Genomic DNA, 115,343 nt, shown 5'->3' with positions numbered 1-115,343 from the left:
AATTGTACTATAGGAAGTCGCCATTGTCAGCTGTTTGTGGTATCCGTTTCGGGTAGAGTGGTAGATATCCTATGATGAAAATACGGACGGAAATACAGGGGGAGAGGAGAGCGTTGGAATGCAATAAAATGACAACGCTTTCATTGTTAGGCGATTTTTGGCCGATTACGTCACAGATCAAAAAAAGGAGAATTTCTATGAAGCTCATCCGACGGATCAACAGAGACAACTGGTTCATACGTCTGCTGCTTCCGTACGCTTTTTTCCTGGTCATGGCTCTGACCGCAAGCGGGTTGATTTATCGAAGCACGCTCGATCTGGTAGCGGAGGAGGAACGAAATAACCATATGCATCTGCTGAGCCAGGTCAAATCGACGCTGGACGGCCGGTTGGCGGAGATCGATACTCTCGCGATGAAGGTGGCCAACGATCCCGGACTTCTTCAGCTTCAGCAGATCAAACAACCGTTCGAGGGCACGAATCCGTTCAAACTGCTGACTGCCCAGAAGGGACTGTATCATTTCAACGTTACGAATAAATTCATCTTGAATTACATGGTTTACTACCGCAGCAGCGAGATCGTGCTCGCCCCGTCCATGCTGTATCTGTCGGATGCGTTCTATGGGCTCGCTCTGGACTACGACGGCATGACTTACGACCAGTGGCACCGGACGTTCTTCGAAGGGGATAACCGCAAGTACGTTCTGCCGGCGATGTCCGCGCGTTACAAAGGCAAACCCCATTCCATTGTCACCTACAGCTATCCGTTGGGTACGATTCCGAGCGTGTCTCGGGGCAGCGTCGTGATGCTGATCGACAACGATCAAATTCTGAAGCTTCTGAAAAGCCTTGTCGTCGAAAAGGAAGGTTGGGCCTATATTGCGGACAATCAAGGGAATGTGATTTCTTCGATCGGTGATTTCGTCAGGTTGGATCCGGGCCTGATGGCCGGGCAGTCCGGCTGGATCGAGGAATCTCTCCGGACCCGGGGAATGCTCGTGACGCATACGCGATCTTCGGAGAACGGTTGGTATTACGTACTGGCCCAGTCCCCCCGGATTGCTCTGGCCAAAGTCAACTATATTAAGCGGATTACCCTCGGCACGACTTTGGCTTTTATGGCCGTCGGTCTGGTGCTGGCCTATTTCTTTACTTTCCGGAACAGCCGCAAAGTGTCTCGCGTACTGGACAGCCATTATTCGCTTAGGGAAGAAATGCGAAACCAGGAGCCTTTTCTTAGGGCGAGCATTATCGAGAGGCTGCTGAAGGGGGAGATCGTCGGCAGCGAAATGGAAAGCATGATGAAGCGTCTGCGGATAAACCCTCGGATATCCGCGGCAGCGACGGCGATCGTCCAATTTATTCCGACGGAAAACGTCGAGGAGAAGCGGCTGAAGGAGTTGGCGCGCCTTCGGATCCTGCTGCGGGAAATTTCCCCGGAGTGGCCGTCAGGCACGTTCCATTGGCACGATGTCTCGGAGGACAAAATCGTTTTGCTGGTTCTCGAATCGGATATGCCGCAGGAAGAATGCGCGCGCACGATGAAGTCGCTGTTCGATGAAATGATGCGTATCGCGCCGGCCGAACTGCGCGCCGGCCTCCTCATCGCGGAGGGGGGAATCTATTCGGCGCCGATCGACGTTTCCCGTTCTTACGGCGAAGCCAAGCAGGCGTTGAATTACGCGCATTGGAGGCAACTGAGGGGCGTCATCCTGTTCCGGGAGCTTCCCGATCTATCGGACAGCCATTACTATCCAGGCGAGATAGAGACCCGCTTGATGAATCATGCCAAAGCCGGGGATTACGGCGAGGTGGGGCTGTTGCTGGACGACGTGTACGAACGGAACTTCCGCAAACGGAATTTGCCCTCATCCATTCAGAAACTGCTGCTGTACGAGATGGCGGGCAGCCTCATGAAGCTCAAGGATCAGCCGTCGGCAGAGGAGGACGGGAAAATCGAGGCCCTGCTGCGTCAAACCGATGAGGCGGACAATCCCGCTGAAGCATTCGAGTCCGTGCGGGCATTGTATGCCGACATCTGCGACCGGATCGTCAGGCGCAAGAAGAGCCGGAATGTCCAACTGTTGGAGCGGATCCGGCAGATCGTTCATGCGCAATACGGGAACCCGGCTCTTAATCTGGACGCCGTTGCCGATCAGGCGGGCATTTCGCGGGTCTACTTCTCGAACTTCTTCAAGGAACAGACGGGCATTAACTTTTCCGATTATTTGGAGAACTTGCGGATGGACCAAGCCCGTTCCATGCTGCGGGACGTATCGGCGACCGTGAACGAGATCGCGCAGCGGTCCGGTTACGGTTCTACGAATTCGTTCTCCCGGGCTTTCAAAAGAATTCACGGGATCAGTCCCACCGCCTACAGGGACAGCAGTTCGGCCGCAGAGGACAGCCAATCTTAACGAACGCACGGTCTCGGACAAAATGAATAAGCCCCGTTGTTAAGCGGGGAATACGGATTGTTCGATTGCAGATAGCCGCAACGGCCCTTTCGGACTACAGTGGGAATCAACTTACAGAAAGGGGGTACGCAAGTGTACAGACCGCTCGAACGGATATTCAAGGTATGGCAGCTTTATGCATTGCTCGCGCTTCCGCTTCTCTATCTGATCGTTTTCAAGTATGTGCCGATGTACGGCGCGCAGATCGCGTTCAAGGATTTCACCGTGGCGAAGGGAATATGGGACAGCGATTGGGTCGGGCTGAAGCATTTCGACCGTTTCGTCCATTCCTACGACTTCGGCAAGATCATGGCGAACACGCTGCTGCTCAACGTCTACAATCTGATTGCCGGATTCCCGTTCCCGCTAATCCTTGCTCTAGGTCTCAACTATGTACGGGTTCGCTGGTTCAAAAAGACGGTGCAGATGGTCACCTACGCGCCGCATTTCATCTCGACGGTAGTCATGGTCGGCATGCTGTTCGAGCTGCTGGATCCGCGCAACGGCATCGTGAACAATCTTCTCCAGGCGTTCGGCTTCGAAGCGGTTAATTTCATGGGCAATCCGGAATATTTCAAGTCCATCTATGTATGGTCCGGCATTTGGCAAAGCGCGGGTTTCAACTGCATCATCTTTTTGGCGGCGCTTTCAAGCATTGATCCTTCGCTGCACGAGGCGGCCGTTATCGACGGAGCCAGTCAGCGGCAGAGAATGCTGCACATCGATCTGCCCGGCATCGTGCCGGTTGCCGTCATTTTGCTTATTTTGAACATGGGCAGCATGCTGGATGTCGGATTCGAGAAGGTGCTGCTGATGCAAAATCCGCTGAATACGCGCACATCGGAAGTCATCGATACTTATGTTTACAAAGTCGGTCTGGTGTCGCAAGCGATGAACTATTCCTATTCCGCGGCCATCGGATTGTTCAAATCGGTCATCGGCTTTCTGCTCATTCTCGCCGTTAACCAACTCGCCCGGAAAACCAATCAAGCCAGCTTGTGGTAAGGAGAGCATTCATAGTGGAACATACTCGCATCAAATCGTCCGTCGGCGACCGGCTGTTCACCTCGATGATCTACGCGCTGCTGAGCGTATTCTTTCTGATGGTTCTCTATCCGTTGATCTTTATTTTAAGCGCTTCCATCAGCGATCCTTCGGCCGTCGTTTCCGGTAAAGTGTGGCTGTGGCCGGTACAGCCGACCTTGATGGGCTACGAGGCTGTGTTTAAGCACAAGCTGATCGGCTCCGGATTTGCGAATTCGGTCTACTATACCGTATTCGGAACGTTGATCAATATCGTCATGACGGTACTGGCGGCGTATCCGCTTTCCCGCAGCGACCTGTACGGGAAGAACGTAATCATGCTCCTGTTCGTCTTCACGACGATGTTTTCCGGCGGCCTGATTCCCGGATATCTGCTGGTCAAAGACTTGGGCATGCTCAACACGGTATGGGCAATGGTGCTGCCAGGGGCTCTCAGCGTCTGGAACGTCATCATTACGCGCACCTATTTTCAGACGGCTCTCCCCGCGGAGCTGCTGGAGGCCGCGCAGATTGACGGCTGCAACGACTTCAAATTCGTCGGGAAGATCGTCATTCCGTTGTCCGGTCCGATTATCGCGGTGATGACGTTATATTACGCCGTCGGGCACTGGAATCAGTATTTCAACGCCATGATCTTTTTGAACAAGCAGAACTTGTATCCGCTGCAGATCGTTCTGCGGAATATTCTCATCCAGAACGACGTGAACGCGCTCATGCTTTCCGATATCGCCAATGTCGCTCAGCGGGAAGCGCTGCGGGTACTCTTGAAATATTCGCTGATCGTAGTATCCACGCTGCCGCTGATGTTGGTCTATCCGTTCGTTCAGAAGCACTTCGTCAAAGGCGTCATGATTGGATCGTTAAAAGGATAAATTTAGAATCGATTCGGGAGGAAACGAAAATGAAGCTGAAAAGAGGCACGATCATCGTTAGTCTGTGGGTGATTCTGGCCGTGGCCCTGCTCGGCGGATGCGCCAAATCGGACGAGGCCGCTTCCCCGGCGGCAACGGTCTCCGGAGCGGGTAACGAAGTCTCCCCAGCCGGTCAGCTGCCGATTACCAAAGAGAAGACGACTATTCGCGTTATGGTTCCCGACAATGCGATCGTCGAGGACTTCTCGACGAACGAATTCACGAAGTACTTGGAGGAACAGACGAACATCCATATCGAATGGGATGTCGTTCCGGGCTCGTCCGCGGGGGAGAAGCTGAATCTCGTGCTTTCGAGCGGAGAAGGTCTCCCCGACGTCATTATGGGGTTTAATATGTCGAATTCGCAGCAAATGATTTTCGGCACCCAGGGGGTCATTCGTCCACTTAACGATTTGATCGACAAGTACGGTTTCGAGACGAAGAAGATGTTCGAGCAGATGCCGGTGGTCAAAGATTCGATGACGGCGCCGGACGGCAATATTTACTCCCTGCCGCATACGAACGAGTGCTTCCACTGCACGCTTCCGCGCAGAATGTGGATCTACGAGCCCTGGCTGGACAAGCTCGGCTTGAAGATGCCGACGACGACGGACGAATTTTATCAGGTGCTGAAGGCGTTTAAGGAGCAGGATCCGAACGGCAACGGCAAAGCCGACGAGATTCCAATGTCCGGATCTCCGACTGGATTCATGTCGAGCATCGATTCCTTTCTGATGAACGCTTTTATCTATAATCCGGGCGGCGACCGGCTATATCTGGAGAACGGCCGTGTGGTCATCCCGTTCGACAAGCCGGAATGGCGGGAAGGGCTGCGCTTCCTGCACAAGCTGTACGAGGAGAAGCTGCTCGATCCTCAGGCGCTGACCCAGGACGAAGATCAGCTCAGGAGACTGGGGGAGAACCCGGATACGGCGATTCTCGGCGTCACGGGGGGCATGCACATGGGTGTATTCAGCGAGTTTTACGGAGCGAGCAACCGCTGGCTGGAGTACAAGACGATCCCGCCGCTGCAAGGGCCGCAAGGTTTGCGGGTCGCACCGCGGGAAGCCTATCATCTCGTCGGAACTGGCTCTTACCTGATCATGAAGGAAAGCAAGCATGCGGAGGCGGCGTTCCGATTGGCCGACTTCCTGTATAACGAAGAGACGACGCTGCGCTCCGTAATCGGCCGTCCAGGACAGGAATGGGTGGAGGCTCAGGCAGGAGAAACCGGCATTAACGGCGAACCGGCCAAGTGGAAGCAAATCGCCGACTGGGGTCAAGTGCAGAACATCAACTGGGGGCAGACCGGACCTTCTCTGCGGACGAACGAGCTTCGCCTGGGAGAAGTGGCCAACCCGGAGAAGCCGCTTGAGATCGTCATGTACGACGAAGCGAAGACGAAGTACGAGCCCTACCAGCAAGCGGTGGAGAACGTGCTGCCGCCTCTGTTCTTCTCGAACGAGCAAGCGATCGAGATCGCCGATCTGTCCAAGACGATCAACGATTACGTGAACGAGATGATCGCCCGGTTCACGATCGGAGACGCCGATCTCGACAAGGACTGGGACAGCTATCTGGACAACCTGAGAAAGATGAACCTGGAGCATTATTTGTCGCTGTATCAGGAAGTTTACGACTCAAAGTATAACCGATAGGCTTCATTGCAGCCGACTGGGCTGTTCCCTAAGCAAGTTGCTTGAGCTGATCGATAGACAAAGAAGGGGTATGTACCTCCTGGAGAATGCCTCATACGCTCCTGAAATCACCCTATCACGGGTTTACCATTCCCATTTCAGGAGCGTATAGCATCGGAAGGAGGTGCATACCCCTTGCGCCTTGTTCATCGATTATCTTTTAGAAGCAACTTGAAGTGCTTAGGGAACAGCCTCGCCATGTGCATGAAGGCAGAATTATTCACGGGTCAGCCAGTTGGCGGGCAGCTCCTCAAGATCCGCCGGCCGCCGGTAGCGCTCGCCGATTTCCTTGAAGCGTTCCAGCACGTTGTCGTCGAGCAGCCCGCTCTGGTTCGGCGCGCCGTTCAGAAGGAAGGACACGTTGCGGCTATTCGAATCGTTGATTTTGTCGAGGGCCCAATCGGCCGATTTCAACTCCATGTCCGTATCCGTCGTTCTCCAGAACCAGGTTTTCGTCAGAATGTTGCAGCTCGCGCCAGGTCCGGCGAACGCATCGGAGATTTCCTGTCCTGCGGCGTTTTCGTAGAAAGCGATGTCGGTATGGGCGAGATCATCGCAGCCGATGTTCATAAGCAGGCAATCGGGCTGCAGTTCCTTCACGAGGCCGTCGATTTCCTCGAATGGAAGATCCTCGTAATTGGGCCCTCCCCAGTGCGCGTTCCAACCGTCGATGATCAGGAACGGTAGATCGCCGTATTCGGTCAACAGCTCGCGAAGCTGGTCTTTGATGAATTGCTTATCTTCCGTCGTGCATTTATTTCGGCCGATCCGATGGTGCAAATCCAGCATGGAGAAATACAGCCCGGCTTCGATTCCTTCCTTGCGGAATGCGTCCAAATACTCCTTCACGACGTCTCTTGCGATCGCTGCATTCCGGACGCAATGCTCCGTATATCGGGTGGGCCATAGGCTGAAGCCTTCGTGATGCTTGGCCGTCAACGCGGCGAAGGTCATGCCGGCGGACTTGGCCGCTCCGGCCCATTGCGCGCAATCGAGTTGGTCGGGGTGCCAGTCTTGCGGATCGAAGACGAATCTGCGAGGCGCGCCGTGATTCTCGTGCGAGTACTCCCAATCCTCGATCTCCGAGCTGGCGAACTGGAACGTCGCGCTATTGAAATGAATGAACATGCCCGACCGCTTATTCACGAACCATTGCTGCCTTTGGATTAATCGCTGCTGCTTCATAGGGAAGCCTCCTGTATCATTGGAATCGTATGACATCTACCACTATAATCGAGGAAAATCCCTAAATCATCTAACGATGACGACGTTATAGCATACGATTTCGACTTTTGCTATCGATGCGCGTTCGCGGGAATTTGCCTGATTGAATGCGTGTCGGGGCATCCGGAATCGGTATGGCCTTGGATGACAACTTGAAGAATCGCCAATTTGATGAGACGATAGAGTCCGACTGGGAGGTATCTGGCATGACGTACAATATTCTGATTGTCGATGACGAACGGATCGAGAGGGAGGGCATTGCCTTTCTGATTCGGAAATTCGGGTTTCCGATCCGTTGCCGGGAAGCGGAGAACGGCGAAAGGGCGCTGGAGGAGTTGGACAAAGAACCTTGCGAAATCATGTTCTGCGATATCAAGATGCCCTATATGGACGGGATGGAATTGTCGGCAAAAGCGAAAGCGCTTTATCCGGATTTGAAAATTGTTTTTCTTACCGCTTACGGAGAGTTTTCCTTCGCCAAGCAGGCGATTGAAATCGGCGCTTTGGGTTATTTACTGAAGCCGATCATTCCGGAAGAGTTCGAATCTATGATGAAAAAAGTATTGGAGGAGTGCCGGTGCGACGAAGCGAAGAAGCGGGAGGCGGCAGCAGTAGCGGCCATGTCGCTGCAAGCACGCCAGTACGAGAAGGAACGGCTGCTGTTCAACTTGATCAACGGTCTTCGGCCTTCTCCGTCCAGTTCCCCGCAGGAGCGGAACGAATTCCCGGTACGAATGCTGCTGTTATCCTGTCGCTCTTCCTTCTTCGACAGAGAGAAGGAGGAGTGGAGCGGTCCGCTTCGGGATGCGGTCGACACGGATTATGAGGACCTGGTGTTGAACGAATCGCAATGCCTTCTGTTTGTGGACGATCGGGACGGCTTTGATTTCGCGGCAGTCGCGCCGCGAATTGTGCAGTTGTTCGAGGACATCTTCCGTCAAACCGTATTTATGACCTGCAGCAATCCGATCCGAAGCCAAGAACACTATGCAGCCGAGTTTGACAAGCTGGAGCAAGCGCTGACCTATCAGTCTTTCTCCGACCGCAGCCTGATCCTAACCGACGGAGAGTCCGCGGCATCAGACGGAGAGATTGTGGAGTCGTGTACGCAAGCGATCAAGGCGGCGTTCGAAGCAGACGACGTGACCAAGGTCAGATATCATCTGGACCTTCTGTTCGGCCACCTGCAAACCAAACGGAGCTATTCGCAGTTCTACATCAAGGTTATGCTGTTCGAACTGGTGAAGACCGGCATGGCCCGATTGAAGGAAGAGGGCAGTTCCCGACAGGTGGCGGATTCCATCGACGCTGCCGGCAGCCTTGCGGATATTCGCGATCTCTTGTTGAACGTTGTAGGGGATTGGGAGAGGGGGCTCGTCTCCGAGCCGAAATACAGTACGCAGATCCATCATGTCAAACGTCTGATTGAAGAGCATTATGGGGAGTCGATCGGGCTGGAGTGGCTTGCCTCCCGCGTTTATCTCGTACCAAGTTACTTGAGCTTCCTATTTCGCAAGGAGACCGGCACAAGCCTCAATAAATACATTACGACGTATCGGATGCAAAAAGCGGAACGGCTCGTCCGGGAAACCAACATGAAAATCGTGGAGATCGCCAGAAGCGTCGGCTACGAAAATTTGTCTTATTTTTGCTCGCTCTATCGTACTCATTACGGTATCACGCCCCAGAAGCATCGGGAGGACGTGGCCACATGAAGCTGTTGGTGAAGCTTTTTGAGAACATGCTGCTGCAGCGCAAACTAATCGTGACCTATTCGATCGTGATTTTTATACCGCTGCTTGTGCTCGGAAGCTACGCTTACTTCCAAAGCCGCGTGTTGCTCGAGAGACAGGCGGTTCAAAGCATTGAACGCGAATTGGACACGATCGAGAGCCATTTGGCCTATAAGATGGATCGCTACAACGCGATCATGGACATCATCATTCTCAATTCGTCGACGACGCGAATTTTGTCTCACGACTATATCGATTACATTAATTTGGCTGCGGATTTGAAAGGGTATCTCGATCCCTTATTCAAAATTACTACGTTGAGCAACGCGGAAATTCGGCAATTGACCATTTATCCGAACAAGTCGCTGCCGCGTTACGGCAATTATCTGCTTAACGCCGAGTCCTTCCAATATGAATCGTTGATTGACCGCAATCGGTTGATAAACAATAAGATCGGCTGGTATGTTAATACACAGTTGAAGCGGATTGAGGCCGTCCGTAATATTCCCAGCGCTTCGAGCTCGCCCAGTCTCGGATTTCTGTACATGAGCCTCGATCAGGACCAATTTTTTGCCGGACTTGAAGGCACGGTGAGCACTCCAGGAGATTTGAAAATTATCGATGAGAACGGTTACATTCTGTTTGCCGGAACCGAACATGCACAGCGCTCGTCCGAGGAAAGCGGCCGTCACCTGCAACTTCAGCGACTTCTTCCGGTTTCGGGTTGGACTATCCAGTATGAAATGTCGCAAAAATATGTTTTGCAGGAAACGGAAAGCATCTTGTACACCATGTTCCTGATTATCGGCGTCTGCATTCTGATCATGCTCGTGCTGAGCTGGTTCTTTTCCCGAACGCTGGTTCGTCCGATTTTGTATTTGTACACGAAGATGGACCTGGTGAAACGCGGAGACTTCACAGTGCAGATTCGCAGCGCGGCCAGAGACGAGATCGGCATGCTGACCAATCAATTCTCCGACATGCTTGCCCGGATCAATGAGCTGATCGAAGAGGTCTACCAGCATCAAATCAAGAAGCGGGAAGCCCAACTAATCGCGCTGCAGGCGCAAATCAATCCTCATTTTCTATACAATACGTTATCCATTGTCAACTGGAAGGCGCTGCAGCTCGGTTCGGAGGAGATCAGCCGAATCGTCACGACCATGTCGCGTTTCTATCGGAAAGCCTTGAACAAAGGGAACAATATTATTTCGGTACGGGACGAGTTGGAACTGACCAAAGCGTACATCGACATTCAATTGATTATGCACGATCACAGCTTCGAGGTTCATTACCGGATAGAAGAAGCAATCTGTGAATACGACATGCTCAACTTGTTGCTGCAGCCGCTTGTTGAGAACGCGATCGAACACGGCATCGACCACCGTCGCGAAGGAGGGGGCCTGTTGCTGCTGGAGGGGAGTGCCAAGGACGGCACGATTGAAATTGCCATTACGGACAACGGTCCGGGCATGGAGGCGGATACGTTGGAGTCGCTGCGACTCGGCAAAGGCCGCGGTTACGGCATTTTCAATACGCGGGAGCGGATTCAACTGCTGTTCGGACCGGAGTACGGACTGCGCATCGACAGCCGGCCGACGGAGGGAACCAGGGTCACGGTCGTAATTCCGGCATTCCGGCGAAACAGCTAAAAATATTTGCGTATATCGAAAAAGTTTGTCGCATACGCCCCCAAATAGCGGGTGCTATAGTGAAATCAGGCGAAATTCCTGGTTTCATTTTTTTTGGAACAAGGCTTGCCATTCGGATGACAACAAGGGGGGAGCCGGCATGGAAAGCGATGCTGTACCAGCAAGAATCGATAAAAGAGGGGGGATATGGAAGCAGGTTGTTCATTATAGAGTGTTGTATGTCATGATGCTGCCCGGAATCGCCTACTTCATTCTGTTTCACTATGTGCCCATGTACGGCGTAACGCTTGCTTTCAAAAACTTCTTGTTCATGGAAGGCATATCGGGCAGTCCGTGGGTCGGTCTGAAACACTTTGAAAAGGCTTTCTCAGATCCCTATTTCTTTCAGATTATCCGCAATACCTTGTTGATCAGCCTCTACAAGCTGTTTTTCGGTTTTCCTGTCCCGATCCTGTTCGCCCTGCTGTTGAATGAAGTCACTTCCCTGCGATTCAAGAAGCTGGTGCAGACCGCGTCGTACTTGCCGCATTTTATTTCCTGGGTCGTGATGTCCGGAATTTTCATCATGGTGTTTTCATTCGACGGTCCGATCAACGAACTGATCAAGGCGTTGGGAGGCGATCCGGTCCTTTTCTTGGCGGATGAGCGGTATTTTCGCAGTATTTTGGTGATTACCGATATTTTCAAAGGATTCGGATGGGGCTCGATCATTTATTTTGCCGCTATTTCGGGGATTGACCCTCAATTGTACGAGGCGGCGATCATGGACGGAGCGGGGCGGCTCCAGCGAGCGCTGCGGATTACGCTGCCGATGCTTGTACCTGTAATCGCGATTATGCTGATCCTGAATATGTCTGGCATCCTGGACGCCGGTTTCGATCAAGTTTTCAATATGTATAATCCGAGCGTGTACCATGTTTCCGATATTATCGATACCTATGTATACCGGAAAGGCTTGGTTGAGATGCAATACAGCTACTCCAGCGCGGTCGGATTGTTCAAGTCGGCCGTTGCGCTAATCCTTATCCTGATCGTGAATCGCATTGTCAGAACGATCGGGGGGAAGGAGTACGCTTTATGGTGAAATTCAGAACGCGAGCCGACATCGTTTACGACGTGTTCATCTACGCGGTGCTTATGTTCGTTTTGTTCGTTACCGTCTTTCCGTTCTGGAATCAGATCGTGACTGCGTTGTCGGGCAACCAAGGGGAGACGATTACCTTTTATCCCAAAAGTCTTTCTTTCCAAAGCTTTCGCCTCAGTCTGGACTATCCGGGGTTGTGGACAGGATACCGCAACACGATTCTGCGTACCGTATGCGGCGTTGTGCTGAGTATTACTGTAACCGCCATGCTGTCCTATCCGCTGGCCAAGTCAAAGCTTCCGTTTAACGGTTTGATTACCGGTATGGTTCTGTTCACCATGCTGTTCGGCGGAGGTTTGATTCCGAACTACCTGCTGATCAAGTCGCTGAACTTGCTGGATACCTTTTGGGCGCTGCTGCTTCCGAGTCTGGCCGGGGCCTTTAATGTCTTCATTATGCGGAACTTTTTCCGTTCGCTGCCGGACAGCTTGGAGGAATCGGCCCAGATTGACGGAGCAGGTTACTTTCTGATCTTCACGCGGATTGTTGTGCCGCTGTCGGCGCCGGTTCTGGCAACCGTTGCGTTATGGATCGCCGTTAACCACTGGAACGCTTGGTTCGATGCGATGATCTACATCAGCTCGCCCGACAAGCAAGTGCTTCAAGTTATTCTGCGGAAAATCATTATCGAGAACAGTCTGACCGACATGGAGCGTCTGACGATGGGGACGTCGATCGACAGTCTGTTTTCCGCCAAGCAGCTTCAGGCGACGATGATCTGCTTGTCCGTTCTTCCGATGCTGGTCGTCTATCCGTTCGTCCAGAAATATTTCGTAAGAGGCATTATGGTGGGGGCAGTTAAAGGGTAATTTGCTTAATACAACTATACATTTGTTGAAAAGAGGGAGCGCACCATGAAAAAAAACAAGCGCGGACTTATCTCCATGTTGTGCATGATCATCGTAGCGGGCACGGTGATGGCCGGCTGCAGCAGCTCCGGCAACAAGGGAACTGCCGAATCTTCCGCAACATCGCAGCCGCAGGTTTCGGCCGCCGCTTCCGACGAAGGCGAGAGCGCGGCTCGGCTGGATATGAAATTTTGGACTCGCGGATTGCCGGTAGAGAACGCTTTTACCAAGAAGTATGCGGAGAACCGCTTTAACGTGAATATCGAACACTTGGTGATGGACGACAATTACAAAGAAAAAGTCAATTTGATGATTGTATCCGGTGATTTTCCCGATTACATCAAGGATATGTCTTTTGCCGAATACGACCAATACGTGCAGCAGGGCGTACTTGCGGAAATTCCGATCGAGCTGCTGGAGCAGCATGCGCCCAAATATATGGCTTGGTTGAAAGAGGTGATGGGCAGCGACGATCCGTTCCGTTACTTCCAACGCGACGGGAAAAACTACGCCATGCCGAATATGTGGACGCCCGCAGTGTCGGTCAACGCGCTGGGCATGCGGGAAGATTGGCTGGAGAAGGTCGGCATTGCCAAAAAACCGGAAACGCTCGCCGAATTCGAAGAGGCGTTGATCAAATTCCGCAACGACGATCCCGACAATAACGGCAAGAAGGATACCTATGGCGTATCGGCGGCACTCGGTTCGGCTAACGACATCCAAGGTTTGTTCAGCTACGTATTTGCGGCTTTCGGCGTACATCCCGGCCTATTTTACGAGAAGGACGGCTCCATCAAGCGCGGCGAGATCGAACCCGCCGCCAAGGATGCGCTTGCCGTGTTGCGCCGTTGGTATGAAGCGGGGCTGATCGATCCCGAGTTTGTCATTAACAAGGGAGATAACCTCGATCAGAAGGTATTCGAATCGAAGGTCGGCATGCTGCAATCCGCCTGGTGGAACTTTATTCCACCGGAAGCGTTCTTCGAAGGCAAATACGTCGACAAGATGCCCGATGCCAAATGGCTTGTGCTGAACGGTCCGCAAGGTCCCAATGGCGATGCCGGCTTGACGCAAGGCAATCCGATGACCAACTCCGGCGTGCTGTTCCTCAAGCACATGGAACAGGATCGGGAGAAGATGATTCGGTATATCGAGATGATCGAAGCTTTCAATTTCGAGCCCGAGTATTTGGAGTTAGCCAACTACGGCGAGGAAGGGGTTACCTTCCGGAAAAACGGCGAAGCCTACGAATGGATTCCTCCTTACGATAAAAAGGAGGAGCAGCAGAAATTCGGCATTGACCGCAGCATCTATCATTATGACGGTATCTTCAACAACTACGATCTGCAAGCGCCGTTTATGACCGCGCCTCAGTACAGAGAGATTCGGCGGGAAGCGGAACAGACAGGCAAGGGCAAATACGATATTTTGTATCCCGTGCACAAACCCGTCTATAACGATTATTTTGATCGGTTGGATCAATTTACGGTCAAATCGTTCATCAACTTCATTTCCGGACGAAGCAGTCTGGACGATTTCGATAAATATGTTGCCGAGTGGAACGCCATGGGCGGAGACAAGGTGATGGAGGAAGCTCGGCAATTGTACGCGGGCTTGCAATAAAGCGTGAGACGAAAGAAATTAAGAATGCACGTAAATTGACACAGTTGATACAAGTGAACTATAGTCTATGTATTCTTGTTCGTAGAAGGAAAGGAATCGTAGGCTATGTCGAGTTATCCCTATTCCCGTATCAAAGACGACATCAAGCGCAGAATTATGGAGGGCGAATGGCTCAAAAACGCGAAGCTGCCCTCCAGTCGGGATTTTGCCGTTCATTATCAGGCCAGTGTCAACACGGTCGAGAAAGCGATCAAAGAGCTGTGCGCGGACGGGCTGCTGAAGCGGGACAGCCGGAGGGGGACATTCGTCGACAGCGGAGTGAAAGCGAAGGCGGAACACGGCGGATCGGGCCTTGTCGCGGCTTCCGTCATCGGCATCGAAAACCCTCTTTGGGCGACGGCGCTTCGGGGCATCGAGGACGTGCTGCACGTTCACGGCTTTCACTTGCTCAGCTACAGCGACGACAGAAGCTTGGAGAAGCTGGAATCGTTGATCAAGGGGGCGGTCGCGAAGCGAGTGGACGGCGTCATCCTGAGCCCGTTCGTAGACCGGGAGAACTTGGAGCGCAACAAGCGGTTGTTCGAATGGCTGCAGAGCAACGGAACGCCGCTCGTGTTTCTCGACCGTCATCTCTATGACAGCGATATTCCGTTCGTCACTAGCGACAACGTGGCTGGAGCTTACAGTCTGACGAAGCTGCTCATCGATCATGGCCATCGCAACGTCGTCTTCATCCGGAATTCCGACTTGAGTACGCTGAACGAACGGTTTTTGGGCTTTAAGCAGGCTTATTTGGATCGCGGGCTCGAATTTTCGCCGGAACAGGACATTCTTATCCCGACCCGTTTCGAAAATTTCGAAGAAGAGTTCGAAGCATACGCGTCGCGCGTCGCGGAAGTGATTCGGCTGCGGGGATGCACGGCCGTGTTCGCGGCGAACGACCAGATCGCGGAAGCGGTCATCGCCGCCTTGAACAAGTTGGGGATGGCCATGCCGGGAGACGTCTCGCTCGTGTCGTATGACGCCGTCAACCTGAACCGCAAATTCAAGCTGGACGTAACTGGCGTCAATCAGCCCTTCTACGATATGGGAAGAACCGCGGCCGTCCAATTGATGAATCTGATCGAAGGCAAGGGGCATCAGTCTGTTCTGGGCCAAATCTGCAAGGCGGAGATTCATAAGGGCGGCACGGTCGCCCAGATTGGAGTGCCGCGGCAAGCGGACCGGGAAGAAACGAGATAAGAGTCAGGCAAGCTGAAAAGGGCTGTTCGATAAGCGAGCAGCCCTTTCCTATATCATCTGTATTAAAGTTATTCGATATCAGTAAAACGAATTGACAATATTGGGTCGCTAAACTATCATTCATGAAGAAAAGTAATACAGATAATTTTTATTTGTATCAATTTAATGATACAAAGGAGGTTTGCCCGACATGCGAAATAGAGAAGTGTTGTTTCATATTGAGAAATGGTTAAGAGAGAAGGACCGGTTCATCTACCGCAAGATCGGCGAACCGCTCGACATCGCGTATCTTCCGGCGAATAAGTGGATGCCGGTGGAGGAAGCTGCGGAGGCAGCATTCTCCCCGATTCGGCCGGGCGATAAGTGGGGGGAGTCCTGGCACTACGGGTGGTTCAAAGGGACGTTCGTCGCGCCTCCGGAGGCGGAAGGACGGCGAATCGCGCTGGAGCCCGACTTCGGCTCGGAGAGCACGATCTACATTAACGGCAAGCTGGCAGGATCGAAAGATTGGCAGCATCGCTGGACGACGCTATCGCTGCAAGCCAAGGCGGGGGAGCGGTTCGACTTGTTGGCCGAAGCTTACGCCGGACACGATCGCGAGCTGCCGGTCTGCGGCCGAACGACCGTATCGGTTGTGAACGAGGAGTGGTACCAGTTCTTCATCGACCTGGCCGCGCTGTACCAGCTTCGCGAAGGGCTTGAGGCTTCTTCCCTGCGGGTCGCGGAGATCGACAAAGGCTTCTCCCGACTGATCGCGGACATCGATTGGGAACTGGCCGCATCCGAGGATGCGGCGGTCGCGTCGGAAGCCGCGCTGCGGGCGAGGGCGATCTTGAAGCCGCTGCTCGAATGCGTGAACGGCTCAACCGTGCCCACGTTGTTCATGATGGGCCAGTCCCATCTGGATATCGCCTGGCTGTGGCCGCTCGAAGAGACGAAGCGCAAAATCGCCAGAACGCTGTCCAATCAGCTCGCGCTGCTGGACGAGTACTCGGAGTATCGGTACACGCAGAGCCAGCCTTATCTTTTCCGCATGGTTAAGGAGCTGTATCCCGAGCTGTATGGGAGAATCAAGGCATATGTGGCCGAGGGGCGCATCATTCCGGAAGGCGGCATGTGGGTGGAGCCCGATACGAACATTCCGAGCGGCGAAAGTCTCGTCCGCCAGTTCCTGTACGGCCAGCGGTTCTACCGCGAGGAATTCGGCACGGACAGCCGCATGCTGTGGCTTCCCGACGTCTTCGGCTATTCGGGCAGCCTGCCGCAAATCATGCGCAAGAGCGGCATCCGCTGCTTCGCCTCCGTCAAAATGTTCCAGACCTACGACAACGTCGTCGACCCATTCCCGTACAACACGTTCGACTGGGAGGGCATCGACGGATCGTCGGTTCCCGTGCATCTGCTCGACTACGGTCCGTTCCCGAATCCGGCGGACGTCAAGTACGCGTTGATCCAGTGGAACGAGCGCGTGCAGAAGGAAGGCATCTCGACCCGACTCGTGCAATTTGGGTACGGGGACGGCGGAGGGGGAGCGAACCGCGACGATCTTGAGTTTTTGCGCAGAATGGGCAATCTCGAAGGGGTTCCCCGGACGGTCATTGCGTCTCCGATCGATTATTTCGAGGATTTGGCGGAGAGGGGCATGCCGGACGCGCGCTATGTCGGAGAGCTGTACTATCCCGCCCACAGAGGAACTTTAACGTCCCAGGCGAAAATGAAGACGGGCAACAGGCAGGCGGAGTTCGCCTTGCGGGAAGCGGAAGTATGGTGTACAATCGCCAGCTTGCAGGCAGGGAGAGCTTACCCCGCGAAGGAACTGGAGGAGCTCTGGAAGCGGCTGCTCCTGCTGCAATTCCACGACATTCTCCCGGGCACCTCGATCACGCGAGTTCACGAGGAGGCGGAGCGGGAGTTCGAGGAACTGATCCGGGACGTCCGGTCGATTGCCGGCGAAGCGGCTGCGGCGTTGACGGACGGTTCCGATGGGAAAGCGACGTTCTTCAACTCGCTGCCCTGGGAGCGGACGGAAATCGTAGAGCTGCCTGCGGACGGAACGAAGGGCAAAGGCGGGTTCGCAAGAGTGACGGTGCCCGCGTTCGGGCAAGCATCGGTGAGCGAGTCCGATGCAGTCGGCGTTTCCGCTCATCAGGGCTTGGTCGTTGCGACCGCAGGAGGACTGGAGAACGAGCTGCTGCGAGTGACGCTGAACGAGTTCGGGGAAATAACGAGCCTGTACGATAAGGAAACGGGTTCCGAGTGGCTGAACAGCCCGGGCAACAGGTTCAAGATGTACCGCGACCAAACTTCCAATTACGACGCTTGGGAGATCGACCGCCGGTATGCCGAGTCGCTGGTCGCGTTGGAAGAGCCAGCCGCGATATCCGTCGTTTCGGAAGGTCCACTGGTCGCTTCCGTACTCGTCGAACGGCAACTGAACCGCTCTCGTCTAGTCCAGGAAATCCGCCTCGAAGCTGGAAGCCGCACGGTCAAGTTCGCGACCCGGATAGATTGGAAGGAAAGGCACAAGCTGCTGAAGGTCGGCTTCGATTTGGATCTCCACGCGAACGAAGCGCTGCACGAAATCCAGTACGGTTACGCGAAGCGGCCGAATCACTACTCGCGGCCTCACGACGCCGACCGCTACGAGGTCGGTCAACACAAGTGGTCGGCGATGATCGAAGGCAACCGCTGCTTCTCGCTGCTGAACGATTGCAAGTACGGCATCAACGCGCTGGGTTCGGAGATGAACTTGACGCTGCTGCGTTCGCCAGGGTGGCCGGACGATCGCGCGGACGAAGGCGTGCACGAGTTCACGTATGCCGTCCATGTCTGGAACGACGGATGGATGAGCAACCCGGTCGTGCGGGAAGCTTACGGGCTGAATGTTCCGCTGCTGCAAGTCCGCGGACAGGCGCCGGCGGCTGGACCGAGCCTGATTGTCTGCGATGCGGACAACGTCGTCATCGACGCGATCAAGCTCGCGGAAGACGGCTCGGGAGACTGGATCGCGCGGGCGTACGAAGCGAAAGGGGCGTCGGCGCGCTGCTCCGTCACGATCGGCGCAGCCGTCTCGGAGGCCCGGGAGACGAACATGCTCGAAGACGAGGTTTATGCGGAATTGCCCGTGGAAGCCGCGGCCGGAGCGACCAAAGTCGTCTTGTCGTTCAAGCCTTTCGAGGTCAAAACGTTGCGCTTCCGGAAATAGAGGCGTACAAGGGGCATATCTCTTCCCGCTGGACGGGAAGAGATATGCCCCTTGCCTGATTCGGTCCGCAGGAGTATAACTGAGAGTAGCGAGTTTAACGGCGAACAGAGCAGGTGACATCGGTGGAAATCAATTATTGTTCGGCATGCGGCGGCAAAATGGAGACGAGAGACGTGGACGGAACGCCGAGAAGGGCCTGCACGCAGTGCAGCTTCGTCCATTGGGGCAATTACAGCATCGGCGTGGGCGCGCTTGTCGTGAAGGAAGACAAGGTGCTGCTCGTCCGCCGGGCGCAAGATCCCGGGAAGGGCTATTGGACGAATCCGGGCGGCTATATCGAACAGCTCGAGCCGATCGAGGAGACGATCGTCCGGTAAGTCAAAGAGGAGAGCGGCATTGACGCCGCGGTGAAAGGCATCATCGCGCTGCGCGATCAGCCGAGAAGCATACATAATGTGTATATCGCTTTCGAGTTGGACTACGTCGGCGGAGAGCCGGTCCCGGATCAGGCGGAGGTCGACGCCGCAGGGTTCTACAGCTTGGAGGAGATGGAGACGATGAACGTGGCGCCCTTCACGAAGTGGCTCGTGGACGTCGCGCTTCACGGCAGCATGGACGGGCTGGCGATCGATAGGACGCCTGTCGTTCCGTTAAACGGGTACGGATTGTTTCGAGTCTGATTAAAGGGCGGATGAGCAATGGCGGCGAGGCGTTTTCAGGGGACAAAGTCGACGGCGGGCGGCGGGCGCGCGCAAGGGAACGCGGGGCGGAACGCTTCCCCGTCGCATGGCATGCAGGCAGACCGGATACTGGCGATGCAGGCGTCGGTCGGCAATCAAGCGACGATGGGCATGATGGAACAGGAGGCCTCGGGGCTTCCGGACAACTTGAGGAGCGGGATGGAGAATTTGTCCGGCTATTCGATGGACGACGTGAAAGTCCACTACAATTCCGACAAACCGGCGCAGCTTAACGCCCATGCGTACGCGCAAGGGAGCGATATTCACGTCGCCTCCGGCCAGGAACAGCATACGCCTCACGAAGCTTGGCACGTCATGCAGCAGGCGCAAGGCCGGGTGCAGCCAACCTTGCCCGACCCTATTTAAGGCTTGCGACCAGCAGGGATGCTCCCGGGAAGGGCGGCATCCCTTGCCGCTTCCGCCCGGGCGGAAGTTTTCAGCGGAAGGAGACAAGACGCGAAGGTGAACGGATCAAGAAAAAAGCCGACGATGCAGCATATCGCTGACAAATTAGGCATATCGAAATCGCTGGTGTCCAGAGCGCTGGCCGGCGACGCGCAGGTCAGCGACAGGACGAAGGAACAGGTGAGACTGACGGCGATGGAGCTGGGGTATCCGATCAACTCTTCCGCTGCGGCAGTTCCTTCTTCGCGCACGGGCAACGTGGCGGTGCTGATGCCGCGCGCGCATCTCAGGGACGCCGAGTTCTGGGGCAAGGTCGTTGGCGGGACGGAGGAGGAGCTTCATCGCTCGGCGTTCAGTCTCGTGCTGGGCTGCATCGCGACGGACGAACCGGTGAAGAGCGGCCTGCCGAGCTGCATAACGGACCGCAAGGTCGATGGCGCGATCGTCATGGGCCGCGTCCCCGTCGGCTACATTGCGGAAGTGCTGGCGACAGGCATTCCCGTCGTGCTGGCGGATGTCATGGCGGACGGACTGAAGCTGGATCACGTGCTTGCCGACAATTACCGAGGCGGCTATGAGGCTGCTTCCCTCCTGCTGCAGAAAGGACATCGCAAGCTGCTGTTCGCGGGCGATCCCGGCTTCTCGTACAGCTTCGCGGAACGCAAGCGCGGGGCGGAGCGGGCCGTGGCTCAGTTCGAGCCGCAAGACGGGACCGAAGCTCCCTCGCTCTCCTTCGTCGATTCGGCGCTGCTCGAGGACCAATGGTTGACCCTGCCGGGCGAGGAGTTCGCCGCGGCGCTGAAGGGGGACGTCACCGCGGTCGTCTGCGCCAACGATTCGATCGCTTTCGCGGCGCTGGAGCGGCTGGCCGAGCTGGGGCTGCGCTGTCCGCAGGACGTGTCCGTCGTCGGCTTCGACAACGTCGAACGCTGCGAATGGGTGACGCCGTCCTTGACGAGCGTGGACGCCGGCAAGACGACGATCGGCAAGCGCGCCGTCGAGTTGCTGCTGCGCAGAATGGAGCATCCGGAGGAGCGGCCGGAGACGCTGTATATCGCCACAGAGATGGTGGAGCGGAATTCGGTTGCAGAACATTTTAACAATTTCATTAAACAAGTTTAATTAAATATTGTAACAAACCCCTTTTCGACGTAAGATCAGGTTAGCCATACTTACGAGAGGGGTTATTTGTCATGCAAGAAATGAATATCGGCGGCTTGGCATGGGAAGTAAAGGGCTTCTGGCCCTGGGTGCCGATCAAAGGCACAAGCATGGAATTGGGGCAGGAGCTGCTCGGCGTCACCGAATGGCTGCCGGCTGCCGTGCCGGGAGGCGTTCATTACGATCTGTACCGCGCCGGTCTGATTGCTCATCCCTACCGGGATTTGAACAGTCTGCAATGCGAATGGGTGGAAAACCGATGGTGGCTCTACCGCACTGTAGTTCCTCGTCCCGAGCGGACCGGCGCAAGGATCGAGCTTGTCTTCAAAGGGCTGGATTACGAGGCGGCGGTGTATGCGGGACAGACGCTGCTCGGCGAGCATAAAGGGATGTATCATGAAGCGGTCTTCGACGTGACAGCCCTGTTCGGTGAGCGGGAATCACTCGAAGTCGCCGTGCTGCTGAAGCATGCTCCCGACGAGATGGCCCAGATCGGCAAAACGTCGGAAACGTTCACGCAGAAAAGCCGCTTCAACTACAAATGGGACTTCTCCACACGGCTCGTCAACCTTGGCATCTGGGACGACGTCGTGCTGCGGGTTCATGAAAGCCATTCGATCGGCGAGACGGCGCTTCATACGGATACGACAGAAACGGTTGATCGGAGAGAAGGAGCGGAGGCGGCAGGCGCTGATGGCGTAGAGGGACGAATCCGGCTGCGTGCGCGTATCGAGCGAATAACGGCGGACGGCGGCGCGGAACCCGGTGCGAGCCTCCGTTTGCTCGTCCGCTGCTACGATCCCGAAGGCCGTCTGTCGGCCGAAAGCGAGACGGATGCCGGCATCGACCGGGAGACCGCCGTCGAGCTGACCGTTGCGCAGCCGCGGCTATGGTATCCGAACGGGTACGGAGACCAGCCGCTGTACGAGGTGCGCCTGCTGCTGCAGGCCGACGGCGTCACGGTGGACGAGCGCGCGTACCGGACCGGCATCCGCAAGCTCGAATATGCCGCGAACGAAGGCGCCCCGGAGGACGCGCTGCCGTATACGGTGAAGGTCAACGGAAAGCGGATTTACATCCGGGGCGTCAACATGACGCCGATCGATCATCTGTACGGCAACGTGACCGACGAACAATACGCCTGGATGGCGCGGCTGATGAAGGAAGGCAACGTGAACCTGGTGCGGATATGGGGCGGAGGGCTGATCGAGAAAACGCGGCTGTACGAGCTGTGCGACGAGAATGGCATTCTCGTCTGGCAGGAGTTCGTCCAATCGAGCTCGGGCGTGGACAACATTCCGTCGAAGCGGCCGGAGTTTCTCGAGCTGCTGGAGCGTTCGGCGCGCGCCGCTCTTGCGACGAGGCGCAATCACGTATCGCTCGCCGTATGGAGCGGCGGCAACGAGCTGATGAGCGAGCCGAACAAGCCGTCGAATCTGACCGACACGAATCTGTCGATGCTTCGCGATCTCGTGCGGCAATACGACCCGGACCGGCTGTTCCTGCCGACCTCCGCTTCGGGGCCGGTCGAATACATTACGGAGGAAAAGGGGCTGGGCCACGACGTCCACGGACATTGGAAGTATCAGGGAAATCCCCGCCATTACGAACTGTACGGGGACAACGACAACCTGTTCCACAGCGAGTTCGGCGTGGACGGCCTGAGCCGGATCAAGAGCCTTCGCAAGTTTCTGAGCGAGCCTCATCGCAAGCCTGCGTCGATGAAGTCGAGCATGGTGTGGAGGCATCACGGGGAATGGTGGGATACGCTGGAGCGGGACGAAGCGGCGTTCGGGTCGATGACGGAGCTGGCGGCGTTCTCCGATTGCAGCCAGTGGATGCAGGCCGAAGGGCTGCGCTTTATTTTGGAGGCGAATCGCAGGCGCAAGTTCAACAACAGCGGGAGCATCATCTGGCAGCTTAACGAGCCGTGGCCCAATGTGTCGTGCACCAATCTCGTGGACTACTACGGCGAGCCGAAAATGGCCTATTACTGGATGAAGCAGGCGTTCGCTCCGCTTCACGCCTCGCTGGATTACCGGAAGCTGGACTACCGCACAGGCGAGCCGTTCCGACAACCGCTGTACGTGAATGCCTGCGAAGTCGGCATTCCTGTTACGGTGACGGCAGAGGTGCTGGATGCCCGAGGCACAATGCATCATGCCGCGCGATACGAAGGCACGACGGCCGACGAAAGGGCGCTGCGGATCGGAGAACTCGAATTCCGCATGCCGGAGACGGACGACGGACTCGTGCTTGTCCGAGTGAGGTGCGAGGCGGAGCGGGGCGATCTCCCGGAGCAGCCCCCGAGCGTCTATTTCTTTTCCGTCTCGGACGGGCCGCTGTATGCTTCCGCGCTGACACTCGGCCGCGATGCCAAGCTGGCTTCGCATCGGCTTGGCAAATGGAAGCGCGAGGGGGAGGACGGCGCGGCGCTGGCGGAGTTCGCCATCGCCAACGAAGGAACGGCAGCGGCGCTGCATGTTCATGCGGAGGAGTTGACGGACCTCTACTGGATGGAGAGCGACGATCAATACTTTACGCTGCTTCCGGGAGAGACGAGGGTCGTGACCGTGCGATGCGTGCCGAAGGCGGGCGGGGGATTGCTGGCGGAAGAAGCTGACGCTGCCCGGGCCTCTGCCGCTGTGCCGCAAATCCGTTTCCGGTCATTTTTGCAGGAGCATTTGACAGACGATCACGAAAGGAACGATGAACGATGACAAGTCCGCAAGCGGAATTGAAGCTGTTTTTGCAGCGCAGAAAGGAAGAGGGCTGGGCCGAGGGCTTCGCGGCTGCGATTACCGATGCGCAGGCGACCCGTCTGGCTGTCTACGAGGGGGAGACGGCGGCCACCTTGAACGGCGAGCGGGTCGGAATCGGTCCCGATACGCTGTTTAACATCGGCTCCGTCACGAAACCGGTGACCGCGATGCTGCTGGCCAAGCTGGTGGAGGCAGGCGAACTGACGCTGGCCGACAAGGTGCGGTCGATTATCCCGGAGTATCCATTCGAGGACGCCGACCTCTTCCATCTGCTGTCCCATTCCGCTGGATACGACAACGATTCGGCCAAGCCGGAGCGGCCGCTCGTACAGGACGGAGAAGCGGGACGGAGGGCTTATTTCGATGCGATCTGCCGCATCCCGGACAGGAAGAGGGAGCCTGGGCAATCGGTTCTGTATTATACCGAAGGCTACGTCATCCTTGCGGATGTGATCGAGCGCGTCGCCGGCATGGAGCTGGGCCGCTTTGCACACGAGACGCTGTTCCAGCCGCTGGGCATGACCCGCAGCACCTTCGACGTCGTTGCCGCCCGCGAAGACAGCGTCGTCTTCCCGATCGCGCCGGACGGCAGGGTGATGCTGGAGTTGGCCGATTGGGCGACGACGGGGGACAGCGGTCTGTATACGTGCGCCGAAGATTTGCTGAAGCTGGGGCGGCTGTTCCTGAACGGTGGAGCCGCCGAAGACGGCAAAGCGGTGCTGCACGAGCGCACCGTTCGCTGGCTGCTGGCCGATGCGAGCGCCGGAAGGTTTAACCAGACGCCCGCTTTCTGGGTGAAGGGTGCGGAGGACCGCTACGGCTGCTTCGGCGACCTGCATTCCCCTTCGGCCGTCGGTCATACCGGCTTCAGCGGGTGCATGCTGTGGGTCGATCCCGAATACGGGGCGGCCGGGGCGATCTTGACGAACAGCACGAGGCTGCACGAGGATTGGCGCCGCTACAAGAGAATCAACAACCGGCTGCTCAGCCTGGCGACAGGACGTTCATTATAGTCGTTATCCAAACCTTTTAGCAGGTTCAACGTCTGTCGGCCGCCTTGGTGAAGCGCTATCATGGACGTATCTCCCTAATTCGGCATTCGCAGAAAGGATAACGCCATGATCGCCCGCACCAACATGCCCGTCCGTACCGCCCAGAAGCGAACGGCCGCCAGTCGAATCGTCCGCTATCTGTCCCGCGAGTGGTCCTCGTGGCTGCTCGTCGTTCCGACGATCATCGTCTTTTTCGTATTTGCCTGGCAGCCGCTCGTATCGGGCATCGTGCTCTCCTTCTACAAGACGGAGGGCTACAAGGCCGTCGAGTTCATCGGCCTGCAAAATTACGTCGACGTCATCCAGAACTCGGTATTCCGCCAGACGCTGATCAACTCGTTCCTGTACGTCTTCTGGTCGCTCGTCATCGGATTCGCCTTCCCGATCGCCGTAGCCATCATCATTAACGAGCTGCGGCACGGGAAGTCGTTTTTCCGCTTTGCGGTGTACTTTCCCAATATGGTGCCGGCCATCGCCGCGTCCATGGTCTGGATGCTGCTGTTCCAGCCCGGCCAGAACGGCGTGCTCAACATGCTGATCTCCCACCTGGGTATTCCAGCGCAAGGCTGGCTGCAGGACCCGAGCATGACAATTCCGCTCATCGTCGTGACGATGACGCTGCGCGGCTTCGGCGGCACCGTGCTGCTGTATCTGGCCAGCCTGCAAGGCATCAACCAGGAGCTGTACGAAGCCGCCTCGATCGACGGAGCCGGCGTCTGGCGCAAGCTGTTCCGCATTACGTTGCCGCAGATCTCCAACATCGTCGGACTTATGCTGATCCTGCAGATCAGCGGCGTGTTCCAGGTATTCGGAGAGCCGCTCGTCATGACGGAGGGCGGACCGAACAACGCTTCGATGTCCCTCATGCTGCAAAGCTACTTCTACGCGTTCAGATATTTCCAGGCGGGTCACTCAATGGCGCTGGGCGTCATTACGTTCCTGATCCTGATGGTGCTGACCGTCATTTATTTCTGGCTGGACAAAAAGTTCGACAAGGAGGCGTAACCTGTGCGCAAAACGGAAATAACCGGCATTATCGGACATTTGGAATACAAAACTCCGGGCGTCAGGCTGCTCTACGGGCTGCTGTTCCTGCTGATGATCCTGCTTGCGGTCGTCTGCCTGTTCCCGTCGATCTGGGTCATGGTGTCCAGCCTGAAGGATATCAAGGAATTTTATCGGATGCCGCCTACGCTGTTTCCCGAGACGTTCGACATCGGCAAGCTCGGGGAAGCCTGGAACGAGCTGAGGTTCATGCGTTATTATGTCAACACGGTGTATATGACGGCCGGCTCCGTACTGTTCTGTCTGCTGTTCAACGGACTGGCGGGCTACTTCTTCTCCAAGCTGAAGCCGCGCGGAAGCGCGTTTCTGTTTACGCTGATCGTCTGGACGCTGCTGCTCCCGAATACGGTGGGCATGGTTCCGTTGTTTTCGAACATCGTCGATTTTCCGCTGCTGCATATCAATTTGACGAATACGTTCTGGCCGATGTGGCTGATGGCCGCGGTCAACCCGGTCGTCATTCTGATCTTCAAGAGCTTCTTCGACAACATTCCGCAGTCGCTGCTAGAAGCGGCGAAGATCGACGGCGCGACGAAGATCGGCATTTTCTCCAAAGTCGTCATCCCGCTCAGCGTGCCGGTGCTCGTCACGATTACGATCCTGACCGTCAATGCGGTATGGATGGACTTCTTCTGGCCGTTCATGGTGCTCAAGGATCAGGCGAAGTGGACGGTCATCGTCGCGATCTACAACATGCGCAGCCAGATGCCGATCGATCTGCAGTTTATTACGCTGACGTTCGCCATTGTGCCGCCGGTCGTTTTCTTTATCCTGTTCCAGAAGTCGATTATGAAGGGCTACACGTTCAGCGGAATTAAAGGCTAGCGGGGTACGTCAAGCAAAAGTGACGCAGCAGGGGCGAAAAGGCGGTGTTAGATGCCCCTGAGCGGGTTTGCAGACACGTCCTAGTTCGGGAAACGGACAGAATCGCAAACCGTTTCGCATCTTTGCAGCCTACTGAGCGGTTCCGGCGGTATGATAACCTGAGAACGCACTCCAAGAAAGCGCTTTACAACACTTCGACGCGAAGAGAGGGTTCAGAGAATGACAACTGCACAACGGAAAAAAATCGGGCTTTCGATAGCCTGGCTGCTAATCGCCGCACTGGTGCTATCCGCTTGTTCGGGAGGAAGCAAGGAGACGAAGCCGTCGGCAACCTCGTCGCCGACCGCGCAGGCGTCGCAGACGAGCGGTTCCGAGCCGTCCGCGGAAGAGCCGCAGCCGGTAACGATCAAGATCGGCAACTGGCCGAAGCCTAACGACGATGCGGCTACCCAACTGTTCACAGATCTGGAGAAAAAGATGAACGAGAAGTATCCGTACGTGACGATTGAGCGCGACGAATGGGGTTACGACGTCGTATCGTTCCTGCCCAAGGCGGTCAGCGGACAGCTTCCGACGCTCTACGATTCGTTCTACACGGAAGCGGATAAAATCATCAAGGCCAACTATTCCGCCGATATTACCGACATGATGAAGAAGTACGGCTTCGATACCGGCATCAATCCCGAGCTGCTTAAGCTGGTCGAGCGGGACGGCAAATATTACGGCTTGCCGAAGGACGGGTACGTGATCGGCGTCATGTACAACCTTAACGTCTTCAAAGAAGCCGGATTGCTGGATGAGAACGGAGTGCCGAAATTCCCGAAAACGTACGAAGAGCTGGCCCAGACAGCAGTAGCGATTAAGGAGAAAACGGGTAAACCGGGCTTCTTCTTCCCGACGAAGACGAATCAGGGCGGCTGGATGTTCATGAATATCGCCTGGGCGTTCGGAGCCGACTTCGAGGAACAGGTGGACGGCAAGTGGAAGGCGATTTTCAACTCGCCGGAAGCGGTGCAGGCTCTGCAGTACGTGAAAGATCTGAAATGGAAATACAACGTTCTGCCGGACAACAATCTGGTGGACATGAACGATCTGCTGATGTCGTTCGGAACCGACCAGGTCGGCATGGCGTTCGGTATGTACGAATTCCTCGCCCCGCTCGTTCTGAACGCCAAGATGTCCAAGGACAGCCTCGCGTTGTCGGCTCTGCCCGCCGGTCCTGCCGGCTCGGCCGCGCTGCTCGGAGGAGGGCTGTACATGTTCGCACCCGGCTCGACGCCGGAGCAACTGGATGCGGCGTTCAAGTGGCTCGATCTTCGCGGCCTGAGTCCGAAGGCGACCCCGGAAGCGCTGGAAGCGCTGGAAGCGAATCTGAAAATCCAGGTCGAGCAAGGCTATCCGGTAGGCCCGCACGGGCTGCAAATCTGGACCGATCCGGAGCGCGTGGCCGCGGAGAAAGAGATCGCCAAGAAGTATGAGAACGTGAACATGGCGCTGTTCGAGGACTATATGACGAACGGTTCCAACGGTCTCCGTCCGGAGCCTCCGGTTAACGCGCAGGAGCTGTATAAGGCGCTCGACGTCGTCATCCAGGCGGTGCTGACGAACGAGAAGGCCGATCCGCAGAAGCTTCTGGATCAGGCCGTGACGGAATTCCAGCGCGATTACCTGGACAAGGTGCAATAAGCCGAGCGTTGGGGCCCGGCCCAGACCGGTAAGCCCGCCCGGCGTGCTTGTCTCGCGCGTCCGGGCTTGGCCCAGACCAGTAAGCCCGCCAGGCGTGCTTGTCTCGCGCGTCCAAGCCCAGGCCAGACTAGTAGTGCGCTCCCGAAGTAACTTAACCAAGATGTTGAAGTCGGATATGAGCAGGCTAGAGTCACTGTAACCACGCTGAGTCGGGTTGGAGCGGCGTATGAACTGGAAGAGTCGCTGTAACCGCGCTGAGTCGGGTTAGAGTAGCGTATGAGCAGGAAGAGTCACTGTAACCGCGCTGAGTCGGGTTGGAGCGGCGTATGAACTGGAAGAGTCGCTGTAACGGTGCTGAGTCGGGTTGGAGCAGCGTATGAGCAGGCAGAGTCACTGTAACCACGCTGAGTCGGGTTGGAGCAGCGTATAAACTGGAAGAGTCGCTGTAACGGTGCTGAGTCGGGTTAGAGTAGCGTATGAGCAGGCAGAGTCACTGTAACCGCGCTGAGTCGGGTTGGAGCGGCGTATGAACTGGAAGAGTCGCTGTAACGGTGCTGAGTCGGGTTGGAGCAGCGCATGAGCTGGAGGAGTCGCTGTAACGGTGCTGAGTCGGGTTAGAGTAGCGTATGAGCAGGCAGAGTCACTGTAACCGCGCTGAGTCGGGTTGGAGCAGCGTATGAGCAGGAGGAGTCACTGTAACCACGCTGAGTCGGGTTAGAGTAGCGTATGAGCAGGAAGAGTCACTGTAACCGCGTTGAGTCGGGTTGGAGCAGCGCATCAGCTGGAAGAGTCACTGTAACCGCGTTGAGTCGGGTTGGAGCGGCGTATGAACTGGAAGAGTCACTGTAACGGTGCTGAGTCGGGTTGGAGCAGCGTATGAGCAGGCAGAGTCACTGTAACCACGCTGAGTCGGGTTGGAGCAGCGCATGAGCTGGAGGAGTCGCTGTAATGGTGCTGAGTCGGGTTGGAGTCCCCGTTCCGAGCTTATGATAGAATGAGAGAAACGGAGTCGGGGAAGAAGGGAGAGCGGGCGGGATGTTCCAGCGGCTGCATCTGAGAATACAGGCCGTGCTGCTGACGGCCGTATTGCTGTACATCGCGCTGTCCAGCTGGGTCGTCTACCGGACGATGGAGTCGCGCGGGACGGAATCCCTGCAGCGAATGTCCGTGCAGTACACCGGCCAGCAGCACCAGAACGCGGAGCTGTTCAAGCGCTGGCTGGAGGAGACGGTGCAGATCGTTGCCAGCAGAGAGGGCATCGGGGAAGCGCTGTCCGGCAAACGCTACGACGAGTCGCTGCTGCCGCTGCTTGACGGCCTGCGCGCTTCCAACGTCGACTTGTCGAGCCTGGTGCTGTACGGACGGCAAGGCGCCGTGTACTCGTCGGGGAACATTACGAGCATCCGCAATCTGGATCAGCTGGCCGACGAGCCGGAGATCGGCCGTTTTCTCCGTTCTGGAGAGGCAGCGGAATGGATGGTGCTTGACGCTTCACGGCTCTATTACCCTTACGGCGGCAAGGCGCGCAAAAGCCTGTTCCACTTTACGAGAATTACCGATCGGAACGGGAGCCTGCTCGGCGTGCTGCAATTCGAGACCAGTCTGCCCAAGCTTGCCGGCTTCTTCCGCTCGGAGCCCGGCACGCTCTACGGCGGCAACAAGGCGTATGTCGCCGCCGCAGACGGGCAATGGCTGGACGAGAATGGCCTGAATGCGGAAGTGTCGGAGGAGACTGCTGCCACAGCCGACCGCTTCTCCGGCGAGCGGCTGGAGGCGAAGATCGGCGGCGGCATTCTGCTGATGTACGCCTTGGAGCATTCCGCCGACCGGATCGCCATCGTCATCCCGAACGATCAGATGAGAGGGGAGCTCGGCAAGCTCGGAGCCATTCTCATCGCCGTCAACGTGGCGATGGCGCTGCTCTTCGTTCTGCTCGCTCGGCGGCTGTCCTTGAGCATTACCGCCCCGCTTACCTCGCTCTTCGGCAAAATGCGCGAAACGATGAAGGAGCCTTCCCCGAAGTAATTACTTCAGGGAGGGCTCCTTGCGTATGCGCACCGTGATGGTCGTGCCTTGCCCGCGCTCGCTGCGAACCTCCAGTCCGCAATCGCCGCCGTATTCCAGCTTGATTCGCTCCTGCACGTTGCGAAGTCCGTATCCGCTGCGGAACAGCGCCTGATCCCCGGCGGTCTCGAACGGCCGGTCCTCGCGGAAGCCCACCCCGTCGTCCGTCACCTCGAACACGATCATATCCCCGCTTGTCTCGGCGGTTACCGTAATCAGGCCTTTGCCGCGCTTTTCGCTGATGCCGTGCTTGATGGCGTTCTCCACGAGCGGCTGCAAAATCAGCTTCAGAATGCGCAGCTGCCGCACCTCGTCGGGAATGTCGTAGCGGATCTCGAATTTGTCCGGAAACCGCATCAGCTCGACGGTGACGAAGCTTTGCACGAGACGGATCTCTTCCTCCACCGGAATGAATTTGTCCCCCTTATGCAGGCTGATGCGGAAGAAGGTCGCCAGCGAGGCGATCATTTTCTCGATGTCGGGCTGCTTCTTGAGCCGCGCGATCCAGGCGATCGCATCCAGCGTGTTGTACAGAAAGTGCGGGTTGATCTGCGACTGGAGCGCGACCAGCTCCATCTTGCGCTGCTTCTCCTTCTCCTCGTCGTTCTCGGTCAGCAACTGGTTGATGCGCTCCACCATCTGGTAGTAGCTGTTTTCCAGCTCGTTGATCTCGTCGCCCCGGAGATGACGCGTCTCCAGCGCCTTCAGCCCGGTTTTGCCGATCGTGCCGATCTGTCGTCGCAGACGCAGCACCGGATCGGTAATTTTCGCCGCCAGAATCAGGGACAACGCCAGCAGGAAAAGGAAGGTCACGGCAGCGAACGCGATCGCGGCCCGATTGCCCTCGGACACGGCCGTCAGCAGCTCGGGGCTGGAGACGACGCTGACGAACTTCCAATCGATGCCGAGCGCCTGCAGCCTCTTGTTCAGCGGATACGTAATGACCAGATGCGATTGACCGTTCAGCGTCACCGAGCGGTAGCCGGCGCTGCCGCCGGGATGGAGCAGATCGGTTTCCGGCAGATCGTCTCCCAGCCTCGATTTGTCCGGGTGGGAGACGAGGCGGTTGCCGTTGCCGGCGATGAAGGAATAGCCGAGCCCTTCCATGCTGTTCTCGTATACTTCGTAGAACTCCGACTCTTTAATGTAGAAAATAATGTCTCCGATGTTCTGTCCGGTATTGAAGTTGCGCAGCCGTTGTCCGAAAGGGATGTAAGCCGTCCCGTCCAGACTGTGCTTAACCGTCCCTACGACCGGAATGCTGGAGTTGCGAATCCGGTGCAGGAACAGGTCGTCGGGCCGTTCCACGATCTGGCTGTCGTCGAGCAGGCGATAAGAATCGGAATTTCCTGTAATGACGAACACATCGCCGATCAATTCGTTGCGGTCGATCGTCTGCGCCGCCAGCGACCGGAAACGGTTCTGCTTGTCGGCCGGAGCCAAACTGTCGTCCTCGATCAGCCGATAGATGTCGGAGTTGACCAGAAAGCGCAGAAACAGCATCTGGATGTCGTCCACAAGCAACTCGATGCTGAGGCCGATCTGGATGTGGGTTTGCTCGACATGCCGGTACAGACTGTTCTTCAAATATTTCTGGGAGAATACGTTAAACACGACCAGCATCAGCGTCAGATGCAGCGTTAATCCGGCCAGCAGGACGAAGACGATCCTCGACCGGATATTCAGCCTCCGCAGCCCTCCCGCCGCGTTATCCTTCTGTTCTTGCATATTCGCTCGGTGTCATTCCCGTCATTTTTTTGAAAATCTGGCTGAAATACTTTGCATCCCCGAAGCCGACCCGGTCGCTCACCTCGTACACCCGGTATCGGGGGTCGCGCAGCATCAGCTTCGCCTCTTCGATGCGGCATTCCGTCAAGCATTCGTAGAACGTCTTGTTGAGTTCCTTGCGGAACAGATGCATGAGATGGGTCGGGCTGACGAACACCTCGGCGGCGACCTTCTCGACGGTAATGCTGTCGGCGTAGTGGCGGCGAATGTAGGCCAGCGCCCCGCGAATTTCCCGCCGGGTCGCCATCTCGCCGACGTCCTCGGCATACCAGACGCCTCCGACGCTGGAAGCGGCTCTTGAGACGGCCTCGACCGCGCTTCCATAGGAAACGTTCAGCTGTCCGGAAGTCTCCGCAGGTTTGCCGATGCCGACAGCCAGCTCGGGCTCTCCGGCTTGTTTCGCGCGGGCGGCGAGCCCGTAGCCGAAAGCCCGGATACGGCCCAGCGTCTCGCTCCATTCCCCGGAGGCCGCCAGCACGGCGGTCCATTGCCCCGGGCCGGACGGCACGATGGCTTCGGCCTGCAAGGAATGCGCTTTCAGCTCGGCGTCAACGACCGCCTCTCCGACAAGCGGGCTGCCGGAAGCGGAAGGAGAGGAGGCGCGTTCCTTCGGCTCAAACACGACGGCGATCGCGTATTCCGACTGCTCTTCAAGCCCCAGCAGCCGACGCTTGCTCGCGATTTCTTCCTCCTGCCGGATTCTGCCGTGCAGCAAGTCGAGCCAGAACTGTCGGGAGATGGCCGGGAGCTCGCTCTTCAACTGGCCGTAGTAGTCGCGATCGCGCAATCTTGCCTGCGCCTCGAGACCGATCGCGCGGACGGAAGCGGCCAGCTCGTCGGTATCGACCGGCTTGAGCAGATAGGAGGAGGCTCCGTGGCGGATTGCCGCCTGGGCGTATTGGAACTCGTCGTACCCGCTCAGCACGATGATCCCGGCGTTTAACCGGTATTCTTTAATTTTCTCGATAAATTCGATTCCGTTCATATAGGGCATGCGAATATCCGTTACGATCACGTCGGGCTCGTACTGCATCGCCAGCGTCAGACCGTCCGCGCCGTTATCCGCTTCTCCGACAATCTCGATGCCGTGCGAGGCCCAGTCGATCGTCTCCCGAATGCCCATGCGCACCAAATATTCGTCGTCGACGACAAGCGCTTTCAACATGCTGCTCACCCCAAGTTAGACTGATCGAATGCTGCTGTATGACCATTTCGACAATTCGAGGATAAAAACCTTCCGCGCCGCCAAGCTGAGCAGGATGGCAAACCATTTCGCAGCATCCCGGGCTACAGCGCGGGGAAAAGGCCGTGATACGATGGGCGGGAAAACGCATCGGAACAGGGGGAGACGGGGGATGGATGACGGAGGACAAGGAACGGGCAAGAAGGGGCGTTCGGCGGCGTATGTTCTGGCGCTGACGCTCGCGGCTCTGCTGCTGGCGGCGGGTTCGCTCGCTGCGGCGTACGGCTGGGCGAATTCCGGCTCCGCATCGGAGCAGCGGGAGCTCTTGGTAAACGGCGAGCCCGTAACCGAAGAGGAGCTGGCGCTGTATGTCAGCCGGAATCGCGCCCTGGTGGCCGATTACTTCCGGCAAGCTTACGGAGCCGAATATTCGGAGGAATTCTGGGCGGCTTCGTTCTCCGGAGAGGTTCCGCTGCTGAAGCTGAACGAGACAGTGAAGGAGCAGCTTGTCCGTACGAAAGTCGAGCTGCGGCTCGCCAAGCGCGCGGGTGTGGAGGAGAACATCGGCTATGCGCATTTTCTGGAGCGGCTGAAGATCGAGAACGAACGCCGCGCGGCTGCTGCAGCGCGTAATGAAGCGGTGTACGGCCCGACTCGCTTGGATGAGCGGAGCTACTACTTCCATGAATTGACGCTGATTCGCCAAGCTGTGATCGAAGCGATGCTGGCCAGCGGAGCGCTCTCCATTCCGGAGACGGAACTGAAGGAGCAGTATGAGGCGTACAGGGCGCTTGCTGCCGAAGCAGCGGGAACGACGGTCGCGCAATGGGCTTCGCTGGCGTACGGGGATGCCGCGGGGGTTCCGACCAGGGAGCAGGCTTACGAACGGATGGGAGAGCTTCAGTCGGCTTTGTCCCCTGGAGGGGCTATGAAGGAGACGGCTGCTCATCTTGGCATTCCGGTTGTGAGCGCGACACTGAGCGAGACGACCCGCCGTTCGTACGCATTGGACCATCCGTTGGCAATCTCCGCAATCGACGGCATGGAGGCCGGGGAGACGAGCGATTTGTTGGAGGAAAACGGAGCCTTTCATCTGATCCGGGTAGAAAAGAGAACGGCGGCCGAGGAGCGGGAGTATGAGGAGGTTCGCGGCAGTCTGGCCGAGCGGCTGGCGGAACGGCAGTATGAGCGGCTTGTCGAGGCGGAGGCGGCAGCGGCGCTGGTCCAGTGGGATGACGAAGCGGCGGCGGCCCGGATCGGCCGGACGCTTGGGGCGGAATAGCGGGGCAAGGCGATTTTGCGCAGCGCTCTCCTCCTTTTCACAGGATCGTCTACTGTCGAAAGCCGCTTTCTCTCTGCTAAAGTTCAAGCTGCACGACCGAAAGAAAGCGCTTTACTGTAAAGAGTTGAACCAAAGATACAGCGAAGAGTTAGCCCAATGAAATGGAGAAAGGGAATGGTTTTGCTGCGAGTTTTGGCTTTGAGTTGCATGCCTATGAAGTTCTTATCGATCCAAGCAACTCAAAACAACCTGTTTGAAGCCGGCAAAGCCATCCCTTTCGAAATGTAATGGACTTCGTTTTCATTGGTTCAACTAATTAGAAGAGGAGGAGACAAGATGATGTTCAGAAAAGGGTTAGGCTTGATCTTGGCCGCGCTGCTGGTGTTTACGCTTGCGCCGGGAGCGCCCAGAGTTTTCGCGCATGCGGAGGTGACGATTAACGATCCGCTGGTGGATGGTTCGCTTGTGTTCTCGCACAGCGCGAACTGGCTGTTCGACACGACGAACCCGTCGTATTTCGGGGGCGATGCGTCCAGGGCCGTCAGAACGAACACGGCAACGGCTTTTGTTGTGTACCAGCTTAGCCAGATGCAAGAATTCAGCATTGTCGCACATGCGTATGGAACCTCTGCCGGAACGGTCAAGGTATCGAGGTCCGCCAATCGCCTCACTTGGACGGAAGTAGCTACCGTGCAGAGCACGCCTGTTGCCACCGGCGATCCGGCATGGAAGTCCTCGACCTATACGCCGGCGGCCGCGCTGCCGTCAGGAACGCAATATCTGAGAGTCGAGCTGAGCGGCGGCAGCGCGAATTGGCATCTGCAGCTCGGGTCGGTCAGCGTCTCGAACGTGTCCTCGGCTCCGGTCACGATAACGGATGAGCTTGCGGACAATTCCAAGCTGCACGCCTTTACTTCGGGCTGGACGATCGATTCCACGAATCCGGCCTTCTTCGGCGGGGATACGAATCGCAAAGTCCGCACAGGCCTGACGACGCAATCGATTACGTACCATCTGCACAACATCCAAGCCGCTTCCGTCAAGCTGCACAGGTATGCCGGCTCGCCAGGCGTGCTGAAGATGTACGGCTCTCCCGACAATACGTCGTGGACGGAGCTGCTGACCGTTCAGGATACGCCGGTATCGACCGGAGATCCCGCCTGGGCGTCATCTAACTATAGTCTCGTCGGCAAGCTTCCGACAGGCATCCACTATTTGAAAATCGAGCTGAGCGAAGATCTGGCGAACTGGCTTATGCAGCTCGGCTCCGTCACTGTATCCAACGTCTGGGGCGGGGTAGGCAGCGCGGGCGGATTGGGAGACTATTACGTCGATTCCGCGAGCGGAGACGACGGCAATGACGGCCTGTCTCCGGGAACCGCCTGGAAGACGTTCGCCCATATCAACAACACGATCTTCGCGCCGGGCGATCGCATTCTGTTGAAGAAGGGAGGCATCTGGAACGGGCGGCTGTATCCGAAAGGAAGCGGGGCGGACGGCAATCCGATCACGATTGCCTCGTATGGAACGGGCGATCGTCCGATCGTGAACGGAGGGGGAATGGCCGGGGCGGCGGTCCACCTGCGCAACTCCTCGTACTGGGTCATCCGCGATCTCGAGGTGACCAATTATGCTCCGGAGCGGGGAGATACTTACCGCCAGGGCATCTTCGTCGAGAATGCCGGAGGCGGCACGCTGAGCGGCATCGAGATTGCGGACAACTACGTGCACGATGTTTCGGGCAGCTTCAGATACCCGATTGTGGCCGGATTTAACGGAGGTCCGCACGCCTTCGGCGGCATCTCGGTCTACACCGGGGGAAGCGTCGGCACGGACAAGTTCGACGGCGTGCTCATTCAAGGCAACTTGGTGGAAGATGTCGGGCGGACCGGCATCGTCGTATGGGATCAGGTGTGGAACGGCGCAGGATACGCGACGACCAACACGGTTATCCGCGAAAACTCCGTCAAGCGCTCGGACAGCGACGGCATACTGACATTCGGCGCGGACGGCGCGCTGATCGAACACAACGTGGCCGAAGGCATCGGCTGGTATTCGGAGCCGAACCAGTTCAACGGCTCCGCGGCCATCTGGCCGACGCGCGGCAAGAACAACGTCGTGCAATTTAACGAAGCGTTCAATACCCGCCGCACGGAAGGCGACGGACAAGGCTTTAATCTTGATATGGATTCCAAAGACAGCATCGTCCAGTACAACTACAGCCATGACAACGAAGGCGGATTCGTGCTGCTTGTCGATGCTCCGAATGTGCCGGGCGTCGAGAACGGCTCGGAGAACAGCATCGTTCGCTACAATATCAGCCAGAACGACCGCAAGCATCTGATCACCTTTGCCGGAGGCGTCACCGAAGGAACGGAAATCTATAACAACACGTTCTATATCGGCAAAAACCTGCAAACCAAAATCATCGATCACGAATGGGACGATGCCGGAGATTTGAACGGGCACTATTCGTTCAAGAACAATATCGTCTACAATCTCGGCTCGGGAGATTACAAGCTGCCGGGCGTTAACGGGGTGTTCGACAGCAATCTGTTCTACGGCAACCATCCGGCGAACGAGCCGTACGACGCCAACAAGATCACGGCGAATCCGCAGCTGGTCGCCCAGGGAACCGGAGCGACGGGCTGGAACACGGTGTCGGGCTATATGCTGCGTGACGGATCGCCTGCGCTCGGAGCGGGGACCGTCATTGCGAACAACGGCGGCTCGGACTACTGGGGCAATTCCGTCTCCGCGACGACGGCTCCCAACATTGGCGCGTATAACGGTTCGGGCATCGATCCGAACACCGTTCCGTCTCCTCCGGATGACGAGTTTACGCCGACTTATTTCCACTATTCGCTGATTCCAGCCATCGCGAACGACGGGTCCGGCGACAAGTCGCTTAAAATTGTTTTCGCCAATCCGACCGATTCGGCCATGACGATCTCGAACCTCGCCTGGAGCGTGGGGACGTTAAGCGGTGCTGAGACGTCGATTCCGACCATTGCCCCGCACTCGCAATGGACGTACACGGCAGCCTTGACCGGGCTTGCCGAAGGCGTGCTCTATCCTGTGGAGGTTACGGCGGACATTGCCGGCTACGAGCCGCTGCAGGTCAACCGGACGATCGATTTCAACCGCGTGCTTCATAAAACCGATACGACAGGCTCGGCGGTCATCGATCTGGCGGACGGGGTCAATCTGGTGACGGGCTATACGGGCCCGAGCGATCTGAGCGGACAGGTCGAACTGCGCTGGGACGCCGCCAATTTGTATCTGGAGGCGGACATCGTCGACAACGTTCATTCCTCCGCTTCGGACGGCTTTATGATTTTCCAGAACGACGGCTTGCAGTTCAGCATCGCTCCGGGCTTGCCGGGAGAGGCGCAGGGCTGGTACGAATACGGCATTTCGCAGACGCCGAGCGGGCCGCAGGTCTATCGCTGGCTGACGATGCAGGGGGCGGCAACCGGCAGCGTGACGGCCGCTTCGCTCTCCGTAACGAGAGACGAGGTCAACAAAACCACCTCCTACAGCCTGACGCTGCCGTGGAGCGAGCTGACTCCGATTGTTGCGCAAGCGGGCGGCGTGCTCAGCTTCTCGCTGGCCGTCAACGACAACGACGGAGCCGGACGCAAGGGCTATATCGAATGGGGCTCGGGCATCGGCGGGGCGAAGGATTCGACGCTCTTCCGCAGCGTCGTTCTGATGCCGGATTAACAGCTTTGCAAACCATTTCGCAGAGTTGACGTCTGAACGGGAGAACGCGAAGGTGGTACGATGGGCGGGAAGACATAATGAGGGAGGCTGCGAATATGCGCGCTCTTGTGTTCAACCCGGACAATCTCGTTCCGCTCAGCGCGTTCACCGTCTTGGACGGCGATCAGGAGACGGCGAATATCGCCGTGCATCCGGCAATCTTGAACTATGTCCTTCGCAGCGGAGGTAAGCTGTCGATCGCCCGTTCGCTTAACGGGGCGGTAAGTATAGAAGAAGCAGATGCGTTCGACGTTGAGGCGGGCACAGTTGCGGTAAAAGTCGGGGACGGCGGCACAGTTGCCGTCGTCTCCGAGCTGCTGCGCAACGAGTTTCCGATTGCGACGCATTGGGATGCTTCTCTGCACGAGGGGCGAGGCGGGCCGAGAGAAGGAGCGTCAGACGCGATCGGCGAACTGCGAGTGGAGATGGGGGAAGGGGACGGGACCGAGCCGGGGGCGGGGATCGTTACTTCCTCGTTGGAGATGAGGGATGACCTTCCTGAAAGCCCTTACGCGTTCGATACGGAGCGTCTAGGTTTATTGATCGAGAGGCCGGGGGAGTCCCTTCGCCGCGCCCCCGGCTTCGACCGCTACATCGGCGACGTCTACAGCCTGTACGGCGTGTCGGAGGAAGCGGCGCTGCTGCTGTCGGCGGAGGCGCTGAAGATGACGGGCTACCCCGTTATGTTCCGCAATGCGGGCGGTGACGGCGAGGGGCCGGTCAGCGGTCTTCCCGTGTTCCAACTGTTCAACAATCACGTGATTCGGGATGCGGAAGGAATCGGCAGCTTGGCCAGCTTTATCGTGCCGCCGGGATGGTCCGAAGACCGCTCCGGCGGCTATTCGTGCCTCTTCACCGGCTATTACGATCAGAACGAGAACGTATACCGTCATTGCGGCTTGCCGACGATCAAGGCGATCGGCAAAGCGATGGAGCTTACGGGGCAAGGAAGCGTCGGCATCGTCTGGAACGGCGGAGGTTCGATCGGCACGCGAACCCAGCATCCGTCCGCATTCGGGCAGTTGAATCTGCTATTCCGGCTCGCTGCGGATCGATATGCCGTGAATCCGCATAGCATCGTCACGGTAGGGGGCTCGCGGGGCGGGCTGACGGCGCTGCTGGCGGCCTGCAATCCGCTGGCGGAAGGGTATGCGGTCCAATATGCGCTGTGCTACGGAGTTCCTTTCTCGCTCTACGGTCCGGCGGCCGATTTGCTCAACGTCTCGTATCCCGCCCGGTGGGAGGCGATCTGCTCCGATATGGGGCTCAAGCACGCTTGGCGGCCGGGATGGCGGGACGAAGACGGACGAAATGCCGTCGAACGCTACTGGCTCAATACGTTCGGAACGGCGGACGAGGAGCGGATTGCAACGGAACTGCATCCGCAATCGGAGCGCATGCTTGATGCGCTTAAGGAAAGAGGGACGCGGGTGTGGCTGAACTCGTCCACGCACGATCCGTTTACGTCGTTCGCGCCGGCACTGGAGTGGCTGCGCCGGGCGAGGGCTCACGGCATCCCGGTTCGTCACGAGATCGGTTACCGTCACGGGCACAACAACTCCACCGACCTCTACGAAGCGGCTGTCCGCTGTCTGACGGCCATCGCGTCGGGGGAGGAAGCGGTGTCGGACGAGACCGTTCACTATCGGAGAACGGGTGAAGGAACGGACGAGTGGATGCGTACGGAGAGCTTCGTTCCGAATCGGCAGCCGGTGTTCTTCGAGGGGCCGAAGCTGGCGGTCGCCGGACTGACAGCGGCGCTGTCGGTGTACGGCCCTCCGGGGACAGGCTATAGGCTGGCAATTCGCCCTGCCGTGCGGGGCGGGGTGGAAGAAGCGGATGCAAATGCGAGTGCTAGTGCTAGTGCAAGCGAGGGTGTGGATTTGGGTGCGGGTGCGCGTATGGATTCGAATGCGGGGGCGGATGCGCCTGAAGCGGACGAGCTTGTGCTGATGGAAGGCGTCCTGCCGGAGAGGGGGGAATCTTTAACTTGCTCGTACGCTTCGGCGACCTGGGAGGTGCCGGGCTCGCTGGCAGGCTCGGCTTATCTGTACGAATTGACGTACTGCCACGATCTTTCAGCGGGGGACTGGATCGTCGTTCCCCCCGCTAACGTGCCTCATCCCGGCACGGATAGACCCCGCCGGCCGGAACTGACGATTACGGCGGAGATTCCCGATTTTACCGGACCTGTGTGGTTTGAAGCGACAATGGTTCATTTTATCGGCTGGGGCTTGAGCGAGGTTTAATTCAGTCAGACAAGGAGACAGCGTAGATGACGGAGAACGATTCGTTTATTCCATTCGGCTTTCAATATTACCGCTCGCCGACCCCTTATCGGGATCAGTGGGAGACGGACTTGCGCCGAATTGCGGACAAAGGCTTTAATTGCGTGAAATATTGGATACAATGGCGGGCCAGTCACCCGGAGGAAAACCGCTTCGAATTCGATGATGTGCGCGAACTGATGGATCTGGCCGAGCGGAATGGGCTGAAGGTCGTGCTGAACGTCATTTTCGACGTGGCGCCTGCCTGGTTCTACAGACGTTACCCCGACTCGGTCATGATTGCCGCGGACGGCTATCGGCTGGAGCCGCGGGCGCTTAACAGCCGGCAGATCGGCGGAGCGCCCGGCCCGTGTTATCACCATCCCGAAGGGCAGCGGGAGAAAGATCGCTTCCTGACCGCAGCGGTCGAGGCGTTCAAGGATCATCCCGCCCTGTGGGTGTGGGATCTGTGGAACGAGCCTGAACTGACGACCAGCATTAGGCGGGAGCTGGCTTTTGAGAATCAGGTGTGCTACTGCGGCCGGTCTGCGGCCGAGTTCGGGGAGTGGCTGCGAAGAAAGTATGTCGATTTGCCCGCGCTCAACGAGAAGTGGCAGCGGACTTACGGCTCTTGGGAAGAGATCGAGGCTCCCCGCGGCAAAGCGGTCTTCAACGACATGGTCGATTGGCGGCTGTTCATGTCGGACGCGCTGACCGACGATCTGCGCAGGCGCGCCGCCGTCGTCCGGACGCTCGATACGCGGCATCCTGTCATGGTGCATACGGTTCCGGGTCCGATTTTCAACCTGATTACGTCCGGTTCGGACGACTTTCGGCTGGCGGAGCAATGCGACCTGTTCGGCAACAGCCTGGGATCGTCGGCGTGGTCGGCGGATTTGCTTCTGTCGGCGGCCGGAGGCAAGAAGGTCATCAATTCGGAAATTCACGCGCTTCCCGGAGATACGGCGATGAAGCCCAAGCAGCTGGAATGGTCGGAGCTAAAGCGCCACATTCTGATTCCGCTGGCGCGCGGCATAACGGGATACTTGTTCTGGCAATATCGGCCTGAGGTGCTCGGGCACGAGGCACCGGCTTGGGGCAGCACGTATTTGGACGGAAGTGACACTCCCTGGTTGAAGGATATGGAGCGGCTCAACGAACGGATTCAGAGCTCGAAGGAGGAGCTGCTGCGAGGGAGCCGGCCGTCGGATCGGATCGCGATTCTGTACAGTCCCGAGAACCAGATCGCCAATTTTGCCGCTTACGGCCATCTGGATACGTACTTCGAGTCGGTTCAGGGCGCGCACAAGCTGCTGCACGACCTCAACTACAAGGTCGAGTTTCTGCACGGAGGCCAATTGACGGAGGAGTCTCTGTCCCGTTACCGCTGCTTATGGATGCCGTATCCGCTCTATCTGGACGAGCGAACGTGCACAGTCATTCGCGCGTGGATAGAGGGCGGCGGACGTCTGGTATCGGAATGCTCCTTCGGGGCGCTGCAAGCCGAGAACGGTTCGCACAGCTACAAGGTGCCCGGCTACGGCTTCGACGAAGTGTTCGGCGTGCGAGAGACATGGATTCATTCCGTCCAGCATCTGGAGCACAGCTACCGGGAGGAGACGGTAAGCGAAGCGGGGCGCATTCCGCTGCAGAGCTGTGACGGGGAGGAGCTTGGCGGCGCTTATTACAAGTCGGACGTCGTCGCTCGCCATGATGTAGAGACGCTTGCCCGCTACGTGCAGGATAATGCTCCTGCAATTACGCTGGCGGATTACGGGCAAGGGAGCGCGATGTGGATTGGCACGCTGCTCGCATCCGCTTATTGGCGGGATGGCGGAGCGGAGACGAGGGCGTTTTTCCGCAAAGTGCTTGAGAAGAAGCTGGGGCTGGAAGCTTGCGTTAAAGTAAACGGAGACGGCGTGCGCGCGGACATGTTGACGGACGGTTCGGCGGAAGCGAGAGGCGAAGCTCAGGCCGCTCACCTGTTCGTGCACGGCTGGGGAGAAGAGCGCACGGAGGCGATCGTCGAGATTCCGGGTCGATACACGGCAGCGGCTCCCTGGTTCGAGGGCGGAGAAGCGCGCATCGAATTCAGCGGCGATACGACGGGGATCAGAGTCGCTGTCGAACCGGGTGATATTCAAGCGTTCCGCCTGTCGCTTGCCGGCCATTAGAGAATGAAACTGTACGGCCAGATAGGCTTCGGCAGCCGCTTTGCCCATGCGCAGCATGAGCGAAGCGGACTTGTCGGAGCCTCTTGCCGTTCGCGATTCGGCCTGTCCAATGTGTAATGCCCAATGTGGAGATCCGGCGGCGGGGCTTATCGTTCTCTGCCTCTTTTGCCGGTATCCCGTCTAATCAGTTTTTGCGTCATATTCTGGATATGAAGTGCCTTTTCCCTGCATTTGTCGGTATCCCGTCTGATCAGTTGATCCCCCCCACGGCTGTGAATTAGATTTCAGCAGATTGCTGGGATATCCCAATGATTCAGTTTGATGCGACTCCAACTGACTCAAAGGGATAGCGGCAAAAGAGGCGATAGAGGAAGGCAGCGAGACCGTGAACTGATCGGAAGGGATAGCGGCAAAAGGGGGCGAAAAGCGATAAGAGAGATAAGAGAGGTCCGGCGCGAACTGAATGAAGGGGATAGCGGCAAAAGAAGCAGAGTAATCTCAACACGGTCAATTTGGGTTAAACTTCCCGCTTAATTTGTTAAAGATCCGCCCGCCAATGTCAACTAAAATAGATGTAAGCGCTGTATTAACAGGGGGAGTCCGATGTTCTATTCCATTCGAACACAGCTCATCGCCATGATCGTCCTGCTCATCGTTCCGTTTGTGCTGATGGGTTACTTTTTCTGGAATCAGGCGGCTGCCGCATTGAGAGAATCCATCGAGACGACGACGGTGCAGACGATGAACCAGTACGCCGATTTCGTGGAGAGCACGACGTCCCAGGTGTTGAATACGGCCAATCAGATTTTAAGGAACGACGCGACGCAGGGCTGGATTCGTTCGCGAATCGAGGCGGCAAGCCCGTCCGAGACGATTCAACTGAACATCAAGATGAGAAAATATTTCGATGCCGTGCTGAGCAACACCCCGGCGGTGTTCTCGGTCAACGTGTTTTACGGGGAATGGGACCTGTGGAATTTGGACGGGGGCGAGTACCTCGGCAGCGAGTGGTACAAGGATTACCGGAACGAGAGCGCGCGATGGTCGTCCGCCCATACCGACGATCGGCAGAACGGCACCTACCAGAACAGCGAACGGGTGAACGGGCTCGTCTATCCGCTGTCCGACCTGCTGAACCTGCGGGAGGCGGGGGTGCTCAAGCTCAACATGAAAACCGCCGCGCTCCAGGAGCCGCTGGACAGGCTGACGCTGGGGAAGACGGGCAAGGCGTTTCTGCTCGATGCCGCGGGCGCTCCCGTACTCGATCAGCATGCGGAGGAAATTCCCCCGGCGCTGCTCGCGCGGATTCGCGCTCCGGACTGGGAGGGGCGCCCGGGCACGCAAGTATATCGGGACAGCGAACGCAGCGCCATCTATTTCTATCAGCAAATGGAGACGACCGGCTGGATCGTGGCGGGGACGGTATCGGAGAAGGAGCTGTTTCTGGAAATCACCCGGGCGAGACACAACGTCATTCTCGTCGCCGCCCTGCTGTTCGTCGTGGCCGTGTCGCTGGCGTTCTGGTTTTCGTCGGGCATCGCCAACCCGATCACGCGCATGGTGCGTTCGATGCGGTTCGTCGAGGAAGGCGATTTTCTGAAGGGAAACGCGGTCATGGCGCCGGGCAGGAGCAGACAGAACGAGATCGGATTTCTGACGGCCAACTACTTGAAGATGGTGCAGCGTTTGAAAACCTACATCGAGACCGAATTCGCGCAAAACCTGAGGAGGCGCAACGCGGAGTATAAGGCGCTGCTGCTGCAGATCAACCCCCACTTCCTGAACAATACGCTGGAGGTCATCTCCTCCCTCGCGGCCCAAGGGCGCAGCGAGCATATCGAGCAGGTCGTGAGCGATCTCAGCCTGATGCTGCGTTCCTCGCTGCGGACGGATACCGAGCTGATCTCCGTGCGCGATGAGATTCGCATGATCCGCGCCTTCACCTCCATTCTCTCGGTCTGCTACGGGAGCCGCGTCCGGTTCGAGATCGCCGACGATTCCGCGAGCGAAGCGGTGCGGATGCCGAAGCTGCTGCTCCAGCCGCTTATCGAGAACGCGGTCAAATACAGCGTCGGGCTCGTCGAGGTCGCAATCGTCTCCATCCGCATCCGCGAAACCGAGGAGGGGCTCGTCATCGTTGTCCAGGATAACGGAGTGGGCATGCCGGAGGAGGCGCTGAGAGACTTGCGCGCAGCGGCCGAATTGAAGGTGCCGCGGGACGCGCTGGACATCGGCGAGAAAGGCATCGGCTTCACCAACGTGATCGCGCGAGGAAGAATGCACTACGGCTCCCGATTCGTCGTCGACATTCGCAGCGCTCCGGGCCAAGGCACCGAAATTACGATGATTATTCCAATCCAGAGGTGATCCGAGATGTATAACGTCATGGTCGTGGACGATTCGGCCGAGATCCGAACGGGTCTGAAGCTGAAGCTGAACTGGCGGGAATACGGCTTCGACGTAGCGTCGGAAGCGGCGAACGGCGCCGAGGCGCTGACCCTGCTGGCGGACCGAAGGGTGCCGATCGTCATTACGGACATCCGCATGCCGGTCATGGACGGCCTCGAATTGCTGCAGCAGTGCGCGCTTCGCTACCCCGAGACGAAGACGGTCGTTCTCTCCGGGTACGACGACTTCCCGCTCGTGCAGACCGCCATTCGCAAAGGCGCCAAGGATTATTTGCTGAAACCCGTCGTCAAGACGGAGCTCGCTTCCGCTCTATTGAAATTAAAGAGGGAGCTGGATGACGAGAGAGAGCGGATGCTGGCGAGAATCGTCCGCGAGGAGCCGCTGCCCGCCGAAGCCGCGGCGATGATGGCCGCATACGGCATGCCTGAGTGGTCGCAGGGTGACCGCCCCGTCGTCTTCGCGACCTCGGAGCTGCGCATTCCTCCCGGTCGCCTGTCCGGCGGCGCGTACGGGTCCTCCTTCAAGGAGGCTTACCGGCTGCTCGCGCGGGAAGTCGTCTCCCAATGGGAAGGTCGCATCGTTGCCTTCGAGGACGTCAATCTATCGGACCGGATTCACTATATCGCTTCTTCCGCGGCGTCTCCGGAGGAGAAAGGGGAGTCTCTGCTCTCCCGGTTTGCGGCTGATCTGAAGGAGAAGGTCGTCCGCTTCTTGCGGCTTGAGGTGGTGGTGGGCATCGGTCATCCCGTGCTCGGATTGGCCGAGTGGAGGGCGGGACTGGAGGCGGGCCTGCTCGCTCTAAGCCGCAGCCGGCCGGAGCGGGTGTCGCAGACGGTGTTCGAAGGGAGCGGGGGGAACGAGGAAGGGCCGCAGCCCGCCTTGCTCAAGCAGTTCGTTCTGGCGATCGGGCAGGCCGACGAAGGAGAAGCCTTGCGGGCGCTGGAGGCCATCTCCGAAGCGGGCAGGCAGACCTCGGTGCAGTCCTTCTCCATGTTCCTTATTCAGCTGTGCCTGGCGCTCGACGAAACCGTCCGCGAGCACGGGCTGAAGGAGCTCGATCTGCAGCGGATGCTGTGGCCGTATATCAATTCCGCCTGGGGGTGCGAGGCGCTCGACCGGATCGTCGGCAACATCCGCGACGTCTCCCTGCAGGCGATCGCGTCCTTGAAGCGTCACAGGGGCAGAGGAGGGGCGGAGGAGACAATCGAGGCGATCCGCGGCTATATGCTGACCCATTATGCGGAGGAGCTGTCGCTGTCCGCCATCGCCGAACGGTATCATTACAACGTCGCCTATTTGTCGGATCTTTTTCGCAAGCTGACCGGCTGCACCTTCAGCGATTATTTGCTCCGCATCCGCATGGAGCACGCCTCGCGTCTGCTGCTGGAGAGCGAGCTCAAAGTGGCGAGCATTGCCGAACTGACAGGCTTCTCCAGCTCCGCCTACTTCAGCAACGTGTTCAAGAGCTACTACGGCGTCGGCCCCAACGAATACCGCAAGCGATCCGCCGATCCATGCTGACCGAAGTCCAAAAATATTGCATCTCATCGTCCAAAACGGCTGTATGTAGCCCCGGCAGCCGCCGTGCTATCCTGAATTCGCAGTCATCAATCTGTCTAAAGGCGGGATAACATGCTCAGGTTGCGAAAAATGATGATCGTGCTGCTGATCGCGTGCTTCGGCATCGCGCTGCTGTCGGCCTGTTCGACGAAGGGGTCGGGCGGGGAAAACGCGGGAGCGGGCGGCGCAAGCCAGGGAACAAGCGCGGAACCAAACAAAGGGGACGGTAAGAAAGTAGAAATCCGTTATTGGAGGCACGACTTCGCTCCCGAGGTTCAGGCTCTCCAGAAAATGATCCAGTCGTTCGAGGCGGCCAACCCGAATATCACGGTCAAGATGGAAGTCATTCCTTACGGCGATTACGAAACGAAGATCCGCACGGCTCTGGCCGCGGGCAACGCGCCGGACGTGATCGGCCTGGACGGTCCGACGCTGGCCGCCTACGCCCATCAAGGCGCGGTCATCCCGCTCGACGCATACTTCGAAGCCGACGGGAACAAGGAGGACATCGCCGCTCCCGTGCTGGCGAGCTTGACGTACAAGGATCAGATTTACGCCGCTCCGCTTAACGACGCGAGCATCGGGATGTTTTACAACAAGAAGCTGTTCGAGAAGAACGACATCGAGCTGCCCTCCAAGGACCCGAATCAGGCGTGGACCTGGGAGCAGGTGCTGCAAGCGGCGCAAAAAATCAACGATCCGGCCAACAAGGTGTACGGCATCGATCCGGGCTGGGGATTGGGCGAAGGGGAAGGCTCGACGTTCGTCAAGCTGCCCTTCATCTGGCAGGCCGGCGGAGAGATTCTGAGCCCGGACGGAAACGAAGTGAAGGGCTATCTCGATTCTCCCGAATCGAAGCGGGCGTTGAGCTTCTTCTCCTCGCTGTACAACGAATACAAGGTCGCGCCGAAGGAAATTCCTCCGGAAGCTTTCGAGACCGGCAAGCTGGGCATCGTCGTCAACGGTCCTTGGGCGATCTCGGGTTTCGCGACCTCGCATCCGGACTTCAAGCTGGGCGAGGACTGGGACATCGCGCCGCTCTGGAAGGACGCCAAGCAGGTCACTCCGAACGGAAGCTGGAACATGGCGATCACGAAGGATTCCAAGCAGCCGGACGCCGCATGGAAGTTCGTCAACTGGGTAACCGGCATCGAAGGCGCGAAGTTCTGGTACCAGGAGACGAAAAACTTGCCCGCGCGCCTGTCCACGGCAAGCGCGATTCCCGAGCTGACCGAGTATCCCATGAACATTTTCGTCGAGCAGTCCAGCAAGTTCGCCCATCCGCGACCGGTCACTCCGGCGTACCCGGTCATTACGACAGCCATCTCCAAGCTGTTCGCCGATCTCGGCGTCTCCGGGCGCAATGTCGACGAAGCGGTCGCGGAAGCGGTCACCGCCATCGACAAGGCTCTGGAGAAGTATCGCTGAGCTAACGGAGGGGTGGCATCGGGGGATCTGTCTCATAAGTAAGGGCGTACAAGATTATCGATGAAAAAAAGAAGGGCATCTATCTCCTGGAGACTGCCTCATACGGTCCTGAAATTACATTGCGACGGGTCTATCCATTCAAAATTTCAGGATCGTATAGCATCGGAAGGAGATAGATGTACCGTAAATTAATCTATCGATCATCGGTTGGTACGGCTCTGTTTACTTGCGAGATAGCTCCTCCACCACACGGAGAGGGGCGATAGCATGAAAATGAATTCCGCATTCGGCAAGCAGGAGGAACGCGCGGCATGGCTGTTCGTGCTGCCCGCGGCGATCAGCCTGGCGCTGTTCACGTTCTACCCGATGCTGAACGCGCTGACGATCAGCTTCAAGGAGTACAGCCTGATCAATCCCGAAGCCGTCTTCGTCGGACTGGCGAACTACAGCGGCCTGCTGTCCGATCCCAAATTTATCAACAGTCTGCTTCATTCGTTTCATTTCGCGCTCGTCGTCATCCCCGTACAGACGGCGCTCGCGCTGGGGCTGGCTCTGCTGATCTATCGCAGCTCGTGGGTAACCGGCCTGTTCCGGACGATCTACTTCATGCCGGTCGTCATCGCCATAGGCGTAGCCTCGACGCTGTTCAAGCTGATCTACAACCAGGACTACGGACTGCTGAACAGCCTGCTCGGCTTCTTCGGAGCGGGGCCGGTGTCGTTCCTGTCCGATCCGAATCTGGCGCTGTACGGCATTATGCTGCTCGGCGTCTGGAAGTCGGCGGGCTTCTTCATGATCATTTTCGTGGCGGGGCTGAACGGCATTCCGAACGACCTGTACGAGGCGGCGGAGGTGGACGGGGCGACCCGAGCGCAGAAGTTTGTCAAAATCACGCTGCCGCTGCTAAGAAGAACGCTGACGTTCGTCATCATCATTACGACGATGGACGCTCTGAAAATTTTCGTCCCGGTCGCGCTCGTCACGGGCGGCGGTCCGGCGGATTCGACGACGACGGCCGTGTACTACATCTATAAAATCGCCTTCCAGCAAATGGAGATGGGCTACGGAACGGCGGCCGCGTTTATTCTGTTCGTCATCGTCATGTGCATCTCCATCGTGCAGCTGCGCCTGCTCAGAACGGACGTGGAATATTGAGGAGTGGATCGGCTTTGGAACGCATAGGACATCTCTTGAAATGGATCGTCATGATCGCCGTCGCCCTGATCTCGCTGCTCCCGATCTTCTGGATGGTGATGGGGGCGTTCAGGCCGCGTCAGGAGCTGTTTCAGTACGTGTCGCTCGAATGGCATCTGTTCATCCCCGTCGAATGGACGCTGCAAAACTTCATCGATCTGTTCAGCGATTCGAGCAAGCCGCTGGGCAGATTCATCAACAATACGCTGCTGGTCGCCGTGTCGGTAACGCTGCTGTCGCTGCTGTTCAACTCGATGGCCGCCTTTGCGTTCTCCAAGCTCAGGTTCCGCGGCCGCGGCGTCGTCTTCGCGGTATTCCTCTCCGCGCTCGTCATTCCCGGAGAGGTGACGATGGTTCCGACCTATTTGCTCGTGCACGCCTTCGGCTGGATCGACAGCTTCAGGGCGCTGATCGTTCCGGCTGCGGTATCGGTGTTCAGCATTTTCCTGCTCGTGCAGTTTTTCGCGGATGTTCCGAGGGAGCTGTTGGAGGCGGGAAAAATCGACGGCGCTTCATGGCCTGGCATCTATGCGAAAATCGTGCTCCCGTCGATGGTGCCGGCACTGATTACGATGGGGCTCATTACGTTTCTCGGGCAGTGGGACGCCTATCTGTGGCCGCTGATCGTCATCAACGACGAGAGCAAGCAGATGCTTCAGGTCGCCATCGCGACCTTCACCAACCTGCAGGCGACGGAGTGGGGGAAAATATTGGCCGCGGACACGGTGGCCTCCGTTCCGATCCTGATCCTGTTTCTGTTCCTGCAAAAATATTACGTGCAATCTATCGTGAACTCGGGAATTAAAGGTTGAGCCGCCTGGAGAACGGAAGGAGCATCGGATATGAAGCCTGTTCACGAACTGGTTTGGCTGGATTCGGCGTTCAAGAAATTCATCGGGTCGTTGACCTGCGATTGGCTGAGCGGAATACGGCCCGACATCGAAGTAACCTATCCCCGGGAGGGCGTCGCCAAAGTAAGCCTCGCCTTCCTGCTGGAGGAGGAGGCGCGGCAGGACGATTGGCGGATTGAGCTGCGTCCGTCTTTCTCCCCTTCGTTTCATTGGGCTTCTCATCTGACGCCGACGGACCTTCATGTCATCGATCAGCACGTGTTTCGCGCTCCGGCGCTGATCGTGCATGACGGCGCGCGCAAGCTGACGGTCATCCCCGACCTGGACGTACTGGCGGGAGCGGGCGAAGAACCGCGGTGGTACATGGACCTCGACGCTTCGAACAACCGTCTGACGCTGGGCATGTGCCGTACATCGGTGAGAGAGCACGTGCTGTTCGTGCGCGAGCCGGGCGCCGTTTTTCCGAAGGGGCGTACGGAGTTCGGTTTTTATGTGCTGGCTTCCGACGACGCGGAAGGGATCGCCAATCCGTGGCGGGACGCACTGGCGTTCGGTTGGGAGCGCTGGGGGCGTCCGTTGCTGGAGAGGCAGGATGGAGGACGGCTGGACGTCTATGTGGAGCGGGCTTACCGGTGGGCGTTCCGGGAGTGGGCGCCGGCAGTATGGCAGAGCTTCGCGGTGGACGGCAAGGAGGTCGGGGCTCCGGCTTTTATCGTCAACGTGACCCAGAGTCCGAACTATCCGGGACCGTATCGTCAGAGGGAAACGCTGTCCGTATGGAATCAGGCGTGGTTCAGCTCGCTTCGCTCGGCGCAGGGCTTGTATCGCTATGCGCGGCTGACCGGGCAGCAGGAATACGCGGAGCGTGCCAGACTGATGAAGGAGCTGGCGCTGGCTGCTCCGCAGACGGAAGGCTTCTTCCCGGCGGTTGCGGCCACGGAGACGGAGCAGGTCGAGGTCGACGGCCAGACGTGCAGCCGCTCCAAAGGCTGGTCGACGCTAATCTGGGGCAATTCCGACCGCAATCCGTTCGGGCTCGGCATTCGCGAGGCTCCGCTTCACGTGCTCGACATGAGCTGGACCGCCCTGCTGATGCTGCGCTGGCACGAGGAACTGGAGCGCGACGAGCGGCTGGCAGAGTACGCAAGAGCCTATGGGGATGCCTTGCTGAAGCTGCAGGATGAGCGGGGATTTTTCCCCGGCTGGATCGACAAGGCGGATTTCCGGCCGTGCGGCGTGCTTGATCAATCTCCGGAAACTTCGCTTTCCGTCACTTTTTTGCTTAAGCTGCATGAGGTTACCGGTGGGGCTGAGTACGCCGAGGCGGCGTACCGGGCGATGGATGCGGTGTGCGCGGAGATCGTGCCGGAGGGCCGCTGGGAGGATTTCGAGACGTACTGGTCCTGCAGCCGATGGGGACAGGAATGGCTCGGGCGCAAAATCGAGCGGAACAACCTGTACAAGCAGTGCAATTTCTCCATGTTCTGGACGGCGGAAGCGCTGCTGGCCTGTTACCGGGCGACGGGCAAGGAGGCGTACTTGCGACTCGGACGCCGCTGTCTGGACGAAATGCTGATGACCCAGGCGGTATGGCAGCCGCCGTACATTCACGTGCCGGCGCTCGGCGGCTTCGGCGTCATGAACGGGGACGGGGAATGGAACGACGCCAGGCAGAGCCTGTTCGCCGAGCTGATCGTCCAGTACGGCATGGAACTGGATGCGGACGAGTACAAGGAGCGGGGGAGGGCGGCGTTGCTCGCTTCGTTCGCGCTCATGTACTGTCCCGAGAACGAAGCAGTGAAGACGAGATGGGAGCAGGCGTGGCCTTTTCTGAACGAACGGGATTACGGCTTTATGATGGAAAACTACGGGCACGGCGGAAGAACGAGTCCGACGGACGATCCGATGGGAGAATTCACGATCTTCGACTGGGGCAACGGCGCGGCCGCCGAAGGTTATCTGCGAATGCGGGAACGGTTCGGGGAAGCGTTCGTAGCCGGACAATCCAAGACGAGAGGCGGATGAGAGCATGGCGAGAAAAAGCTGGAAGCTATTGTTGGTGCTGGCGTTGGCGCTGCTGTCGGTAATGCCGTACGCCGGCCCGGCGGGCGCGGTGACTCCCTCGAACGTGACGAAAGTCGCGCGCGTAACCGGTGCGACTCCCACAGGAGAAACCTTGCCGAATCCCAACCAGACGCATTCCAATTACAAGGTGGAAGGCACGGATTTGGGCATCATGTGGGACAAGGGCGGCGGGGAGATTTTCGTGCTGTTCGGCGACACGTTCGGTCCCGGCTGGTGCGGCGACGGCGGCTGCGGCACCGGATGGAGGAGCAACGTGCTGGCGAAATCCGCGGATACGAATCTGGCGGACGGCCTGACGTTCTCCACGATGATTCAGGATACGCCGGGCCATGCCAAGGAGATTCTGTCGTCCAAGAAAATCAACAACGACGAGATCACCGTCATTCCGACGGCGGGAGTTACGGTCGGAACCCGGCACTACATCCACTACATGTCCATTCACCATTGGGGAGACCCCGGCATGTGGTATACGAACTACTCCGGCATCGCCTATTCCGACGATAACGGGCAGACGTGGACGAAGCATCCGACCGCCAGATGGCAGAACAACGCGGCCTGGAGCAGCAAGTTCCAGATGGCCGCATTCGTCAAAAACGGCGGCTACGTCTACATGTACGCGACGCCGAACGGAAGATTCGGCAGCATCTACCTGGCCAGGGTGGCGGAAGCCGACATGCTGAACATTGGCGCTTACCGGTATTGGGACGGCAACGCCTGGAACGCCTCGGAGGCGTCGGCCGCGCCGGTCTCGATCGGGATTGCAGGGGAAATGTCGGTCGTCTACAATACGCATTTCGACCGGTACGTCATGGCGTATCTCAATCCCTACACGGAGGCGCTCGTTATGCGGGACGCGCCGTCTCCGACGGGACCGTGGAGCGGGGAGAAGATCATTTTGCGCGGCAGCGATTATCCGGGCATGTACGGCTCGTATATCCATCCGTGGTCGAACGGCGGAACGGAGCTTTATTTTCTCATGTCGGAGTGGGGGCCTTACAATACGTTTCTGATGAAGGCGGATTTGAGTCCGGACGCCTTCGGCGCGAATATGATCTCCGAGCCGGGTTTCGAGACGCAGGCGGCGACGACGCATATGGCGCCTTGGTATTTGCAGGGGCACGGGGGAATCGACCGGGGGCTCGGCTTTGCGAGAACCGGCCAGAACAACGGGTTCGTCCGCTACAACAGCGGATGGAACGCCCTGAAGCAGAGCGTTGCGGTTCAGCCGTATACGAACTACACGCTTAAGGGCTGGATTCGGACGTCGGCCAACAACGACAGCGGCTATTTCGGAGCGCGCGGACCGCTGAACGGGCCGATTCGGAACGAAACCCGATTCTATGCCCTTGCGAATTACACGCAGCTTACCGTAACGTTTAATTCCGGCCCCGAATCAATCGTGGAAATTTACGCCGGAATGTGGGCGAACGGGGATACGTGGATTCAATTGGACGATGTCAGCCTTGTGAAAAATTAGTCGCCCGGCCCCTTGGCGAAGCTTCGCGGACTTTGCCCGTACGTCCTTCGAAATAAGGCGGCGAAATGATTGTAGTTGTTGAACCCTACGTCCAGAGAGGCTTCGGTGGCCGATCTGCCCATGTGACGCATGAGCAGGGCGGCTTGCCGGAGTCTCATACTGTTTAAATAGTCGAGAATCGGAACGCCCATTTCCTGCTTGAACAGGTGCGACAATCTGGAAGCGGACAAGCCGACTTCGGAGGCAATGCGATCGAGACGGATTTCCTCCTGCATGTTCTGCGACAGGAACTGAAGGGCGCGCTCGATGCGAGGATCGAGGCGTTTCTCCAAACGTTGGGCAACGAGCAGCAGCAATTCGCGGATCGCGTTCTCGAACAGCGCCTGCCAGTAGGCCGAGCGCTCGCGGGAGTCGCGGAGCAGACTGCGGAACGCGCGGTAAGCCCGTTTGCGCGTTTCACCCTCCGGAAGCTCGGCCACGATAACCTCCTCGTCTGGGAGATAGCCGGTTTCCGATAGTTTGCCGAAGTGGGCCCAGACGAAGTTCCACTGCTGTCCCGGCACCGTTCCGTATTCGTGGGGAGTTCCTGAACGCAGAATCGCGATCTGGCCGGCAGAGCAGCGCTTCTCTCCCGCCGGCGTGCGGAAATAGCCCTCTCCGCTTAACGTCATGGCGATGAGCCAATCGGTTCTAGCCTCGGGCCGATGGATGACGTAGCGGTCGTTCTCGCGGAAGTGTCCGGCGAGCATGGCGCCGATCGACGTGTCGGCATATTCCTCAGGACGTTTATTACGCGGCATAGACAATCTCCGTTCGGGCTGGTTTGCAGCAGAATACAAGTACTTTACAGCAGTAATCTTACTTCATCCACGATACGAAAGCGGGTAAGCTGATGTCAAGAGCAACGACATTGCCGCCAAGGGAGCGATGAAGATGGGAACGAAGCTGAAGGCGTTGACCGACGAGCAGTTCGCTTTTTTCGAAAGGGAAGGTTACGTCATCGTGAAAGGGCTGTTTTCCGAGGAGGATTTGCGGGAGATCGACGTGACGTTCGAGGAGATGAGCCACAGGGCGGTGCCCGGGTATTTCGAGCCTGTGCTGGACGAGGAGAGCGCCGATCCGTTGAAAAGATATCCGCGGGTGATGCATCCTCACCGTTTCAATGAAGCGGCCAAACGGTACATGCTGCACGGACCGGTAATGGAAGTATTGGCCGATCTGTACGGGGAAGAGGCGCTGGCCGCGCAGAGTATGTTCTATTATAAGCCGCCGGGTTCCCGAGGCCAGGCGCTGCACCAGGATAACTTCTATCTGCAGGTGGAGCCGGGCAACTGCATCGCCGCTTGGACGGCGATCGACGCGGCGGACGAAGAGAACGGAGGACTGCTTGTCGTGCCGAAGACGAGCGACTTCGAGATTTCGTGCCCGGAGACGGCCGACTCCAACGAGTCGTTCACGACTCACTACGTGAAGCCGCCGAAGGATCAGAAGGCGATTCCTGCGGTGATGGATCGGGGCGACGTTCTGTTCTTCAACGGCAATCTGATCCACGGCTCCTACCGGAACAAGACGAAGGACCGCTTCCGCCGCGCGTTCATCTGCCACTACGCCAACGCGTCGGCGACGCGCATTAACACGCACTACCGGCCGCTCTTCCGCGCCGACGGCACGGCCGTCGATCTCGAGCCGAATCCGGACGGCGGACCTTGCGGCATCGAATTCGAGACAGCTTACCCGCACTAACAGCTGCGTCCAAGAAAAGGGGCTGCCATTCCGGCAGCCCCTGCGTTCACGAATCAGCAAGTATAAAATCCGCTATCCTTATCTGAATCGTCTCCGACAAAACGCATTCATCGTCCAGAGGACGCTGAAGGCGTTTTTGCTTGGTTTACAGCACTTGGGACAAAATGTCCTCCTTAAATTGCTGGACAGCCTCGTCCGTATCGATCGTGTAGCCGCATTCCAGGCCGACGAAGCCGGAGAAGCCGGTGTTCTTGATGGCGCGCAAAATGTTGACGTAATTCAGCTCGCCGGTGCCCGGCTGCTTGCGTCCCGGATTGTCGGCGATGTGATAGTGGTTGATGCGGTCGATGTAGCCGGTGGCGTTGCGGATGACGTTGCCTTCGGTAATCTGCTGATGGTAAACGTCGAAGACGAGCTTGACGTTCGGGCTGCCGACCTGGTCGATGACGTCGACCGATTCGTCGGAGCGCTGCAGGAAGTGGCCGGCATGATCGACCAGACCGTTCAGCGGCTCCACCTCCAGCACGATGCCGGCTTCCTCGAACAGAGGCGCGCAGCGCTTCAGCGTCTCGACCATCGTCTGCCGCTGCTGATCCCGCGGCACGCCTTCCAGCACGTTGCCTGTCTGGGAGATGACCGAGCGGACGCCGAGAATGCGGCACGCTTCGATCGTCTGGCGAACGCCTTCCAGATAAGCGTCGCGCAGCGACTCGTCCACCAGACTGATGAACTTCGTGCAAGTGGCGCTAAGTCCGACGCCGATGCGCTCCTGTTCCGCCGCCAGCTTCTTCAGATCGTCCAGATCCCACCACGCGTAATATTCCAGACCCTGGAATCCGTGCTCTTTTATTTTCTCAAGATGATAGACGACGTCCTTCCCTTGATAAGCCCCGATGCACAGCGAAAATTTCATGTCGTTCCAAGCTCCTCTCTGTAACTCCAAATAGGATAACGCGTTCAGCCGATCTTCACCGCTTGGCCGGACAGCGCCGACTCGTTCGCCGCAATCGTAATCTCGTGCGTCCTCAGCGAGTCTTCATAATCGGACAAAATCAGCGACGTATCCCCGGTACGCAGGGCGTGGAGGAAAGCCTCGTCCTCGACGTAATAAGGGTTGGCGACGTTCGAATGTACGGTCGTTCCTTCGGAGGTAATCTCCTTGAGCGCATCGCTTCTGAGCTCCAGCACGCCGTTGCCGGTGTAGACGTCCAGTCCGACGTGATGGCCGACGGGAAGCAGGCAAGTGTTCGAGATCGTTGCGACCATGCCATTAGCCAGCTTCAGCGTCACGGTGCCGACGTCGGGCACGTCGGTGCCTTCGACTTTGTCTCCCATCACCTGAAGCGCGAAGGCGGCGTACACTTCTTGCACTTCCCCGCATACGTAGCGGAGGAGATCGACGATGTGAGTCGTCTGTTCGACGAATTGACCGCCGGATCCGGCCTGCACTCTCCACCATGGAACCATCGGCATTCCGCCCATCCAGTAACCGAGAGCCATGCCGGGCTTGCTGTCTGCCAGCAGCTTTTTGGCAAGCGCCGCAGATTCATTATAACGCCAGTGGTAGCCGACGGAAGTGATCAGTTTGCGTTGTTTGACTTTAGCGCCGATAGCGTTCGGAATGTCCCGATCGATCCCGAGAGGCTTCTCGACCAGGAAAGGAATGCCCCGCTCGACGAGCTGCTCTTCCGCTTCCCCGTGAGCCATCGGAGGGACGCATACGTAGACGCCGTCCAATCGGGAGCCGTCCAGCATTTCGTCCAATTTTGAATACGCTTTCGCTCCGGCGTGCTCGCCTGCGGCTTTTTGCGCCCGCCCGAGATCGACGTCGTAGAACGCCGCCAGCTCGACGCCTTCCATCTGCACCAAATTGCCAATGTGATGATTGGCAATGCCTCCGGTTCCGATAAAACCAAGCTTTAACGTCATGCGATGATCCGCTCCTCTGCCAGGTAGGATGTCGTATAATTCAACTTACGCCCTTATTGTAGTTGAAGGAAGAACTGAATTAAATATAATATACTTCTTATAACGTATCGAAAAATGAAACTCAAGGGGTGCGCAGAGGGATGTACTACGGAAGGCATTTTGTCACGACGGAGTGGGACCGGAGATTGCCGCTTCATTTGACGAGCATCGGCTATACCGATCAGTCCCCTATTCATCGGGAGCATGGGTTTCAGAGCTTTCACTGGCTGCATACGGTTGAGGGGAGCGGGGAGTTTACGGTGAACGGAACGACCTGCCGGCTTCAGCCGAATCAGGGCATTTTGCTGAAGCCGCATGTGCCTCACAGCTACGTTCCCGATCCGGGCGGCCGCTGGTCGACCTGGTTCATGACGTTCGACGGAGCGCTGGCCAATCCGATCGCGGCAGCCTTGGACATCCCGACGATGACGCCGATCGGTTGGGACGAGGATTGCCCGCTTGCCGGCGTTCACGAGCATTACAGAGAGAGAATCGGCCACAGCTTCGACTTCGCGGGGATCAGCGGGTCGCTCGAAGTGTACGCGTTTCTGTCGTGGTTGAAGCAATATGGCCGATCAAGCGGTCAGCCTTCGCTGTCCAAAGGCCACGAGAGGCTGACGCCGATTTATCTGCTCATCGAGGAGAAGTACGGCGATCCGGATCTCGGGCTCGGCCGCATGGCCGACACGCTGGGCGTCAGCCCGCAGTATCTGAACACGCTGTTCCGCAAAAGCTGGGGAATCAGTCCCTATCAATATTTGGTCCAATTCCGCATCCAGAAGTCCAAGGAGCTGCTGATCGCGAACCGTTCCCGTACGGTCAAGGACATCGCCTTCGCGGTCGGCTTCCAGGACGACAGCCACTTCGTGCACACGTTCCACAAGCTGTCCGGCATGACCCCGGTCCAGTTTCGGATGCAGTATGGGGAATGAGGACGCTCGGAGTGCGGAATCCGCGGCCTTGTCGAACAGAAGTCGAGAAAATGCTGTAAATATTCGAGGCCGCATCCATCCGCGCCGTCTAGTCTGAAGGGGAATCCAACTTACAAGGAGGCTTCTTATGAAACGGATCGGAAGAACGGCGGCCGCGGCCGCCAAAATCGCGTTGGCGGCGGTGCTGATCGCTTCATTATGGACGGGGACGGGACAGGGACTTCGCAAGGCAGCCGCATCCGTCGCCATTGCGGGGGACGGCGGAAGCTGGAGCTTCGAGAGCGACGCGCCGAATCAGGTTCCGGTCGGCTGGACGACTAGCGCGAACGGCAGTGCGCTTGTCGCGAGCGATCCCTTGGACGCGGCTAACCGGGCGATGAAGTTGGACAAGCTGCCGACGGCGGGCGCGTTTACGGCGGCGGCTGCGCTCGATGTAAATTTGAAAGCGATTACAGTCAAGGCGAGGGTGCTTCCTTCCCAGATTGCCGGAACGAATGCGGCTTTGTATGCTCCTTATTTAAAGGATGCCTCGGGCGCCACGTTCATTTCCTTGAACTGGTATCCCGACGGCCGCGTCGCGATCAACCATTCGGGCAGCGTTGAAAACCTGGCGATGGTGGACGTGCAGCAGTGGCAGGAGATCGCCGTGACGGCGGACTTCGAGGCGGCTTCGTTCGCTGTGTATGTGAACGGGCAGCAGGTGAAAAGCGGCGCGCCGTTCCGAACGAACGCCGGAGAGGCGGCGCAGCTGCTGTTCGGCATGTCGGGATCGCTGTCCGGTGCCGCTTACGTGGACGACGTCGAGGTGTACGGCTTCAACCTGTACGATACGGCAATCTCGGACCGGTTCGACTCGTCGCCGCTCGACCAGACGCCTGCCGGCTGGAGCGCGAACGCCTACGGAAGCGCGCTGGTTCGGCAGGACGGGGCAGGGCTTCGCAGCCTCCGGCTGGAGGCGAGCGCTCCAACCTCTTCTTTCCTGGCGACCCGATCGTTCCCCGAGGAGCGCGGAGAGCTGATCGTGCATGCCCGGCTCAAGCCCGGCGCATGGACGGGAGCGGGAGGAGCATTCTACGGGCCGTATCTGAAGGATGGAACCGGAACGACGTTCGCCTCCGTGAATTGGACGACGGCGGGAACGATCGCGATCAATCATGGTTCATCCGTGGAGACGGTGGCGACTTATTCCGCCGCGGAATGGTACGACGTGGATGTGGTGCTCGATACGGAGGCGCGGGTGTTCGATCTGTACGTCAACGGTGCGCTGCTCCGGTCCGGAACGCCTTTCCGCGCGCCGGTGAACGCGCTGGGGTCGATCGTGTTCGGCTCGTATACGGGAACCTCTGGAGCGGCGGACGTTGCGGAAGTAACGGTTGTGCGCAAGCGCCCGTACCGTGCCGAGGTAACCGGCGTCGTGCTGGATCGGACGTCTCTGACGCTGAATACGCTAGGGAGGACGGGGCTTACGGCGGAAGTGTTACCGGGAGACGCCATTAATCGCAAGCTGATTTGGAGTTCAAGCGATCCGGCGGTCGTGGACGTTCGACCGGCGGCGGAAGGGGCAACGGCCGAGCTTCACGCGGGGACGTCTCCGGGTACGGCTACGGTAACGGTCACGACGGTGGAAGGAAGCTTTCAGGCTTCCGCCGCGGTTACCGTGCAGGCAAGACCGGTACAGGCGTCCTTCTACGTGTCCCCGGGCGGAGACGATCAAAACCCGGGCACGGAGGCGCTGCCGTTCCGGACGCTGGAACGCGCCAGAGACGCCGTGCGGGGAATCAACGCCGACATGACCGGGGATATTGCGGTCTGGCTTCGCGGCGGGACGTATCAGCTGGCGGAGACGCTGAAGCTGGACGAGGGGGACGGCGGCACGAACGGGTTCGATGTCGCTTATCGGGCGTACCCGGGAGAAACGCCGGTCGTCAGCGGAGGCCGATTCATCGAAGGCTGGACGCTCCACGATGCCGGAATGAATATTTATAAGGCCGAGGCCGAAGACGATCTCGAGACCCGGCAATTGTACGTCAACGGGGAACGCGCCGTGCGGGCCAGAAACGAGTCCGGCTTGCCCGGACACGCCCTCTACAGGACGACGAGCGCGACGCATCCGTACCGCGATCCTTCCGGTCTCGTCAAGCTGGGCCACAAGACGACTTGGACGGACATGGCGACATGGGGCAACCCGCAGGATATCGAGCTGGTCTATAAGGCGATCTGGACGAATCCGCGGGTCGGCGTTCAGTCGATCACGATCGGCGGGGACGGATTGGCGGCAATCGAGATGAAACAGCCGGGCTACTTCTACGCAACGAACAAAGGCGCGACGTCGGCCCAGACCCCGTGGTACGTGGAGAACGCGTACGAGCTGCTGGACGAAGAGGGCGAATGGTACTTGGACCGTACGACCGATACGTTTTACTACAAGCCCCGCGCGGGCGAAGACATGAGCTCCGCCGAAGTCGTCGCTCCGGTTCTGGAGACGCTGCTGCAGTTGGAGGGAGCCGGTCTGGACGAGCCGGTCGAGCATATCCGGTTCGAAGGACTGCATTTCCGGCACGCGACCTGGCTGCGTCCGAACACGTCCAGCGGACATTCGGACGCGCAGAACAACGTGATCCGGGAGCGCTTCACAGTGGGCGGCTCGCCTTCGTTCGACGACTATCCCAAGTACCCGGAATGGATCGACGGTCAGGCGGCGGTCGTGCTGCGCACGGCGGCCCGCCATATCGAGTTCGAACGGAACGTGTTCTCCCAGCTGGGCCATATCGGCATTTTGATGCTGCGGGGCAGCCAGCATAATTTGGTGCGCGGCAACACGTTCGTCGACATCTCGGCACAAGGCGTTCAGATCGGCGGCGACGATTACGACCGGGGCGTGCCGGACCTTTTTTATCCGGACGACGAACGCAAGCTGCTGCGCAACAACGACGTGCTGCATAACTATTTCGAGCAGGTGGCGGTCGAATACCGCTCCGCGGCGGCCATTGGAGCCTCCTATCCGGTCGATACGAACATCGAGAACAATACGATGGTCGATCTTCCGTACAGCGGCATTCATGCGGGCTGGGGCTGGTCCTACATCGGCGGGCCGAACCAGGGGCAGACCGGTTCGGTGCCCAGTGCCGATCCGCCTCCGACGGGCGGCAACAGCATTCGCTTTAACCGGATCGAGAACGTGATGCAAGAGCTGGTGGACGGGGGAGCGATCTATACGCTGGGCCGCCAATCGTCGACTTCCTACATTACGGACAACTATATTTATGGCCAGAGGAACGAATACGGCGCGATCTATCCGGATGAAGGCAGCAATCTCTACGCGATTCGGGACAACGTCATCGAGGATTCCGTTCGCTGGCTGCATATTCACACGGGGTCGATTCAAGACAACCGGATTACGGGCAATTTCACCGATACGGGCCGAATTACGTTTAACGGAACGAACAACGAACTGAGCGGTAATACGGTCGTTACCGGGGGGAATTGGCCGCAGAGGGCGATCGGCATCCGAGAGGCGTCGGGCGTCGGTCCGGGCTACGCCGATATCGTCCCGTGAGCTTACTCCTGAAATCATGTGTTTTTTCGAGAAGCTCGTGAAGGAATTCAAGGTGCGAAACAACAAACCGGGATAAGGTGGGAAGGAGCGATTGCAAGGAAGGAGAAATGACGAATTGGCCTACGAGGAACGATACCTGGAAGCCTTGCGGCCGTGGCTCCCGGCGCTGGAGAGGGAGCTGTACCGCTGTCCGGACAGACCGGAGCTGGTCTGCTACGGCACGGGCTATAACGGCTGGGGAGTCCAGACGCATCAGAAGGCGTTCGCCGCCGCGGCCGTTCTGGCCGCGAGCGGATCGACGGAAGGGAAGTCCGGCAAGCTGCGGGAGACCGCGCTTGCCATGCTGCGCTTTAATCTGGAGACGCATGCGAGCGGCGGCTACCGGTGCACGGACGGCACGAAATGGGGACATACGTGGATCAGCGCGCTGGGCATCGAACGGATGATGCACGGCGTCGAGGCGATCAGGGAAAGCTTGACGGAGACGGATGCGGCGAGTGTGCGAAGAGTGCTGCTGTCCGAAGCGGACTGGCTGCTGGATCATTATTCGGTGGTCGGCGGCCTCTACGACAAGCTGGACGGACAAAGCCGGAACAAGCCGGAAAGCAATCTGTGGAACGGGGCGCTGCTCCACCGCGCGGCGGCGCTGTACCCCGATGCCGCCAGAGCGGAGGAGTATCGGGACAAGGGGACGCGTTTTCTGCTCAACGGCGTCTCGGTTCCCGACGACGCGCTGTCGGAGCGGATCGTCGCGGGCAAGCCGCTGTCGCAATGGCACGAGGGGGCCAACTTCTTTCCCACCTACGCCTTGAACCATCATAACTATTTGAATGTAGGCTACATGGTGATCTGCCTGTCCAATATCGCCATGCTGCATTTTTATGGCAAGCAGGCGAAGCTGCCGGCGCCGGAGGCGCTGTATCATCGCGCCGAAGCGCTGTGGTCGCTCGTGAAGGAGCTGACGTTCCCCGACGGGCGGCTGCTGCGCATCGGAGGCGATACCCGCGTGCCTTACTGCTACTGCCAAGATTATGCGATTCCGATGTGGCTGCTCGCGGAGGATGTCTTCGGAGCGGATTGTTCGGGATTCGAGGAGGGCTGGCTCGCGCAGGTTCGGACGGAAGCCGGGGATAATCCGGACGGGGGTTACTTGTCCGGACGGCTGAAGGAGCTGGAGCATCGTTCGCCGATGTATTACACTCGGCTGGAGTCCGACCGGGCGGCCGCGCTGTCGATGGGGGCATGCTGGCGGCCCTTAGCGAAGCAAGGAACGAAGGCGGGGGACGGAGCGGAAAGCCCCGGTCGCGAACGGATAGAAGCAGAGCCCGCCCAGTTCTTCTGGTCGGACGAAGCCCATGGCGCGTCCTTGCTGCGGTCGCGGCGCAGAATCGTCTCGTGGGTGTGGCAGGCCGCGGACAGGCCGACGGGCTTATGCTTGCCCCCGTCGGCCAGTCATCTGGCGGAATGGCGGTGGAATCTGGCCGGTCGCATCGCCGGCATCGGGACGCGCAACGTCAACGAGATCCGGGGCTGGCGCACGGAGGCGTTCACCGGGGGGTTCGCTACGATCGGAGCGATGGAGACGATCTCCTCCGGCTTCGTCGCGGAGGGACAAGCCGCGGAGACCATCGCCGACCACAGGATCGCCTTCGTCGCGCTGCCGGACGATCGGACCGCGGCGGTCATGCAGCTGGCGACAGCCGTGCCGCGAGCCTACGTAGCGGAACTGCGAGGCTTGCACCTGCAAGTGCCCAACGACGTATACAACGGATACGAGCGCCGCTACGCCGCCCAGCGCGGAGTATGGACGGAAGACGGGCGCGATCTGAAGGAGAGGCACGAACCGCTGGAAGGCGGATGGCTGAACGTGGACGGGAAGCTTGGCGTCGTCCGGGCGTACGGTCCGGAGCTGGGCTTGTATCTCCCGGGCGGCCGCAACGTTCATCTGAAGCAGTATCCGTGGACCGACAAGTCGACGGACATCGGGCTGCTGCGCACGGACCAGGTCGTTCAGGAGTTCGTTCACGGCCGTCGCGTCTACGATTCCGGCGAGCGGCTGCTGGACAACGGTTTTTGCGTGCTCTCCGGGGCGGGAGCCGAGGAGACGCGTCAATCGGCGGCGCGAACGGGGGCGGTCCCGATCGAGACGCGAGGGGAAGCGGTGCGCGCTCTGCGAGCGTTCGGAGCCGACGGGGCGGACTATCTGCTGATTGCCAACTTCGGGGACGAAGCCGCGGAGGCGGAGATGCGCTGCGGGCTGCTCCCCGAGCCGATCGGCACGAAGGGACAGCGGCAGGAAGCGACGCGGACGGGAGCGCGGTACGAGCTGGAGCCGCTCAGCATCGGGGTATACAAATGGCGGGAAGCGGGAGAGGAGAACGCGCAATGACAGCAGGAAGAACGGAGAGGGAGCTGCATCTTCTGATGGACAAGCTTCTCGAAGGCATGATAGAAATGAAGGGAGACCGGGAGGAGACCTGTCCGATCGGCATCATTTCCATGAACAATTGGGAATGGCCGCAGGGCGTCGGCTTGTTCGCCGCCTATTTGTATTATCGAGAGACAAGGGACGCCAAGCTGCTGAGCTTTCTTCAGGGCTGGTATGCGGATCGTTTCCGCGAGGGGCTCCCTTCCCAAAACGTCAACACGATGTGCCCGATGCTGACGCTCGCGTTCCTCTACGAAGAGACCGGAGAAGCGGCCTACCTGCCGTATTTGCGGGAATGGGCCGCCTACGCGCTGACGGATATGCCGAGAACCGGAGAAGGGGCGCTTCAGCACGTCGTCTCCGGGGAAGAGAACGAAGGCCAGATTTGGGACGATACGCTGTATATGACGGTTTTGTTTATGGCGAAAATGGGACTGATCGAACGGGACGACCGGTACGTGCAGGAGAGCGTCCGGCAGTTCATCGTTCACTTGAAATATTTGACCGATCCGGTCAGCGGCTTGTTTTTTCACGGTTGGACGTTCAAGGAAAAGCACCACTTCGCGAAGGCGCTGTGGGCGCGCGGCAATTCCTGGTACACGGCGGGTCTTGTCGATTACATCGAGATGGTCGAGCTGCCGGACGGCGTGCTGAGCGCGCTGCTGTCCGCGCTCGAACGGCAGGCCGAGGCGCTGGCGGAGCTGCAGGCGGCCGACGGCTTGTGGCATACGCTGCTGGACGATTCTTCTTCCTATACGGAGACGTCGGCCGCCGCCGCGTTCGGCTACGGGCTGCTTAAGGCCGTGCGCAAGGGCTATCTTCCCGGCCGCTATCGGGAAGTTGGCATGCGGGCGCTGGACGCGGTCATCGCCCGGATCGACGGGAACGGCATCGTACAGGGCGTCTCGTACGGAACGGGCATGGGAAGAACGCTGCAGGAATACCGGGACATTCCGGTGTGCCCGATGCCGTATGGCCAGTCGATGGCCATGCTGCTGCTGGCGGAAGCCGTCAAACACATTCGGCAATAACGACACGACGGGAAGGAGGCGGCAGGATGCTTGCGCGGGCTATCCGTTCATTTAAGGACATTCGGATCAGCTTCAAGACGAAATTCATCGCCGGGTTGTCCGTCATCATTCTGCTCTCTTTCCTGCTCTCGGGTTTTCTGTCCTACCGGCTTCATCTGCGCACGTTCGAGCGCGAGGTCGGCGGACAGTTTTCCCAGACGGTCGACCAGGTGCTGGCGCGGATCGATCTGCGGGCCGAGAGCATTTTCCGGCTGTCCAACGAAGTGATGCTCAACCCGTTCGTGCAGTCGTATATCGGAGAGAGAAACGCCGGCGGAGACGGGAGGTTCGCCGGCTATGCGGCGTTTAACCAGTTTTTGAACCAATCGCTGCAGAACACCTCTCATCTGCTGACCGTCGTTCTGCATGATCTGCGGGAAGCGGAGTACCGTCCGACGAACGCCGCCATATTTACGCCGCTGGGCGGAGAAGCGATGAACCGGATCGACGAAGCGCTGGCTTCGACGGACGGAGAGCTGGTCTGGCTCCGGCTGCCTTTCTCGATGGTGAGCGGGCAGGCGGATTCCGCCAAAAAAATCGTGGTGGCCGCCCGCTGGGCGAAAAACGAACGGCTGGAAACCTACGGCAAGCTGATCATTCTGCTGAACGATTCCTTTTTCTCCAACGATCTGAACGAGGTTCCGCAGGGCAATGACGGCCGCCTTTATTTGATCTCCAAGGAAGGGAGCCTGCTGTACACGAATGCCGGGCCGGAGGAACCGGCCGCTCCCCCGCCGGGCCAATCCGGCGTCGTCCGCATGGACGAACGCTGGAGGTTGCTGGCGCATTCGGAGTCGCTGCGCACCGGCTTTCGCCTGACGAGCCATATTTCCATGTCGGACATTCGCAGCAACAGCCAGACGATTCTGAGAACTGCGCTGCTCACCGGACTGGGCAGCGCGGTGCTGGCGGGTCTGCTGTCGGCGCTGCTGAGCCACCGGATAACGCAGCCGCTGCGGCAGCTGATGGTCGGAATGCGCAGAGTAAGGGAGGGCCGCTTCGATACGAAAATCCGGGTGCACACGCGGGACGAGCTGAACGATATCGGAGAAAGCTTCAACGCGATGACGGAGCGGATCAATTATTTGGTGTCGCAGGTGTACGAGAAGCAGCTGCTTCAGAAGGAGACGGAGCTGGCGGCGCTTCAGGCGCAGATCAATCCGCATTTTCTGTACAATTCGCTCGACATGCTGTATTGGCGGCTCTACTTGCAGGAGGATATGGACAACGCCAGGCTTGTCGTCAGCCTGTCGTCCATTCTGCGCTATGCGCTGGAGCCGTCCTCTACGGAGACGACGCTGGAGGAAGAGCTGGAGCAGGTGAAGATGTACTTGAACATTCAGCAGGCGCGGTTCGAGGAGGGGCTGGAGCTCGACATTGATGTCGACGATTCCGTGCTTCGATGCGGCATTATCCGCTTGCTGCTGCAGCCTCTCGTGGAGAATGCGTTCGTTCACGGCTTCAAGGACAAAGCAGGTATGAAGCGGTTGGCGATCCGGGCTTTCCCGGAGGGAGACAAGCTTCGCATCGACGTTGAAGATAACGGCAGCGGCATGGACGCCGGGCTCATCGGAAGACTGCGGGCGGAAACGGGAAGAGACGGCGGAGAGACGACAGGACGGGGAATCGGCCTGCGCTCCGTCATCCGGAGAATTTCGCTGTACTACGGAGAGCCGTATGGGCTGCGCGCCGAGTCGGACGGCGGCGGAACGCGGTTCGAGCTGACGCTGCCTCTGAACGATGCGAGGGCGAACAAGGCTGAAGGAGGGGAACGGGCATGATCGCGAAATTGATGCTGGTGGACGACGAATCGTATATCCGCAAAGGGCTGCGCAAGCTGGTCGAGACGCATCTGCCGCAATGGACTTGCGTTGGCGAGGCCGGTAACGGCGAGGAAGCGATCGCACTGATCGAGCGGCAGATGCCGGATTTGATTCTGACGGACATCCGGATGCCGCTGTGCGATGGCATTCGGCTGGCGGAGATCGCGCACGTCCGGAAGTGGCCTGCCCGCGTCATCATTCTGACCGGCTATCGCGACTTTGAGTACGCCCAGGCGGCTTTGCGCTACGGGGTGCTGGATTTTCTGCTGAAGCCTTGTCCGGAGGAGAAGGTGCTCGACATTCTGGAGCGCGCGTACGAGGCGATCCGGGAAGAGCGGAATCGGGAGCGGACAGAGCGGGCCCGGCGCGAGGAAGAGGCGATTCGCGCGCGGTTCCTGAAGCTGCCCGCGCCGGCCGTCCCTGGCGGAGAAAGCGGCCTCCCCGACGCTTGCGCCGGGAAAACGCTCGTCTTCCTGCGGGTGAAGCATTACTTCTCAGAGCATAAGCGCTTCTCGGAGCGGGATCTGCCGCTCGTCCAGTTCGCGCTGATGAATGTCGTCAAGGAGCTGATGGACGACTATCGGGCGGGCGGCATGCTGATTCCGCTCGGCGACCATCTGTTCGCTCTGCTGTTTCAGCCGGGCTCGGAGGAAGAGGAGAAGGCGTTCGTCCAACAGGCTGGACGGGAGCTCGAACGATTGCTCGGCGTGGAAGCCGAATGGCTTCCATCCGGCGTAATCGGCCCGCAGGACGCGCTTCATGAGCGGCTTCCGCTTCCTTCCGCGCCGCTTCGCGATGGCGAAACGGAGGGGGACGAGGCGGAGAGGGACGGTGAGCGGATCGACTCCTTGCGCTTGAAGTCGCGGGAGATGGAACGGCAATTGCTGCACCGGATCGAAGCCGGACAGACGGAAGCCTGGACGGAGATCGTCGCCGCATGGGTGAGGGAGCTGGACGCCGCGGACGTGCGCCAAGCGCGTATGGAGACGCTGGCGATCGCGGCTTCTCTTCATTTCGTCGCCAAGCGGGTGCTCGGAGGCCAGCCTCAGGCGGAGACGCTCTGGCAGCAGACCCGCGAGCTCGGTGCGCTCGGGAGCGCCGCCGAGGTGAAGCGGTGGGCGGAGGAACTGGCCGAACGGTTCGTCGGTCTGATCAAGGAACATTTCGAGCGAACGAGCCGCAACGCCGTCGCCCAAGCGAAGGCGTATATCGAGCGGCGCTGCGGCGAGCCGATCAGCCTGGGCGAGGTGGCGGCTTCGGTCTTTTTGAACGCGAATTATTTCAGTTGGCTGTTTCGCAAGGAAACCGGCTACAGCTTCGTGCACTATGTAACGAAAATCCGCATGGAACGCGCCGTCGCCCTGCTGATGAACACGGACATGAAGGTCGCCGAAATCGCGGCAGAGATCGGTTATGACGACCCCAACTATTTTACGACCGTCTTTCGCAAAACGTATCAGGAGTCTCCTCTGCAATACCGCAAGCAGCGGCGACGGACGGACATCTGAACTTCTTCCAGTTTGAGCTGAATATAATCAAGGCCGGGCGCCCGTCCGTTTTCTACAATAAAGATGCAAGAGGAACCAACAAGCGAGAGGGGTTAACTGCATGAAGAAGCATCGACTGAAAATCGGAACGGCCGCGCTGCTGATGGCGCTCGTGACGGCGGGCTGCGGCGGCAACGGGCCTGCGGCATCCCCGTCGTCCTCCCCGGCGGGATCTCCGACAGAAACGGCTGCAGCAAGCTCCGCGGCTCCATCCGCGCCGGTCAAGCTGAGCCTGATGCACGGTTGGACGGGAGAGGTGCCGATGGCCAAGGCGTTCGAGCCGGCAATCGAGCGCTACGCAGCCGATCATCCGGAGGTCAATCTGGAGGTCATTACCCAAGCGGGCAACGCGATCAAGGAGAAGCTGGTCATCGATATGGCCGCCAACCAGCCTCCCGACGTGTTTCTGCACTGGGGACTCAGCGTCACGGAACCCTACGTCAAGAACGGCAAAGTCGCCGACCTGACCGACTTGATCTCCGCGAACGGAGAGCTGGCGGGCCGCTACGTCGACGGCTCGCTTAACCCGGTGACGCTCGGGGGCAAAGTGTACGGGCTTCCGATCGAGACGTACATGCACGTGTTTCTCGTCAATCAGGTTTTGTTCGACGAGCACGGCGTGAAGGTGCCGGCCACGTTCGAAGAGCTGAAGACGGCCGTCTCCGCCTTCAAGGGCAAGGGTCTGATTCCGATCGCCGCCAACGGCACGAGCGCTCGGTACCTGATCGAGGCAATGCACAGCCAAGCCGTGGACAACAACGAACTGATGGACATGTTCGCGGGCAAGAAGCCGTTCGATGCCCGGTTGACCGACGCTTCCGCCAAGCTGGTGGAGCTGAGCGGAATGGGCGCGTTCCCGAAAGGAGCCGAAACGCTGCAGACGCTTCAGGCGCTCGCTTTCTTTAACGAGAAGCAGGCCCCGATGTATTACCAGAGCAGTTGGACGATCGGCAACCTGGTTCCGGAAGTGGTCGGAGACGCGAAGGTCGTTCCGTTCCCGCTCGTATCGGATCAGGCGGTGCCGACGATGACGGCCGGCGCGGGTTATTTCGTCTACATGTCCCAGGCGGCTTATGAGAACGAAGAGAAGCGGCAGGCGGCGTGGGAGCTGATGCAGTATTTGGCCGGTCCCGAGGTCGCCAAGGACCTGATCGAGCTGGCGGCCAATCCGAGCCCGGTCAAGGTGAGCTTCGACGAATCGAAGGTGTCCGCCCCGTTCGCGCAGGTGCAGCAGCTGCAGCAGTCGATCGACAAGACTTTCGAGTCGTATCAGGAGCTCGTCGGCGACAAGACGGTATACCAAGAGCTGGCGAACCGCGTGCTGCTCGGCGATCTGACGCCGGAGGGCTTCGCCGAAGAGATGAACAAGCTGGTCAAGGAGCATCCGAATTCGGTGCTGGCCCAGTAAATCGACATTAGCGATGGGAGGGGTTATCGGAACGATTCGATAACCCCTCCCGGCATCTGGAGGGACTTACATGACTCGCCGCAAAATCGGCGTCGTAACGCTGTTCTCGCTGCCCGCCGTCCTCCTGTACGCCTGGTTTTTCGTCAGCCCGATCGGGGAGACGCTGTTTTACAGCCTGTATGACTGGGATGCGATTTCGCCGCGGCATTGGATCGGACTGGGCAATTACGGAGAACTGCTGACCGACCGTGTTTTCTATAAAGCTCTGGGACATACGCTGTACTTGACCGCGCTGTTGTTCGCAGTGCAAATTCCGCTCGGGTTTATGCTCGCCTATGTACTGTTCCAGCAGGTGAGAGGCTACAAGCTGCTGAGGGCGGTCTATTTTATGCCGGTCATTACTTCGTCGGTCGCCATCGCTCTTATTTTCTACTTTATCTACGATCCCAACTTCGGCATGCTGAACACGATTCTGGAGCGAGTCGGCCTGGATCGATGGGGCAAGGTGTGGTTGTCCGATCCGTCGACGGCAATGACGGCCGTGTCGCTGCCGCTCGTCTGGAAATACGTCGGCCTGATGATGATCGTGATTTTCGCAGGCCTCCAGAGCATTCCGTCCGAGACGCTGGAGGCGGCCGAGCTGGACGGGGCGAGCGGCTTCCAGAAGATGACGAAAATCGTCATTCCGATGATCAGCGGCGTACTTCAGGTCTGCTTCGTGCTGGCTCTTACGTCGGCGTTTAAGCAGTTCGACTTTGTGCTTATTTTGACGCAGGGCGGTCCGATTCACCGGACCGAAGTGACGGGCACTTACATGTATAAAATGGGTTTCAGCGATATGCGCTACGGATTCGGCAGCGCCGTCGCCGCCGCAATCATGCTCATTACGCTGCTGCTGATGCTGGTCATGCGGCTCGTTACCGGGAAGGGGGACAAGGCATGAGCGCCTCGATCAGAAGATGGTCGTTCGCCGCCGTTAAGTACGTGTTCGTCTGGGGCTTCGCGGCGCTGGCGCTCGGCCTGTTCCTGTGGGTCGTCGTCAACTCGTTCAAAAACAACAACGCCATCTTCGCCGATCCGTTCAGTCTCCCGGCGAAATGGAGCTTCGACAACTACGTCAGAGCGTGGAACAGCGCGAACATCAGCCGCTATTTCTGGAACAGCCTGTTCGTCTCGCTCATTACCGTCGCTTTTACGCTGTTTCTGACCGCGACCGTATCGTTCGCGATCGCCCGGTTCTCGTTCCGGGGCAATGCGGTATTGTACGCCTTTTTCGCGCTTGGCCTCTCGATTCCGATGCAGGCGCTGCTGCTGCCTACTTTCCTGAAGATGAGCGGTCTGCAGCTCCTCGATAAGCACGCGGCGCTCATTCTCGTCTACACGGTGTTCGCCCTGCCGAAATCGGTATTTTTGCTGGTCGCTTATATGAAAGGAATTCCGAAGGACATCGAGGAAGCCGGCATTATCGACGGCTGCGGCTACTGGACGCTGTTCAGCAGAGTCATCCTGCCGATCAGCAAGCCGGGACTCGCCACGATCGCGATTCTGGAATTTATCGGCGCGTGGAACGAGTACATCTACGCGACCGTTCTCATATCGAACAAGAGCATCCGCACGCTCCCGCTCGGTCTCGCCAACTTCCAGGGCGAATACGCCAGCGAATACGGTCTGATCTGCGCGGGCATCGTCATCACGATCGTCCCGGTCATCGCCATCTGCTCTCTGTTCCAGGAGCAGATCGTTAAGGGAATGACGGCGGGCTCGGTTAAGGGGTAGTTGTTGGGAGAAGGGTGTAAGGAGTAGATTTTGACTAAGTAAACTTAATAACATGGGAATCAGCAATAAATCGGCGTGAAAGGCCACTTCGTTCTTCATTACGGAGGCGGCCTTTCATTTATTTTGCTTTGAATCATGAAGTATCTTTCCACTCATAAAATTTCCCCGTAACAACTCGTATTCGAGGTTTTCCAAAGATGTGTCGATGCCGCTCAGAAGAGACGGGATGTCGCGTTGGAAAAGTTTCCTGTATGGACAAAGCTCCGCGATAGTGGAAGGTGACTGGGGTCATCGGCGCATTGGCCGTCATTGTCGTGCAGCCTGCTAGTTGGTTTTGTCATTATGAGCAGCGACCATTTACAGTAAATTCAAATCTTTTGCGCGTTGCAGTGCTTGTAGCCGGCTGCTGGATTCCAACTTCCGATAAATGTTCCTAATATGGGAATGGACGGTCGTGATCGCTGTTTGCAGTTGTTCGGCAATTTCCTTGTTGGATAATCCCTTCTCAATCAAACCGATAATTCTCGTTTCCTGCGTGGTCAGCAAAGGGGGAAGCGGCGGCAGATCAGGCAAACTCGCGTTCATCGCCTGCAGCAATTTCTTCACGTATAGCAGCGATACGGTATTGTCGGATGGTCGTATGAATCCACTCTGCCTTCGTTGTATATAATCCAGCAACAATTCCGCCATCGGCTTGCCATGATCGATAAAGCTGCGACAGTATTTCTCGCTTTCGCACAGATACAAAGCGCGCTCCAATTCCATCAACGCAACCTCCTGAGACCCCAGCTTGTTCAGCAGCAGTCCCTTCAAAACAAGTACACGAATCTTGTCTCGCAAGCAGTCGGCAGTGATTGCCATTTGATACAAGCGTTCCAGCACATGCATGGCTTCGGACAATTGCCCAAGCTTGCCGAGCACTTCGGCCAACAGGTAATATTCAGCGAATTTCGTTTGCGGAATGACGTCATTATAGGCCAAACCACACGTTTGCAGCCACTGGGCCGCAAGCTGGCCGGAATCGTACTGAAACAACTGGCAAGCGAGACGGCCGTCGATTCTCCTGACAAACAACTGATAGTCCGGTGTGGCGATTCGCGATTTGGCCCGTTCCAGCAATTCAATTGCTGCTTGGTTATCTCCCTTGGCATGCAGAACACGCGATGCAATGAGCGATGCCTTGACGACAATCTGGGCAAACGGCTGCACATCCTCACGGTCAAGCACACTTCTCGCATATCGCTCGGCTTCCTCCAACCGATTCCACTCGTACATCAACTCACTGTAGGATGCGGCGAAATGTCCGACGAAAGGGTAATTCCGTTTGTTCTCCCATCGGTTCACCCAGAGTTTCAAATAATGCTCGGCCGGCCTCAGCTCATTCATATAGGCGAGCATATCTCCAAGCTGCGTCCCTTGTACCGAATTCCCATTGAGTTGTTGAAAGAAACTTCCCTCCGGCAAATGGCGGTCAAATTTATCGAAATAGTCCGATGACCGTGCGATGTCTTTGCGATACAAGGCCATCATCGCCTGCAGCAGATGGAGGTTCCCCGCAGCAAGCCTGTGATCGGATTCCTGTTCAGCGACATCTCCTTGTTGGAGCCGGAGCTCTGCCCGCTTCGCCCGCATCTCCGCCAAATCCCACTGTCCGATGATCATCAGGATCGCCATATAGAAATTCTCGATCATCGGGTTCGCGGAAATATAATCATCCGGAATAACGACGAACCAACCGTACAGCACGGTCCATTGGGTTTTCATCAATGCTGGAAGCAGCTTTTCGATCAGCTTTACGGCATCGGCATAGTGACCCCCTTCGATCAAGCAATCGACAGCTTCCTCGGCAAATCCGTTTGCTTCGAACCAGTCAGCCGCCTTCGCATGAGCTTGCATCCATTGCTGCTTGTCCAGTTCCCGAAACCGAAGCCGCAAGAAATCCGCGAACAGATGATGATAACGATACCAGCCGCGTTCTTCATCCAACGGAACGATGAACAATTGATGCCGCTCCAGCCATTCCAGCTGTGCCTGTGCGTGCGTGTGGCCCATTACGGCTTCACACAACGAGCTGTTCATGCGGCTCAAGAACGAAGTGTGCAACAAAAAATGGCGTGTCTTGTCGGTCAGATGCTGAAAAACCTCTTCGAGCAAGTAGTCCGCGATATCCCGCTGATTCCCGTTGAATTCCCGAATAAAATCGGGGTTGACGCCGTTCTCTTTGAGCGAGAGCCCCGCCAGTTGCAAACCGCTAATCCAGCCTTCCGTTTGCCCCAATAGCAACGACACATCTTCCCGGGACATCGGGATGCACATGCAATCCCGGAAGAAAGCGATCCCTTCTTCCTGTTGAAAACAGAAATCCTGGACGATGATTTTATACACTTGTCCTCTGGTTTGTAATCGCTTGACGGGGATGGGCAATTCAGTGCGTGCGGCAATAAACAAATGGACATGATCAGGCAAATAGGAGAGAAACTCCGTCAACATTTCGTGCACGACTGGAGACTCAATAACATGGTAATCATCCAACAGGATGGACAGCTCTCCAGTAACACTGCCTAACCCTTCCAGCAATGCAGCTATTACCGTATCCGCAGATGATGACGCGTATTCCGACAGGATCGGATGCATCGCATGTTTGACATTCGGATGCAATCGACCGATGCTTTCGGTCACATGATTCCAGAATCGGAAGGAGTCATTGTCCTTCTTGTCCAGAGATATCCATGCGGCGGGCAGACCGATCTGCTTGGCCCATTGCGCCAGAGCTGTCGTCTTGCCGTATCCGGCAGGTGCGACCAGAATCGTCAGTTTCGCATGCAGACCTTCGTTCAGCTTCCTGATCATCAATGGCCGGTCAACCAACGCGGAACGTATGGTAGGACATTGTAACTTGGCTGCTACAAGCATACCGCTCCTCCTCTACCGTGAATCGTCATCGTTTCGATCCCATGTATCAACGAAAGGGCACTTTAGTAAAAACATGCCGTTCGCCTTATATTATACAACGATTCGCAAGTATCTCCAGCAGGGTCAGGTATGTTTCGCCACCAAGAAAAACCATCAGAGAAAAACCGCTCTGATGGTCCTTTATGTGCGAATTCATCCTTTTGTAATGTTGCGAGGGAATGGGGAAAATCGCCCCTGTATGCGGCAGATTTCGCACACAAGGGCGACCTTTTTAATCTTGACCTTGGCTTCTCAACATTCTGAGCAACGCCACTACCGACTCTGCCCTCGTCAACTTATCGTCCGGAACGTACTTGCCGTCGCCGCGTCCGTTGACGATGTCCAGTTTTCTGAGCGATTCCACCGCGCTTTTCGCCCAGCCAGGAATACGGTCATCATCGGTGAAGTCGGTCTTCGTGATCGCTTCTGTGGGCAACTGCAATGCCCTTGCGATCATGGTCGCCATCTCTGACCGTGTAATCGGCGCATTCGGTTGGAAGCGACCGGCCCCATACCCGTTCACGATTCCCGCCAGCACTGCGCGCGCAACCGCTTCCTCAGCCCATGCGCCAATTTCGGCCCGATCCGTAAAGGGAAGAACTGCCCCTGACCCGTCCAAATCCAGCGCATGCGCCAGCATGACTGTAAATTCGGCGCGGGATACGGGCTCGTCCGGCCTGAACGTACCATCCGGGTAACCGGTTATGATTCCATCGAGCACGGCTTGTTTGATGCTCTCTTCCGCCCAGTGTTCGAAAATGTCGCTGAAGACAATCACATTCCGATCGGTGGCTGATGCTTCTTCATCGATTGCGAATACCGCAAACTTCGTCAATTGATCGACCTCTGCACGGATGGTATTGCCGCTTACCTCTCCGCCGACCTTGATCCATTTCTTCTCCGTCTCATCGTAATAGAATATGGCAAAAGTCTGATTGCTCCCCGCGACTGACGGGTCGAAGACAAATGTCAACGTGGCCGGCTTGTCGAACTTTTCCGAGAAGTTCTTCATAAGCTCATAGATATCGCTGGCCAGTGCTTCACCTTCCGAGATCAGATCCTCGGTATTCAGCACTTTCTCTATCGTAATATGCTGCTCCCGCTCCGAGGCTCCATGAGGAATCACAATCGAAATCTCCTCACCCAAGCTGACTTCCCCACTTCCGCCGACCGGAATAGTAATGCTGCCGTTTGTTGAAATCACAAGGACGACCAAGCTGTTGTTACCGGATTCTGTCGGCGCATCAGGCACTGGTGCGGGAGCAGGATCAGGGGCTGAAGCAGGAGACAGCGGTGTCCTTGGTTCGGTCGGAGAGGACTCCGCCGAATCGCCTGCGGCATTCGTGGCGCGGACCGTGAACGTATACGACGTGCCGTTCGTTAAGCCCGTAACGGTAATCGGGCTTGCCGTGCCTGTTGCTGTCATTCCCGTGGCGCTGCCATCAACCAACGCCGTCACCGTATAGCCGGTGATCGCGCTGCCGCCGTTGTTCGTCGGGGCGGTGAAGCTTACCACGGCCTGGCCGTTTCCTGCGGTCGCGCTCACTCTCGTCGGAGCACCAGGTACGGTGCGCGGCGTCACCTCACCGGACGGATCAGATTCCGACGAGTCGCCCAAGGCACTCGTTGCACGTACCGAGAACGTGTACGCCGTGCCGTTCGTTAAGCCACTAACGGTGATCGGACTTGCCGTGCCTGTTTCTGTCATTCCCGTGGCGCTGCCATTAACTAACGCCGTCACCGTATAGCCGGTAATCGCGCTGCCGCCGTTGTTTGTCGGCACAGTGAAACTAACCACGGCCTGTCCGTTTCCTGCGGTCGCGCTCACGCCTGATGGCGCATCAGGTACGGTACTTGATGTCGCAATCGCCGCGGCGTCGGTGAAATCGCTGTCGCCGAGCGTACTCACTGCCTTCACCGCGAATGCGTAACCCGTTCCATTCGTCAGTTCGGTCACTTCATAGGTAGTGACGTTTATGTCGCGCGCAACCAGTTCCCAATCATCCGTGGTCACAGGGCCCGTTGCGCCTTCGTACTTGTACACTTCATAGCTGTCGGCAAAGTTTACGACGTCCCAGCTCAAAGTAACTTGTCGATCCCCCGCCGTGCCAATCAAATTCCGCGGTACGGGAAGAACGCGTTCATATTCATACGCACCCATATCAACGGAAGCGCCGGCGACACGGATGTTGCCATCCAGGTCCGTTATTATGCCGTTCGGTATGTCGATGCTATTCCCGGCATTGATCGCCGGCGAATCTTTACGCAAACGGTAGTCGCCGCTTGATGTTGAATCGATGGTTGCAAGTTGATAATCGACGAACTTTGGATCTGCGTCGATGTTGTTTCCGTCATCGGATCCAACCGAAGCATTCCAATTGTCTCCGCTTCCGTTCGAATATTCGATCAGACTATGGGAGATCACCGGGAAGGTGGACCACCAGGGTGAAATAACGATACTTGGATTATATTCATCTGTTGTCGAATTCCCCCAGATGATGCTGTTTCTTATCGTCGTTGCGCTTTCATCATTGTACATCCCTCCGGCTTCAAAAGCCGCCCAATTGCCGCTGATCGTCACATGGGTGAGTGTCAAACTGCCGTTACGGGTGTAGATCCCGCCGCCAACTCTGCCGCCGGGAGAGATATCCCTTGCCTTATTGCCGCTGATGATCACGTTGGTGAGTGTCGGACTGCTGTCACTGTTGTACATCCCGCCACCAATATTTGCCTCATTTCCGCTGATCGTTACATGGGTGAGTACAGGGCTGCTGCCACTATTGTTGGACATCCCGCCGCCTTCATTTATAAACGCTTTATTGTCGCTGATCGTTACATGAGTGAGTATCGGACTGCTCCCACCGGCGTTGTACATCCCGCCGCCACGCCTTGCCTCATTCCCACTGATCGTTACATGGGTGAGCGTCGGGTTGCTGGATTGGTTAGCCATCGCGCCGCCAGCATATTGTGCATAATTCCCGCTGAACGTTACATGGGTGAGTGCCGGACTGCTCCTGTCGTTGTACATCCCGCCGCCATAACCTTGATGTTCGACTCCTCTTCCGCCGCTGATGGTCACCCCGTCCAAAACCGCAGTGGCATCCAGGGCCAGATTCGGATGGTAGAACACATGATACGCCGCGAGGTGATTACCCAAATCCCCGCTTAATATCGTTTCATTGTTAGCAAAATCACGATCGGCAAGCGAAAAAGTTGCCGGATCCTCGGTTCCCGCAAACCCGCCGTAAATGGCCACATCGTTCTTCATCGCGAAATGCGCGGTTCGCGGGTCTACTTGCATCTCGTACCGAAGACATAGCCAACTCTCGGGCGGGTTGGGGGGATCGGGCCTCCTTTCGACACAGACACTCGATGCCGGAAAGGTATGGGTCGGTATATACGTTCCTTTCGCGATCCAGATCTGATACGTTTGACCGCTGCTTGTGTCTGCCGTGTCCAACGCCTTCTGCAACGTGGCAAAAGCATCATCCCAACCCGTTCCGCCGTTTGCGTCGTCGCCTTCCATTTTCACATATAGAATGCTATCGGCACCATCCGCCCTTGCGGTTTCCACTCTCCATCCCGACCAGAATCCGCTGAAAATAAGCAAAAATGCCATCACGAGGCTGATCTTTCGACTGGAAGCGAACGCCCCCCCTATGGAACCCGGGTTATACCCGCTTGTCCAATATTTGATTCGTCGCATATAATCCCCCATTTCACCATTTTACCAAACTGTGTATTCCCTACATTACATCTTTCGACAACTGATCTGCTCCCAGATTCCATGTTAATGATCATTCGAGCAAAAAAAAATACTCCAAAATGAGGAGCGGGGGGGCGTAGATAGTACACAAGCATCCTATGAAACATACTCCATGCGGATTTTGGGCAAACAGGCGAAAAATCGACTTGCGCAAGTAAACTGTTACCGTCGCCTCCGACACGATAGATTTGGACGGTGTACGCAAATAACGGAAGAACAGCGCAGGCGTTTGGCCGGAAAAGCGTAAAGCAAGCAACTGCACGATGCCCGTGGCGATGACGCTGCACATCACGAAGCCTTCGATGGCCTGAAGCGTCAGTCGAATCCGATGCCGATCTGACGCGTTGTGACCTGCTCCAGCGAATCCGCCTCGCCTTTGCGACGATAACGATTCAACTTGGGCATCGACGCGCTCCAGAAGCGATAGCCATACAGTTCGATGATCTCCGTCGCCGTAAGCGACAGATCGGTGCTGACGAGAATAGCAAGGCGACCTGCATGCCGAACGAGGACAAACCGCAATTCCTGGTACCACCCTTGCCCCCATAAGAAATCCACGCACAGGAAGGAGACAGTTTTTTCGTAGGCAACGGCATTCATTTTGGCTTTCGTGACGATGTGCACGGCTCCATCGCCTTCGGCCAACCGCTGCAGCGCGGGAATGGACAGGAAATATCGATCCAGCAGGAGCAGCGCTCTGCCGAAGGTGAGTGCGGCGACAAAAGCTTGCTCGATCATTTGTACAACATGGGAGCTCTGGCGCTCCTCGTCGTCGCCTGCCCACTTGAAGATGGCTTTCACGCCGTCCTGCAAGTTGATGAACAAGGGCAGGCAGCATCGTGTTCGTGAAATCTATGATTGATGGACAGGGTACATAGAGAGAGTCCGCCCCAACAAAGCGCCAAACCACATGAGCATAACAACTTATGTGGTTTTTTACGTTTAGCCACACCCCGCAAGTCACAACTTTAGTCTTTTGTCACGACTACAGGAGATTTTCCAACGAACTCTACCGACGCAATAATGCTTAACCGGACTTCGAGAAGAAAGATATGCATCCAGATCAGCTTTTGGATGCGGCGCATGAGCAGTACAGCACCCGATGTTTAATCCATAGGGTCTATGTGTGTAACTACTAAGGTTGTGTATATTAAGAAATCCCAGCATAGTGAAAATGCATTACGATAACCGGCGAAAGGTGGGGAGCGCTTTCATCAAGGTATAGACATGATTTTTAATTGCTTTTAATTATCTGGAAGAGGAGCAGTGATGATGAGAAAATTAAAACCAGCAGTAATCATGCTTTTGAGTTTGATTCTGGGTTTTTCCACATTACCTCTAGGTGCTTCAGTAGCAAATGCCGCAACAGCGTTTTCAGATATTTCATTTAACACGACAAGTCCTGCAATGTACTCCAAGCTGGAAGTTACGTTCAATTTAAGCTCAACCTATACGAATCCGTTTAATCCGGACGAAGTCAACGTTTACGCGACTTTTACGACGCCTTCCGGTGCTACGGAAGTCGTTCCGGCATTCTACAAATCCAATACGTCGCCGAACTGGGCTGTCCGCTATTCACCCCGTCAAGCGGGCGCCCATAGCGTCGTCCTGGCCGTCGTCGATGCGAGTGGAACGGGAACCTCTTCGACGTATACGTTCACGGCTGGAGGCCCGGGCAATAACCGCGGATTTATGAGCACACAAGGCACGCGGTTCGCAGACAGCTATGGGTCGCAAATCACGCTCATCGGAACGAACTTCGCATGGAACAATCCGAATGCGAATGCCGTCATCGACGAAATCCCGAACTTGAAGCCTGCGAAAATGAACTTGCTCCGCGTCTGGTATTCTTGCTGGTGGAGCAGCCTCGCTCCGGAATGGGGACCAATCGTGGCGAACGAAGCCGGCTTGACTATTCCTTACGAAGGCATCGGACGGTATCAGTTGGATAACCAAGCCCGGATGGATCTCATGCTGGAGACCGCCGAGGCGAACGACGTTTACATCATGCTGACGCTGCTCAGCTTCGGAGACTTCTATTATCAGTGGAATGTTAACGCTTACAACCAGGCGAACGGCGGGCCGACGACGTATTCCGAGAACAACGCCGGATTTTGGACGGACGCGACGGCGAAGGCATACTACAAAAAGCTTCTGCGCTACGTGTTTGCCCGCTATGGCTATAGCCGGGCGCTCGGTATGATCGAGTATTGGAATGAAGCGGACAATCGCGTCGACACGACGGCATCCATTCGCGGTGCATGGCATACCGAAATGGATAATTACTGGAAGTCGCTGGATTTTTACCATCATCCGACTACGACAAGCTTCGCCTGGAAAGACCACGCGGGCTCCGGGCAGCAATCTTGGCAAACCTTGACGACGCTCGATGCGACGAATGTCCACCGTTACGACAGCAGCGCCAATGTCATAGACGCTTGGGAGGAGAACATTGAGAACTTGCTGTCCATGGTACCAGGCAAGCCTGCCTTCATTGGGGAAGTAGGCCGTACTCACGAAGATCAGACGACTGATCCGACCATTGACGAATACATGCACAATGCTCTTTGGGCTCCGATTTTCCGCGCAGGAGCCGCCGGCGGCAGCTTGTGGTGGATTTTTGAAACCGGATTCGCGCTTCCGGCAAGTTTCAAAGCGATCCATACTCGCTTGGCCGACTTCGTTCAGCCGGTCGAAGACCATCTGATCGATATGCCGCACGTGGACTACGGGCTGCAATCCAACGGCACGAAGGCAGGCGGTTTCAAGAGCAATTCACGCGCCTACTTGTGGATTAATGATCCGCAAGGAAATCACACGGTGTCATCCCCGCCGACGGTTAGCGGAATGTCGTTGACCATTCCAATGCCGAACGGATACTACGATGTGACGTTCTACAATACCTATACGGGAGCATACGGTACGACTTCAAGCGTGCAGGCGACCGGCGGCAGCTTGACGGTGAGCGTTCCTTCGTTTACGAGGGATATCGCGGTCAAAATCGAATGCGAAGGATGCGACGCGCCGGACACGACTCCTCCTGCCGCTCCGACGAACCTGGCGTCTCCATCCAAGACGGATACGACAGTAACCTTGACCTGGTCTCCTTCCACCGACAACGTCCGCGTAACGGACTACGACGTGTACCGCGGCTCTACGCTGGTCGGCTCGACGGGCGGCGCTACCGCTTACACAGCGACGAATTTGACCGCTAATACGTCTTACACCTTTACCGTCAAAGCGAAGGACAATGCGGGCAATGTCTCTGCGGCGAGCTCAGCCCTGACTGTCACGACGAACCCGCCGGATACGACGCCTCCGACGGCGCCGGGCAGTTTGTCTTCACCCTCCAAGCTGGACGTCTCGGTGACCTTGTCGTGGACCGCTTCCACGGACAACGTGGGAGTGACCGCATACGATATCTACCGGGACGGAACGTTGTCCGGAACCGTCAGCGGCACCTCAACGACGTTCACGGATACCGGTCTAACGGCTGAAACGACTTACAGTTACTACGTCAAAGCGCGCGATGCAAGGAATAACGCATCCGCGGCGAGCAATACGATCAGCGTCACCACGCTGCCGCCGATTCCGGTCAACAAGTTGGCGAACCCTGGCTTCGATACGAGCAACAGCTCCAACAAGCCCGATTCGTGGATCTGTGAGAACGATTATTTCTGCTACCGCGACACCGCGGTCAAGAGATCCGGTACCGCGTCGATGAGAATGTCCGGAGACACCGGGCCTTGGCTCGCCTTCTATCAGGACGCGGCAGCGGCGGCCGGCACGACCTATACGTTCGACGGATACTACAATGCCGCCTCGAACAACGGGACGACGATCGACTTCAAGCTTCGCTTCCTTGACGCTTCGAATAACGTTCTTCAGGATGAGCTGCTCTACACGCACACGGGCACAACGACGGGCTTCGTCAACGTGAACGGCTCCCGGCTTGCCCCGGCGAATACGGCTAAAGCGAGAGTTTATATTTACATGAAAGATTTGCGCGGCGCTCTGTACTTCGACGACTTCTCGCTTACCGCAAGCGGCGGCGGTTCCGGAGACACGCTTGCTCCGTCAGCGCCAGCGGGCTTGACATCGCCTTCGAAAACGGCAACGACGGTCAATTTGTCTTGGACCGCGTCTACCGATAACGTGGGAGTGACGGGCTACGACGTCTATAATGGCGCAACGCTCGCCGGTTCGGTCGGCGGTTCGACGACAACGTTCCAGGCAACCGGCTTGACGCCGAATACCACTTACAGCTTTACGGTCAAGGCCAGAGATGCGGCAGGCAACGTCTCCGCCGCCAGCTCCGCGCTGAGCGTCACGACGAACGCCGCGACAGGCGGCGGAACGGGCAGCATTACGCGCGAATACTGGACCGGCATCGGCGGAACTTCGATCTCCTCCATTCCGTTGACGACGGCGCCAAGCGGCACGAACACGTTAACGAGTCTGGAAGCCCCGACGAACTGGGCGGACGATTACGGTACGAGAATCCGCGGCTATATTACGCCGGGAACGACCGGCTCGTACACGTTCTGGATCGCCGGAGACGACGACAGCGAGCTGTGGCTGAGCACGGACGCCAACCCGGCGAACAAAACGAAGATCGCTTCCGTGACAGGCTGGACCAATTCGAGGGAATGGAACAAGTACGGCTCGCAGCAGTCTGCCGCGAAATCGCTGACAGCCGGACAGTCCTACTATGTGGAAGTTCTGCACAAGGAAGGCGACGGCGGCGACAACTTGGCCGTCGGCTGGACCGGACCGGACATCGCGACGACGACGGTCGTCGACGGAAGCTTTCTGAGCCCGTATGCGCCGCCTGAGGACACCCAAGCGCCTTCAGCGCCGACCGGTTTGACGTCGCCATCGAAGTCCGACACGACGGTAAGCCTGTCCTGGACCGCATCGACGGACAACGTCGGAGTCACGGGTTACGATATATATCGCGGAGCGACGCTTGTCGGTTCGACGACCGGAGCAACGACGTTCACGGCAACCGGCCTGACGGCAAGCACAGCGTACAGCTTTACGGTCAAAGCCAAAGACGCGGCCGGCAACGTCTCCGCCGCCAGCGATGCTCTGAACGTGACGACGAACGCGCCTTCCTCCGGGGGCAACCTGCTCGTTAATCCGGGCTTCGAGGCGGATAGCGGCGGGAGGCCGGCCTCCTGGATTTATGAGCAGGACTATTACATTTCGCGCAACACGTCCGTCTATCGTTCAGGCTCCGCATCGCTGAGAGTTAACGGAGATTCCGGTCCGTGGATGGGGTGGTACCAGGATGTTGATGCGATCGCGGGTACAACCTACACGTTCGACGGTTACGTGAACATTCCTGTGAACAATGGAAGTACACTGAGGTTCAAGATTCAGTTCTTAAGCGCAAACGGAACGATTCTCGCAGACCATGTGGCTGCTGTCTTCACGGGCACAACGTCTGAATTCGTTAACGTTCATGCGTCGTACACAGCTCCTTCAGGTACAGCTAAAGTCCGCATCTATCCTTATTTTAACGATATGCGCGGAACATTCTATTTTGACGACTTCTCGCTCACCGGCAATTAATTCATGAAGGAACGACAATCGCCCCGCAACGGACCAAACGGCCAATTGCGGGGCGATTTTTACTCGTAGGAAGCATCCAGTTTTTCCTTCTTGCCATAAATCCACTTGGACAGCCCCACGCTCACCTCGTACAGGACGAAAAGCGGGATGATCACGAGCACGTCGGACATGATGTCCGGAGGCGTGATCATGACGGCGGTGACGGTCAGGATGAAGTAAGACAGCTTGCGTCCCTTGGCCAGCCGGGCCGGATTCAGGATGCCAATCCGGGTCAGGAACATGACCGTGACGGGCATTTCGAACAGCAGCCCGAAGGGCACGGTCATGCTCAGCATGAAGGAGAAGTACCGGTCCGCCGTATACATCGTGGCAAAATCCCCCGACATTCCCTCCAGAAACTGCAGCACCATCGGATAGATGACGAAGTACCCGAAGACGATCCCGCCCGCGAACAAGACGGGGAGCCAGGGGATATACGCCAGCGTAGCCCGCTGTTCCTGAGGCTTCAAGGCCGGCTTGACGAACAGCCAAGCCTGGCAGGCGGCGACCGGCAGGGTGACGGCAATGGCGACAACGCCCGCCAACTTCAGATAGACCCAGATGACGTCGGACGGAGCCAGAATCGCCAGCTTGAAATCCAGATCCCGGACCAGCCAGTGATAGATCTCCTTCACGTAGATGAAAGCGCCGCAGAGAGACACCAGAAACGCGATCAGCGTAAAAATGATTCTGCGGCGCATTTCGCCCAAGTGGCCGACAAAGCTGACTTCCGCGCTTTCGGCCTTCATGTCGAGCCTCCTTAGCCTTTGTTGGACTCGACCGCGGCCAGGCGCGGCTTTTGCTCCGATGCGTCGGAGGCTTCGCTCGCTGCGCCTTTGTCCTTGTCATCCTTGTCGCCGTCGATCATGCCGCGGGTAGCGCTCTTGAATTCGCTGAGCGTGCGGCCGAAGGCTCGTCCCAATTCAGGCAGCTTGGACGGTCCGAAAATGATAAGCGCGATGATCAGGATCAGAATCAGGCCGCCGATGCCGATGTTTCCGAATGGCATAATAAAGTCTCCTCGCTATTCAAGATTTAGCCAAGCTTGAATCCGCGGATGGCCACGACGGCTTCGCGCGGGATTTTGTCGCCCTTGCGGTGCGGCCACATGCTGGTCGGCTTGCTGACATCCGTCGTATTCTCGCCGGGATGCTGGATGGACAGGAACAGCGTGCGCTCGTCGGGCGAGAAGAAAGGTCCGGTCATTTCGCATTCGCGGGGGCCGGAGGCGAATTGCAGCGCTTCGCCCTTGCTCGGTCCGACCGTCGGGATGACGAACAGGCCGTTGTTTTTGAAGCTGGTGTACACGCCTTTGTTCAGGCTGCCGGAGGAAATGTCCGTCACGACCCACAGGCTGCCGTTGGAATCGAAAGCCAGATTGTCCGGCGAGCTGAAGCCCGATTGGCGGCCGCCTGCCGCGAAAATTTCAAAGTCGAACTCCGTCGAACCCAGATCGTCGTCCTTTTCGAAAATGCGTGTGATGTGTCCATGGATGTTGCCGTGGTTGTCGTTGTTCGTGTGGCAAATAAAGATTGTGTTGTCGAACGGAGAAACTTCCACATCCTCCGGGCGATCCGTAGGCGTGCCGCCGACCAGCAGCGCCGCTTCCGCGCAGTTGGTAACGATATCGCCTTGGGTTTGGTATTTTTTCAGCAACTCCTCCTGAGTTCCCTTAACGCCGCTTGGAGCTTTGAAGCCTTCTTTCTCCAGCGCTTTGCGCACCGCCTCGATCGTGACTTCCAGCCACTGACCGCTTTTCAAGTTGGCGACATACAGCGTGCCTTCGGAGAGCAGGTCGGAATTGCGGCGTCCGGCCGCCGGATCGTATTTCCCTTTGGTTACGAATTTGTATACGCATGCGTCTTTTACGTCGTCGCCCATATACACGACGACCCTGCCGTCTTTGGCGATGCCCATCGCCGTATTTTCATGGTGGAAACGTCCCAGAGCCGTATGCTTTCTCAGAAACTTGCCGTCGAACGGATCGATTTCCACGACCCAGCCGTAATGCGTCGCGTTCAGGCTGGCGGCCCCGGAAGTCGCTTCGAAGTTCTCTTCGCAGGACATGACCGTGTTCCACAGCGTGACGCCGCCGGAGCAGTTCGCGAACGTTCCGGTTACGGAGGAGACGCCGCCGAGCGCCTTGGCGCCGCGGGCAGGGCCGGTCAGCTCGAATTTGCTGAAGCCGTTGATGCGACGGGCGTATTTGGAAGACGTGTCCATTTTCCAGACCCCGTCTTCGCCCTGTTTGACTTCGATCACCGACATGCCTTGGTAGTAGAGTTCGTTGCGGATTTGCTCCGCCGTCATTTTGCCGTCCTTGATTTCCCCATGCAGAAAAATGTTCGTGTACTCGTGGTTGGTGACCAGCAGACCGTGAGAGTTGGAGCCGTTGATCGGGAGGTAGGCGTTGTAGTCCGCGCCTTGTCCGAATTTGTCGCCCGCGCTGTTGATCACGTCATCGAAGGCGGCTACGACGTCATACTGGTAGCCCTTCGGCAGGACAAGCTGGTCGGAATCGGACGCTTGAATCGATTCGAAAAATCCGCTTACCCGGTTCGTTTGGTAGCCGAAGAGATGATCGGCCGTCTTGGATGCGGCGGAGGCTTTGCCCTCCAGCGTGCCCAGTCCGGCGGATGCGGCTGCGAGCGCGGCAGCTCCCGTTCCCAGGTAGGACAAAAATTTGCGGCGGTCCATTTTCTGATTTTCGATCATGATTTTGGCACACTCCCATTTGGACAAATTGGGTCATCATCAACAGCATAGAGGTTCCGTATCAAGGGGGGATTAGATGGAAAACAGCGGATTGTAAAAAAAGTGTGAACATTGCGCAAGTCACAATCTTAGCCTTTCAGGTCACCGGATTGGTAGTTGAGGACGTCGCCCCGGCCGTACAATTAGGCTCATAAACCGCGCCGACGGGTGCGGAACGACTCACCCAAAAAGGTTGACCATGAGAAGGGAGACTTAAAATGTTCAAACACAAAAAGACGATGCTCACGCTCTGCGTCATGCTGGCCGCGTTATCGCTGACGGCGTGCGGAGGCAACAAAGACAATGGCGGTGCAAGCGGCTCGCCCTCTGCATCCAGCCCATCTCCGTCCGCTTCGGCGGAATCGCCAAGCGCTTCGGCTTCCGCCGCCGAATCGGGTCCGGAGAAGCCGGCCGAGCTGACGATCTGGCCGGACGACAACGCGGACAAACTCGCTGTCATCGAAGCGGCCGCGCAGAAGTACACGGAGCAGACCGGCATCAAGATCAACATCAAGCCGGTGGCGATGAACGATCAGCCGGACGTGCTGGCGCTCGACGGCCCGGCGGGCAAAGGACCGGATCTGTTCTACCAGCCGGGCATCGGGAGCCTGGTCGTGAAAGGGCTCGTGCAAGAGGTTAAACCGTCGGACTCGATCAAGGATACTTACACGCCGGAAGCGCTGCAGGCGCTCAGCCAGGACGGCGTGCTGTACGGACTTCCGCTCGTCACCGAGACGTACGCGATGTTCTACAACAAGAAGCTCGTTCCGCAGCCTCCGGCGACGATCGCAGAGCTGGAAGCGCTCATGAAGGAGAAGACTGACGCGAAGAAGCAGGAGTACGGCTTCCTGTTCGAAGCGGCCAACTTCTACTTCGCCTGGGGCTTCCTCGGGGGCAGCGGCGGCTACATTTTCAAGGACAACAACGGCGTCTTCGACATCAACGACATCGGCCTGAACAAGGAAGGCACGGTGAAGGGCGGCAAGCTGATCCAAAGCTGGTTCAACAACGGCTATCTGCCTAAGGGCATCAACGGCGACATCGTCGGCGGCCTGTTCACGCAAGGCAAAGTCGCGGCGGTCATTAACGGGCCGTGGGCGATCACCGACTTCAAGAAGGCGCTGGGCGACGACCTGGCGGTAGCTCCGCTTCCGGCGCTGGAAGACGGCTCGCACCCGACCTCGTTCATCGGGGTAAAGGGCTGGATGCTCTCCAAGTTCTCCAAGCATCCGGAGTGGGCGACAGACTTCGCGGCATTCCTGACGAACGAAGAGAACGCGCTGGAATATTTCCAACAGACGGGGGAAGTGCCTCCGGTCAAGAGCGTGCTGAACAACCCGGTGCTGACCGAAGATCCGCTCGTATCCGGGTTCTCCGGACAGATCCAATACGGCCAGCCGTTCCCGACCGTTCCCGAGCTCGACCACGTATGGGACCCGATGGCGAACGCGCTGAAGTTCATTACGGACGGCAAGGACGTGCAAGCGTCGCTCGACGATGCGGTGCAACTGATCAACGACAAGATGAAAATGGCCGGCGCGAAATAAGAACTAAACAGCCGCAGGCAACCGGAAAGGGGCTCTCGGAGGGCCCCTTTTGCCATCGCGATGCCCGTTCGGCGGGGCGCAGAGACGATGGCGGCCGGTTTGCGGACTATGGAAGGTGAAGCAAACATGGACATCAAGAACGCGATCGGCGAACAGCGCCACTCGTACAGCGGGCACAATCCCGCATGGGCTGCGCTGCTGTCCGTCGTTCCCGGATTGGGACAGCTGTACAACCGGCGTTGGATCAAGGGCGTGCTGCTGCTTGTCTTCGGCTTGAGCCTGATCTATACGCTGTCGGTTCCGCTCTTTAACGGCATCGTCGGATTGATCGGCCTCGGCGACGACCCGGAGCTGGACGATTCGCGCACGCTGCTCGTACAGGGCATTCTCTCCGTCATCCTGACGGTCATTTTGCTGGGGCTGTACGCGCTGAACCTGAACGACGCTTACCGGGACGCGAAGAAGCGGCAGGCGGGCGTTCGCACGCCCTCCGTCCGGCAAGCTTTTCACGACAGCTGGGAGCACGGCTTCCCGTATTTCGTCGTCATTCCGAACTTCATCATGATGGCGCTGATCGTCATTTTTCCGCTGCTGTTCATGATCTCGCTCGCGTTTACGAACTACAACCTGTACAATTCGCCGCCTGCGCACCTGCTCGACTGGGTCGGTTTCGCCAACTTCAAGGCGCTGTTCACCGAGGCGGTATGGAGCAAGAGCCTGCTGTCCGTGCTCGCCTGGACCGTCGTCTGGACGCTGGTCGCCACGACGCTGCAGATTACGCTGGCCTTTTTCCTCGCGGTGATGATCAACGACAGCCGGGTGAGGTTCAAGAAGCTGATCCGAACCGTGTTCATCCTGCCCTGGGCGGTCCCTTCGTTCATGACGGTGCTCGTGTTCGCGGCGATGTTCAACGACAATTTCGGGGCGATCAACCGGGACATTTTCTCCCATTTCGGCGTTATGATTCCGTGGCTGTCCGACCCGCTGTGGGCGAGGATCGCGATTATCGGCATTCAGGTGTGGCTCGGCTTTCCGTATGTGTTCACGCTCATTACCGGGGTGCTGCAGAGCATCTCGAAGGACTGGTACGAGGCCGCGGACGTGGACGGAGGCAGCCGCTGGAAGAAATTCCGCTACATTACGATGCCGCACGTGCTGTACGCCACCGCTCCGCTGCTGATCATGCAGTACTCGCAGAACTTCAACAATTTTAACCTGATCTACTTGTTCAACAAGGGCGGTCCGCCGGTATCGGGCCAGAACTCGGGAGCTACGGACATTCTCATTTCCTGGGTGTACAGCCTGACGTTTAACGAGAACAACTACAAGATGGCGGCGGCCATCTCGATCATCATGGGCATCGTCGTCGCGGCGTTCGCCTTCTATCAATTCCGCAGAACCCGGTCTTTCCGAGAGGAGGACATGTATTAAAATGAAAGCTTCCATGAGATCCGCTCTCGAAGTGTCGGGCATTTACGTTATTGTCCTGATCATGTTCGCCGTCATTTTGTATCCGCTCGTCTGGGCGTTCAGCATGTCCCTGAATCCGGGCACGAGCCTGTTCGCGCTGAAGCTCATTCCCGACAACTGGTCGCTGGAGCACTACCGCTGGCTGTTCACGAACCCGAGAAGCGACTATGCGCTCTGGTACAAAAACACGCTGATCGTTGCGTTCGCCAACGGCATCGCCTCCGTCTGCCTTGTCACTATTCTGGCGTATGCGTTCTCCAGGTTCCGGTTCGTCGGGCGGAAAAACAGCATCTACACGTTCCTGCTGCTGCAGATGTTTCCGGTGCTGATGGGCATGGTGGCGATCTATTTGCTGCTGAACACGGTCAATCTGCTGGACACGTTTACCGGACTGATCCTGATCTATGTGTTCGGGGGCTTGCCGATGAACGTTTTCCTCGTAAAAGGGTATCTGGACACGATCCCGCGCGATCTGGACGAGTCGGCCAAGATGGACGGAGCGGGGTATATGACGATTTTCTTCCGGATCCTGATTCCGCTGGCGAAGCCGATCGTCGCGGTCGTGGCGCTGTTCACGTTCATGGCGCCGTTCTTCGACTTCCTGACGCCGCGCATCATTATCCGCAGCCCGGAGAAGTTCACCTTGGCGCTGGGCTTGTACAACTTCATCAACGACAAGTTCGCGAACAACTTTACGATTTTTGCCGCGGGCACGATTCTGATCGCGCTGCCGATCGCGACGGTGTTCCTGCTGCTTCAGCGGTATTTGATTTCCGGCCTCGCCGACGGCGCGACGAAGGGCTGATCGGTCGGTATCCGGAACGATATCGGTTGAACCCAAGATACGTCGAAGAACGAACCCAATGAAATGGAGAAAGGGAATGGTTTTGCCCGCGCCTTTTGGCTTTGAGTTGCTAATCTATGAAGGTCTTATCGATCCAAGCAACTCAAAACAACCTGTCTGAAGCCGGCAAAGCCATCCCTTTCGGAATGCAATGGGCTTCGCTTGCGTGGGTTCAACCGATATAGGCTCAATAGATACGATACAAGGAGGATGGAAGCATGAAAGGGCTGCAAAGGTTGATGATCGCGGTTCTGGCGCTGCTTCTGGCGATCCCGCCGCTTTCCGCCCGCGCGGAAGGCGGTTCCGGGGGCGCGTCGGAGGCCGCGGAGTACGTCAGAATCAAAAATACGTGGCAAGGCTATTACCTGTACGAGGCGTCGGACGGAAAAGTCAAATACGGCTTCACGCAGGTGAACGATCCGGCCTCTCAATGGAAGATCGAGGACAAGGACGGCTACAAGCGGCTGCGTAACCGGGCGACCGGGCATTACCTGCATTCGCAGAGCGTCACCGAGCCGAACATCACGAACGCGCTGGAAAGCTCGGACATTCCGGCGGGCTGGACGTCGGACACGTGGGAAATTGCCGCCGCTCCGGACAATCCGGGCGGCTACAATATCGTGAGCTCGCGCAACTCGGCCTGGATCGTCAATTTTCAAATCCAGGACGGCTTCGTGCAGGCGAACAACTGGGCGCAAAAATCGTGGGGCAGCGCCGTCTGGTCGTTCGAACCCGCGGAGGCAACGGCGCCGGTCAGAATCGCGAATCCGTGGGACGGCTCGTATTTGTACGAGCAGGACGGCGAGGTCAAATACGGTCGCCCGTCCCTTAACGACACCACTTCTCACTGGTTCCTCGAGGACAAAGACGGCTACAAACGGCTGCGCAATCGGGCGACCGGACACTACTTGCATTCGCAGGATGTGACGGCGGAGACGATTACGCATCCGATCGGCATCTCCGACATCGGAAGCGGCTGGACGTCCGATCTGTGGACGCTGGAGGATGCCGGCAACGGATCGGTCAACATCGTCAGCTCGCGGGATGCGGGCTGGATCGTCAACATCCAAGGAACGGGCGGCGGGCCGGACGGCATCGTTCGCGTGAACAATTGGGCGCAGAAGTCGTGGGGCAGCGCCGTCTGGAAGCTGGAGGCGGCGTCCGATTCAGCCCCGAAGCGCCTCCGCAGCCAATGGACGGGCGCTTATCTGTACGAGGATAACGGACAGGTCAAATACGGCGAGCCGAATTATGACGATGCAAGCTCTCAGTGGATCGTCGAAGACGGCGTTGACGGTAAGCGCTTACGGAATGTCGGCTCCGGCGGATATGCGACGACGATCGATCATGCAGGCGCAACGCCGCTGGCGGTTAACGCCGGGGCCGGCCCGGATTCGGTCTGGCTCATGGAGCAGGCGAGAAACGACGGAGGCGGCGAGGTTGACGGCTTCGTCACGCTGCGCAGTCTGGCGAATGCGGGCAGCTTCATCAACGTGCAAAACCAGGACGGCTACGCACAGGGCAACAACTGGGCGCAAGCGACCTGGGGCAGCGCGCAGTGGAAGCTGGAGGACCCGGCTCCGCCGACGGGGCCGGTTAATCCGTATATCCGGATCAAGAACAACTGGCTGCAGCTTTATTTGTACGAGGACAACGGGACCGTGAAATACGGCAACGCTGACGCCGCGGATCAGCGGGCGCATTGGCAGATCGAGGAAGCGGGCGGCGTGCAGCGGATCAAAAACCGGGCGACCGGCCATTACGTCAGCTTGGAAGGCGTGAGCGGCGCGCGGGATGCGCTCAAAGCGGTTGAGCCGGCGCCGGGCTCGACGGCCGGGGACTGGACGATCGAGACGTACCAGGGCTACAAGTTGATCAGCCGTGCGGGAGAGGCTTCCGGCAGCTACGTCAACGTCGAGAACAAGCTCAAGCATGCGCAGTACGGCGTCGTGCCCAAAGATTGGGGCAGCCCGAAATGGGAGTTCCATCCGGTGACGGAGACGGCTTCGGAGTATGTCCGGCTGAAAAACAGCTACCGCGGAACGTACTTGTACGAGGACAGCGATGGCAAGGTCGCATACGGACAGCCGGACGCTTCCGATGCAAGCTCACATTGGTCGTTTCAGCAAGGCTCGGAGGGTGTTCGCATCGTCAATCGCGCGACGGGGCGCTTCATTTCCAACGAACGGATCGCCCGAAGCGTTCCGGAATGGCATCTGACTCCGCTGGAGAGCTTGGAGCTTGATCCGACGTGGGGCAGCGTGCAGTGGGCCGTCTACGAGGTCGGCGACCCCGGCTCTTCCGTCAAAACGTTCAGCAACCAGTGGAGCGGGACGGCGGTCATTCACGTCGAGGACGGCACGGGGTATGCGCAGGCGAGCGACATTCCGCAGGATTGGGGCAGCGCGCAATGGATCGTCGAGCCGGCGCCTGCTGCGCCTGTTGAGCTTCCTGACGGTTATATTCGGATCAAAAACAGGGCTTCCGGCCAGTATTTGTTCGAGAATGGCAATCGGGCTGTACTGTATGGAACTCCGGCGGAAAATAACGCCGCATCGCATTGGAAGCTGATCGAGGCGGACGGAGCGGTGCGGATCGAAAATCGGGCGACCGGCAACGCGATTTCCATCGCGGGCGGACGGAGCTATCTGGAGACGGAGAGCGTGCCGCCGGGCGGGAAAGCTCGCTGGGCGATCGAGAGGGGGCCGGAATCCGGAGTTTATCTCCTTCGCAGCGAAGCCAGCGGATACGAAGACGGCTACATGCATACGGAAGATGCTCAGGGCTACGCGCAATTCGAGTTAAGGTCGGTGGAGAGCCGAGGCGTTCAGTGGCTGTTCGAGGAAGCTCCGGCCGAAGCGATTAACGTTCCTTGGGACAACGGCCCCGCGAACGGGGTAACGCCGGAGCTCGCGGAGACGAACGAAGTCAGGATCGTAGACGCGGTTTCCGGCAAGGTACTGGTTGCGCGGGGAGGAGCCGTCGCGCTGGAGACGCCTTCCGAGACGAACGAAGCGGCCTCCCGCTGGCTGCCGTACGACTATAACGGACACAAGCGACTCGTCAATCCAGCGAGCGGCCGGATGCTCGCCATCGGCGGCGACGGGAAGGCCGCGGCCGTCTTCGACGGAGCCGGGCTGGCATCCCAATGGAAGATCGACGACTATGCGGGGTATCGGGTGCTTCGCAACGCTGCGGCTGCTTCTGGCGAATACCTGGTGCGCTCCCCAGTTGGAGAAGCGGTGTCGCAGGCAGCGAATCCGTCCGCAGTCGAGGCGCATTGGCGGCTGGAGTTGGTGGCGGGAGACGCGCGGTATGAAGCGGAGCAGGCGTTCATGACCGGCGGCGTTGTGTCAGGAGGCAGCTATGCAACGGGATTCGGCAGCGAAAATGCAGCATTGCTGTTTTCGGTGTATGCGGGTGAAGCCGGAGATTACGAGACCGTTGTTCGCTATCGCAACAGCTCCGGAAGCGGGAAGACGCTTGGATTATCCGTTAACGGACTGGAGCAAAACGGCGGGTTGGCCCTCCCGGCTTTGGGTGGAAGTTGGTCCGAGACTGTCGTCACACTGTCTCTTCGTGCCGGTATGAATACGGTGACTTTGCAATCCGATGAAGCGGCCCCGGCGTCTTCGGGCGTGGACATCGATGCGATTGCGGTGCGGGGAACGAGCAAACCGGATTATCGCGGCGCTACGCTGCCCTTCACGACGTACGAGGCGGAGCATGGCCGAACGAACGGCGCTTTGCTGGAGCCGGACCGCACGTACAAGACGTTCGCCTCGGAAGCATCCGGAAGGCAGGCTGTTCGTCTGGATGCGGAGGGTCAGTACGTGGAGTTTACGGCAGTTAAAGATGCCAACTCTCTCGTTGTTCGTTACATCATCCCCGACGCTCAGGAGGGGGGCGGAATCGAGGAGACGCTGACGCTGTACGTGAACGGCGTCAAGCGCGGCAAGCTCGCGCTGTCGAGCGAGCATAGCTGGGTGTACGGCGCGTATCCGTGGACGAACGACCCGGCGGACGGAGACGCTCACCGGTTTTACGACGAATCACGGATGCTGACCGACCCGATTCCCGAGGGAGCGACAGTTCGTTTGCAGAAGGATGCAGATGATCAGGCGGAGTATGTGATCGTCGACCTGGTGGAGCTGGAGCAAGCGCCTGAGGCGTATGCGAAGCCGGACGGATACTTGAGCGTAATGGATTTCGGCGCGGTCGCGGACGATGCGGGCGACGACTGGAATGCTTTCCGTGACGCGATTGCCGCGGCGAAGGCGCAGGACAAGGGTTTGTGGATTCCCGCAGGGACGTTCCAACTGCGACAAGGCCCGCTGTACGTCGACAATGTCACGATCCGCGGCGCGGGCATGTGGCATACGACGCTGCAGGGCGCAGGCTTTATGGCCGAAGGCAGCAACATTCGCGTGTACGACTTGCTGCTGGACGTGGACGTGACGTCCCGGCGCGACGAGGAGCGGGAAGCCGGATTCGACGGCACGTTCGGCGCCGGCTCGGTCATTCAGAACGTATGGATCGAGCATGCCAAAGCCGGCATCTGGTCGATGCGCAGCGACGAAGGCGTGGCGACCGACGGCTTGTATATCGGCGGCGTACGTATTCGCAATACGTATGCGGACGGCATCAACCTGACGTCCGGAACCCGCAGCACGATGATCGAGCAGACGCACATTCGCAACTCGGGAGACGACAGCATCGCGCTGTGGTCGCAGAGACCGGACGACGCGCCTCCCGAAGCGCCGGACGACGATTACCGCACGAGCAACAACACGATTCGCTTCAACACGATTCAACTTCCTTGGCTTGCCGATAATGTCGCCATTTTCGGCGGACGGGATAACAAGGTGCAGGACAACGTGATCTCCGATACGGTCGGGTTCGGCGCGGGAATCGCCATCTCCACCCGGTTTAATCCGGTCGCGTTCGACGGAACGACGATCGTAGAGCGGAATACGCTCATTCGTACCGGAGGGCGCGAACCCAACTGGGGTCAGGACTTCGGCGCGATCTGGATTTTCACCGGCGACAAGCCGATCGACGCGGACATCCTCATCCGGGACAATGTCGCGGCAGACAGCACTTACCAGGGGCTGTACATCAACGGCCCGCATCCGATCGCCGATTCGCCGCGCCGTGTCCGCATTCAGAACTACGTGATCGACGGAGCCGGCACTTGGGGCATACATGTCAACAGCAGCGTTACCGGCTCCGTGGAGCTGGACAACGTCCTCATTCGCAATCCGAAGCTAGGTTCCGTCTTTAACGCGATGGGAGCGGAATTCGAGCTGAGGACGTTAACGAAGCAACCGGGAGGCAACGGTTCCGGCGGCTCTGGCGGCAGCGGCTCCGCCTCCGGTGCAGGCGGCACTGCGGATCAAACCGCAGCCAATCAAGATGCGCCGTTGAAACAGGCGGTGGCCGAGGGCAGACAGGAGATCGTGATCGATCTTGCCGGCGAGTCGGGAGGAGAAGCAGAATTCACCTCCGAAGCGCTGCGAGCGGCCGCGGCATCGCTGCCGAACGCCGTCATCGTCTTGAAGTTCGGAGACTTAAGCTACTCGCTGCCGACGGACATTCTCGACGTGCTGGGGGCAGCCGGATATCCGTTGGCCAAAGAGGCGGATGCCAAGCTGAAGATCAAGCTCTCGTATACCTCCGATCAGGAGGAGGCCGATTTGAAGATCAAGGCGGAGACAAGCGGCTTCCGCATCGCGGGAATGCTGGTTATCTTCGATATGACGCTCGAAGCGGGCGGACAATCGATCCCGATTCATCGGTTCGGTCAACGTTTCTTGACGAGAACGTTCACAGTAGAAGGCGCGTCCGACATCGATCATTATTCCGTCGTCGTCTTCGATCCGGTTAATGGAGTGTTCCGCACCGTTCCGGCCATGTTCTCCGCGGCTGACGGTCGCACGCTTGCGACGGTGAAGAGCGCGACGAACAGCATCTATGCGGTAGCCATAACGGACGAGACGTTCGAGGATATTGCCCGGCATTGGGCCCGTACGGACATTGAGCGGATGGCGAACAAGCGGCTCGTCAACGGTACGGCCGCCAATAAGTTCGCGCCGAACCGCAATGTCAGCCGGGCGGAGATGGCGACCCTGATCGTCCGGGCGCTTGGCCTGCAGCCCGATTCCGGCGCCGGCAATCGCTTCGCGGATGTCGCTCCGTCTGCATGGTACGCGTCTTACGTGAATGCGGCGGCGAGCTACGGCATCGTTAACGGCCATACTAACGGAAGCTTCGCGCCGGACAAGGAAGTGACTCGCGCGGAGATGGCGGTCATGCTTGCCCAGGCGATGAGGCTGGCCAAGACGGCAGCGCCGGGCGTATCGTCATCCGATTCGGGGAGCGTCAAGAGCTTCGACGGGGATCGCGAGCCGATCCCGAACTGGGCGCGCTCTGCCGCAGACGAGCTTGTTCGCGAAGGAATCATGCAAGGGAGATCTTCGAATACATTCGCTCCCGGAGACTCAGCTACCCGAGCGGAAGCGATAGTCGCTCTGAGACGGTTGCTGCAGGCCGTCGATTTCATGAATTAATACCGCCTCTGCCTCACCCCAACATCGTGCAAGAGAGAAGGCATGTATCTCCCGGAGACCGCATAGCGGCGTAGGGAGGTACATGCCTTCAACTGCATCGTACTCGGTTTCTCTATCGCGAAGCGGCTAACCGCTTCACGGATTATACAGCTCGAATTCGTAGATGATCGGAGCGAAGCTTGTGCCGGACGTAAAATAGATTCGAGCCTTACTGGCCGTTACCGCCGAGAAGTTGACCGTCAGAGGAACGTAAGAGGCGCCGATCGTCGTTCCGTTGTAGGCGGTCGCCCACGTCGAGCCGTTCCAGTATTCGATGCGGAACCCGGTCGTCCGATTGTCGTATTCGGTGAGAACCGCCCGGCTGAACGCAATCTCCTCGCCGAAGTCGACCTCTAGCGTCTCGCCGCTCCAGCAGCCGCTGCAAGCTTGCCAGTTCGTGCCGAGGGAACCGTCGAATGCCTTGTCCGCCGTCTGGCTTCCATCCCATGAAGAAGAACTGGAGTATGTCTTGCCTAGCGCCAGATTAGAGGTGTCGTAATAGATTTCGAACTCGTAAATGATCGGCGCATGAGCCGTTCCGGAAGTGAAATAAATGCGCGCCTTGCTGCCGGTCACCGCGGGGAAAGAGATCGTCTTGGGAACATGGGAAGCACCGATCGACGTTCCCGTATAGGCGGTCGACCAAACGGAGCCGTTCCAGTATTCAATTCTGTACCCGGTCGTGCGGTTGTCGTATTCGGTCAGCACCACTTTGTTGAACGTCGTCGCTGCGCCGAAGTCGACTTCCAGCGTCTCTCCGCTCCAGCACCAGGCGCAGGCTTGCCAGTTCGTCGAATAAGAGCCGTCGAACGCTTTGTCCGCGGTCTGGCTGCCATCCCAGGAGGAGGAGCTCGAGTACGATTTGCCCAAGGCCAGATTAGGCAGGGAAGCTACCGGATTCGCCGTTTTCTCGACGAGAAGCACCCAGTCGTTCGTGTCCGGCTTCGCCGGAATCGCCCATTGCCCGGAGATGGCCTGTACGGTGCTGCCTATTGCCGTGTAGGCCCCCGTGCGGGGATTATACCACTTGGCTTCGTAATAATAGTCGTTGTCCATCTGTCTCAGAGCACCCGTCGCCGTGCTGCCGTTGAAGAAGAAGACAACATAAGTGTCATTGCCGTCCGAGGAAAGCAGGGAGCGGGACGTATCGCTGAACGAGCCCCAAGCCGAATCATCGAAGCGGGGAATCAGCTTCCACCACTCCAGGGAAGTGTAGAAGTCTTTGAAGTAGGTTAGTTGATCGCCGGTGACGAAGTTGGCCCCATCGTACCACCACGTATAACGCGCGGGCAGCTCGTATCCGGTGCCGAAGTCGTCGGGGTCTCCCGGCTTGGAATAGACGTCGTTCCAGGTGCCCGACGCTCCGTAGCCATAGCCGTATATGCCGTACTGGAACGATTTGTAGGCGGCTCCCAGCGCTCCGCGATGATCGGTCCAGAAACCGTCGTAAGCGGGCTCGTAGAGGACGGACGGTTTGGTTGGCGAATAGTTCCAGAAGTCTTTGGCCGTACCCATACCGGTCATATCGCCTTGCCATTGAACCGCCCATCCGTCATGATACGGCTGGCTGGCCCAGGTGGAATTCGAGGCTACCGCCGTGCTCGTATTTTCCATATGGGGCATAATGGGCTGCTCGTAAGCGTCGTTGTCGGAGAGGCTCTGGCCGACTGCGAACCATTTGCCGAGCGTCGTCCCGTCGTAAGCGCCGTACATATTGCGGTCGATCTCTTGGGCGATCGTCCAGATCACCGGATAAGAGCCGTACCGGGCCACCCAATATTGGGCGATTCGCTCCATGTAAGCTTCCGTGTACACGCCCGGATAGCTGGCCGGATCGAGCGCCCAAGTTACTTGAGCGTTAGCGTGAACGAGCCCCTGGTCGGCGATGTACTTGAATTTGCGATCCAGATTGGCGAAGCCGGGCAGGTCCGCGGCAGAGAAGCCGTCGCTCAGATTGGCCACGTCTTCCTCGTCCGGATCGGAGTGTGCGCCGCCGCCGTGCGGCTGCCAGATCGGTTCCGACTGATAGACTGTGAAGCCTTGCGCGACACGCTTGTCCACAATGTATTTGAATTGCGAAGCGACGCCCGGGGCGTTGGAGGTGTTGAACCTCTCGTGCGGCAAGATCCAGTGCGTATCGCCGAGATAGAAGAAAGGAGTGCCGTCGTTGTAAGTCAAATAGCGGCCGTTCGGACTTGGCTTGAGGAATCCTTTCTGATAGATCGCCAAGCTTCCGGAATAGGCATCGGCCTGGATCGTCTTCGTGATGTTGTGAAGTCCGGCGTTCGTCGGGTCCGAGGCGGAAGTGGTCATGCTCCAGTTGCCGGTAACGGTGGGCGCGAAGCGAATTTTCCAGACGGAGCCGCCGTCCCAGAAGGCCGGGCGCGTAATGGTGGCGCCGCCGGGACCGGAGAACGTTGCGGTAACGTCGACGTCCAGGAAGGGGTCGGAGTAAGCGACGGTGCTGGTGAGCGGGATTTCGACCGTCTGCCAGCGCTGCACCGTGTAGTCGGCGGCATAGGCCGTTCCGGGCAAGGTCAACGCGGCCAAAGCGACGGAGAGAGCCAACAGAAGGGAGAACGCCTTGCGAGAGATATTGAATCCAGCAGCCAAAGTCAAATCAAACACGTCCTTTCGTGAATGGGATGGGGCCGCACGGGCGCGCGGGCGCACGGAATGCCGGGAGTCCGTTCGGCAAGTTTATCGAGGTGCTGCTCCGACCTCCTCTCTCTATCAGTTTAAGAAAGCGCTTGCACATAAAGAAATGGCTGTGTTTGACTTTTCATTTGCTTCACTATGCTTCATTCGTCGAATCAGGTCAACTGGAATCGAACCTCCTATTCAAAACGATTGATCATAGTATAATTAAAGAATATTCGAACTATTGCGAAGGGAACGGGCATCATGAAATCTTATCTGCTCTCCTTGCCGGGAAGACTGCTGCAGGTCATTCGTTCCCGGATGCTGTACAAGATGCTGATCGTGTATTCGTTGCTGACGCTCGTACCGCTGATCGTCGTCAGTACGACGTTCTTCGCAAGAACGGGCAAATTGATCGAAAGAAAAGCTACCGAAGAGATGCAGCAGAATTTGGCGGAGAAAGGTAACGCCATTGACGACAAGCTGCAGCAGATCAAGAAGCGGATGCTGGAGATGCAAGCGTTCAACCCTCTGCAAGAGCTGCTTAAAGCGGACGCCAATCCCGATGTCGGGATCGCCCAAGAAGAGGAACAGGCACAATTGGAAAACACGGTTGTCAACTGGCTGTCGATCGAACTGACGGAGATGCAGCAGAGATTCGGAGATTACTTCGACAACTATTACGTCCTGACTTTGTCGGACAAGCTGTACGGAACAGAAAAGGAAGTCGGGTTGATCCACTTGAAAGCGTATCCATTGCTTCCTTTCGAATTCCGCCATGTTCCGGAATGGGCTTTCTTCACGGATAACGATCGATTGGCTTGCGTGATGAACATTTTCGAAACCTCGGAAGAGGGGACGACCAGCAACCTCCTCGGGATGCTGATCGTGACCCTGAACCCGGACAAGGTGACGTCGCTGTACGAGGAGTACGAGGAGGAGAGGTTCCTGATCACGAACTCCAACAACCTGGTCGTCTCCTCGGTCGACAGAAGCCAGATCGGCAAAGTGCTGGACAACCGAAACAACGATCTGATCGTGCTCAAGCAGAAGTCGAGAGCCTCCGATTTCGTCTACATCGATCTTTTCCATTCCACTACCGGCAGCGTCGTTCGCAACCAGATCGAATTCGCTTCTTTGATCACGCTGCTGGCGTGGGCTATCGTATTTATCGTTACTTACGTATTTCTTCGCAAAGTCACTATTCCGATTCAAAGGCTGACGCGGCTGATGCGCAAGGTGGAGCAAGAACAATATTTTCCGATCGAGGAGATCACGTCCAGTGATGAAGTGGCCATTCTCTGTCACGGCTATAATCAGATGATTCGTCGAACGAAGGAACTGATCGACACCAATTACAAGAACGAGCTGCTCAAGCAGGAAGCGGAGCTTAAGGCGATTCGCATGCACATTAATCCGCATTTCCTGTACAACACGCTGGAATATGCGAGCATTATGTCGCAATCGGCGGAGCGGGCACGGCTCGTTCCGGACATTTTGCACAAGTTGTCCGCTATCTTCCGCTTCTCGATCCATCCCGGCAGCATGTTCGTATCGCTCGAGACGGAGCTTGGCTTCGCCGAAACCTACCTGGATATTCACCGCTACAGATACGGGGAACGTCTTCGTTACGAAGTGACGCTGCCCGGGATGCTCCGCAATGCGGCCGTGCCGAAGCTGATCCTGCAGCCGTTGATCGAGAACGCCGTCATTCATGGCATAGATCGATTGGAAGACGGAGGTATCATTCGCATTCGTGCGGAAGAGCGGGATTTCCAGATGCTGATCGAGATCGAGAACAGCTCCTTGGGCGAGGAAGAGCAAGCTTCGTTCTCGAGAAGGACCAACAAGCCGCGAGGTCTGGGTTCCGGTCTGGACAATGTGAACTCCCGGCTTCGCCACCATTACGGAGGAAATTACGGCGTAACGCTGCAGCGCGGAAACGGCAGCACGACCGTCCGGTTAACGATGCCGATCCAACTCGTCGAAAAGGAGAACTGACATGAGAATTCTGGTAGTGGACGATGAGAAGGAAATTCGCGATTACATTTGCAGCATGACGGAGTGGGAGGCTTTGGGGTGCGTCATCGCAGGCTCTGCGGCCAACGGGGTGAAGGCTCTCGAATTGTTTGAGGAGATACGCCCCGAGTTGCTCATTACCGACATTCGCATGCCGGAGATGGATGGGATCGAATTGGCGGAGAAGATCAGGGAAACCAGGTCCGATCTTCCGATTATTTTTCTTACGGCCTATAACGAATTTGAATACGCCAAGAAGGGGATCAAGCTCGGGGTAGCGGATTTCCTGACGAAGCCGTTCCGGGGAGCCGATCTGGTCCAGAGCGTCGAGGCTCTGATTGCTCATCGGAAGGAAACACGATCATGGCTGGAACAGGAGGAAGCTTTCGACCTGTTGACGAGCGATTCATTGAGCGACGATGAGAAGAGAGAATGGCTTTCCGAGCAGGCGTTGGCAGGGGAGACCTGCTTGCTGCTCTATGTCGAGGTGGATCATATCGTAAGTACCGCGCCGGAGAGAACGCCGTTCTCCAAGCTGATTTTGAAGCGGGAAATTGGGGCCTCTGTTGAAGAGAGCGGACTGAAGGCCTGGGCGGCCACTACGGCTTCCGGGGTATATTTGCTGCTCTTCGCGCGCAGCGGGGCGGTGCCTGGCGAGCTGCACGATCAGGCGATGACTCTCGCCCGGAAGATCATTGAGCAGACGGATCACGAAGCGTTCACATTATCCGCTGCGTTGAGTCGGGAGTTGGCCACGCCGCTCGATCTGCAATCGGCGATCGAACAGGCGGCCCAAGGAATGGAGTACCGGATGCTGCTCGGCCGCAAGTCGGTCATCTCCTTCGATGCGCTCGAGTCGATGCTCGCCGAACGTAAGAAGGATACGGAATTCTCTGTATTGAGGCTGGGAGATCTGATTCGCCGAGTCGATACGGAAGGCATTAAGGCGCTGCTGCGAGACAGCTATCGTCAGTTGTTGTCCACGGGAGCGGGCAAGAAGGAGATGCAGCATGTCTGTCTTAGTTTATTGGACAAGGCCGAACAGGTGCTGCTGGAGTCGGAAATCCTCATCTCCAGCGAGGCGAGAGTGGACATTCGGGAACGGTTGCTGAGCTGCGTTATTCTGACCGATCTGATGACGCTGACGGAACGGCAGCTTCTCGACTATGCCGCGCGCATGTCGAGTACGCTGGGCCAGTCGTCCAAGTCGCTGGTGCTGGAGACGAAGAGAGTGATCGAGCAGAGCTACATGGAGGATATTAATCTCCAGACGACAGCCAAGAAGCTGAACGTCAATTATTCGTACCTTAGCCGGTTGATCAAGCGGGAGACGGGCAAAAACTTCAGCGACTTGCTGTGGGAGCATCGAATCGAGGAAGCCAAATCAAAGCTTATGCGCGGGGATTTGAAGGCGTACGAGGTCGCCTACTCGGTCGGTTTCAAGGACTCCTCCCATTTCAATATTTTGTTCAAGAAGATGACCGGCTTTACCCCCAATGCCTTTCGCGCTCAAGCCGAGCAGCGACCGAAGCCTTAATTACGGAACCTGTCGAATCGGTCAAACGGAGCAAAGAAAAGGCAAAACCCAACCATCCGAAAATCGCTCTGGAAGCGTTATCTTAAGAGGGAAGATATCTTAAGAGCGAGTTCAAAAAGTCCGATTTTCAGCACCGAGAAGGTTGGATGAAGACCGGTGATGAGGAACGGAGTGTAGTGGAAGCTACATGAGTACCGGAAGATCCGGCTGAATTCAAGATTCGATGTCGAATCCGCTTCCTGATCTGCTCCGTGATCAAAATTGGACTTTTTGAACAACCACTAAAAGGGGGATTACACCATATGAAGTCAAGCAAAGCCTGGATGGGATTAATGCTGATTCTGTGCTTCGGTCTCGTTCTGTCCGCGTGCGGCGGAAACAAGAATAACAACGCCTCTCCGAGTCCGAGCGCCAGCGAAGCTCCGGCGGCCAGTCCTTCTGAATCCGCTTCCGAGGAAGCGCCGAAAGCGGGCAGCGACAAAGCGTTCACGATTCGCGTAGGTGCATGGTTCATCGACGATCGTTCGTATCAAGTAGCCTTTAAGCAAGGGATTGAGGATAAGTACAAGGAACTGTATCCGAACGCCAAAATTCAGTGGGACATCACGTTGGGTCTTCCTTATTTCGATAAGCTTAAAGCGCAGCTCGCCTCCAGATCGGCGCCTGACGTTATCTTCTATCAGAACCAAGAATATGTGGTTGATGGATACTTGGAAGACTTGTCCAACGAGCCTTGGGTAGCCAGACTGAATGAAGCGGGTCAGACAGACCTGCAAACCCATTTCCAAGGCAAAACGTACGCCTTGCCGATGGGGGGGAGCATCGGCGGGGGCGTATGGTATAACAAGAAGATTTTCGCAGATCTCGGCCTTCAACCTCCGAAGACGACACAGGAGTTCATGGATGTCGCCGAGGCGATCAAACAAGCGGGAATTACGCCGATCGCGCTTGGGTTCAAAGATGCCTGGACGGCACAAATGTTCGCCACTAATTGGCTGCAGCCGTATTTGTTCAGCGAAGATCCGGATTTCGGATTGAAAATCTACAACGGCGAGAAGAAGTTGGACGATCCGCTCATTCAGGAAGTATTCCTTAACTTCCAGAAGATGAAGGAGAACGATTACTTCAACAAAAACGCGCTCAGCATCGACTGGCCGCAATCCGCTCAACTGTTCGCCAAAGGCGAAGCGGCGATGATCATTCAGGGACCGTGGATGCCTGGCGCGAACAAGGAAAACATCGCCAACGGCGGCTTCGAAAGCTTCGATATCGGGTTCTTCCCGTTAATGGACGACAAGGGAAATACAGCGATGATCATTGGCAGCAATGAGGCGCTGGGCGTTAACGCTCAGACGGAATTGATGCAGGAGGCGAAGGACTTGGTTAACGTGGTCGCCTCGCCCGAGCTGTACGGTCCGTATCTCGTAGGCGGCGGAGCGTTGACCATGTTGTCGGACGTCAGCGTCACGTATGACGATCCGGTCGTCTCCGAAGTCCAGGAAGCGGTGAGTAAGAAATCCCTGCCTGTACGCTTAGAGAGCTATCTTCCGACAAGTGGAGCTAACGCGTTAATCGATGTCACGACGAAGGTCGTATCCGGCGTGAAGTTTACTCCGGCCGACTTGAAGCCGATGATCGACAGCCTCGAGAGAGACAAAGCGACAGTAACTTTACCGGAATAAACGCGACATTCAAGCACATGAGAGGGTCCAGCCGCCGGCCGTTCGCGGTTGGGCCTTCTCTGCCCAGTACCGGAAAGCGGGTGACATCCAATGAATCAAAACAGAAGATTATACTTGTCGGGGGTTTTGTTCCTATTGCCCGCGCTGCTTATATTCGGAATGTTTTTCTATCTTCCTTTTCTGCAAAGCATCTACTATTCGTTCACCGAATGGAATGCGCTGAAGCCGCCAAGATTCATTGGCTTCGACAATTATGTTAACTTGCTTAAAGACCAAAGAATGAAGGATGGCTTCTTCAACACGATGAAGATGGTCGCCTTCGGGGTGATCGTCCAAAATACGCTCGCTCTGTTTCTGGCCGTTATGCTGAATAAGCCATTTCGCACGAAGGCGTTTCTGCGAACCAGCCTGTACTTGCCGATTGTGATCAGTCTTGTCGTCACTTCGATTATTTGGGGGCAACTGCTCAATTACGAAGGGTTATTTAACGGTATTCTCATTCGGTTAGGTCTGGAGTCGATTATTCAGGACTGGTTGGGCACCGTTCAAACCTCGTTCCCGACGATCATTCTGCTTACGCAATGGCAAGGCATCGGATATTGCGCCATTATTTATTTGGCCGGTCTGCAGTCCATTCCGAATGACATCTATGAAGCGGCCGAGATTGAAGGGGCTAAAGGGTTTACTTTGTTCCGGACAATTACGCTGCCGATGCTGATGACGACGGTGTCGGTCGTGCTTTTCCTGATTGTCGTGGGCGGGTTGCGCCTGTTCGAGCTGCCGTATATTTTGACTAACGGCGGACCGGGAACATCTTCCTATACACTGTTCCTGGCGGTCTACAACGCGGCCTTCCAGAATACGCAATACGGTTATGCAACGGCTGCAAGCATCGTGCTCGCCTTCTTCATCATTATCGTTGCGATCGTCCAGCTCAGAATCACAAGCAAGAGGGAGGTAGAGCTGTAATGGGACAACTCCGCAAGCCTCCGCTGCTTATAGAGGCGTTAATGCTGCTGCTCGCGCTGCTCTTCCTGCTTCCCGTATGTTATTTGCTGATGATGAGCATTAAACAGCCGGCGATCTTCTATGATCCGTTCAAGCTGCCGAATCAGCTGTACCTGGAGTATTACAAAGCTGCCTTTCAGGATGTCGCTTTCTTCAGGGGGCTCGGCAATACGCTGTATGTCACGTTAGGGGGGCTTGTGCTGACCATTCTCGTCGCCTCTATGTCGGGATTCGTGTTGGCGCGGATGAATCAGCGGTTTTTCCGCTACGTCTTCCTGTTCATTCTGTCCGGTCTGATTATTCCGACCGTCGGATCGTTGATTCCGATGTTCAAGCTCGCTATCGCGCTTGAGCTGATCAATACCCGCACATTGCTCGTGTTCATGGCGGCTGCAGCGGGCATTCCGATGGCGACGTTCCTCTATTCGGCGTTTACGAAATCGATTCCGCGCGAGCTTGAGGAATCGGCTGCGATCGACGGCTGCGGACGACTGCGTCTATTCTGGATGATTATCTTCCCGCTGCTTATGCCGGCAACAGGCACGTTCGTCATTACGAACATCTATGCAGCATGGAACGATTTCGTTACGCCGCTTATTTTCCTGAACGATCCGTCGAAGATGACGCTTATGCCGCAGATCGTACAATTTATGGCCAACAAGCAGTCGATCAATCTGGGGCCGGTATTCGCGCTTAGCGTACTCTCCGTGCTGCCGCTGGTCGTACTGTTCCTGTTCACGCAGAAATATATGCTCAAAGGGTTAGTAATGGGATCTGTGAAAGGATAATGACAAGTACCCCGGGAGGAATTCAGATATGAGCCGCAAACCCTATGAAGTCGCCGTTTACTATTTTCCGCAATGGCACTCCGACCCGACCAATGAGAAGCAGAAGGGCAAAGGCTGGACCGAGTGGCCTTCGCTGAGAACGGCCAAGCCGCGATTCCCCGGCCACGAGCAACCGAAGACCCCGCTCTGGGGAGAGCTTGACGAATCCGATCCGCGCGTCAGCGAGAAGCAGATCGACGCGGCCGCCGATCACGGCATTACGTCGTTCCTGTACGACTGGTACTGGGATCTGCAAGGCGCTGAAGGCCCCTTCCTGCACCGGGCGCTGGAAGAAGGGTTCCTGCAAGCGAACAACCGCGACCGACTCCGCTTCGGCATCATGTGGGCGAATCACAACGAGCTTAACAGGGAACGCTTCGACGCGATGACCGATTACTTGATCGAACGATATTTCGGAGAGTCGAATTTCCTGAAGATCGACGGCAAGCCGTACTTCTCGATTTACGAGACGCATACGCTCGTCGCCGGGCTGGGCGGCATCGAAGCGACTGCCGACGCGCTGGCCGATTTTCGCCGCAAGACGGTGGAGGCCGGTTACCCAGGGCTGCATCTGAATTTGATGGAATGGGGCTTGCAAGCGAAGCATGAGGCGATCATCGGCGATGACCCGAACGCCATTATCCGTCTGTTCCAAGCGGACAGCGTCACTTCCTACGTCTGGATTCACCATACGGATCCGGAGTCGTTCCCTCATACGGACTTCGGCGAGTATATGGAAGTGGCGATGGCGAAATGGGACGATCTCCGCGAAGAATATGCAGTGCCCTACTATCCTAACGTGACGATGGGATGGGACCCGTCTCCGCGATGCGACGCCGATGCTCCTTACGAGCTCGGGGAATATCCGTATACGCCGGTTCTGTCCGACAATGCTCCGGGCAAGTTCGAAGAGGCGCTTCGTCGTTCCAAGGCGTACGTGGATCGCATAGGCCTCGAACCGCCGATGATTACGGTGTACGCTTGGAACGAATGGACGGAAGGCGGTTATCTGGAACCGGACACGAAGCACGGAATGGCTTATTTGGAAGCGATACGCGATGTATTCGGCAAGACGGAAGATTGATAGAGAAGCGAGAAGAGCTGTCTCATAAGTCCTTGCAACCGGCGTCTCCGGCGGCAATTTGGAGGGAGGAAATACGTGGGTCACGTATTCCTCCCCGTCCACATGAACGAAGAACAAAATACAGCGGAAAACCGACATGGACGTCGCTCGCAAGCGGCCAATCCCGAACGGGACGTCATCTACAGCAAATTAATATAAATCCCGCCCAGAACGGTCCGGTTCTGAAATCCGCTGTAGCGCGAATACTTCACCTGGTGCGGGGTAGAGCTGTAATACCAGTCGGTGATCGGCACCCGTTCGGCCGTTTCGCTGATGAAATCCCAGATGGCTTTGTACAAGCGTTCGCTATACTCGCCGTTGTCCGTAAACACCGTCGTCCACGCCAGCCAATCGAGCTTGGTGTAGTCCGAGCGCGAGTCCAGCGGCACGCCGTAACGGTTCATTTTGGCGGAATACAGCCGGATTTCGCTTTCGTATACCTCTTGGTCAAACAGACCGACCTCAAGCAGTTTGTCCCACACGATGTTGTACTTGAGGCTCCAGGAATCCGGCTGATCGAAGGCCAGCAAAGAGCCTTCTTCCTTCCGAGCCTCCGCGCTCCACTTGTCCGCCATCGCCTTCGCGGCCGAGATGTATTTCTCCTCGTTCACAAGCTTGCCGTACGCCCCCAGCGCCACGATGGCCTTCATGCTCAAGTTGCAGTTGTGGGCCAGATGTCCGGCAAAATCGTCCGTGCACAGCTGGTTTCCCGGGTCATAGCCGTTCACCAGCAAGTAATCCGCCCATTTGTCCAGCAGCGGCTTCTCTTGCAGCGCGAATTCGTTCGAGCCTTCATAGCGCGACAGCGCCGCCACCGACAGCAGCATATTGCCGCATTCTTCTACCGGCATTTGATATTCGAGTTTGTTCTCGCCGTACACCTGGCCGTTGCACAGCGGATATTGACCGCAGTCGTGAGGAGCAAAATCGAACTTCCAAGCGTCGGTTCGCGCATATTTCAGAATCGGGCGCAGCATGCCCTTGACCAGCTCCGGATTGTATTTCAGGAACAGCGGGATCGAAGGATAGGTGACGTCCAGCGTGGCGATGCAGCCGTTGCTAAAGCATTCCTTGGACAGGAACAGAGCTTCCCCTTCGTGCAGCACCAGCTTATGGGCGGCGATCGTCTGCCGGTAGGCCAGAGCCGCGATGTCCGCGTAATACCGGTTCACTTTCGCGGTCTCGCCATTCAGCTTCTCCTCGAACTCCGCTGCCCAAGCGCTCACTTGCCCATAGTCGGATACGGCTTGCTTCAGCATGTTGTCGAAGGTTCCGTATTCTTTTTTATAGTAGGCATCCACCTGTTCCCCGAAATATTCGATCGACTTGATGTCGTCGTAGGCAAGGCAGATCGTATCGGACAGCTTGTCGCTGATCAGCGCGATGCAGCGATATTCGCTGGCAGGCTTGGGGGTGTCGCCATCGTCGTCCACCCGCGCAGCTTCCCCGCCGGTCAGGAAGCGATAACGTCCGTCATAGTCGGTCACGAACGCTCCGGGATGCGCTACATGCAGATAACCCCAGTCGATGCGGATATTGTCTCCGCTGGCGTTAAGCGGCTTCTGCTCCGCATTGCCGCAGTACACGGAATCGGCGCCGCGGCGGAAGACGACCTTCTGATCCATCGTATTGACGCTGCATTCTCCCGCAATATCGAAATACACTTCAATCTCGTGCTGCTGCCCGTCTTTGACGGCGATGTCGTAGCTGATATAGGAGGCGGGACGAGACAGAATAGGAAGCCGATCCGGAAGAAGAGGCGTTAGAAAAGTTAAGGTCAATTCGACCTGCTCGTTGGCAAAGGTGTAGATCGTGCTCAGCGGCTTCACTTCCGCCTTGATCTGCGGAATGACCTGCGGTTCGGCGTAATAGCGTTCGCCGAAGGCTTCCACTTTTCCCATGAATCGATATACGGCGCCGTCGATCTTGATCAATCCGACCATGCCGTTGCGCTGGCCTGTCCAATGACGCGTGTGATCGTCGTACAAACGATCGGCGAAGGACCAAATGCTGAAATACGGATCTACGGTAATCAGAGGAACTGCCGAGGGTCTGAAGCTCATTCGATCATCTCCTGTTCTGTTCGATTCACATATAGTATACTGACGTTCATAGGGGCAAGGGATAGATAAAAACGATGATCGGATGAGGAAAATGCGCATGAGAGAAGAAATCTATTCTTTCAGGGAAAACGCTGCCGGACCGTTCGGCTTGCAGTTCGAGATGGCCGGAAAATCTTTTTGCGACGGAAGCTACCGGATCGATCGGCCCCGTTCGGCGGTGAGCAGCATCGAGTATATTATTCGGGGGCGAGGCACGGTCAGAATCGATTCTCAGGAATTTTACCCGAAGGCCGGGGACACGTATTTCCTGCATCAAGGGCAAGATCACCTGTATTTCTCGGACAAGGACGATCCGTGGATTAAAATCTGGGTCAACGTCAGGGGAGAGCTGTTGACGGATCTGATCGGCAGATACGGGCTGAAGGGCTGCTACCATATCCCGGATTTCTATGCGATGAATTATCTGCAGCGAATTGTTCATAACGCGCAGGCCAACGATGACAATGCCGTGCTGAACTGTACGCTGGCCGTGCATGAACTGCTGGTCAAGCTGAACGAGCATCTGTATGCGCCGGCCGTTCTGTCGGATGCGATGCGGCTGAAAACGTACCTGGACCATCGGGTATCGGAGAACGTTTCTTTGTCCGAGCTTGCGGCGGTCATCGGGAAGTCCGAATCGCAAACGATCCGTCTGTTCAAGCGGGAATACGGCGTTACGCCCTATCACTATCATCTGCAATTAAAGTTGGATTTCGCGCAAAAGCTGCTGAGGAGCACGGGCATGACCGTACGGGAAGTCGCGGCTCATCTTTCCTTCGGGGACGAATTCTACTTTTCCAATCTGTTCAAAAAGAAGCTGGGATCGGCGCCCAATCATTTCCGCAAAATGAGGCTTTAAGCTCGCGTCTTCACAAGGGCTCGAATCAGGTCACAAAATTGGCATTCCAGGTCACAAACGGTGTAGCCGCCGCCCCTTGGTCTGGTGTAAGATGAGAAATCAAACGTCGCTCCCGGAGGATGCTGCACATGAACCGACCCATCAAATGGAAAGCGTTTGCATCTGTTGTCGCCCTGCTGACGGCGGCACTGTTTATCGGAATATGGGCGTATGAGCGGAGCGGAGGGCCGGATCGGCAAGTGCCGGACCAGCGCACGCCGGAGTCGTCCGGCAGCGCCGACGGCAAGAAAACGGCGGGAGCCTCGGCCGATACCGATAAGCTCGTCATGGTGTTCCCCGCAGGCAACGTGCCTAAGGACTTGGAACTCGTCGAACGGGCCATGAGCGACTATTTAATGAAGAAAATCAATGCGACGCTGGATATCCAGACGATAGATATGGGCTCGTGGTGGGATAAGACCGGGCTGATGTTCGCATCGGGAGAGCAGATCGACCTGATGTTCACCGCGGGCTGGATGAGGTTCGCGGACGAGATCGCCAAGGGCAAGTTCATCCCGCTCGACGACCTGCTGGAGCAGTACGGCAAAGGGATCAAGGATATTCTCGACCCGTCGATTCTGGAGGCGGGCAAAGTCGAGGGAAGCATCTACGGCATCGTCACGAACAAGGAGTTCGCCTCCAGCAAAGGGCTCGTGCTGCGCAAGGACATCGTCGACAAGCTGAAGATCGACTTGTCGGCGGTCCGCGAGCTGGCGGATTTGGGCCCGGTGTTCGCAGCCGTCAAGGAGAGCGAGCCCGGCATGGCGCCGCTCCAAGCCCGGGCCGATCGGAGTCCGCTGACGTTCCTGATGCAGTACGGCATGTTCGACATGCTCGGAGAAGGGCCGGGCGTGCTTCATCGGGACAGCGCCGCAGGCAAAGTCGTGAATCTGGCCGAGACGGACGAGTTCATGGAATATGCGAAGCTGATGTACGAATGGAACCGCGCCGGATATTTCAATGCGGATGCGACGACGTCCAAGGATAACGAGTTCGACGCCGTCAAGGCGGGCAAAGCGTTCTCCTACGCGGAATCGCTGAAGCCCGGCTTCGAGCTGCACGCCTCGCGCGATACGGGATATCCGATGGTCAGCGTGGAGCTGACCAGGCCGTATACGACGACGGCCGATACGACGAGCGCCATGTTCGCGATTACCCGGGGCGCCAAGCATCCGGAGAAAGCGATGATGCTGCTGAACCTGCTCTACACCGACCCTTATTTGCTCAATCTGCTCGATTGGGGCATCGAAGGCGTGCACTACGTCAAGCTGGCCGACAACGTCATCCAGTACCCGCAAGGGGTCGATTCCAAAACGGTAGGCTACAACCTGAACCAGCCGTGGATGTTCGGCAACCAGCTCAACTCCTACTTGTGGCAGAACGAGAATCCGCGCTTGTGGGAGGAGTACCGCAGGTTCAACGAGTCCGCGGACCAATCGAGGGCGCTCGGCTTCGTTTTTAACCCCGAACGGGTCAAAGCCGAGATCGCGGCCTGCTCTCTCGTGGACAAGGAGTTCATGCCCGCTCTCAACACCGGGGCGCAGGACCCCGAGAAAATCATTCCGATGTATCTGGAGAGGCTGAAGATCGCCGGAGCGGACAAGGTCGTGGCGGAAAAGCAGCGGCAGCTCGACCGCTGGCTGGCCGCCGGACGGCAGACGAACGGCTGAGGAGGACGAACATGAGACCCGCGACGATGCGCTCCAGACTGATTCTCGGCTTCGCTCTTGTCACCGTTCCCCTCGTCATCGCGCTGCTGTGGAACAACCTGTACGCGACCAAGGTCGTGCACTCCCAGGTGGCGCAGTCGAACCGGAACATGCTGACGATGTATATGAACGACATGGATCAGGTGCTCGGAGAAATTGAGAACTACCTGTACAAGACCGCCGAGCAGGATCAGAGCTTGATCTCGCTGAGCCAGTACGGCAAAGAGAGCTGGGAATATTATTTGGCGACGACCCAGACGGCGAACGATTTGAACCTCAATATTAATTACTACGATGCCGCGGACATCCTGTTCGCCTACGGGGCGAAGCATGACGAGCTGCTCGTCGCCCAGCAGCAATCCGTGACTTACGAGAGGAAGCAGCTCATCCAGGAGAAACTGCGCGAAATCTTGACAAGCTCGGCAGACGGAAGCGGCAGACGCTGGAGCCTCGTGGAGCAGAACGGAGAGTACGCGCTGGCCCGCATCGTCGATACGCACTACGATTCCTACATCGGCGCATGGGTCGACCTGAACCGGCTGATGGAGCCGATGAGAAGGCTCGGCCAGGATGGCAAGGGCGAAGCGCTGCTCGTGTCGCGGGAAGGCGTACCCCTGTCCGCAACGGGAGCCGCCGTCCGGGAAGCGCTCGGATCGACGGACCTGTCGGCCTATCTGGACGACGGGAAAGCCGCCTACAATATCGTCAAGCTGGATAAGCCGTATTTGTTCGTGGCGAAAAGCTCGAGGATGGCCGCCATGGATCTGCTGCTCATGCTTCCGGAACGGTCTCTGCTGGAGGGGCTGCCCTTTTTCCGCAATCTGACCTATCTGATCCCGATGCTCGCCGCCGCCATGCTCGGCCTGTACTTGCTGTTCCTGCAAAATTCGATCGTCAAGCCGATCCATCAGTTCATCAAGGGCATGCGCAAAATCCGCTCAGGGGACCTCAGCGTGCGGATGGAAGATTACAAGCTTCAGGAATTCCTTGCGCTTAAGGAGACGTTTAACGGGATGGCCCAGCAGATCGAGCACCTCAAGATCGACATTTACGAGGAGCAGATCCGGACGCAGAAGGCGGAGCTTAAGCATTTGCAGGCGCAGATTCATCCCCATTTCTTCATGAACTCTCTCAACATCGTCTACCAGCTCGCGCAAATCCGCGACTACGAGGTCATACAGAACATGGCGCTGCACCTCGTCCGCTATTTCAGATACACGACGCGTACGCAGGTATCGACGATTACGATCAAGGAAGAGACCGAGCATATCTACCATTACCTCTCGATTCAGAAATACCGCTTCCCCGAGACGCTGGAGTTCGAATTCGACGTGGCTCCCGGGACGGAGGACGCGGAGATTCCGCCGCTGATCATCCAGCCTCTTGTCGAGAATGCGATGGTGCACGGCTTCTCGATCCGCACGGGCAGCCCGTTCCGCATCCGCGTGAAGGTGTCGCAGGAAGGCGAAGGCAGCGACCGAACGCTGCTGATCGAGGTCGAGGACAACGGCAAAGGCTTGTCGGACGAACAGGCGGAGCAATTGCAGGAGAGAGTGCACGAAGCCGAGCCGGGGGATCGCAGTCTGGGATTGTGGAACGTCGTTCGCCGATGCAGGCTGTATTTTAAGGGGCCGGTGAAAATGACGTTCTCGTCCGCAGAGCCCCAAGGGGCGCTCGTTACGCTGCGGCTGCCGATCGGACTGGACAAGGGCAAGGACCAGGAGACTCCAAGGGGGGATAAAAGATGATACGGGTGCTGATCGTGGACGACGAGATTTACGCGGTCAAGGGGCTGATCTCCGGCGTCAGATGGGACGAGATCGGCGTCGACGAGGTGCATGAGGCGTACCATGCGCCGATGGCGCAGCAGCTTCTTCGCGAACGGGAGATCGACATCGTCGTCTGCGATATCGAGATGCCGGAGATGAACGGGCTCGAGCTGATGGAGTGGGTCAAGAACGAGGGGCTGCATCCGGAGACGATCGTGC

At 57.6% G+C, this 115,343-nt stretch carries 72 protein-coding genes (1 of these 72 running past the window's edge); 57 read left to right on the top strand and 15 right to left on the bottom strand.

The window, feature by feature from the left end:
- The first annotated feature begins 197 nt into the window (after positions 1–197).
- The 4 genes from B0G52_RS04690 to B0G52_RS04675 all read left to right on the top strand — a co-directional run bounded on the left by B0G52_RS04690 (position 198) and on the right by B0G52_RS04675 (position 6,069).
- On the top strand, positions 198–2,417 hold the full coding sequence (locus B0G52_RS04690) for a helix-turn-helix domain-containing protein (protein ID WP_158223585.1): 2,220 nt from the start codon (positions 198–200) through the stop codon (positions 2,415–2,417).
- Between the two features lie 132 nt (positions 2,418–2,549).
- Positions 2,550–3,461, top strand: a complete 912-nt coding sequence (locus B0G52_RS04685; RefSeq protein ID WP_233162371.1) for an ABC transporter permease — start codon at positions 2,550–2,552, stop codon at positions 3,459–3,461.
- Between the two features lie 11 nt (positions 3,462–3,472).
- Positions 3,473–4,372: a carbohydrate ABC transporter permease gene (locus B0G52_RS04680; protein ID WP_369827016.1), complete on the top strand. Its 900-nt coding sequence runs from the start codon at positions 3,473–3,475 to the stop codon at positions 4,370–4,372.
- Positions 4,373–4,401: 29 nt separating this feature from the next.
- A complete protein-coding gene (locus B0G52_RS04675) occupies positions 4,402–6,069 on the top strand; it encodes an ABC transporter substrate-binding protein (protein WP_094042342.1) in 1,668 nt (555 codons plus the stop codon).
- Positions 6,070–6,324: 255 nt separating this feature from the next.
- On the opposite strand, the gene B0G52_RS04670 is transcribed toward B0G52_RS04675, so the two are convergent.
- Positions 6,325–7,293 carry an alpha-L-fucosidase gene (locus B0G52_RS04670; RefSeq protein ID WP_094042341.1) on the bottom strand — a complete coding sequence of 323 codons (969 nt, stop codon included), beginning with the start codon at positions 7,291–7,293 and terminating at the stop codon, positions 6,325–6,327.
- 245 nt (positions 7,294–7,538) lie between these two features.
- Here B0G52_RS04670 and B0G52_RS04665 point away from each other — a divergent pair, with 245 nt between their 5' ends.
- The 17 genes from B0G52_RS04665 (at position 7,539) to B0G52_RS04590 (ending at position 30,500) form a co-directional block, all read left to right on the top strand.
- Positions 7,539–9,047 carry a response regulator transcription factor gene (locus B0G52_RS04665; protein WP_158223584.1) on the top strand — a complete coding sequence of 503 codons (1,509 nt, stop codon included), beginning with the start codon at positions 7,539–7,541 and terminating at the stop codon, positions 9,045–9,047.
- The gene (locus B0G52_RS04660) at positions 9,044–10,717 is read left to right on the top strand and encodes a sensor histidine kinase (protein ID WP_094042339.1); all 1,674 of its coding nucleotides are present in this window, start codon (positions 9,044–9,046) and stop codon (positions 10,715–10,717) included. The genes B0G52_RS04665 and B0G52_RS04660 overlap by 4 nt, the downstream gene beginning before the upstream one ends.
- Positions 10,718–10,856: 139 nt before the next feature.
- A complete protein-coding gene (locus tag B0G52_RS04655; protein ID WP_094042338.1) occupies positions 10,857–11,801 on the top strand; it encodes an ABC transporter permease in 945 nt (314 codons plus the stop codon).
- A complete protein-coding gene (locus tag B0G52_RS04650) occupies positions 11,795–12,670 on the top strand; it encodes a carbohydrate ABC transporter permease (protein ID WP_094042337.1) in 876 nt (291 codons plus the stop codon). The genes B0G52_RS04655 and B0G52_RS04650 overlap by 7 nt, the downstream gene beginning before the upstream one ends.
- A gap of 45 nt (positions 12,671–12,715) precedes the next feature.
- Complete coding sequence (locus B0G52_RS04645; protein ID WP_094042336.1) at positions 12,716–14,332, top strand: type 2 periplasmic-binding domain-containing protein; 1,617 nt, start codon at positions 12,716–12,718, stop codon at positions 14,330–14,332.
- A 105-nt stretch (positions 14,333–14,437) separates the two neighbouring features.
- Complete coding sequence (locus B0G52_RS04640; protein ID WP_094042335.1) at positions 14,438–15,574, top strand: GntR family transcriptional regulator; 1,137 nt, start codon at positions 14,438–14,440, stop codon at positions 15,572–15,574.
- A 190-nt stretch (positions 15,575–15,764) separates the two neighbouring features.
- Positions 15,765–18,779: an alpha-mannosidase gene (locus tag B0G52_RS04635; protein WP_094042334.1), complete on the top strand. Its 3,015-nt coding sequence runs from the start codon at positions 15,765–15,767 to the stop codon at positions 18,777–18,779.
- 122 nt (positions 18,780–18,901) lie between these two features.
- Positions 18,902–19,156, top strand: coding sequence for an NUDIX hydrolase (locus B0G52_RS36100; protein ID WP_233162368.1), 255 nt, complete (start codon positions 18,902–18,904; stop codon positions 19,154–19,156).
- 30 nt (positions 19,157–19,186) lie between these two features.
- Positions 19,187–19,459: an NUDIX hydrolase gene (locus B0G52_RS36095; RefSeq protein WP_233162366.1), complete on the top strand. Its 273-nt coding sequence runs from the start codon at positions 19,187–19,189 to the stop codon at positions 19,457–19,459.
- Positions 19,460–19,477: 18 nt separating this feature from the next.
- Positions 19,478–19,885 carry an eCIS core domain-containing protein gene (locus B0G52_RS04625; RefSeq protein ID WP_094042333.1) on the top strand — a complete coding sequence of 136 codons (408 nt, stop codon included), beginning with the start codon at positions 19,478–19,480 and terminating at the stop codon, positions 19,883–19,885.
- 96 nt (positions 19,886–19,981) lie between these two features.
- Positions 19,982–21,046 carry a LacI family DNA-binding transcriptional regulator gene (locus tag B0G52_RS04620; protein ID WP_158223583.1) on the top strand — a complete coding sequence of 355 codons (1,065 nt, stop codon included), beginning with the start codon at positions 19,982–19,984 and terminating at the stop codon, positions 21,044–21,046.
- Positions 21,047–21,117: 71 nt separating this feature from the next.
- Positions 21,118–23,805: a glycoside hydrolase family 2 protein gene (locus B0G52_RS04615; RefSeq protein ID WP_094042331.1), complete on the top strand. Its 2,688-nt coding sequence runs from the start codon at positions 21,118–21,120 to the stop codon at positions 23,803–23,805.
- A complete protein-coding gene (locus B0G52_RS04610) occupies positions 23,802–24,860 on the top strand; it encodes a serine hydrolase domain-containing protein (RefSeq protein WP_094042330.1) in 1,059 nt (352 codons plus the stop codon). Before B0G52_RS04615 ends, B0G52_RS04610 begins: the two co-directional genes overlap by 4 nt.
- Positions 24,861–24,965: 105 nt before the next feature.
- Positions 24,966–25,904, top strand: coding sequence for a carbohydrate ABC transporter permease (locus B0G52_RS04605; protein WP_198960591.1), 939 nt, complete (start codon positions 24,966–24,968; stop codon positions 25,902–25,904).
- A gap of 3 nt (positions 25,905–25,907) precedes the next feature.
- Positions 25,908–26,789 (top strand): carbohydrate ABC transporter permease, encoded by an 882-nt coding sequence (locus B0G52_RS04600; protein WP_094042329.1) that lies wholly within the window; start codon positions 25,908–25,910, stop codon positions 26,787–26,789.
- A 219-nt stretch (positions 26,790–27,008) separates the two neighbouring features.
- A complete protein-coding gene (locus B0G52_RS04595) occupies positions 27,009–28,475 on the top strand; it encodes an ABC transporter substrate-binding protein (protein WP_094042328.1) in 1,467 nt (488 codons plus the stop codon).
- Positions 28,476–29,510: 1,035 nt separating this feature from the next.
- Positions 29,511–30,500, top strand: a complete 990-nt coding sequence (locus B0G52_RS04590; protein WP_094042327.1) for a cache domain-containing protein — start codon at positions 29,511–29,513, stop codon at positions 30,498–30,500.
- Here the strand turns inward: B0G52_RS04590 and B0G52_RS04585 are convergent, their stop codons facing one another.
- Both B0G52_RS04585 and B0G52_RS04580 read right to left on the bottom strand, forming a co-directional pair.
- Complete coding sequence (locus B0G52_RS04585) at positions 30,501–32,267, bottom strand: cache domain-containing sensor histidine kinase (RefSeq protein ID WP_094042326.1); 1,767 nt, start codon at positions 32,265–32,267, stop codon at positions 30,501–30,503. It abuts the gene before it with no gap.
- A complete protein-coding gene (locus B0G52_RS04580; protein WP_094042325.1) occupies positions 32,248–33,492 on the bottom strand; it encodes a response regulator transcription factor in 1,245 nt (414 codons plus the stop codon). Before B0G52_RS04580 ends, B0G52_RS04585 begins: the two co-directional genes overlap by 20 nt.
- A gap of 190 nt (positions 33,493–33,682) precedes the next feature.
- On the opposite strand from B0G52_RS04580, the gene B0G52_RS04575 reads away from it, so the two are divergent.
- From B0G52_RS04575 to B0G52_RS04525, 11 genes are all read left to right on the top strand, one after another.
- A complete protein-coding gene (locus B0G52_RS04575; RefSeq protein WP_158223582.1) occupies positions 33,683–34,792 on the top strand; it encodes a peptidylprolyl isomerase in 1,110 nt (369 codons plus the stop codon).
- A 336-nt stretch (positions 34,793–35,128) separates the two neighbouring features.
- Positions 35,129–38,518: a sugar-binding protein gene (locus B0G52_RS04570; RefSeq protein WP_094042323.1), complete on the top strand. Its 3,390-nt coding sequence runs from the start codon at positions 35,129–35,131 to the stop codon at positions 38,516–38,518.
- A 95-nt stretch (positions 38,519–38,613) separates the two neighbouring features.
- A complete protein-coding gene (locus B0G52_RS04565) occupies positions 38,614–40,806 on the top strand; it encodes a hypothetical protein (protein WP_094042322.1) in 2,193 nt (730 codons plus the stop codon).
- Positions 40,807–40,832: 26 nt separating this feature from the next.
- Positions 40,833–42,998, top strand: coding sequence for a beta-galactosidase (locus B0G52_RS04560; protein ID WP_094042321.1), 2,166 nt, complete (start codon positions 40,833–40,835; stop codon positions 42,996–42,998).
- 603 nt (positions 42,999–43,601) lie between these two features.
- Positions 43,602–45,365 carry a sensor histidine kinase gene (locus tag B0G52_RS04555; RefSeq protein ID WP_094042320.1) on the top strand — a complete coding sequence of 588 codons (1,764 nt, stop codon included), beginning with the start codon at positions 43,602–43,604 and terminating at the stop codon, positions 45,363–45,365.
- Between the two features lie 6 nt (positions 45,366–45,371).
- On the top strand, positions 45,372–46,928 hold the full coding sequence (locus tag B0G52_RS04550; protein ID WP_094042319.1) for a response regulator transcription factor: 1,557 nt from the start codon (positions 45,372–45,374) through the stop codon (positions 46,926–46,928).
- 111 nt (positions 46,929–47,039) lie between these two features.
- Complete coding sequence (locus B0G52_RS04545; protein ID WP_094042318.1) at positions 47,040–48,395, top strand: ABC transporter substrate-binding protein; 1,356 nt, start codon at positions 47,040–47,042, stop codon at positions 48,393–48,395.
- A 267-nt stretch (positions 48,396–48,662) separates the two neighbouring features.
- Positions 48,663–49,550 (top strand): carbohydrate ABC transporter permease, encoded by an 888-nt coding sequence (locus tag B0G52_RS04540; RefSeq protein WP_094042317.1) that lies wholly within the window; start codon positions 48,663–48,665, stop codon positions 49,548–49,550.
- 14 nt (positions 49,551–49,564) lie between these two features.
- The gene (locus B0G52_RS04535) at positions 49,565–50,401 is read left to right on the top strand and encodes a carbohydrate ABC transporter permease (RefSeq protein ID WP_233162364.1); all 837 of its coding nucleotides are present in this window, start codon (positions 49,565–49,567) and stop codon (positions 50,399–50,401) included.
- Between the two features lie 30 nt (positions 50,402–50,431).
- Positions 50,432–52,465 (top strand): hypothetical protein, encoded by a 2,034-nt coding sequence (locus B0G52_RS04530; protein WP_094042316.1) that lies wholly within the window; start codon positions 50,432–50,434, stop codon positions 52,463–52,465.
- A gap of 4 nt (positions 52,466–52,469) precedes the next feature.
- Complete coding sequence (locus B0G52_RS04525; protein ID WP_094042315.1) at positions 52,470–54,002, top strand: glycoside hydrolase family 183 protein; 1,533 nt, start codon at positions 52,470–52,472, stop codon at positions 54,000–54,002.
- Here the strand turns inward: B0G52_RS04525 and B0G52_RS04520 are convergent.
- Positions 53,999–54,802, bottom strand: a complete 804-nt coding sequence (locus B0G52_RS04520; protein WP_094042314.1) for a helix-turn-helix domain-containing protein — start codon at positions 54,800–54,802, stop codon at positions 53,999–54,001. The genes B0G52_RS04525 and B0G52_RS04520 overlap by 4 nt on opposite strands.
- A gap of 133 nt (positions 54,803–54,935) precedes the next feature.
- Here B0G52_RS04520 and B0G52_RS04515 point away from each other — a divergent pair, with 133 nt between their 5' ends.
- Complete coding sequence (locus B0G52_RS04515; RefSeq protein WP_094042313.1) at positions 54,936–55,745, top strand: phytanoyl-CoA dioxygenase family protein; 810 nt, start codon at positions 54,936–54,938, stop codon at positions 55,743–55,745.
- Positions 55,746–55,890: 145 nt separating this feature from the next.
- Here the strand turns inward: B0G52_RS04515 and B0G52_RS04510 are convergent, their stop codons facing one another.
- Both B0G52_RS04510 and B0G52_RS04505 read right to left on the bottom strand, forming a co-directional pair.
- On the bottom strand, positions 55,891–56,658 hold the full coding sequence (locus tag B0G52_RS04510; protein WP_094042312.1) for a hydroxypyruvate isomerase family protein: 768 nt from the start codon (positions 56,656–56,658) through the stop codon (positions 55,891–55,893).
- A 44-nt stretch (positions 56,659–56,702) separates the two neighbouring features.
- The gene (locus tag B0G52_RS04505; RefSeq protein ID WP_094042311.1) at positions 56,703–57,674 is read right to left on the bottom strand and encodes a Gfo/Idh/MocA family protein; all 972 of its coding nucleotides are present in this window, start codon (positions 57,672–57,674) and stop codon (positions 56,703–56,705) included.
- A 140-nt stretch (positions 57,675–57,814) separates the two neighbouring features.
- Between B0G52_RS04505 and B0G52_RS04500 the strand changes: the two genes are divergently transcribed.
- From B0G52_RS04500 to B0G52_RS04460, 9 genes are all read left to right on the top strand, one after another.
- Complete coding sequence (locus B0G52_RS04500) at positions 57,815–58,645, top strand: AraC family transcriptional regulator (protein ID WP_094042310.1); 831 nt, start codon at positions 57,815–57,817, stop codon at positions 58,643–58,645.
- 127 nt (positions 58,646–58,772) lie between these two features.
- Complete coding sequence (locus B0G52_RS04495) at positions 58,773–62,201, top strand: LamG-like jellyroll fold domain-containing protein (RefSeq protein ID WP_094042309.1); 3,429 nt, start codon at positions 58,773–58,775, stop codon at positions 62,199–62,201.
- A 115-nt stretch (positions 62,202–62,316) separates the two neighbouring features.
- Positions 62,317–64,590, top strand: a complete 2,274-nt coding sequence (locus B0G52_RS04490) for a hypothetical protein (protein WP_094042308.1) — start codon at positions 62,317–62,319, stop codon at positions 64,588–64,590.
- Positions 64,587–65,660 (top strand): beta-galactosidase BglB, encoded by a 1,074-nt coding sequence (gene bglB / locus B0G52_RS04485; protein WP_094042307.1) that lies wholly within the window; start codon positions 64,587–64,589, stop codon positions 65,658–65,660. The genes B0G52_RS04490 and bglB overlap by 4 nt, the downstream gene beginning before the upstream one ends.
- 26 nt (positions 65,661–65,686) lie before the next feature.
- Positions 65,687–67,480 carry a sensor histidine kinase gene (locus B0G52_RS04480; protein WP_094042306.1) on the top strand — a complete coding sequence of 598 codons (1,794 nt, stop codon included), beginning with the start codon at positions 65,687–65,689 and terminating at the stop codon, positions 67,478–67,480.
- Entirely contained in the window at positions 67,477–69,030 is a 1,554-nt protein-coding gene (locus B0G52_RS04475; protein ID WP_094042305.1) for a response regulator transcription factor, read from the top strand. Before B0G52_RS04480 ends, B0G52_RS04475 begins: the two co-directional genes overlap by 4 nt.
- A 100-nt stretch (positions 69,031–69,130) precedes the next feature.
- The gene (locus tag B0G52_RS04470) at positions 69,131–70,477 is read left to right on the top strand and encodes an ABC transporter substrate-binding protein (protein WP_094042304.1); all 1,347 of its coding nucleotides are present in this window, start codon (positions 69,131–69,133) and stop codon (positions 70,475–70,477) included.
- Between the two features lie 70 nt (positions 70,478–70,547).
- On the top strand, positions 70,548–71,420 hold the full coding sequence (locus B0G52_RS04465; protein WP_094042303.1) for a carbohydrate ABC transporter permease: 873 nt from the start codon (positions 70,548–70,550) through the stop codon (positions 71,418–71,420).
- Positions 71,417–72,253, top strand: a complete 837-nt coding sequence (locus tag B0G52_RS04460) for a carbohydrate ABC transporter permease (RefSeq protein ID WP_094042302.1) — start codon at positions 71,417–71,419, stop codon at positions 72,251–72,253. The genes B0G52_RS04465 and B0G52_RS04460 overlap by 4 nt, the downstream gene beginning before the upstream one ends.
- Before the next feature lie 357 nt (positions 72,254–72,610).
- Here B0G52_RS04460 and B0G52_RS04450 read toward each other — a convergent pair whose 3' ends face one another.
- From B0G52_RS04450 to B0G52_RS36090, 4 genes are all read right to left on the bottom strand, one after another.
- Entirely contained in the window at positions 72,611–75,166 is a 2,556-nt protein-coding gene (locus tag B0G52_RS04450) for a winged helix-turn-helix domain-containing protein (protein ID WP_094042301.1), read from the bottom strand.
- 271 nt (positions 75,167–75,437) lie between these two features.
- A complete protein-coding gene (locus B0G52_RS04445; protein WP_143762516.1) occupies positions 75,438–78,911 on the bottom strand; it encodes an S-layer homology domain-containing protein in 3,474 nt (1,157 codons plus the stop codon).
- Between the two features lie 375 nt (positions 78,912–79,286).
- The gene (locus B0G52_RS04440; RefSeq protein ID WP_233162362.1) at positions 79,287–79,796 is read right to left on the bottom strand and encodes a hypothetical protein; all 510 of its coding nucleotides are present in this window, start codon (positions 79,794–79,796) and stop codon (positions 79,287–79,289) included.
- A gap of 419 nt (positions 79,797–80,215) precedes the next feature.
- Entirely contained in the window at positions 80,216–80,365 is a 150-nt protein-coding gene (locus B0G52_RS36090) for a hypothetical protein (RefSeq protein WP_233162360.1), read from the bottom strand.
- A gap of 13 nt (positions 80,366–80,378) precedes the next feature.
- Between B0G52_RS36090 and B0G52_RS36085 the strand changes: the two genes are divergently transcribed.
- Positions 80,379–84,548 carry a fibronectin type III domain-containing protein gene (locus B0G52_RS36085; protein ID WP_233162358.1) on the top strand — a complete coding sequence of 1,390 codons (4,170 nt, stop codon included), beginning with the start codon at positions 80,379–80,381 and terminating at the stop codon, positions 84,546–84,548.
- A gap of 59 nt (positions 84,549–84,607) precedes the next feature.
- On the opposite strand, the gene tatC is transcribed toward B0G52_RS36085, so the two are convergent.
- Genes tatC through B0G52_RS04410 form a run of 3 tightly spaced genes read right to left on the bottom strand, consistent with a single transcriptional unit; the run spans position 84,608 to position 87,302 of the window.
- Entirely contained in the window at positions 84,608–85,336 is a 729-nt protein-coding gene (gene tatC, locus B0G52_RS04420; protein WP_094042299.1) for a twin-arginine translocase subunit TatC, read from the bottom strand.
- Positions 85,337–85,347: 11 nt separating this feature from the next.
- On the bottom strand, positions 85,348–85,596 hold the full coding sequence (gene tatA / locus B0G52_RS04415) for a twin-arginine translocase TatA/TatE family subunit (RefSeq protein ID WP_094042298.1): 249 nt from the start codon (positions 85,594–85,596) through the stop codon (positions 85,348–85,350).
- Between the two features lie 26 nt (positions 85,597–85,622).
- The gene (locus tag B0G52_RS04410; protein ID WP_233162357.1) at positions 85,623–87,302 is read right to left on the bottom strand and encodes a PhoX family protein; all 1,680 of its coding nucleotides are present in this window, start codon (positions 87,300–87,302) and stop codon (positions 85,623–85,625) included.
- A gap of 257 nt (positions 87,303–87,559) precedes the next feature.
- On the opposite strand from B0G52_RS04410, the gene B0G52_RS04405 reads away from it, so the two are divergent.
- The 4 genes from B0G52_RS04405 (at position 87,560) to B0G52_RS04390 (ending at position 97,771) form a co-directional block, all read left to right on the top strand.
- Complete coding sequence (locus tag B0G52_RS04405) at positions 87,560–88,888, top strand: extracellular solute-binding protein (RefSeq protein ID WP_094042297.1); 1,329 nt, start codon at positions 87,560–87,562, stop codon at positions 88,886–88,888.
- A gap of 126 nt (positions 88,889–89,014) precedes the next feature.
- The gene (locus tag B0G52_RS04400) at positions 89,015–90,319 is read left to right on the top strand and encodes a sugar ABC transporter permease (protein ID WP_094042296.1); all 1,305 of its coding nucleotides are present in this window, start codon (positions 89,015–89,017) and stop codon (positions 90,317–90,319) included.
- A gap of 1 nt (position 90,320) precedes the next feature.
- A complete protein-coding gene (locus B0G52_RS04395; protein ID WP_094042295.1) occupies positions 90,321–91,163 on the top strand; it encodes a sugar ABC transporter permease in 843 nt (280 codons plus the stop codon).
- 257 nt (positions 91,164–91,420) lie between these two features.
- Positions 91,421–97,771 (top strand): RICIN domain-containing protein, encoded by a 6,351-nt coding sequence (locus B0G52_RS04390; protein WP_094042294.1) that lies wholly within the window; start codon positions 91,421–91,423, stop codon positions 97,769–97,771.
- A 135-nt stretch (positions 97,772–97,906) separates the two neighbouring features.
- On the opposite strand, the gene B0G52_RS04385 is transcribed toward B0G52_RS04390, so the two are convergent.
- Positions 97,907–100,429 (bottom strand): apiosidase-like domain-containing protein, encoded by a 2,523-nt coding sequence (locus B0G52_RS04385; RefSeq protein ID WP_158223581.1) that lies wholly within the window; start codon positions 100,427–100,429, stop codon positions 97,907–97,909.
- A 285-nt stretch (positions 100,430–100,714) separates the two neighbouring features.
- Here B0G52_RS04385 and B0G52_RS04380 point away from each other — a divergent pair, with 285 nt between their 5' ends.
- The 6 genes from B0G52_RS04380 (at position 100,715) to B0G52_RS04355 (ending at position 108,607) form a co-directional block, all read left to right on the top strand.
- A complete protein-coding gene (locus tag B0G52_RS04380) occupies positions 100,715–102,451 on the top strand; it encodes a sensor histidine kinase (protein ID WP_094042292.1) in 1,737 nt (578 codons plus the stop codon).
- A 1-nt stretch (position 102,452) separates the two neighbouring features.
- Positions 102,453–104,006: a response regulator transcription factor gene (locus B0G52_RS04375; RefSeq protein WP_094042291.1), complete on the top strand. Its 1,554-nt coding sequence runs from the start codon at positions 102,453–102,455 to the stop codon at positions 104,004–104,006.
- A gap of 302 nt (positions 104,007–104,308) precedes the next feature.
- The gene (locus B0G52_RS04370; RefSeq protein ID WP_094042290.1) at positions 104,309–105,688 is read left to right on the top strand and encodes an ABC transporter substrate-binding protein; all 1,380 of its coding nucleotides are present in this window, start codon (positions 104,309–104,311) and stop codon (positions 105,686–105,688) included.
- A 90-nt stretch (positions 105,689–105,778) separates the two neighbouring features.
- Complete coding sequence (locus B0G52_RS04365) at positions 105,779–106,657, top strand: carbohydrate ABC transporter permease (RefSeq protein ID WP_094042289.1); 879 nt, start codon at positions 105,779–105,781, stop codon at positions 106,655–106,657.
- Positions 106,657–107,484, top strand: a complete 828-nt coding sequence (locus tag B0G52_RS04360; protein ID WP_094042288.1) for a carbohydrate ABC transporter permease — start codon at positions 106,657–106,659, stop codon at positions 107,482–107,484. Before B0G52_RS04365 ends, B0G52_RS04360 begins: the two co-directional genes overlap by 1 nt.
- Before the next feature lie 28 nt (positions 107,485–107,512).
- Positions 107,513–108,607, top strand: coding sequence for a glycoside hydrolase family 99-like domain-containing protein (locus B0G52_RS04355; RefSeq protein WP_094042287.1), 1,095 nt, complete (start codon positions 107,513–107,515; stop codon positions 108,605–108,607).
- A gap of 179 nt (positions 108,608–108,786) precedes the next feature.
- Here B0G52_RS04355 and B0G52_RS04350 read toward each other — a convergent pair whose 3' ends face one another.
- Positions 108,787–110,709, bottom strand: coding sequence for a glutaminase domain-containing protein (locus tag B0G52_RS04350; RefSeq protein WP_094042286.1), 1,923 nt, complete (start codon positions 110,707–110,709; stop codon positions 108,787–108,789).
- Between the two features lie 97 nt (positions 110,710–110,806).
- Between B0G52_RS04350 and B0G52_RS04345 the strand changes: the two genes are divergently transcribed.
- From B0G52_RS04345 to B0G52_RS04330, 4 genes are all read left to right on the top strand, one after another.
- On the top strand, positions 110,807–111,607 hold the full coding sequence (locus tag B0G52_RS04345) for a helix-turn-helix domain-containing protein (RefSeq protein ID WP_158223580.1): 801 nt from the start codon (positions 110,807–110,809) through the stop codon (positions 111,605–111,607).
- Positions 111,608–111,735: 128 nt separating this feature from the next.
- Complete coding sequence (locus tag B0G52_RS04340; RefSeq protein WP_158223579.1) at positions 111,736–113,316, top strand: ABC transporter substrate-binding protein; 1,581 nt, start codon at positions 111,736–111,738, stop codon at positions 113,314–113,316.
- Between the two features lie 11 nt (positions 113,317–113,327).
- Positions 113,328–115,103 (top strand): cache domain-containing sensor histidine kinase, encoded by a 1,776-nt coding sequence (locus B0G52_RS04335; protein ID WP_094042283.1) that lies wholly within the window; start codon positions 113,328–113,330, stop codon positions 115,101–115,103.
- Positions 115,100–115,343 carry the start of a response regulator transcription factor gene (locus B0G52_RS04330; RefSeq protein ID WP_094042282.1) on the top strand. The gene runs 1,373 nt beyond the window's last position, so the window shows 244 of its 1,617 coding nt (coding positions 1–244); its start codon is at positions 115,100–115,102; the stop codon falls past the right edge of the window. The genes B0G52_RS04335 and B0G52_RS04330 overlap by 4 nt, the downstream gene beginning before the upstream one ends.

It is taken from the genome of Cohnella sp. SGD-V74 (genome assembly GCF_003001675.1).
Lineage (GTDB): Bacteria > Bacillota > Bacilli > Paenibacillales > Paenibacillaceae > Cohnella.
The sequence above is the reverse complement of the archived record's forward strand: the minus strand, read 5'-3'. Positions and strand labels throughout refer to the sequence as shown.

What these genes read in the sequence shown, in the direction of transcription:
- B0G52_RS04690 (WP_158223585.1), top strand. Translation starts at nt 198, where the DNA reads ATGAAGCTCATCCGACGGATCAACAGAGACAACTGGTTCATACGTCTG.
- B0G52_RS04675 (WP_094042342.1), top strand. Translation starts at nt 4,402, where the DNA reads ATGAAGCTGAAAAGAGGCACGATCATCGTTAGTCTGTGGGTGATTCTG.
- B0G52_RS04670 (WP_094042341.1), bottom strand. Translation starts at nt 7,293, where the DNA reads ATGAAGCAGCAGCGATTAATCCAAAGGCAGCAATGGTTCGTGAATAAG.
- B0G52_RS04665 (WP_158223584.1), top strand. Translation starts at nt 7,539, where the DNA reads ATGACGTACAATATTCTGATTGTCGATGACGAACGGATCGAGAGGGAG.
- B0G52_RS04660 (WP_094042339.1), top strand. Translation starts at nt 9,044, where the DNA reads ATGAAGCTGTTGGTGAAGCTTTTTGAGAACATGCTGCTGCAGCGCAAA.
- B0G52_RS04655 (WP_094042338.1), top strand. Translation starts at nt 10,857, where the DNA reads ATGGAAAGCGATGCTGTACCAGCAAGAATCGATAAAAGAGGGGGGATA.
- B0G52_RS04650 (WP_094042337.1), top strand. Translation starts at nt 11,795, where the DNA reads ATGGTGAAATTCAGAACGCGAGCCGACATCGTTTACGACGTGTTCATC.
- B0G52_RS04645 (WP_094042336.1), top strand. Translation starts at nt 12,716, where the DNA reads ATGAAAAAAAACAAGCGCGGACTTATCTCCATGTTGTGCATGATCATC.
- B0G52_RS04640 (WP_094042335.1), top strand. Translation starts at nt 14,438, where the DNA reads ATGTCGAGTTATCCCTATTCCCGTATCAAAGACGACATCAAGCGCAGA.
- B0G52_RS04635 (WP_094042334.1), top strand. Translation starts at nt 15,765, where the DNA reads ATGCGAAATAGAGAAGTGTTGTTTCATATTGAGAAATGGTTAAGAGAG.
- B0G52_RS04625 (WP_094042333.1), top strand. Translation starts at nt 19,478, where the DNA reads ATGGCGGCGAGGCGTTTTCAGGGGACAAAGTCGACGGCGGGCGGCGGG.
- B0G52_RS04615 (WP_094042331.1), top strand. Translation starts at nt 21,118, where the DNA reads ATGCAAGAAATGAATATCGGCGGCTTGGCATGGGAAGTAAAGGGCTTC.
- B0G52_RS04610 (WP_094042330.1), top strand. Translation starts at nt 23,802, where the DNA reads ATGACAAGTCCGCAAGCGGAATTGAAGCTGTTTTTGCAGCGCAGAAAG.
- B0G52_RS04605 (WP_198960591.1), top strand. Translation starts at nt 24,966, where the DNA reads ATGATCGCCCGCACCAACATGCCCGTCCGTACCGCCCAGAAGCGAACG.
- B0G52_RS04595 (WP_094042328.1), top strand. Translation starts at nt 27,009, where the DNA reads ATGACAACTGCACAACGGAAAAAAATCGGGCTTTCGATAGCCTGGCTG.
- B0G52_RS04590 (WP_094042327.1), top strand. Translation starts at nt 29,511, where the DNA reads ATGTTCCAGCGGCTGCATCTGAGAATACAGGCCGTGCTGCTGACGGCC.
- B0G52_RS04585 (WP_094042326.1), bottom strand. Translation starts at nt 32,267, where the DNA reads ATGCAAGAACAGAAGGATAACGCGGCGGGAGGGCTGCGGAGGCTGAAT.
- B0G52_RS04580 (WP_094042325.1), bottom strand. Translation starts at nt 33,492, where the DNA reads ATGTTGAAAGCGCTTGTCGTCGACGACGAATATTTGGTGCGCATGGGC.
- B0G52_RS04575 (WP_158223582.1), top strand. Translation starts at nt 33,683, where the DNA reads ATGGATGACGGAGGACAAGGAACGGGCAAGAAGGGGCGTTCGGCGGCG.
- B0G52_RS04570 (WP_094042323.1), top strand. Translation starts at nt 35,129, where the DNA reads ATGATGTTCAGAAAAGGGTTAGGCTTGATCTTGGCCGCGCTGCTGGTG.
- B0G52_RS04565 (WP_094042322.1), top strand. Translation starts at nt 38,614, where the DNA reads ATGCGCGCTCTTGTGTTCAACCCGGACAATCTCGTTCCGCTCAGCGCG.
- B0G52_RS04560 (WP_094042321.1), top strand. Translation starts at nt 40,833, where the DNA reads ATGACGGAGAACGATTCGTTTATTCCATTCGGCTTTCAATATTACCGC.
- B0G52_RS04555 (WP_094042320.1), top strand. Translation starts at nt 43,602, where the DNA reads ATGTTCTATTCCATTCGAACACAGCTCATCGCCATGATCGTCCTGCTC.
- B0G52_RS04550 (WP_094042319.1), top strand. Translation starts at nt 45,372, where the DNA reads ATGTATAACGTCATGGTCGTGGACGATTCGGCCGAGATCCGAACGGGT.
- B0G52_RS04545 (WP_094042318.1), top strand. Translation starts at nt 47,040, where the DNA reads ATGCTCAGGTTGCGAAAAATGATGATCGTGCTGCTGATCGCGTGCTTC.
- B0G52_RS04540 (WP_094042317.1), top strand. Translation starts at nt 48,663, where the DNA reads ATGAAAATGAATTCCGCATTCGGCAAGCAGGAGGAACGCGCGGCATGG.
- B0G52_RS04530 (WP_094042316.1), top strand. Translation starts at nt 50,432, where the DNA reads ATGAAGCCTGTTCACGAACTGGTTTGGCTGGATTCGGCGTTCAAGAAA.
- B0G52_RS04525 (WP_094042315.1), top strand. Translation starts at nt 52,470, where the DNA reads ATGGCGAGAAAAAGCTGGAAGCTATTGTTGGTGCTGGCGTTGGCGCTG.
- B0G52_RS04520 (WP_094042314.1), bottom strand. Translation starts at nt 54,802, where the DNA reads ATGCCGCGTAATAAACGTCCTGAGGAATATGCCGACACGTCGATCGGC.
- B0G52_RS04515 (WP_094042313.1), top strand. Translation starts at nt 54,936, where the DNA reads ATGGGAACGAAGCTGAAGGCGTTGACCGACGAGCAGTTCGCTTTTTTC.
- B0G52_RS04510 (WP_094042312.1), bottom strand. Translation starts at nt 56,658, where the DNA reads ATGAAATTTTCGCTGTGCATCGGGGCTTATCAAGGGAAGGACGTCGTC.
- B0G52_RS04505 (WP_094042311.1), bottom strand. Translation starts at nt 57,674, where the DNA reads ATGACGTTAAAGCTTGGTTTTATCGGAACCGGAGGCATTGCCAATCAT.
- B0G52_RS04500 (WP_094042310.1), top strand. Translation starts at nt 57,815, where the DNA reads ATGTACTACGGAAGGCATTTTGTCACGACGGAGTGGGACCGGAGATTG.
- B0G52_RS04495 (WP_094042309.1), top strand. Translation starts at nt 58,773, where the DNA reads ATGAAACGGATCGGAAGAACGGCGGCCGCGGCCGCCAAAATCGCGTTG.
- bglB (WP_094042307.1), top strand. Translation starts at nt 64,587, where the DNA reads ATGACAGCAGGAAGAACGGAGAGGGAGCTGCATCTTCTGATGGACAAG.
- B0G52_RS04480 (WP_094042306.1), top strand. Translation starts at nt 65,687, where the DNA reads ATGCTTGCGCGGGCTATCCGTTCATTTAAGGACATTCGGATCAGCTTC.
- B0G52_RS04475 (WP_094042305.1), top strand. Translation starts at nt 67,477, where the DNA reads ATGATCGCGAAATTGATGCTGGTGGACGACGAATCGTATATCCGCAAA.
- B0G52_RS04470 (WP_094042304.1), top strand. Translation starts at nt 69,131, where the DNA reads ATGAAGAAGCATCGACTGAAAATCGGAACGGCCGCGCTGCTGATGGCG.
- B0G52_RS04465 (WP_094042303.1), top strand. Translation starts at nt 70,548, where the DNA reads ATGACTCGCCGCAAAATCGGCGTCGTAACGCTGTTCTCGCTGCCCGCC.
- B0G52_RS04460 (WP_094042302.1), top strand. Translation starts at nt 71,417, where the DNA reads ATGAGCGCCTCGATCAGAAGATGGTCGTTCGCCGCCGTTAAGTACGTG.
- B0G52_RS04450 (WP_094042301.1), bottom strand. Translation starts at nt 75,166, where the DNA reads ATGCTTGTAGCAGCCAAGTTACAATGTCCTACCATACGTTCCGCGTTG.
- B0G52_RS04445 (WP_143762516.1), bottom strand. Translation starts at nt 78,911, where the DNA reads ATGCGACGAATCAAATATTGGACAAGCGGGTATAACCCGGGTTCCATA.
- B0G52_RS36085 (WP_233162358.1), top strand. Translation starts at nt 80,379, where the DNA reads ATGTACTCCAAGCTGGAAGTTACGTTCAATTTAAGCTCAACCTATACG.
- tatC (WP_094042299.1), bottom strand. Translation starts at nt 85,336, where the DNA reads ATGAAGGCCGAAAGCGCGGAAGTCAGCTTTGTCGGCCACTTGGGCGAA.
- tatA (WP_094042298.1), bottom strand. Translation starts at nt 85,596, where the DNA reads ATGCCATTCGGAAACATCGGCATCGGCGGCCTGATTCTGATCCTGATC.
- B0G52_RS04410 (WP_233162357.1), bottom strand. Translation starts at nt 87,302, where the DNA reads ATGATCGAAAATCAGAAAATGGACCGCCGCAAATTTTTGTCCTACCTG.
- B0G52_RS04405 (WP_094042297.1), top strand. Translation starts at nt 87,560, where the DNA reads ATGTTCAAACACAAAAAGACGATGCTCACGCTCTGCGTCATGCTGGCC.
- B0G52_RS04400 (WP_094042296.1), top strand. Translation starts at nt 89,015, where the DNA reads ATGGACATCAAGAACGCGATCGGCGAACAGCGCCACTCGTACAGCGGG.
- B0G52_RS04395 (WP_094042295.1), top strand. Translation starts at nt 90,321, where the DNA reads ATGAAAGCTTCCATGAGATCCGCTCTCGAAGTGTCGGGCATTTACGTT.
- B0G52_RS04390 (WP_094042294.1), top strand. Translation starts at nt 91,421, where the DNA reads ATGAAAGGGCTGCAAAGGTTGATGATCGCGGTTCTGGCGCTGCTTCTG.
- B0G52_RS04380 (WP_094042292.1), top strand. Translation starts at nt 100,715, where the DNA reads ATGAAATCTTATCTGCTCTCCTTGCCGGGAAGACTGCTGCAGGTCATT.
- B0G52_RS04375 (WP_094042291.1), top strand. Translation starts at nt 102,453, where the DNA reads ATGAGAATTCTGGTAGTGGACGATGAGAAGGAAATTCGCGATTACATT.
- B0G52_RS04370 (WP_094042290.1), top strand. Translation starts at nt 104,309, where the DNA reads ATGAAGTCAAGCAAAGCCTGGATGGGATTAATGCTGATTCTGTGCTTC.
- B0G52_RS04365 (WP_094042289.1), top strand. Translation starts at nt 105,779, where the DNA reads ATGAATCAAAACAGAAGATTATACTTGTCGGGGGTTTTGTTCCTATTG.
- B0G52_RS04360 (WP_094042288.1), top strand. Translation starts at nt 106,657, where the DNA reads ATGGGACAACTCCGCAAGCCTCCGCTGCTTATAGAGGCGTTAATGCTG.
- B0G52_RS04355 (WP_094042287.1), top strand. Translation starts at nt 107,513, where the DNA reads ATGAGCCGCAAACCCTATGAAGTCGCCGTTTACTATTTTCCGCAATGG.
- B0G52_RS04350 (WP_094042286.1), bottom strand. Translation starts at nt 110,709, where the DNA reads ATGAGCTTCAGACCCTCGGCAGTTCCTCTGATTACCGTAGATCCGTAT.
- B0G52_RS04345 (WP_158223580.1), top strand. Translation starts at nt 110,807, where the DNA reads ATGAGAGAAGAAATCTATTCTTTCAGGGAAAACGCTGCCGGACCGTTC.
- B0G52_RS04340 (WP_158223579.1), top strand. Translation starts at nt 111,736, where the DNA reads ATGAACCGACCCATCAAATGGAAAGCGTTTGCATCTGTTGTCGCCCTG.
- B0G52_RS04335 (WP_094042283.1), top strand. Translation starts at nt 113,328, where the DNA reads ATGAGACCCGCGACGATGCGCTCCAGACTGATTCTCGGCTTCGCTCTT.